Consider the following 111,548-nt stretch of genomic DNA (forward strand, 5'->3'; position numbering starts at 1 on the left):
GGACGCCTGGTCTTGCGCGGTTGCCAGGTTGTCTAGGTGTTCTGGTGTGACAGCTACATCTGCCATGGTCGATCTCCTTAACGTGTGATTGTCAATTCGCTATTGGGTTGGCTCGCCGGGGTTTTGGGTACGTTGGTGGCTTCACACGACCCGCCCCGCACCGCTGGGCTGCGGCGCGGCTTGCGCGCCGGGGGCCGCGACTTCAATCGGTGCACGTTCAGCACCCTGCGGGCCTGCGCCCGCTCCGGCGCCTTCGACGTCACCCGCCAGGGCGGCCTCTTCGGTGGCGGCCTCTTCGGCAGGTGCCGCAGCGCCCTGCCCCTGCTGGGCCGATTGGACCATCTGCTGGAGCTGGCCCATTGCCTGGCTGACAAGTTGCGAGTGCTGGGACAGCTGGCCGGACAGCTTGGAGGCTTGACCCGACATGGCAGACACCTGAGCCAGCGTGGGCATGGTGGCCGCCGGCGTGGACGGCGTGGTCTTATCCGGCGTCTTGGGTGCGTCAGGGGTGCCGTCCGCCGGAGTTTCACTCGCACTCATCTGAGCGCTCAGCGGCGCGCGTTGGTCCTTCGAACCGCTGGCTGCGCTGGCCAATGACGCGACGGTTGGCCCGTCGGCCATCGCCGACATCCCGGACATGCTGTTGGAAATGGCCTCAAAGCTCGACACCGTGGACTGCCCCGCCGTCGCCACCTTGGCCTTGGCCAACGAACCCTGCTGCACCGTCCCCGCGGCCGCGGCCGAGTACTGGCTGGCCAACGCGTCCGCCTTTTTCGCGTTGTCGACTGACCAGTAGACCAAGTTGCCAAGGAACCCTGTGGCAGCTGCAATCCCGAGCGTGGAAACCGTAATTGCGAAGGCTTTCGCCGCTATGGGGCCGGCGGGGGCAGGCACCGTAAACGTCAGGATTATCTCGACGATCATCGCCGCTGCCAGTACATCCTTGAGTATCCCGAAACCCAGTCGCATGTGGGTGACCCAGTCGGCCTGATCTTCTATGAGGGCTGCCAACTGGGTGTCCAGCCCAGCCATCGTCTGCGCAAGATTCTGAAGCGCGGTGTCGAGGTCGGCATAGCCCTCCGACCCCGAACCCTGCCAGCTATCGTCCGGAAGGGCGGACTTCAATTGCGCGGAAAGTGTGCTGAATTGCTGCGAACCCTGTTTGAGGCTATCTCCCTCGTAAGGTGACCCGAATCCGGTCGTTAGCTCCAAGATCTCGACAATAGTGAGAGTCCAGGCGATGATGCTGAGCCCTTTTGCGAATTGTTTTGCACCCGCCGTGCCACCCATCTGGCGTGCCAGGTTGCGCTGCGCACTCGCAGGTAAGGATTTGAGGTATCTGCCCATCATCTTCGGGCCAAAGCCACCAAGCACGAGGGCCCCAATGTCTCCCCCACCACTGGTCGCACTCGCCGCAATCGACTCAGCGCTCATTCCAGAACCGGTCCAGCCGCTCAAATCCAGGCCCACACCGGCGCCTTGTTGGCTTAGACCAGCCAAGCTGGTGATGATCCTGGCGGCTTGTGCAAATACAGACATCGGGGTTTCCTTACTTTGTACCTTTGTGCGCGATGATCCTGGGTTCCGCTTGTTTAGCGTAACGCGCTCTGAGCGGGGCGATTGCACGAATTTTCCAGGTAGGCAAGCGCTTCGAATGCCTCCGGGTGCGATTGCACGGTAGGCGCCCGACGTACACGGCGGAATGTGAGACCGGGGCCCACGGTGCCCACCGTCAGTGAATGTGGCTGATCAACGTTTCGATCGCAGCGGCGACAGCGCCGGGGACCACTTCGTCGGCTTAGGCATTCGACGTTCCCGCTACGCCGCTGCGGTTTTGCGGATCGTCGCCGGCGGCGACCGACGCTTCCTCGATGGGTGCCCGCTCGGCGCGCTCGGCATGCGCGGAAGCCCCTGCGCCTTCGTCCCCTACGAGCCCGGTCTCTTCGGTGGGTGCTGTCGCGCCTTGGCTCTGCACGGTCGTTTGGGTGAGCTGCTGTATCTGTCCCATCGCCTGGTTGACCAAGTTCGCGTGCGGTGAGAGCTTCGAGGACTGCCCGGACATCGCACTCAGCTGAGCCAGGGTCGGCACAGTGGCCGCCGGCGTCGGCGGCGCCGTCGTCTCCGGCGCCTCGGGCAGGCCATCCCCGGCCGTTTCACTCGCACTCCGCTCGGCGCTGCGGGGCGCGTGGTCGTCTTGCGAGCCGCTGGTTACCACGGCCAGACGGGGGACGGTCGACCGCTCAGCGATTTCCGACGCCCCCGACATGCTGGCGGACACGGCCTCGAAGCTAGAAACCGTGGACGCCGCCGCCGTAGCCACCTTGGTCTGAGCAGACGAACCGTGTTGCGCCGTCCCCGCGGCCGCCTCTGCGTATCGGGTGGCTAAAGCGTCCGCCTTTTGTGCGTTCAAGAACGACCAGGTGCATAAGTTGGTGAGAAAGCCGGTGGCGATTGCGATCCCAAGTCCGGAGATTGTGAGTCCGAAAATCCGTGCCGGGACCGGGCCGGCCGGGGCAGGCAGCACCATCATGGCTATCTCAACGAGGAACGCCGCGAGCAGTACGTCCTTCAATATCCCGAAGCCCAAGCGCATGTGGGTCACCCACTCGGCCTGATCGTTAACGAGCGTCGCCAGCTGGGTGTCCAGCTCGGCCATGGTCTGCGCGAGATTCTGCAACGCCGTGTCCAGGTCGGCATAGGCTTGCGACGCCGAACCCAGCCAGCTGTCGTCCGGGAGGGCCGACTTCAGCTGCCCGTAGAGTGTAATGAATTGTTGCGAACCGTTTTTCAGCGCATCGCCCTCGTCTGGCGGCCCGAAGCCGGTCGTGAGCTCCAGGATCTCGACAACGGTGATAGTCCAAAGGATGATGTCGGCGGCTTTCATCGCTTTGTTGGTATTGTCTACGCCCGTTGGACCTTTCAAGCCGCTGCGCCCGGTGTAGGGCGTCGACTTCCGATACGCGCTAAGACCCTTTTGGTAGCCGAGTGATGCCACCGGGGTCAACCCGTCTCCGGCAAAACTGGTCGTACTCGCCGCGAGATATTCACCGCCCCTCATTTCAGGGCCGTTGGGACCGATGAATTGTTGGGATATGCCGGCCAGGCCGGTGATGATATTGGCGGCCTGCACAAATATCGACATTTTGGGCCCTCGCCTTTTGTAGCTTTGTGCGAGCAATGCTTCTTGACCGCCAGTCAAGCGTAATACCGCTGCACCCAGGTTCAGTGCGCGAATTTTCCGGGTAGGCAGGGCCTGCTTTGCTCGGGTGAGGGCTGGCTCGCGGCAGTCGACGTGCCCGGCCGTCAGTGGATGTGACTGATCAGCGTTTCGATCGCGTCGGAGACAGCGGCGGGGACCGCTTCGTCGGCTTCTGCACGCACGATCGCGTCTTCGGTGACTCCGGCCGCCTCGGCAGTCTCCGAAGTCGAAAGGTTCGCCCGCCGCCGGGCCGCATATAAGCGTTGTGCCAGCGGGGCGCGCGGGGCGGTCGCCCCGAGCGTCATCAGTTCGTCGTAGTGACGGCGAACCTTGCCCAAGGCTTTGATCAGTTCGGGTGTGATCCGGCTGATGCGGGTGGCCCGAACGGCGATCGCCTCGAGCTGGCGGAGATCGGCGAGGATCGGTGCCGCCCGCTCGGTGAATTCGGGGTCGCCTGCCGACGGCAATGCGGCTACGGCCAGGCCGCAGCCGTCCACGGCGGCGACGACGGCCTGCGCGATCAGCGATGCCGGGGCGTCGGAGTGTGGGGCTTCCGTCGGCGCTGTGGCGGTGTCGGGCTCGACAGCTGCTGGGAGCGCTTCGCCGGTGTCGGGCTGTCCGCGGCGGATCCGTGCGATGGTTCCGGCGGGCCACTGCAGGACCTGCTCGAGCTTGGCCTGGGTTCGCTCGCGCGGCCAACTGCGGCCCTTTTCGAACGCGATCAGGGCGCCCGCGTTGATGATGCCGTCGGCCGCCAGGCTGCGCTGGCTGATGCCCAGTTCCCTCCGGCGTGCGGCGGCGGCCGCGCCCGCGCGCACCATGCCCGGATCCGGTTCGCTGGTATCGGATTTTTGTCCGTTGCCGCGTCCACCGGGACTCGACGGCTTGACGATCTCAAATGTCAGCACGTCGCCCTCGCTGGGATCGCCGAGCCGGACCGTCGTTTTCCCCGTGATCGTCACGGAGCTCGTCCGTTGTCCGTCGACGAACATGCCGCTCGGCCCCTTGTCGACGATCCGCCATGATCCATCGACGGGCTCGGCGTGCAGCTGCTCCCCGGGAATGTGGAGGTGATCGATCCGCACGTCGTCCTCAGGGTCTCGACCGATGGTCACCACACCCCGGCCGGGGTCGATCGCATGCGACGTATCGCCGCTGTGCACAACCAGCAGGGCAAGCTCTGAAGTCGACTCGGCGCTGGGCATCTGCGGGATTTCCTCGATGGAGGGCGGCTGGGCGGACCTTCCGCCGTTGTAATCCTAACCGTCGCACCCCTCAATTCCTATCGCACGACGCTACGTTTTGAATCACAGCCCGGCCCGTCACGCCGTCGGAACGCTACGCCGATGCACCGATTTGACCCGCCGGCCGGCCACTGCGCCTTTTCACCGGAGTCGCCGGTGGCCGGAGCGCTACGGTTTTGTCCGTCGAGCTCCCACTTCTCACCGCAGTTTCATGCCGGAGTCGACTAAACGCTACGGTTACGTAACCGTCTGCTCGGCGCCGAAGAAGCGGGACGAGATGGCATAAACCCCCAGTTCAGAGTGGCGGATAGGCCGCCATGCCGGTTCGCCGTGCCGGGCGCGGACCCGCTCACGCCAGTCCTATCGACGCGTTACCGCAACCAAACTGTTGCATTGCAGCGGTTATTGCTATACCGTTCTGTTGCATAGGACGCAGAACGCAATCCTTCAGAAGGAAACGATCGACATGACCGCAACCCCCCTGTTCAACATCCCGCTCGGCGCCTGCACGCAGGACCCCGATCGGTGGACCACTGCCCCCGACGCCGAGGCCATCGCCTCGTGCCGGGCGTGCCCGCGCCGCTGGATGTGCGCGCGTGACGCCGTCGAGTCGGCCGGCGCGGAAGGATTGTGGGCCGGCGTGGTGATCCCCGAAGGCGGTCGCCCGCGTGCCTTCGCGTTGCGTCAGCTGCGGTCCCTGGCCGAGCGCAACGGATACCCGGTGCGCGAAATCGCGCAGTCGGCTTGACCGTCAGCCCCTGTCCGGCGATTGTGGGACCAGCGATGGTTAACGGTGGGAACCGCTGCACGGCTTTACCTTTAGGTCTGGGGAAACAACGTCGGCGGTTAGGTTGGCTCGAATCGGAAAACGGCGAGCCGGCCCGCCAGTGCTTCGAATTCGTCGGCCGTCCCGTCGCGCACCATCCCCGAGCGCTTCGCGAACGCCACACCCACCGGCACTTCGGTGGGAAATGCCCGCAGGACCGGCCGCGCTTCTATAGCGGTGAGTTCGACGATCCGGACTTTGCGTGACCGTCGGCCCCGACTCAGCGTGCCGGCGCCCGCGGCGCGGGCGTTAGCCGCCCAGTCCGCGCCCGGGTAGCCCGCGACCACGTAGAGGCCACCCTGAAATTCGAACGGCGTCATCGGGGTGCTGCGTGGTTGACCTGACTTGCGACCGGGCACGGTGAGGACCATGGCGGGGCCGGTCGGTATCCCTAGCCGCTGCACCGCCATCATCATCTTGTTCATCGGTTTGAGGTAGCGCGGCGGACGTGGTTCGGACATCTCAGAACTCCTTTGCAGGTATCTAGTTCGTGTACAGGTCGCGGTGCTCGGACACCCACTGCGCGAAGGACACTGGCGCCCGGCCGAGAATCTTCTCCACGTCGTGGGTGACGAGTGCGGGGTTGTCCAGCGTTTCGGCGAGCATGGCCATATACGCGTCGGCGAACTCGGCGCCGAAGCCCAAGTCGATGAACCGTCGCCGCACCGCGTCCGCCGGTATTTCCCGGTACTGCAGTGGGCGTCCCAGCACGCGGCCGATAACGTGCACAAGCGCTGAATTGGTCAACGCCTGCGGACCGGTCAATGGAATCCGCTGACCGACAAATTCATCGGTGAGCAGCGCCCGCGCCGCGACCGCTGCGATGTCGCTCTCGGCGATCGGTGCGGTCGAAGCCGCCGCATAAGGTCCGGCCACCGTGTCGCCGACGCGTAGCTGCGCGGCCCACATCCCGGCGAAGTTCGTCGCGAAGACCGTGGGTCGCAGGCTCACCCAGGCCAGACCAGAGTCGATGGCAAGCTGTTCGACCTCCTTGTTACGGTCGCCGCGAAAGCGCGATGGCTGTCGCGAGAAGTCGTCATCGGCGTTGATCGCTGACAGCGCAACGAGTTTGGTGACTCCCGCACGCCGGCATTCGGCCACGACGGCGGCAAGGCTTTCGCCGAGCGCGCGGGAATTGAGGAATACCGCCGATGCTCCTGGCAGCGCGGCGGCGACCGCGCCTATCGCCTCTGCGGGCGAGGGAAGCCCGGCGGTTTCCGGTGCGCGGGTGATGGCGCGCACCCGGACGCCCGCGGCGACAAGTTCGGCAACGAGGGGGCGTCCGACATTGCCAGTCGCCCCGGTTACGACGATCGTCATGATGTTTCCTCCTGAGGTCGAAGATCTTCATCAACGACGGGCCCGGAGCGGGGAAAGTTACAGTCGGCAGTAAGTAACTTTTTCCGGTACCAGATCGTCGATGTATTTATGAACCAAGCCCAGCCGCCAACCGACCAGATCGCCGATGCCTGGCGTCGGCACCGCCCCTATCTGGTCAATCTCGGATATCAAATCCTCGGAGATGTCGGTGACGCCGAAGATGTTGCGCAGGAGGCATTTCTGCGGCTTTCGCGAGTCGATCCCGAGGATATCGACGACATCCGCGGCTGGCTCACCGTCGTGACGAGCCGGCTCTGCCTCGATCAGGTGCGCTCGGCGCGAATGCGCTACGAGCGGTTGGGCCATGCCGCCGACGGCCACCTCGACACCGACGCCGCGGAATCGCGAAGCCTAGACCCGGCCGATCGGGTCACTCTCGACGACGAGGTGCGCGCGGCGCTGATGGAAGTCTTGCAGCGTCTCAGTCCCGGCGAACGGGTCGCGTTCGTGCTGCACGACGTGTTCGGCGTCCCGTTCGATTCGATTGCCGAAACCGTGGGTCGCCCGGTCGGCACCTGCCGTCAGCTGGCGCGGCGTGCACGTTCGAAATTCACTGTGGCACAGCCGAAGCGCAGCGAAGTAGCCTCCGTCGAGCATCAGCTCGTCACCGAGAAATTCATCACGGCCTGCACGAACGGCGACATCGCCGCGCTGACCGCCGTGCTGGACCCGACGGTCTGGGGGGTGGGCACGGTCCTGGCCGACCCGGCGCCCCCGCCGCAGATCAACCATGGTCCGGAGGCGGTGGCCACCAACCTGATGCGCTATCTGTGGCCGGGAGTCACCCTGGTCAGCGGACCCGCCGGGCAGCCGGTGGTGCTCGCATTCGCCGAGCGCCGGCTGTTCGCCGCCATCGTGCTGACCATCCGTGGCCCGGTCGTCACCAAGATCGAGGCGATCGCCGACCCGTCGGCGCGCATTGCGACCACCTGAAGTGCGGCAGCGTCAGCTCTCGCCGCCACCCGGCCGGGAGTCACGGGCACGGTCGGGGCTCGCGGCGAAATAGCCGGCGATCATCGCGGTGGCCTGCAGAAATTTGCGCCGCGTGGGGCCGGCCATCTCGTGGCTCACGTCGATGACGCCGCCGGGTCGCAGATGAGGGTCGTAGGGCACCTGCACCACCGGCTGTCCGTGATCGACGAACTCGCGGGCCAACTGTTCCCGGGTGCGTTTGTCGGCGTGCCCGTCGGAATCGTTGAGCACCACGATCGTGTTGTGCAACAGCTCCGTCATGCCCTGATCCGACAGCCACTCCATGGTCCGGGCGGCGGCGGAGGCCCCATCCGCCCACGGCGAGGACACCACGATCAGGGCATCCAGGTCGCGCAGGACCTCCTGGGTGACCGGCGCGTCCATCGTCGAACCGCAGTCGATGACCGAGATCGTGAAGTGGCGATCCAGCCGCGTCGCGGCTTCGCGGTAGATCGCGGGATCGAGTACCCGGCGCGGACCGGACGCCGGCTCGCCGGCGAGCACATGCAGGCCGACCGAATTGCGGCCCACCCGCCCGGCGACATCCGTGAATGTTTCCAAGTTCTTGTCGGCGGTCAGTTCCCAGAACGAGCTCGTCGACCGCGGATCGATCCGGCTGCTCAACCGTCCGAAGGCGGTATCGGCGTCGATCGCCACCACGTGGTCTTGATGGCGGAGCTCGGCGAACAGCGATCCGACACTGGCGGCGACGGACGTCTTTCCCACGCCGCCCTTACCTACGACGCCGACCTTGTGGTTGCCGCGGAAACCAGTTCGGATGGCTGCTTCGAATTGGGCGTCTTCCAGTTGTGCGGGTGATGGACCCAGGTTGACAAGGCCAAAGCTGAGCAGCCGCAGGATGCGTCGCCACCCGCGGTCGGGAAGTTCGGCACCGGCGGCCGGGGTGAAGCCGCCTTCGGGCGCCGGCGGAGGTATGACGGGTGCAGGAGGTGCGCCAGCGGGTCGCGGCGGGGGATGGGGAGCGACGCGCTGACGCGGAGGTGCAGGCGGCTGGCGCGGGGGTGCCGGGGGTGCCGCGGGGGGCCGCAACGGAGGAGGCGGAAACGACGTTGGCGGGGCGGGTCGCTGTTGAGGCCGGGGAAATGCTGCGGGCGGTGCGCCCTGGTGGTCCCGGGGATGGGGACCGGGCGGGCGTGCGGCGGGATTGCGGTGCTGGTCGGGCTGCAGACGGTCCCGCAGGAATTCGTCGCGCTCGTTCATGGGCTCCTCGGTGCCGGGTGATCGATCCAGTATCTCCTCACGCGCTCTTCTCAGTATCGCGCAAACTCGGCAGGCCCTATGCGGTGCCGCCCCAACGTCCCGGGCGTCCACCGGGCGGGCCGACGGGGGATTTCGGACAGCATTGCTGCCACGCCTTATCGCGATCGCTGGTGCGGATGCGACCGCGCACTGTGATTCCGGCCATGCCGGCACCGGCGTACGGCCGGGGTCACAGCAAACTCGGGGGAGTAGCCGGCGGGGCGAGTGGTCTGCCCGGGTCAGCGCTGTCGCGGGCCATTGTCGGCGGTTGAACCGCATTTGTCCGCGTCATCGGTCGCCACCTGCAGCGAATTTACGCTCGCGCTACCGGCCGGGTTAGACTTGGCAAAGTTGGCATGTCAGGCGGTTTTTGTCATATCGTTTTACGACTTGTCGAGACCGGGTACACGCCACCGTTCAGCGCCGCACGGACGATTCCCCCATCGGACCATTTTCCGCCTGGGAGACAGCCTATCGACAAGACCGAAGGGGTCGGCCCGCAACCTCCCGGGTGCAGCCCCGTCGGAGCCACTGAAAACGGCCGCGCAGCAGGTTCTGGTGAAAGAGGCAGGTGCATATGACGCCCACGCGCGTTGGGTTGTACAACCCCGCGTACGAGCACGATTCGTGCGGGGTAGCCATGGTCGTCGACATGCACGGCCGTCGCAGCCGCGACATCGTCGACAAGGCGATCACCGCACTGGTCAACCTCGAACATCGTGGCGCCCAGGGCGCCGAGCCGCGCAGCGGTGACGGCGCGGGAATCCTGATTCAGGTCCCGGACGCGTTCCTGCGAGAAGTCGTGGACTTCGAGCTCCCCGAGCCGGGCAGCTATGCCACCGGTATCGCGTTTCTGCCGCAGTCGTCCAAGGATGCCGCCGCCGCCTGCGCCGCGGTGGAGAAGATCGCCGAAGCCGAGGGCCTGACGGTGCTGGGCTGGCGCGATGTGCCCACCGACGACTCGTCGCTGGGCGCGTTGTCGCGTGACGCGATGCCCACCTTCCGGCAGGTGTTCATGGCGGGGACGTCCGGAATGAACCTGGAACGCCGTTGCTACGTGGTCCGCAAGCGCGCCGAGCACGAACTCGGCACCAAGGGCCCGGGCCAGGATGGCCCCGGCCGCGAGACCGTCTACTTTCCAAGCCTGTCCGGCCAGACGATGGTCTACAAGGGCATGCTGACCACCCCACAGCTCAAGGCGTTTTACCTTGACCTGCAAGACGATCGGATGACCAGCGCGCTGGGCATCGTGCACTCCCGCTTCTCGACCAACACCTTCCCGTCCTGGCCGCTGGCGCATCCGTTCCGGCGCATCGCCCACAACGGCGAGATCAACACCGTCACCGGCAACGAGAATTGGATGCGGGCGCGTGAGGCGCTGATCGAGACCGACGTCTTCGGGTCGGTCGACGACCTGGAGAAGCTGTTCCCGATCTGCACCCCCGGAGCCTCCGACACCGCGCGCTTCGACGAGGCGCTGGAGTTGCTGCACCTGGGCGGCCGCAGCCTGCCGCACGCGGTGCTGATGATGATTCCCGAGGCCTGGGAACGTAACGAGTCGATGGACCCGGCGCGCCGCGCCTTCTACGAGTACCACGCGTCGCTGATGGAACCGTGGGACGGCCCGGCGTCGATGACGTTTACCGACGGCACCGTCGTGGGCGCCGTGCTTGACCGCAATGGCCTTCGCCCGTCCCGCATTTGGGTCACCGAGGACGGCTTGGTCGTGATGGCGTCCGAGGCCGGGGTGTTGGACCTGGACCCGTCGACGGTGGTGCACCGAATGCGGCTGCAACCGGGCCGGATGTTCTTGGTGGACACCACCCAGGGCCGCATCGTCGCCGACGAGGAGATCAAAGCCGAGCTGGCCGCCGAGCACCCGTACCAGGAGTGGCTCGACAACAACCTCGTCCCGCTCGACTCGTTGCCTCAAGGTGAGTACGCGCGGATGGCGCATGATCGACTTGTCATGCGGCAGTTAGCCTTTGGCTATACCTACGAGGAGCTCAACCTGCTGGTGTGCCCGATGGTCCGCACCGGCGCCGAGCCGTTGGGATCGATGGGTACCGATACCCCGGTCGCGGTGCTGTCGCAGCGTCCCCGGATGTTGTACGACTACTTCCACCAGCTGTTCGCTCAGGTGACCAACCCGCCGCTGGACGCCATCCGCGAGGAGGTGGTGACCAGCCTGCAGGGCACCACCGGCGGGGAGCGTGACCTACTCAGCCCGACCGCAGAATCCTGCCACCAGATCGTGCTGCGTCAGCCGATTCTGCGTAACCACGAGCTGGCCAAGCTGATCAACCTGAATCCGGACGACAAGGTCAACGGGCGCCCACACGGTATGCGCTCCAAGGTGATTCGCTGTCTGTACCCGGTCGCCGATGGCGGTGCCGGGCTGGCAGCTGCGCTGGATGAGGTACGTGCGCAGGCATCGGCCGCGATTGCCGAGGGTGCCCGGGTCATCATTCTGTCCGACCGGGACTCGAACGAGCAGATGGCACCGATACCGTCACTGCTCGCCGTCGCCGGGGTGCACCACCACCTGGTACGCGATCGGACCCGCACCCACGTGGGTCTGGTGGTCGAATCCGGTGATGCCCGCGAGGTGCACCACATGGCGATGCTGATCGGCTGCGGGGCCGCCGCGGTCAACCCGTACCTGACGTTCGAGTCGATCGAGGACATGCTCGACCGCGGTGTCATCGACGGCTTCTCAACCGGGCAAGACCGCGACAAGGCGTTGAACAATTACGTGAAGGCCGCCGGCAAGGGCGTGCTGAAAGTGATGTCCAAGATGGGCATTTCGACGCTGGCGTCTTACACCGGTGCCCAGCTGTTCCAGGCCATCGGGATCTCCGAGGACGTGCTCGACGAGTACTTCACCGGGCTGGCCTGCCCGACCGGCGGCATCACGCTGGAAGACATCGCCACCGACGTCGCCGCGCGGCACAAGCTGGCCTATCTGGACCGGCCGGGCGAGCGGGCGCACCGCGAGCTCGAGGTGGGCGGGGATTATCAGTGGCGCCGTGAGGGCGAGTACCACCTGTTCAATCCGGAAACGGTTTTCCGGCTGCAACACGCCACCCGCACCGGCCAGTACAAGATCTTCAAGGAGTACACCCGTCTGGTCGACGACCAGAGCGAACGGATGGCATCCCTGCGCGGCCTGCTGAAGTTCCGCGGCGATGTGCGCCCCCCGGTTCCACTGGACGAGGTCGAACCGGCCAGCGAGATCGTCAAGCGGTTCTCGACCGGCGCGATGAGTTATGGCTCGATCTCCGCCGAGGCGCACGAGACGCTGGCCATCGCGATGAACCGGTTGGGCGGCCGGTCCAACAGTGGTGAGGGCGGCGAGGACGTCAAGCGTTTCGACCGCGATCCCAACGGGGATTGGCGCCGCAGCGCGATCAAGCAGGTCGCCTCGGCGCGGTTCGGCGTCACCTCGCACTATCTGACCAACTGCACCGACATCCAGATCAAAATGGCGCAAGGCGCGAAGCCCGGTGAGGGCGGCCAACTTCCGGGGCACAAGGTGTACCCGTGGGTGGCCGAGGTCCGGCACTCCACGCCAGGTGTCGGCCTGATCTCGCCGCCGCCGCACCACGACATCTACTCCATCGAGGATCTGGCGCAGCTGATCCATGACCTGAAGAACGCCAACCCGTCGGCGCGGGTGCACGTCAAACTGGTCTCCGAGAACGGTGTCGGCACCGTGGCCGCGGGTGTGTCCAAGGCGCATGCCGACGTGGTGCTGATCTCCGGGCACGACGGCGGCACCGGCGCGACGCCGCTGACCTCGCAGAAGCACGCGGGTGCTCCGTGGGAGCTTGGGCTCGCCGAGACTCAGCAGACCTTGCTGCTCAACGGGTTACGCGATCGGATCGTGGTCCAGGTGGACGGGCAACTCAAGACCGGACGCGACGTGATGATCGGTGCGCTGCTGGGTGCCGAGGAGTTCGGTTTCGCCACCGCTCCGCTGGTGGTCGCGGGCTGCATCATGATGCGGGTCTGCCACCTCGACACCTGCCCGGTCGGCGTGGCTACGCAGAACCCGGTGCTACGCGAGCGCTTCACCGGCAAGCCGGAGTTCGTGGAGAACTTCTTCATGTTCATCGCCGAAGAAGTCCGGGAATACATGGCGCAGTTGGGCTTCCGCACGTTCACTGAGGCCGTCGGCCAGGTGGGCGCGCTGGACACCACGCTGGCCCGCGCCCATTGGAAGGCGCACAAGTTGGATCTGGCCCCGGTGCTGCACGAGCCGGAATCCGCATTCATGAACCAGGACCTGTACTGCAGCTCTCGCCAGGATCACGGCCTGGACAAGGCGCTGGATCAGCAGTTGATCGTGATGAGCCGTGAGGCACTGGATTCCGCCAAGCCGGTCCGATTCTCCACGACCATCAGCAATGTCAACCGTACGGTGGGAACGATGCTCGGCCACGAGCTGACGAAAGCCTATGGTGGCCAAGGCTTGCCCGACGGAACGATCGACATCACCTTCGACGGCTCCGCCGGCAACAGCTTCGGCGCCTTTGTGCCCAAGGGCATTACCTTGCGGGTGTACGGCGACGCCAACGACTACGTCGGGAAGGGCCTGTCCGGCGGCCGGATCGTAGTGCGGCCGTCAGACAATGCGCCGCAGGACTACGTGGCCGAGGAAAACATCATCGGCGGCAACGTGATCCTGTTCGGGGCCACCAGTGGGGAGGCCTTCTTGCGCGGCGTGGTCGGCGAACGGTTCGCGGTCCGCAACTCCGGTGCCCACGCCGTGGTCGAGGGCGTCGGCGATCACGGTTGTGAGTACATGACCGGCGGCCGGGTGGTGATTCTGGGCCGCACCGGGCGTAACTTCGCGGCCGGCATGTCCGGCGGTGTGGCCTACGTCTACGACCCAGACGAGGAACTGCCCGAGAACCTCAACACCGAGATGGTGGATCTCGAGGCTCTCGACTCCGAAGACGTGGACTTCTTGCACGGCATCCTCGCGGCGCATGTTGATGCCACCGATTCCGCTGTCGGCCAGCGGGTCCTGGCCGACTGGCACGTGCAGCAGCGGCATTTCGCGAAAGTGATGCCCCGGGACTACAAGAAGGTGTTGCAGGCGATTGCCCAAGCGGAACGCGACGGCGTCGATGTCGACAAGGCGATTATGGCGGCGGCGCATGGCTGATCCAACCGGCTTCCTCAAGTACACACATCGGGAGCTGCCGCAACGCCGGCCTGTCCCGCTCCGGTTGAAAGACTGGAAAGAGGTCTACGAGGAGTTCAGCGACGACACCCTGCGCGAGCAGGCGACTCGTTGCATGGACTGCGGTATTCCCTTCTGCCACAACGGCTGCCCGCTGGGCAACTTGATCCCGGAATGGAACGACCTGATACGCAGGGGTCGGTGGCGCGACGCGATCGAGCGGCTGCATGCCACCAACAACTTCCCCGACTTCACCGGCCGGCTGTGTCCGGCACCTTGCGAGCCGGCGTGTGTGCTGGGCATCAATCAGGATCCGGTGACGATCAAGCAGATCGAGCTGGAGATCATCGATCACGCCTTCGACGAGGGCTTCGTTGAGCCGATGCCGCCGACGAAGCTGACCGGAAAGACGGTCGCCGTAATCGGTTCGGGGCCAGCCGGATTGGCCGCCGCCCAGCAGCTGACCCGCGCGGGGCACAGCGTCACCGTCTTCGAGCGGGCCGATCGCATCGGTGGACTGCTGCGCTACGGCATTCCGGAATTCAAGATGGAGAAGCGCGTCCTCGACCGGCGACTGGACCAGATGCGATCCGAGGGAACCGAATTCCGGGCCGGCGTCGACGTCGGAGTTGACATCACCGCCGAACAGCTGCTCGCGGACTTCGATGCGGTGGTGCTGGCCGGTGGCGCCACCGCCGCGCGCGACCTGCCGGTTCCGGGCCGTGATTTGGACGGCATCCACCAGGCAATGGAATACCTGCCGTGGGGCAACCGGGTGCAGGAGGGCGACGACGTGCTCGGCGAAGACGGGGAGCCGCCGATCACCGCAAAGGGCAAGCAGGTCATCATCATCGGCGGCGGCGACACCGGGGCCGACTGCCTGGGCACCGCGCACCGGCAGGGTGCGGTCGCCATCCACCAGTTCGAGATCATGCCGCGGCCACCGGAAGCCCGCGCCGAATCCACGCCGTGGCCGACCTACCCCCTGATGTACCGGGTGTCATCGGCGCACGAAGAAGGCGGCGAACGGATCTTCTCGGTCAACACCGAGGAATTCGTCGGCGCGGACGGGCGCGTGACCGCGCTCAAGGCGCACGACGTGACGATGCAGGACGGCAAGTTCGTCAAGGTCGAGGGCTCCGATTTCGAGCTCGAAGCCGATTTGGTGTTGCTGGCGATGGGCTTCGTCGGCCCCGAGAAGCCGGGCCTGCTCACCGACCTCGACGTGAAGCTCACCGACCGCGGCAACGTCGGGCGCGGCTCCGATTACGAGACCTCGGTGCCCGGTGTTTTCGTTGCCGGAGACATGGGTCGGGGTCAGTCGCTCATCGTCTGGGCGATCGCCGAGGGCAGGGCCGCGGCGGCCGGCGTGGACCGGTATTTGATGGGGTCAACCGCGCTTCCGGCGCCGATCAAGCCGACGGCCGCGCCGCTTCAGTAGTCACACCAGTCACACCAGAAACACGCCGATAATTACTCGGCGCGTCTTCCGCAGTTTGCCAGATTACGGGTGTCTAATAACGACTTGTGTGCTTCGTCACAGCGGAGTCACGATGGGGTAGACCGATCGCAGGAGTGGTCACTGTGCATATGAATCCATTACCTAATTCGCGGGTGGGGCGAATGGCCTGGTCTTGGCTTCGTCACCCGGTGAAGAGCCGTGAGTTCCCGGCTAAGCGGGAGCGTTTGGTAACAGCCGAAGATATGGTGCTCTTCGGGACGTAACAACTGATCCAGCTACCCACGGTTCCTACGACGGGTTTGCTCGGCATAGCGGAGACGTCAATTCGCCGACAGCGACCCAAAATTAGCGTCTAGCCCGTCCACAACCCCGAATCCCGGATCGCCTGAGCCAACGGTTCCAGGACGGCCGGGTCGTGCGGCGGTGGCAGATAGACGATGCCCAGATCGAGGCCTTCGGCTCCTAGCCCGGCCGCAGTCTCGATGACTTGCCCGAAGTCGTGGTCCTCGCCCAGACGGACATGGGCCGACATGGTGATTTCCTTCGGGTCGCGGCCGATGTCCGCGCAGCGAGCAGCCAGAACGTCGCGCTTGCGGGCGAACTCGTCGGGCGTCCCGCCCGCGAAATTCCAGTGCTGCGCGTAGCGCGCGGTGAGTGGGAGCGTGCGCTTCTCGCCGCTGCCGCCGATGCAGATTGGCGGGTGCGGCCGCTGCGGACCCTTGGGCTCGTTGCGCGCGTCCTTGAGTTGGTAGTACTTGCCGTCGAAGGTGGTGGTCTCCTCGCTGAGCAGGCTGGTCAGCACCTGACAGGCTTCCTCGAACCGGTCGAACCGTTCTTTGATGCTGCCCAGTTCGATGCCGTACGCACCGGACTCCTCCTCATTCCAGCCGGCGCCGATTCCGAGCTCGAGCCGCCCGCCGGAGATGACGTCCAGGGCGGCGGCCATATTGGCCAGCACCGCTGGGTGGCGGTAGTGGATGCCGGTGACCAGGGTGCCCAGCCGCAGCCGCTTGGTAGCCTGCGCCAGCGCGGTCAGCGTCGTCCAGCCCTCCAGGCAAGGCCCGCTGCTGTCGGAGAAGATCGGGTAGAAGTGGTCGAACGTCCACCCGGACTCAAAGACGTCGATGTCGTCGGCGGCCTGCCAGACCGCGAGCATGCCCGCCCAGGTGGTGTTTTGCGGTGAGGTTTTGAACGCGAATCGCATGACATCGACGCTAGCCGAAATTTATGAAGCGCAACTAAACTCGTGCCGACCATGGTTATCGCCCTCGGGATCGACACCAAGATCACCCTGCTGTGTGCCGGCCTGATCTTTTTGCTGGCTTTGGCGCTCGGAGTCTGGAAGTACCGGCAGATCATGACGTCCGACGACCACCGGGCACACCCCTACGTCGACATCGCCCACCGCGCGGCGTTGCTCTACTCGTTCGCGACGCTGCTGCTCGCGGTCTTCGTCGAACTCAGCGCCTGGCCGACGGGGGTCAACCTGACGGCGGCGATGATCGTCGTGTTCTTCTTCGTCGCGGCGATCGCCGCTTACATCGACCACGGAGCACGGCGCGACACCGTCAACCAATTCGAGAAGCCGGTGCGGGGAACCGGGGTGCTGATGGCCATGCTGATCGTCGGCGAGATCGGCGGCTTCGGGGTGGTTTTCGCCGGGTTCATCGCCGGGCAGCTGTGGTGAGCGGCCAGGCACACTGGAGCCATGGACCCGGTAGCCGCTCTTCGGCAGATCGCCTACTACAAGGACCGGAGCCGGCAGGACCCTAAACGTGTCATGGCGTATCGCAACGCCGCCGATATCGTCGAGGGTCTCGACGACACCGAGCGCGAGCGCCACGGGCAGGCCAACAGCTGGCAGACGTTGCCGGGTATCGGGCCCAAGACCGCGAAGGTCATCGCCCAGGCCTGGGCCGGCCGTGAACCCGACGCATTGGTTGAATTGCGTTCGCAGGCAACTGATCTCGGTGGCGGCGAGGTGCGGGCTGCGCTACGCGGGGACCTGCATCTGCATTCGAACTGGTCGGACGGTTCGGCGCCGATCGAAGAGATGATGGCCACCGCGGCGTCTCTGGGCCATGAGTACTGTGCGTTGACCGATCACTCGCCGCGGTTGACGATCGCCAACGGTCTTTCGCCGGAACGGTTGCGTAAACAGCTCGACGTGATCGACGGGTTGCGGGACAAGTTCGCGCCGATGCGCATCCTCTCCGGTATCGAGGTCGACATCCTCGACGACGGCAGTCTGGACCAGGAGCCCGAGCTGCTGGAACGCCTCGACGTCGTCGTGGCCAGTGTGCATTCGAAGTTGTCGATGGACTCCGCGGCGATGACCCGCCGGATGGTTCGCGCCGTCTCCGACGGCCATGCCGATGTGCTGGGCCATTGCACGGGCCGACTCGTCGCCGGCAACCGCGGCATCCGACCGGAATCGAAGTTCGACGCCGAGAAGGTCTTCACCGCCTGCCGCGATCACGGCACCGCGGTGGAGATCAACTCCCGCCCCGAACGCCGCGACCCGCCGACCCGGCTGCTGAACCTGGCGCTGGAAATCGGCTGCGTGTTCAGTATCGACACCGACGCGCACGCCCCCGGCCAGTTGGACTTCCTGGGCTACGGCGCCCAGCGCGCGCTGAATGCCGGCGTTCCGGTCGACCGGATCGTCAATACGTGGCCGGCCGACAAGCTGCTGGCGTGGACGGGATCAGTCAGGTAGGTGTGGCATCTCTACACCCGGATCGCGGCCGACCAACACCCCGCGGGTGAGCGCGGACTTGCCGAAGCGCTGACGGACCTGGTCGACCGCGGCGTCTACCGCAAGCGATTCGGAGTGAAACGGCAGCATCAGCTGCTGCGCACCGCTGCGGTCGATACCCGACACCGCGAAGCCGACGAGCGTCAAGCCGCGTTGGGCGATCGCGGGTGCGGCCGCCGCGACCAATTGCCGGGCCGCGGCCAGGATCGGCTGCGTCGATGACGTCGCCCAGGCCAGGGTGTGTGAGCGGGTCGCCCGGCTGAAGTCGTCGAACCGCAGCCGCAGCACCACGGTGCGACCCGTACGCTGCGCGGCGCGCATCCGTGCGGTGATGCGGTCGATCAGGTTGACCACCACGGCGTCGATCTCGTTGGCCGACATGCGATTTCCGGCGCGGCCCAGCGCACGCTGGGCACCCACCGACCGGCGACGCACACCGGTGTTCACCCGGCGGCGGTCGATGTTGCGCGACAGCGCATACAGCTGGCGGCCCATCGCGACGCCCAGCAGCGAGGTCAGCGTCGACTCGCTGAGCTCGGCGACGTCGGCCACCGTCGTGAGGCCGTAGGCGTGTAGCTTGTCGGCGGTCACCGCACCGACGCCCCATAACCGGCGCACCGGCAGGGGGCGCAGGAACGCCAGCTCCTGATCGGGCTGCACCAGCAGCAGCCCGTCGGGCTTGGCCTCCTGGCTGGCGACCTTCGCCAGGAACTTGGTTCGGGCGATGCCGACAGTGATGGGCAGGCCGACCTGGTCGCGCACGTCGACGCGCAGTCGCTCCGCGATCTGGACCGGCGTGCCGGAGACCCTGCGCAGGCCGTCGACATCCAAAAATGCCTCGTCCACCGACAGCGGCTCCACAATCGGTGTGGCGTCCCGGAACACCTCGAATACCGCATCGCTCGCCCGTGAATAGGCCGTCATCCGCGGCGGTACCACGACGGCCTCCGGACATAGGTGTCGTGCCTGCCTGCCGCCCATCGCGGTGCGCACGCCGTAGGCCTTCGCTTCGTAGCTGGCGGCCAGCACGACTCCGCCGCCCACGATCACCGGGCGGCCTCGCAGGGTCGGGTCGTCGCGCTGTTCTACGGACGCGTAGAACGAATCCAGGTCCGCGTGCAGGATGGACGCATCACAGCGCACGAACATATGTTCGCACGGAGGTGTGACAACTAGCCGGATTCGCCGTAGATGCTGCTCACCCAGATGTGGGTGAGGGTGTCGACGACTCGCTCCGCCTCGACCGCGGGTGTTTCGGCGGACAGTGCGGCCATCATCGTGCGCTCGTTCATCTGGTTCAGCGACGTCGCCAGGTCCGCGGCGGGGATGGTGTCCGGTGCGGCACCACGCTCCCGTTCGGCGGCGATCATCGCGGCCGTTTGGTCGATCCATTTCTGCATGAAACCCGACCACACCGTCCGCAGCTCCGAGCTGGTGGCCAGCGCCTCGGTTGCGGTCCGCGCCACGGCACGATGCGTGCTGAACGCGGTGTAGAACGCCTTGATGCCGTTGCGCCACACCCGGCGAGGGTCGGTCGGGAGCCGCTGCACCGCGCCGTCGAACTCGGAGTCGGCGCGCGCGATCACCGGCTCGAGCAGCGACAACAGCACGGCCTCCTTCGACTTGAAATAGAAGTAGAACGTCGGACGCGAGATGCCGGCGCCTTTGGCCAGGTCATCGACCGAAATATCGGCGAGCGAACGCTGTTCGAGCAGCCGCTCGGCTGTCGCCAGGATCGCCTGCTCGCGGTCGTCGCCGGACGGGCGCAGGGCACGACGGCCCCGCAGGGCGCGGGGCTGGCCGACAGAGGTCACGTCCGTTACTTTACACAGGGTCGAGAATTTCGACAGTGTGTTGACTAGCTCGACAGGGCGTTGATAGCGTGGCCCTCATGACTGAGCATCTGGACGTCGTCATCGTGGGCGCCGGAATCTCCGGCGTGAGCGCGGCCTGGCATCTGCAGAACCGCTGCCCGACCAAGAGCTACGCAATCTTGGAGCGCCGCGACGACCTCGGCGGCACGTGGGACCTCTTCAAATACCCGGGCATCCGGTCCGACTCGGACATGTTCACTCTCGGGTTCCGGTTCAAGCCATGGCGCTCGGCGAAGTCGATCGCCGACGGAGCCGACATCAAGGCGTACATCAAGGAAACCGTGGTCGAGAACAAGATCGACCAGCACATCCGCTACCGCCAACGCGTCATGGCTGCCGATTGGTCCGACGCCGACAACCGCTGGACCGTGACAGTCGAGAGCGACGGCCAACAGCGCGAAATGACCTGCTCCTTTTTGATTGCGTGCACCGGCTACTACAACTACGACGAGGGATATTCGCCGACGTTCCCCGGCGCCGAAGACTTCGAGGGCACCATCGTCCATCCGCAGCATTGGCCGGAGGACCTCGACTATGCCGGCAAGAAGATCGTGGTGATCGGGTCCGGCGCCACGGCGATCACTTTGATTCCCGCCCTGGTGAACTCGGGCTCCGGACACGTGACGATGTTGCAGCGCTCGCCGACTTACATCGGCTCATTACCCGGGGTCGACCCGTTCGCCGTACGGTTCAACCGACTGCTGCCGGAGCGCCTTGCGCACATCGCAAATCGCTGGAAAGCCATCGTGTTCAGCACCTTCCAGTATCAGCTGGCCCGGAAACGCCCGGCCTATATGCGCAACTTGCTGATGACGATGGCCCAGCGGCGCCTGCCGAAGGGCTACGACGTCGAGAAGCACTTCGGGCCGAACTACAACGTGTGGGACCAGCGGCTGTGCCTGGCGCCCGACGGCGACTTCTTCCGGACCATCCGGCACGGCAAGGCCGACGTAGTCACCGACACCATCGACCGGTTCACCAAAACCGGAATCAAACTCACCTCGGGTGAGGAGCTGCAGGCCGACATCATCGTCACCGCAACGGGTTTGAACATGCAGTTGCTGGGTGGAGTGCAGCCCACCAGGAACGGTGAGCCCTTCGACCTGACGTCGCTGATGACCTACAAAGGCCTGATGTTCTCCGGAGTGCCGAATTTCGCCATCACCTTCGGATACACTAACGCGTCGTGGACGCTGAAGGCCGACCTGGTCTCCGAGTTCGTGTGCCGCTTGCTGAACTACATGGACGCCAACGGCTTTGACAACGTGGAACCGCAGCATCCCGGCGGCGATGTCGACGAGCTGCCATTCATGGACTTCAGCCCGGGCTACTTCCAGCGGTCGATGCACTTGCTTCCCAAATCTGGATCGCGCGCGCCGTGGCGGCTCAAACAGAACTACTTGTTCGACATGCGAATGATCCGGCGTGGCAAGGTCGCCGGCGAGGGCCTGCGATTCACGAAAAAGCTTGCGCGAGTGGCGGCTTAGCGGCTAGACGACGACGATGCCGTCGTCGTCGCTGTAGGCGATCTCTCCGGGCATGAACGTCACTCCGCCAAGGCTGACCTCGACGTCGCGGTCGCCGTCGCCGGCTTTGGTGCTCTTGCGGGGATTGGTGCCCAGCGCCTTGATGCCGATGTCGATGCCACGCAACGCGGCGGCGTCACGTACCGCACCGTTGATGATCAGACCGGTCCAGCCGTTGGAGCGGGCGAGTTCGGCGATGACGTCGCCTACCAGCGCGCTGTGCAGCGAGCCGGCACCGTCGATCACCAGCACCCCGCCGGTACTTGGTTGGGACAGTAAAGATTTCAGCAGAGCATTGTCCTGAAAGCAGCGCACGGTGCTGATCGGTCCGGCGAATTCGGTGCGCCCGCCGAACTGGCGGAACTGAAGATCGCAGCTGCGTACGTCGGGTCCGATGCTGTCGACGAGGTCGGCGGTCGCCTCGAATGACACGCTCATCAGCGGCGCCGAAGCTGTCGGATCAGCAGGATCGCGAGCAGGCTGAGCGCCACGGCAACCGCCAGTGGCAACGACGACTGGCGGGTCACCGACTGCGGAATGTTGGCAGAGACCGGGTTGTTTGCGCCCTCTACCGTTGACTTTGCTTGTGCCGCAGCATCTTTTGCGGCAGCGGCGATTTCACCATCGGTCTCGACTCGGGGGTATGGATCCTGTTGCGCCTCCAGTGGTTTCGGCGGCGTGGGCGCCGCGTTTTTGGCCGGAGTCTTCTTGGCGGGCGCTTTCTTGACTGGAGCTTTTTTCGCGGCGGCCTTTTTCGCAGGTGCTTTCTTGGCAGGTGCTTTTTTGGCTGGCGCCTTCTTCGCGGCCTTGGCGGGGGGCGTTTTCTCCGGCGGCGTCGCTGCGCCGTTGGATTCGCTGTTGGGTTGATCTTGAGGGTCTGCCATTCGGCCGCTCCTTCGCAGCATTCTCGGCCATTTCTAGCGCCACCAAAAGTTACTCGGCACCCATCATGCCAGGACGTGCGGTCCCGCCTTGCCGACCAGGTCGGTCAGGGCTTGCGGCGCATGGTCCACAACAGGCCCGCGCCGACGATCGCGACGGCCACCGCGACAAATGGCCAGACCGCAATGCCGTGGCCGGTGTCGCTGGTGGTGGCGCTAGGCCCCGGGGTGCCGGTACCGGCCACCGTCAGGCGGAACGACCAGGACCCGGACACCACGTGACCATCGGCGGACGTCACCCGGTAGTTCACCGTGTAAGGGCCGGCCGGCCCAAGGGGGCGTAATCCCACCCCGACGACCGCGCCCTGCACGGTGGTGTCCCCGCTGGACCAGACGTTTCCGTCGGGCCCGACGACGGTCATGGCCGCGAAGGTGGTCTGCAATCGCTCATTGAAGGTGGCGCTCACCCGGGCCGGACCCGTCGCGAGAGCCGCATTGTCCGCGGGGTCGGCGGACACCCGGTTGGCATGCGCCGACGCGACTTGTGCGGTCAGTGTGGCGGTCAACAGCAGGGCGGCGAGCAGCAGGCCCGCCCAGGCGATGTCGGCCAGCCTCCTCATGTCCGGCGGCGGACCAGCACGAGGACGATGCCCAGTGCGGCCGCGACCAGGGCGGCTCCGCCCAGTACGCGAGCGATGTTGTCGGCTGATGCGGCCGACGACGTGCCACTGTGTCCGGTGGGCATGCCCGAATGGTGGTGTTCATGCGGGGCAGCGGACCCAGCGCCGAGCGTCAGCATGGGCGCCGGGTGCTCGGGCTCACTGCCGTCGGGCAGCGGCTGCTGATCCCACTTCACCACCGACCCGTCGGCGTAGGTCTGGGTGGCCGGGAAGCTGACGCTGTCGGCGTCGGGCAGCTGCACCGATATCCGGAACAGCGCGAACTGGTCGACTCCGATCCCGCCGTTGGGCACGGCCGTCCACGTCACCGATCCGACGGTGCCGGACGCCGCGTCGCGGTCGAGCTTGGCGGTCCATCCGGGCATGGCTTCGGTGCGCGCGGATGCGACGTCCGGAAGCTTGACGGTCAGCGCCGTGGTTGCGGCGCCTTTGTCGGATTCGTTGGGCACCTGAAAGGTGACGATCGCCATGGCGCCGCGGACCGCGTTGTCACTACTGGCATGGACGTGCGCCCACGCCGGGGCAGTGGCGATCGAGGCGCCGAGGTAAAGCGCGGCGGCGGCGAAGCCGGTAATCAGCACGCGCGAAATCCACCGATCGTGGAATGGCATGTCAGAACACTACTTTCAGGTCAACCCGAGCCGAGCCATCAGATCGGCTTCGATGCCGTCGAGCTGCGACGAGATCGCCGAGTGCGCCGCGCGCCGACGAGCCGCCGGCATGTTCTCGGCGGCGGTCACGGCTGCTGACAGATCGGCGAGCCGCTCGGAGATGGCGGCCACGAACTGCTTGGTCTCGGCGTCCTTGGGCTTCTTTTCTTGCACCGCCCGCAAAGACTTCTCCGCGCCGGCGATCCGGGCCGACAGCTGCGCGCCGTGCCCGGAGAACTGGCCGATCTGAGCCAACGGAATCCCGAGTTGATCCGCGCGACGCTGGTCGATCAGCGCCCGGGCGGCCATCGCCGCCCGGTAAATCACCGGCGTCAGTATCGGCGCCAGCAGTCGCGACACCGTCAGCACCCGCCGAATCCGCGTCGGTGACAACAACTTGCCCTCCCGCGCTGCCTTGAGCTCGGCCTCGGCGACTTTGAGCGCCGTGCGGTCGCTGTCGCGCTGCGATTTGATCTGCGCGTTGAGCATTTTGTCGGCGGCTCGACGTTCGTCCCTGAATCGGCGCGCCTGGTTCTTGGCGGAGAGCTTGGCCTCCAACTTGGCGCGGGCCTTGATCGCACGGGCTTCGGCACGACGCGTCGCGCGACTCTTTCGCTTGCGAAACAGGCCCATTCCCGGCCGCCTCCCGGTATCTCGTGGACTATCGCTCTCGCGTGTGCGCGATCCGTGAGCCAACCCTAATCGGAACAGGCAGACGGCAGCCCGTCAGGTCGGGCTGCGGCCCGGTGGCGGCTAGGCGTCGAGGTGTTCTGCGCGGCGCAACTCGTTGACGCGCTGCACGACGTCCTGCTGCGCTTGCGCGGACAACCCGACGGCGCGCACCGCGATGCGGCGCACACCGTCGTCGCGGATCGCGGCCATCCAGACCAGCTCCTTGTCGAGCTTTTCGTAGTAGTCGTCGTCAGTGAAGTAGGCCGGTTTGATGCGGAAGAAGTTGGCCAGTGCAGCCATGGTCGCCGACGACGGGTTCGTGCGGTTGCCAGAACGTAGCTGCGACAGATAGGGAGCCGACATTGTGATGCCCTCCGCCTTGAGCGCCGCGATCACCTCCGCGGAGGTGTGCGGCCCGCGCCCGGGTGGATACACCGTGTCGAACAAGCGGTTCAGGCGGGCGGAAAACGTCGTGCTCATCGATTTGACCTCCACTGGGCTGTAGAAGTGAACTATTACCTATGTGTGTTTGCTGACCATGGTAGCGAGAGTTTGTGTCCACAACCAGGTGCAAACCGGGCAGGCTTCGCTGGCGGCGTCCCTGAGGTTCGCTGAGTCCACACTTGACGAGCGTCCAACTAAATCACGGCAGTGTCCATAAAGAGAACACAACTCACAGGTTATCCGCAGAAAGCAAGTCTGGCGCCGGTGTCCTTCAGCATCCTGCCGAAGGGCGGCGCGACGCCCGGCGGATGGTGTCGGGCGAATAGCTCGCAACGACCCGTCTATGAAGTCTCTTTGAAAGCGCACTTTGCTGTCGGGTCGGATTCAGGGCGCGTTAAGAGGGCGAGGGTGCACCAAATAGCCCTCAGGGATACCTCTGGGGGCGACTGCCGGGCTCGGCTGGCTTGAGCGAAGGGGTGCCGCGGCACCTTAGACGGATTCCGGCGACCTCCCGGCGAGCGAAGCTCCCGTGTGGCGGCGGCGCAGAGTTTGCGCCGCGGCCATGGTGACGGCTGCCAGCGCCACCACCGCGGTTACCGCGATGGCCACCGGCCGCCAGCCCAGTGCGCTGTCGAACAGCATCCACAGGCCGAACATTCCGAACAGCACGCTGGCCAATACATGCAGCAGCTGCTGGGGGAGGCGGCGGTGCAGCAGCCTTCCCGCGCCAATCGCCAGCCCGTCGGCCAGGACCATGCCGAGGGTGCTACCGATCCACACGCCGGCCCAGTCGTGATCGCTGGCCAACGTCACCGTCGCCAGCGTCGTCTTGTCGCTCATTTCGGCGAGTGCGAATGACGACACGACAGTCAGCAGCGCGAAGCGGGGTTCGGGGGCGGTCGAGGCGGCTTCGTCGTCGGCGGCGGCGCCCTCGCGCCAGGCCCACGCGGCGAAAATCAGGAACGCGAGCGCGGACGCGAAGGCCATCGGCCGCGCGGGGAGCGTGGCGCCCAGGTAGTGGCCGATCGTTACCGAGACGCCGTGCACGAGGAACGACGCGATGGTCACCCCGGGCAGCACTACCCACCATCGGAAACGCAATGCGTAGGTCATCGTGATGAGTTGAGACCTGTCGCCGAGTTCGGCGAGGAAGACCACTGAAAGACTCAGGAGTGTCGCCGCAAGCATCCCGAATGACCTTTCGACACGTCGTTGACAACCACCGTGGTCATCGAACACCGGTCGAAGGTCTCGCCCACCGATCCGCTGGGATCGGTTCGCCGGCCGGGCTATTCGCCAGTATGTCGACACGACGATTAGGGGCTACTCCCCTTCGCTAACGGTCCCAGGCTAGCGGGCAAATCCGGGGCGCGCCAGGAAGGCCCGGAAGTTCGGACGCCCGTATCTCTGGATTCGGAGCCCGAACTAAGTCGTTTGAATTTCCTTATGCCGCAAGCAGCATTGCCAGAATCGCGGTGTCGGGATGGCTGATGGGGTCGACGCCGACGCGGCTCACCATCGACGTGATGGTGCCGTCGGCTTCGGCTTCGACCCACGCCGCGCGGTGCTCTAATCCCAGATACGGTAACCCCGGGAGCAGGACGCATCCCGAGGCCGCTCCAGTGCATTCCGGCAACGACGGTGTGGTCTCTGACGGGGGATGCAGCATGAGCAGGGCGGGGGGTTGATGATCCGCGAAATACCCTGGCCGGATTGCTGATTCGCCGAACACCGTGCCTTCGGCCAGCACCAGGCCGACGGTGTCTGGCTCGGGCTCGTCGGGCAACTCCTCGCGGGCGCCGAATACGGTTGTGGTGGAAAGCAATCCGGGTAAGGATGCGACCCGCACCGCGACCATCAACAGTTGGGCCCACTCTTTGGTCGAATCTGGCCAACGGCCAGAGATCACAAACCCTTTCAGGGCACCACGAGCGTGGAAGGGGGCAACCCCTATCGGCTGGCCTGACCCAGTCTCCATCTCGACCTCCGCGCGACGTGTCCGTCCGAAGTAACCACGCTGGTAGCCCGAATAAATAAGAATGCCTGCGGCTTAGGCGCGGTGCAACTCGACACGGCTACCGGCGCAGGCCTTTTATGAAACGGCCGATACGGGCCGGATAAAGGTAAGGGCGCCACGCGATCCGCGTGACGCCCCAGCCCTTGAAAAGATCTGAGCGATGGTCTCAGCCGAAAATCAGGCCCTTCGTCTTCGACGTTGCGGCCTCGTAACGCGACTGCACGTCTGGCCAGTTGACGACGTTCCAGAACGCCTTGACGTAGTCCGCCTTGACGTTCTTGTACTGCAGGTAGAAGGCGTGCTCCCACATGTCGACCTGCAGCAGCGGGATGATGCCAAGCGGGACGTTGGCCTGCTGGTCGTACAGCTGGAAGGTCAGCAGCCGGTCGCCGAGGGTGTCGTAACCGAGCACCGCCCAGCCCGAGCCCTGCAAGCCGTTGGCGGCAGCGCTGAACTGAGCGCGGAATTTGTCGAACGATCCGAAGGCGTCGTCGATGGCGGCGCCCAGCGCGCCGGTCGGCTTGTCCCCGCCGTTCGGCGACAGGTTCTTCCACCAGATCGAGTGGTTCACGTGTCCACCCAGGTGGAAGGCGAGGTTCTTCTCGTTCAAGAAGATCGCGGCGTGGTCGTCATTGGCGCGTGCCTCTTCGAGTTTGGCAATGGCGTCGTTCAAACCCTTGACGTAGGTGGCATGGTGCTTGCTGTGATGAATCTCGTTGATCTGACCTGAGATGTGTGGTTCCAGCGCTGCGTAGTCCCAGTCCAAATCGGGCAGGGTGTATTCAGCCACGGCGTTCCTTTCCTCGATGATCGTCTTAACGGGCATTCGCACGGAGTCCGCCGCGCGGCAGGCCCAGCGTAATCAACCCTGCTCCATGACCGCGCGCGCCGCAAGGACGACCCCTATGGGCCGATGGGACGAGTACCCATTCGACGGGATTTCAAGAGGAAATAATCAAGACAAAACAATGAGGGCGAGAACCGCGAGCAACGCCAGCGCGATCAGGCCGGCACGCAAGGCGGCAACGCTGTAACTGTGGTTCCAGGCGGGCGATCCGGAATACGAGCTCGACGGGGCCGGTGTACCCGGACCGAACGAATGCGTCGCCATCAATCGCCTTTCACTTGTCGGTCACCTCAGCCGAGTGAGGTGAGTCACAACATTTTTGGTGATGGCGATCATAACCCTTTGTGATGGGGTTGGAAAATGTACCGGGCAACGCCACGCTGAGCTGCGGATTTGTGCTGGCCATCGGCGATCGGTCCCACTCTGGGGCAGGCATGATTTGGTGTTGCGACTGGGCGATTCCGATTGCTGCGCACTGGGTCGGTCCATTCGCTCGACTGCTCGTCTGGCCTGTCGATGACGCACCACAAACGCCCGGCGTTATCCACAGTTGGGGCCAGGTTCAACCGTTATTTGCTGATTGATTGCGTGCATACCCCCGACACCGTGTGGATAAACCTGTGGAAACTGTGGATAGCCAGGAAGTAGCTGTGACGCCGGTAACACCTGCGAATCCGCGGTCGAGGAGGCGGTCTCGGCCCTCGTATCCCTGCGGCGTTGCGAGGTGTGCCGCGCTCCCCGCAATCGGAGAGGTATCACCGCTGCTGCGCGGGCCGCGTTCGGTGGCCCGCATCGTCGCCGGGGCTACGCTGGTCCGGTGATCCAGGTGTGCTCCCAGTGCGGCACTCGGTGGAACGTGCGCGAACGTCGCCGCGAGTGGTGCCCGCGTTGTCGTGGCGCGCTGATGGCACCCCTGGCGGATGTGCCGGGCGCCGACTCCCGGTGGAGCACCCACGGCGGCCCGCCGTCGCCCGCCCGGTCGGCCGCACCGCAACGCACGCCGCCGCGGTTGCCGCCGGGTTTCCGATGGATTGCGGTGCGCCCCGGCGCCGCGCCCCCCGCGCGGCGAGGACCACGGTCGCTCGGCCCCACACCCCGCTACGCCGTGATACCGCGTTGGGGTTTGACCGACCATGTCGAGCAGACCCCGGCCACCCGCGACAGTTCGGCGCAAACCGGCCCGTCGGCGGCGGCCGTGCGCCTCGCGCTGTTCATCAGCGTGCTCGTGCTCGGTAGCGCGGCGCTGGTGTACGTCGCCCGGTATGTCCTGCTGGTCTTCAACCGGAAAACCTTGCTGAACTCGATAGTGGCGGTCGCCGCGGACTGGTTCGGAGATTTGGCCAGCGTGGCGGCCCTCGCGGCGCTGATCACGTCTGGCGTGTTCGTGATCCGGTGGCTGATCGCGCGGCGGGCCGCCGTGTTCTCGCACTATGGGCTGGCCGATCATCGCTCGGTCGCGGCGTTGTGGGTCGGCTGCGTCGTACCGTTCGCCAATCTGCTGTGGGCTCCGGTCTACGTGATCGAGCTGGCCGCGATCGAAGAGCACTACGGCAGGCTGCGGCGACCGATCTTCGAGTGGTGGATCGCGTGGTTCTTCAGCTACGCGGTCTCGATCTGGGCGATCGTCAGCAGCTTCGCCACCGACCCCCAAGGCATCGCGAACAACACCGTCCTGATGGTGTTCGGATACCTTTTTGCGGCGGCGACCCTGGCCGCCGTCGCCCGAGTGTTTGAGGGATTCGAACGCAAACCCGTGGCGCGCCCCGCGCATCGCTGGGTCGTGGTAGCCCCCGATCTCCCGGATCGGCACGGCGAGCCCGCCGCTGTTCCGGTTGAGTTGAAGGGGGAGGAACCGGCAGCATAGGGGTATGACGTGGGCCGACGCGGTGCTCGCCGGGCATCCTTTTGTCGTTGCCCACCGAGGTGCGTCCGCGTCTCGCCCCGAACACACGCTTACCGCTTACGACCTCGCGCTCAAAGAGGGCGCCGACGGCGTCGAATGCGACGTACGGCTCACCCGCGATGGCCATTTGGTGTGTGTGCACGACCGCAAGCTGGACCGGACCTCGACCGGAGCCGGCTTGGTCAGCACCATGACCCTCGCCCAGCTACGCGAGCTGGAATACGGCGCCTGGCACGACAGCTGGCGGCCGGACGGCACGCACGGTGATACCAGCCTGCTGACGCTGGATGCCCTGGTATCGATGGTTCTCGACTGGAACCGGCCGGTGAAGATCTTCATCGAGACCAAGCATCCGGTGCGGTACGGCTCGCTGGTCGAAAGCAAAGTGCTGGCGCTGCTGCACCGCTTCGGGATCGCCTCGCCGGCATCTGCCGACCGGTCGCGCGCGGTGGTGATGTCGTTCTCGGCGGCGGCCGTCTGGCGAATACGGCGAGCAGCACCGCTGCTGCCGACGGTGCTGCTCGGCCGGAATGCCCGTTATCTGACCAGCAGCGCGGCCACCGCCGTCGGGGCGACTGCAGTCGGGCCGTCACTGGACGCGCTGAAGGACTATCCGCAACTCGTGGATCGCGCCGTCGCCCAGGGCCGGGCCGTGTACTGCTGGACCGTCGACGGGTACGGCGACATCGACTTCTGCCGGGACGTTGGGGTGGCCTGGATTGCCACCAACCACCCCGGCCGCACGAAGACCTGGCTGGAAAACGCGCGGACCATCGGCGGCAGGGGTTAGACCGGCGGGACGAGCTGGCCGCCCGCGTTGCGAAATCGCTACGACGGTCCGTCGAGTGCGTCGGCGGGCACCGGCGCGTCGGCGGCCAGCGCGTCGAACAGCTTGCCGGCCACGTCGTGATTCCACACCACGACCGAGCCGGCGCTGTTACTGGTGAATTCGGCGATCGGGACGGTCAGCGTGGTGGTGGATCCGTGTATCGCCCAGCCCAGCCGAGCCAGGTCCCAGACGTGATCGCCCTCATTGACGGTCAGCGCGTCGGCGGCGGCATGCGGCACCGCGTACCAGCGCCACGGATTGAGCCAGACCGACGCGCTGGCGGCGCGGTGCAGGAGCGCCGAGATGAACTGTCGCTGGTTGACCATCCGGTCCAGATCCGCTCGGGGGGTGTCGCGGGTCCTGACGTAGCCGAGCGCGTTGCGACCGTTCAGCTGTTGGCAGCCGGCGGGTAAGTCGATGCCGGCTAGCGGGTCGCTGATCGGCGCGGTCGGGCAGGCGGTGACGCCGCCGAGGGCGTCCACCAGGACCGCGAACCCGCTGAACCCGATCTCGGCGTAGTGATCGAGGCGCAGTCCGGTGGCCTGCTCCACCGTCTGGGTCAGCAGCGATGCCCCGCCGATCGCGAACGCGGAGTTGATCTTGTCCTTGCCGTGCTCGGGAATCGGCACGTACGAGTCGCGCGGTATCGACACCATCGTCGTCGGGGCGCTCGACCCCAATTCGGGGATGTGTATCAGCAGAATGGTGTCGGTGCGGCTGCTCCCGACGTCGCCGCCGGTGGCCAGGTCTTGCTGCTGCTCGGCAGAGAGCCCGTCGCGACTGTCCGAGCCGACGAGCAGCCAGTTGGTGCCGCGGCCCGGCCCCGGCCGATCGGGGTAGTCGGCGAGAACCGCCTTGCGATGCAGTGTGGTGTCCAGCCAGAGGCCGCCGCCCAGCACGCCGGCGGCGGCCAGCAGCAAGCCGATCAGCATTGTTGCCGCGATGACCCGGCCCCAGCGGCGCTTCGTGCGCTTGCGGCGCATCCGGGGCACGCCCGGCGGCGAGACGCGCGGAATCGGCACAGTTGGGTCGGCCGCGGGCGATGGCGGATTGTTCTGGCGGCGAAGCACCGGCGCCGCCTCGGGACGCGACTCCCGCGGTGGGATCGGTCTTCCAGGCCGTCCACGTTGTGGTGATCGGTCGCCGTTCACCTGGCTAATTTACGTGCAGGCGGACGCCAGACGCGTGTGCCGGTCCCTCAATCGGCTAGCGGCGGGCCCGCAGGCCGTTGATGAACGGGCAGCCCATCAGCACGCGAATGGCCTGGCTCAACCCAGTCATGTCATCGACCGGCTTGTGGAACGGCAGCCGGATGTCGTGGTCGCCGTCGTGGCCTTCGATGCGGAACCGCACGCCGTAGCGGTCCAGTCCCAGCGGGCGGACCTGTCCGCGCCGCAGCGGCGCCGGAAGCCGGGATACCAGGCGCGCCACCACGTCGGTGTGGGCGTTGTCGAGGTGCCACAGCAGGCTCGACTCCATCTCGCAGAAGGGGTCGGGCCGCGCCGCGAGCAGGTCCTCGATGCTGACGGGCTCGGCGCCGGTGGCGTCGGTAACCACGACGGAGGCGATCTCGAGGCGCAGCAGTGTGTACCGGTCATCGCCCGGGGCGGGCGGCATGCACTTCGGGGTATCGACCTGCAGCAGTGCCGGATGCGGGCACTCGCTGGCGATCACATCGAGGGTCGGGCTGATCTCGGCCGGTGGGACCTGCCGCAGCCGGCCGCGCACCCACACCAGTGAACGGACCGGCTCCCGCAGCGGAAGCGGCGCGTAGTCGGTGAGCTCGAGCAGTGCTTGCGATCCGCAGAGCCGACCGTCCGTCGCGCTGTCGATGGGGAGGGCGAGGGCGAAGGATCCGTCGTGCAGGAGGTGATGCACCGGCGTGGGCACCGGATCCTCGCGCTCGACCGCCAGAAGGGCACCGACGGCCCGGGCACAGGCGCTGCGGATGCGTTCGGCAGTCGTCGGCGCGGCGGTGGTCAGCGGTAACATCGTTCTCCTCGGTCCTTAGGTAAGCCTAAGTTAACTTAGATCGAGGGTCGAAGCAAGGTCTGTTTTTGCAATGTCCCCACTAGGGTTGTGGTCGTGGTCGGCATCACTTACCTCGGTCCCGAAGGGACCTTCACCGAGGCGGCGCTCTTACAGATGACGTCCGCCGGCTTGATCCCCGACCAACATCTGGGCCCGGTCCAGCGATTGCCGATCGACAGCACACCCGCTGCGCTGGAGGCGGTCCGCAATCGGGAGACCGATTACGCGTGCGTGCCGATCGAGAACTCGATTGACGGCACGGTGGTGCCGACATTGGACAGCCTGGCGAACGGATCGCCAATGCAGATCTTCGCCGAGACAACGCTGGATGTGGCTTTCAGCATCGTCGTCAAACCCGGCCGCAACGCCGACCAGGTGATGACGCTGGCGGCCTTTCCCGTGGCCGCGGCCCAGGTGCGCCGATGGCTGGCGGGGAACCTGCCCGGCGTCGAACTGCGGCCGGCGTACTCCAACGCCGACGCCGCCCGGCAGGTGGCCGAGGGCGAGGCCGACGCCGCGGTGACCTCGCCGCTGGCCGCCACGCATTGGAAGCTCGCGGCCCTGGCCGAAGGCGTTGTCGACGAACTCAATGCCCGTACCCGCTTCGTTCTGGTGGGCCTGCCGGGGCCGCCGCCGGTTCGCACCGGAGCCGATCGGACGTCGGTGGTGTTGCGCATCGAGAATGCGCCGGGCGCGCTGCTGGCTGCGCTGGGCGAATTCGGCATCCGCGATATCGACCTGACCCGAATCGAATCCCGGCCGACCCGAACCGAACTCGGCACCTATCAGTTCTTCGCCGACTGCGCGGGACATATCGACGACGACGCCGTCGCCGAGGCACTCAAGGCACTGCGTCGACGTTGTGTGGATGTGCGGTATTTAGGATCCTGGCCGACGGGCCCGGCAGCAGGGATAGGGCCACCACCGCCAGACGAGGCGTCGCGCTGGCTGGCGCGGCTACGGGCGGGCAAACCTGAACAGGCCGAAGGTTCCGGCGGGGGGATTTGAACGATGAGTGGTCGGTTGGTGCTGCTGCGGCACGGCCAATCCTTCGGCAACGTCGAACGTCGGCTGGACACCCGGCCCCCCGGGGCGGATTTGACGCCGACGGGACGGGATCAGGCCCGGGCGTTCGCTCTCGATGCCGGGCGCCCGGCGCTGCTCGCGCACTCGGTGGCCAACCGGGCGTCGCAGACGGCCGCGGTGATCGGGGCACAGGTCGACGTCGCTCCGCGCGAAGTCACCGGGATCCACGAGGTGCAGGTCGGGGCGCTGGAAAACCGCAACGACGACGATGCGGTCGCGGAGTTCAACGCCATCTACGACCGGTGGCATCACGGCGAGCTCGACGTGCCGTTGCCCGGCGGCGAGACTGCCAGCGAGGTGTTGGACCGCTATGTCCCGGTGCTGACCGACTTACGGATGCGCTACCTCGACTACCACGACTGGAACGGTGACATCGTCGTCGTCAGCCACGGTGCGGCGATCCGGCTGGTTGCCGCGTTGCTGGCCGGCGTGGACGCGGACTTCGCGCTGGACAACCATCTGGCCAATGCCGAGTCGGTGGTGTTGGCCCCGATCACCGACGGGCGGTGGAGCTGTGTGCGGTGGGGAAACCTGACGCCGCCGTTTTACCCCGAGCCCAGCGAGGCCAACGCCACGCCGGTCGCCGACGCGGTTCGGTCGAGCACCGATCCGATGGGCTGATCAGACAGCCAGCGCGACCAATTCCGTGCAGCTGCAGCCGACGGCGTCGCAGTCGATGACGAACGTGTGCGCCACCAGCTCGGGACTTACACAGTCCGGCTCGGTGCATTCCGAATGACGCAGGGAGTGGCGAATGATGGTGCCGTGGCAGTGCTGTAAGCCGGCCCGGCACTCGCGGCAATCTGCGCTCATACGCCGTTCCTAGCACCAAGGGATGACAAATCCACGATGCCGCGCCCGGATTGTCGCCGGAATATCAGCCCCAGCCCAGTTCTTCCAATCGGTCGTCGTCAATGCCGAAGTGGTGGGCTATTTCGTGGATCACCGTGATCGCCACCTCTTCGACGACGTCGTCGTCGGAGTCACAGATGTCCAGCAGCGCTGCGCGGTAGATCGTGATTGCGTCCGGCAGCGATCCGCCGTAGTCGGAGTCGCGTTCGGTCAGCGCCACCCCCTCGTAGAGTCCCAGCAGTTCGGGGTCATCGGGGTGGCGGTCTTCAACGAGGATGACGACGTTGTCCATGGCGGCCGCCAGCTGGGCGGGGATCAGGTCGAGTGCGTCGGAGACCAGTTCGTCGAACCGCTGCGGATCCATCCGCACGGCCACGCGGCTAACCGCCCGGCGCCGGCTCGGCTGGCGCTGGCGGCGCGCCCGGTGCGGGTGCATCCGGCATGGGCGGGGGCGCCTGGTTGGCCGGTGGCGGCGGCGCACCACCATCCGCCGGAGGTGGCGGCTGATCCTGCGGCGCCTGCGTGGCCGGAGCTTGCGTGGCGGTCGCCCGAGGCGGCGTCACCACCGGCTGTTGTTGCGGCAGGTGCTGATTGCCCTGCGGCATCTCCGGCGGAGTGTTGGACTGCGCGGGCGGGCTGGCCGGCGCCTGCACCGGAATCGGCGGCAGCGTGAGCCGCTCCTCGGGAATCTCGGGCGGCGGCACGGGCGCCTGACCGTTGATCAGCAGCTGACCCTTGGCGCTGTTGACCAGGGTGGCCCAGCCGCCGTTGCCCAGGGTGGCGCCGATGCTGCAGGCGACCTCGCGGCTACCCGCCGACCAACTCGGCAATGACAAGGTGGGGTAGATCAGCGTCAGCGTGGTGGTGCGCAACTTGGTCGGCGCCAGGTAAGCGTCGGTCATCTTCGTGCAGGCGTCCTTGATGTAGCCGTCCTGCTCGGGTTCGGCGGGCAGCGCACCGGGGAACTTCTCGGCGAGGTTGACCGTGCCGCTGACCTCCATGGCGTGCGGCGCCTTGCAGTCGACCGGGACGTCGATGGGCTGGTTGGACGTCGAGTCGATACCCAAGCAGGTGCCGGCGGGCCACACCTTCGACTGGTCGACGTCGGCGACCTTGCCCTTGAAGGCGGCCTGTTCGTTGTTCGCGCCGGGCATCTGCAGCCCACACAACATGCGGCGCTCGCCGGACTGACGCCACGCCCGGTCACCCGCCCACAGCAGGCTGACGCTGAATTTGCTGTTGGGGTCGTACTTAGGGCCGAGGTATCGGCGCACCGCGGCCTCGCATTGCTCCTGACTGATCTGCTGGATGCGAGCCGGCGACGGCGGGGCGGCGCTGGGCCCGTACTCCGAGCCGGGGAAGGTCCTCATGTCGATGGACTCGGCGACCTCGAACTTGTGATCGTCGATGCACTTGACGATGCTCGCGGACTCCGGCGTGACGTCCGGCCACATCAGGCAATCGCCGGTTTTGGCGCGGTTGAACGCGGCGTCGGCCTTAGCCCCGGTGCTGGGCACGGGGTTGCTGCCGAGATAGCCCGCAAGCCGGCCCTGCCCGGGTCCGCCGACGGGCAGGGCGGTTACTAGCCCGGCGATCAGCAGCCCGCCGAGCGCGAACAGGAGCAGTGCTCGCCTGGTTGCGGTCGCCTGCAAAGTACGCGGCAACCCGGAGCCGGCCAGCTGCCGCTCCGCCTCAGTGGCGGGCGGGCTGGGTGCGGCGACTTCCGTCTCGAGCGTGTCCGACATCGACTCCATTCTGACAGGACGCCCGAGCTAACGTGACAAACGTTACAGATGTGAGTCCTGGGGTTAGCTATTGCGGATGCTGCGCGCGGTCGGTGCCGAACCGAAAGTAATCTTGCGGCCGTGATCGACCTCAAGCTGCTCCGGGACGACCCCGACGCCGTCCGCCGCTCCCAACTCAGCCGCGGCGAGGACCCGAAGCTGGTGGATGCCCTGCTGACGGCCGACGCCGCCCGCCGGGGCGCGATCTCGACCGCCGACACGCTGCGTGCCGACCAGAAGTCCGCCAGCAAGAGCGTGGGCGCCGCGTCGCCCGACGAGCGGCCGGCGTTGTTGGCGCGCGCGAAGGAGCTGGCCGAGCAGGTGAAGGCCGCCGAGACCGCTCAGGCCGAGGCGGAGACGGCGTTCACCGCGGCACACATGGCGATCTCGAATGTCGTCATCGACGGGGTTCCGGCCGGCGGGGAGGACCACTACGCCGTCCTCGACGTCGTCGGCGAGCCGCCGGCGATCGAGAACCCGAAAGACCACCTGGAGCTGGGTGAGTCGCTCGGTCTCATCGACATGGCGCGCGGCGCCAAGGTGTCCGGCTCGCGGTTCTACTTCCTGACCGGTCAGGGCGCGCTGCTACAGCTCGGCCTGCTGCAACTGGCGCTGCGCCTGGCCGTCGAGAACGGCTTCGTCCCGATGATCCCGCCGGTGCTGGTGCGCCCGGAGGTGATGGCCGGCACCGGATTCCTGGGCGCTCACGCCGACGAGATCTATCGGGTCGAGGCCGACGACCTCTACCTGGTGGGCACCTCGGAGGTGCCGCTGGCCGGCTACCACTCGGACGAGATCTTGGACCTGTCCGGCGGCCCACTGCGGTATGCGGGCTGGTCGTCGTGTTTCCGCCGCGAGGCCGGCAGCTACGGGAAGGACACCCGCGGCATCATCCGGGTGCATCAGTTCGACAAGGTCGAGGGCTTCGTCTACTGCACGCCCGCGGACGCCGAGGCCGAACACCAGCGGCTGCTGGGCTGGCAGCGCGAGATGCTGGCGCTCATCGAGGTGCCATACCGGGTAATCGACGTGGCCGCAGGCGATCTCGGCTCGTCGGCCGCGCGCAAGTTCGACTGCGAGGCCTGGGTTCCGACGCAGCAGACCTACCGCGAGCTGACGTCGACGTCGAACTGCACCACGTTCCAGGCCCGCCGGCTGGCCACCCGCTACCGGGACGACAAGGGCAAGCCACAGGTCGCGGCCACACTCAACGGCACGTTGGGCACCACGCGCTGGCTGGTTTCGATCCTGGAGAACCACCAGCGCCCCGACGGCAGCGTGCGCGTCCCCGAGGCGCTGGTGGGATTCGTCGGCACCGAGGTGCTGGAACCGAAGTCTTAGGCGTTGACGGTCGCGCGGTCCTGTTCGTGGCGGCGCTGCCGTTCCATCGTCGCGAAGTAGAACGCGAACGCGAACGCGAAGCTGGTGAACAGGCTGGACACGAAATACAGCCATGGGTGGCGCAGACCGCGGCGATGGCCGTCCACGATCGTAAAGATCGGCAGCAGAACCACATTCGCGATCGTGTAGTCCTGGCTGGCCGAGCTGGCGGCCGGGTTGGTGAACATCAGCTTGATGTATTCGGCCCAGCTGCCGTGTTCGCCCCAGAGCGGGTTGGTGGATCCGTGCGAGTACTCCTCGACATAGGTGATGTTGAAGTACCAGCCGAGCGCGACCGACGCGATGCCGACGACGTAGTAGACGATTTCCATCGGCGAGAAGAGCGGGCCGCCGGCCGGCCGGGCGAAGACCTTCGAGTTTGACCTGACGATCCAGATGATGACCGCCAGTCCGAGTACCGCGTGGGTGATGAGGGAAACCATGGGCGCAGTCTCACCCTGATCGCAAAGTTTTGTCAATAATGACACAACAATTCTTGGTACCTTACTGCAATGGTCAGGCCCGCTCAGACGGCGCGCAGCGAGCGCACGCGTGAAGCGTTGCGCCAGGCTGCGGTGGTGAGATTCCTGGCCCAGGGCGTGGAAGACACGTCGGCCGAACAGATTGCCGCCGATGCCGGGGTCTCGTTGCGGACGTTCTACCGCCACTTCAGCTCCAAGCACGACTTGCTGTTCGCGGACTACACGGGTCTGCACTGGTTTCGCGCGGCCTTGGACGCCAGGCCGGCCGGCGAACCGATCATCGATTCGGTGCAGTCGGCCATCTTCTCGTTTCCTTATGACGTCGACGCCGTGACCAAAATCGCCGCGCTGCGCCAAGACGAGCTCGACCCCGGGCGCATCGTCCGCCACATCCGGGAGGTCCAGGCCGACTTCGCCGATGCCATTGCAGCGCAATTGCAACGGCGTAGCCGCGGGGTCAACGGAACCGCGGGGCGGACGGCCGACCAACAGGTGCGTACCGCGGTGACCGCGCGATGCATTGCCGCCGCGGTGTTCGGCGCGATGGAGGTCTGGATGGAGAGCGACGACCGCTCGCTGGGCGAGCTCGCCCGGCTGTGCCACGCGGCGCTGGAGTCGCTGCGCGCGGGGATCACCGACTCCTGGATCACGGCGACCGCCCGTCAAGTTTCGTCATAATTGACAAAACTTTGCCACCATGCGAGCCTCCTTTCCGGAGGGCAGGGATATGACTGGTTATGACGCGATAGTTATCGGTGCAGGGCATAACGGGCTGACCGCGGCCGTGCTGCTGCAGAAGGCGGGACTGCGCACCCTGTGCCTGGACCCCAAGCTCTACGCGGGCGGCATGGCTTCCACCGTCGAGCTTTTCGACGGATACCAGTTCGAGATCGCCGGTTCGGTGCTATTCCCGACCTCGTCCAAGGTGGTCAACGAGCTGGGCCTGGACGCCATACCGACGATCGACTTGGATGTGATGTCGGTGGCAGTGCGCGGTGTCGGCGACGATCCGCTGATTCAGTACAGCGATCCCATCAAGCTGTTCACCCACCTCAACGAGGTGCACGGGGCGGACGCCGTCAACGGGATGGCGGGGCTGATGGGATGGGCCCAAGCGCCGACCCGCGCGTTGGGCCGATTCGAAGCCGGAATGCCGCCCAAGAGCATCGACGAGATGTATGCCTGTGCCACAAATGAATTCGAGCGCTCGGCAATCGATGACATGCTATTCGGATCGGTCACCGACGTGTTGGACCGCTACCTGCCCGACCGCGAGAAGCACGGCGCGATCCGCGGCTCGATGACCGTACTGGCCGTCAACACGCTTTACCGCGGGCCGTCCACGCCGGGTAGCGCGGCGGCACTCGCGTTCGGACTCGGCGTTCCCGATGGGGACACCATGCAGATGAAGAAGCTGCGCGGTGGCATCGGCGCGCTCACCACGCATCTGCGCGAGGTGCTGGAGAGCCATGGTGGTGAAGTTCGGTTGCGTACCAAGGTGACCGAGATTCTCGTCGCCGACGGGCGGGTGACCGGAGTGCGCACCGAGGCGGCGGAGACGTTGAACTCCCCGATCGTCGTCTCCGGTATTGCGCCGGATGTCACCCTCAACGAGATGATCGATCCCGCGGCGCTGCCCGCCGATATCCGGGAACGCTACGCGCGCATCGACCACCGCGGCAGCTACCTGCAGATGCACTTCGCGCTGGACGAGGCCCCCGAATTCGCCGCGCCGTATGAGGCCCTCAATGAGCCGGCCATGCAGGCCTCGATCGGACTGTTCTGCACGCCGGAAGAAGTCCAGCAACAGTGGGAGGACGCCCGGCGCGGAATCGTTCCGGCCGATCCGACCGTCGTGTTGCAGATCCCGTCGCAGAACGACCCGGACCTGGCGCCCGAGGGCAAGCATGCCGCGTCCGCGTTCGCGCTGTTCTTCCCGATCGAGGGCGACGTGGATTACGGGCAGGCGAAGGTCGAAATGGGTCAGCGGGTGATCGACAAGATCACCCGGCTCGCACCGAATTTCGAGCGCAGCATCATCCGGCACACCACCTTCACGCCCCGCCATATGGGTGTGATGTTCGGCGCCCCGGGCGGCGACTACTGCCACGGCCTGTTGAATGCGAATCAGATCGGCCCGAACCGGCCAGGGCCGAAAGGCTATCTGGGTCAACCGATTCCGATCAAGGGGTTGTACCTGGGCAGTGCGGGTTGTCACGGTGGCCCGGGGATCACGTTCACCCCGGGTTACAACGCCGCTCGCGCGGCGCTGGAAGACCGCTAGCCGAACCGCGCCAGTAGCGCGTCCAGCACGGCGAGGAATTCGTCCGGGCGCGCCGGGGTGAATGCCGGACTCGGCCGGGTCCCCGGAACGTCCAGCGTGATCAGCGTCGACTTCAGTGGGCGCTGCACGTCCAGCGGCAGCCAATAGCGCGGGTCGGTGCCGCCCCAGAAGGTGAACCGGGCCGTGAACCAGCCCAGCGACTGGGCTTTGTAGCCACGAATCGCGTCCAGTGCGATGATCTTCGACGTGCCGGACGGAAAGTGGTAGCGGCGCAATGTGATCGCCGTGCGGTCGAGTTGCACCGCGCCGTCGTCGTAGGTGTCGCTCATGTGCGGCGGCTCCGCAGCTGGTGACCGCGGGTAGTCAGGCAGCGTCCGTCTTCCAGCCGCCATTGCCAGCCATGCAGATTGCAAGTCAGCGTGCCGTCTTCTACCACACCGAATTTCGACAGGTCGGCTTTGAGGTGCGGACAACGACGCTGCATCTCCCAGCCATCCATCGTGATCGATGCGGAGTCGTCGTGGGTCTCGGCGAACCAGCCGTCGGCGTAGGCGATCCGCTCGTCGGTCAGGCACTTGAAGAACGTGTAGAGGTATTCGTTGTAGCCGCCGACCCGCCACGCCTGGAAGCGTGTGGACAAGAAGATGGTGTTGACCCAGTCCGGTTCACCATCGCGCAGCACGGTGCGCACCAATTCCGGCGCGACGGCGAAGCCGTAGCGGATCTTCTCGTGGGGAATGCGTTCGCGCACTGTTCGTTTCGGGAAGTCGAGAACGACGGTCTCGGGGCCGATCACCAGTTCGACGGGATAGCCGATGCCGTCGCAGATCTCGTTGCTTTGCAGCATGATCGGCTCGAACAGTGCCCGCAGCGGTTCCAGCAACGGCTCTCCGGTCGCGGGAGCCCAGCTGGCGCGCTCGGCGGCCAGGACCGGCGCCATCCGGTCGGCGAAGTCGGCGATATACGCCGCCTTGCCGGTAGTGAAAATGGCCTCCACCTCGTCCAGCGGCAGCGGGTGCTGTAGTGAATTCAAGGACGTGCCAGTGAAATCGGCGACCGAACCGGGAATCATCAGCAGGCCTCCGAACCGGTCACCGTCGTGCCCGTGGCGGCGCATCTGGTCCAGGAACACCATCTGGTCGGGGAAGATGTTGGCCGGATCGCCGTGGTCGTCGTTGAGGTGACGCAACTCGGGGTCCAAAAAGCAGGGCGGTCCCGCCGACGGCACCACCCAGGTCGCGTCCACTTGGGCGATGTACTGGCGAGCGCGATCCATTCCGCGCTGCCGTTTCTGGGTGCCGAACGACTCTTTGGCCCGGGCCGGCATGTCGTAGACCATCGGGTACCAGATCGCGCCGGAGTACTGCAGCAGGTGCACATCGATGTGCCCGAACTCGCCTGCCAGCATGTCCAGATCGACCGGCCGGGCGTCGTTCATGTTGAAAAGCGTTGTCGTGCCATCGGAAACGACGAGGGCCGAGTCGCCGATCGGGCCATCGGCGGGCGCCCGCAGTGCGATGACCATGATGTCGAGGTCGCCCTTGGGCCCGCTGACCCGGTGCTTGATTGAGTCGCTGGTCTCGAAGAAGCGGTGAAACCCCAGTTTTTCCAGCTCATTTCGAAGATCCGGCACCGGGAAGTCGGGCAGCAGCACCACCGCGTCCTTGTTGACGTGATCGTGCAGATGCTTCGCGTCGAAGTGGTCCTTGTGCAGGTGCGAGACGTACAGATAGTCGCAGTCGCCGAGAGTGTCCCAGTCCAGCGCGGTGTTGTCCGGGAACGGGAACCACGACGCGAAGTAGGCCGGGTTCACCCAGGGGTCGCACAGAATGCTGCCCGCCTGGGTTTGGATCAGAAATCCTGCGTGGCCTACGCTCGTGACCTGCACAAATGCCCTTTCGAATGGTTCGGGTGACTCGCTACGAGCTTAGCGTGAGGTGCTAGCTGAGCTGCTATCCGAGGCCTGCCACAGCCGCCGGTAGTAGTCGATGCGTGCCGGGTCCGGTTCCACGCCGTAGGCGGTGAAGAACTCCGCCTCCCACCCCCGGCCGGGATAGTTCCAGCCCAACGAGAGCGTCGCCACCGCGAGATCGGCCCAACGGTCGGCCACGCCGAGTTCGCCGAAGTCGACATGCCCGCAGCACCGACCGTCGTCGTCGATCAGGGTGTTGGGGGCACACGCGTCGCCGTGACAGACGACGAGCCGATCGACCGGCGGCGGCTCGCCCAGGCGTAACCGGGCGGCGGGGGACAGCGCGGCCAGCCTGCTGGTCGTCGACCACTCGAAAGGGCATGTGCGCGTCGGTAATCCGTCGTGCAGTTCGCGCAGCCCCGCGCCGATCGCAGGCACCGCGACGTCGGGGGCCGCCAGCCAGCGAGGGTGCACCGCGGACCGGCCCGGCAATCCACGGGTGTGCAGCCAGGCCCGGTCTCCGTCGGGACCCGAATCCACCCCCAGCCCGAGCACCTGCGGCACCGCCACGTAACGGGCCGCCCAGCGCAGCCGCCGTGCTTCCCCGGCAAAGTCGGTGCCACCTGCGTCAGCCACCTTGACGAACTCGCCAGTGGAGCCGCCCGACCCCAGCCGGAACGTCACCCCGCCCTCCTCGTTGACCCAGACCGCGCGCACGGGCCGGCCGTCGGCGAACCCGTCAACGATCGCGGGCACCGGCGGCTGCGACGACGGGAAACTCACGGATCACCTCTTTTCAACACTTCAGACGGCTCACAGGCGGTAGCACTAGGCTGACAAGCTGTGGAACCCGCATACGGCACTGCGATCCTGCTCGCTCGCACGATCTGGCGCATGCAGGGCCTGAAGATCACCGTCGGGGGCGTCGAAAATCTACCGACCAGCGGCGGTGCGGTCATCGCGATCAACCACACCGGCTACCTCGACTTCACCTTCGCCGGCCTTCCCGCCTACAAGCAGGGTCTCGGACGCAAAGTGCGGTTCATGGCCAAGCAAGAGGTGTTCGACTCCAAGATCACCGGGCCGATCATGCGCAGTCTGCGGCACATCCCGGTGGATCGGCAGGACGGGGCCGCGTCCTACGAGGCGGCCGTCCGAAACCTCAAGGACGGTGAGCTGGTCGGGGTCTATCCCGAAGCGACCATCAGCCGCAGCTTCGAGATCAAGGAATGCAAGAGCGGCGCCGCGCGGATGGCGGTGGAGGCCGGGGTGCCGATCGTCCCGCACATCGTGTGGGGCGCCCAGCGGATCTGGACCAAGGACCACCCGAAAAAGCTCGGTCGCCCGAAGGTGCCGATCATGGTGCTGGTCGGCGAGCCGATCGAACCGACACTGGGCGTGCCGGAGTTGCGGGGGCTGCTGCATTCGCGGATGCAGCATTTGCTGGAGCGCGCGCAAGAACAGTACGGACCCCACCCGGCCGGTGAGTTCTGGGTGCCGCGCCGGTTAGGCGGCGGCGCCCCGTCGTTGGCTGATGCCGCGCGCCTCGACGCCGAGGAGGCGGCCGCGCGGGCGGCTCGGCGGGCCCAGGCCGCGGGGGCGCCGGAGTAACAGCCGATGGCGGAGCCGACCTATTGCACGTGCGAGATGCTGGCGCAGGCGGTCGTCTTGGCCTCTGGCACCAGGATCAGCTACGTCGGGGTCGAGAACATCCCCGAGCGCGGGGGCGCGGTGGTCGCCATCAATCACACCAGCTACGTCGACTGGCTCCCGGCCGGGCTGGCCATGCGCCGCCGCGGCCGTCGGCTGCGGTTCATGATCAAGGCCGAGATGCAGGAGGTGAAGGTGGTCAACTTCCTGATCAAGCGGACTGGCACCATTCCGGTGGACCGCAACGCCGGGTCGGGCGCCTTCACGATGGCCGTGCAGCGGCTACGCGAGGGAGAGCTGGTCGGGGTTTATCCGGAGGCCACCATCAGCCGCAGCTTCGAGCTCAAGGAGTTCAAGACGGGCGCCGCCCGGATGGCCCGCGAAGCGGACGTCCCGATCGTCCCGATCGTCGTGTGGGGTGCGCAACGGATCTGGACCAAGGACCATCCGCGACGGCTCGGCCGCCACAAGGTGCCGATCATCGTGCAGGTCGGCCCGCCGTTGTATGCCGCCGACGACATCGCGCAGACCGACGCGGCGCTGCGCGACGCGATGACCAAGCTGCTCCACGAGGCGCAGCAGCAGTATCCGCACCAGGCCGGACAATATTGGGTGCCACACCGGCTGGGCGGGGCGGCACCGACGTTGGCCGCTGCGGCTCGGATCGAGGCTGACGAGGCCGCGGCGCGGGCAGCGAACCGTACCCCGCGCCAGTAGCCTTAGAGCGGAGGAGAAGACATGGCAGAGCCGTTCTACCGGTTCGGGGAGTTGATCGTTCCCTCGCTCGTCGCGATGAACGGGACCAAATTCACTTTCCACGGGCTCGAAAACATTCCGCAACGAGGCGGTGCCCTGCTTGCGCAGAACCACACCAGCTACCTGGACTGGCTACCGTCGCTGTTCGCCGCGCGGGAGCGGAACCGGCGCATGTACTTCATGATCAAGGCCGAGATGGCCGACGTGAAGGCCGTCGACTATGTGATCAAGCACGCCAGGCTGATTCCGGTGGACCGCCGCAACGGCCACGACGCTTTCGCGTCAGCCGTGCAACGGCTGCGAGCGGGCGAGCTGATCGGGACGCACCCCGAGGCCACCATCAGCCGCAGTTTCGAACTCAGGGAATTCAAGTCCGGGGCAGCGCGGATGGCCTTGGAGGCACAGGTGCCGCTCATCCCGGTGATTGTCTGGGGTGCGCACCGGATTTGGCCTAAAGACCATCCAAAGAAGGTGTTCCGCAACAAGGTTCCGATCACTGTGTCCGTCGGCAGGCCGATCCCGCCGCACGGGAGCGTCGAGCAACTCAACGCCAGGCTGCGTCAAGCCATGAACGACTTGCTCTACCGGGTGCAGGAGGAGTATCCGCACCCGAAGGGGGAGTTCTGGGTACCGCGGCGGCTGGGCGGCTCCGCGCCGACCCGGGACGACTCCCAGGCGATCCGGCTGGTCGAGTTACAAGACCGAACGCGTAGGTACGGGACCGACGGGGTGACCCGGCCGGGAGAGATGCAAAGCGGACGGCATTGACGAGCGCGGCCGGCTGGACGGGCGGATCGGCTCAGTGACAGCTCAATGACGGCGCCGACTTCGAGGCCGGCGCTCATCGCGTGCGACGTCGACGGCACCTTGTTCGACGACGACGAAACCATCACCCCGCGCACTCGCGAGGCCGTGCGTGCCGCCGTCGCCGCCGGTGCCAAATTCGTTGTGGCAACCGGTCGCCCGCCCCGCTGGATACGTCCCATCGTGGACGAGCTGGGGTTCGCGCCGATGGCGGTGTGCGCCAACGGCGCCGTCGTCTACGACCCCGCCAACGATCGGGTGGTCTCGGCGCGCACGCTGCCCGTCGACGCCCTGGCCGAATTGGCCGAGCTCGCAATGCGCGTCATCCCGGGCGCCGGCCTGGCGGTGGAGCGGATCGGTCAAAGCGCCCACGACACGGCGACCCCGCAGTTCGTCAGTTCGCCGGGCTATGAGCACGCGTGGCTGAACCCGGACAACACCGAGGTGTCGATCGACGATCTGCTCAGTGCGCCGGCGATCAAGCTGTTGATCCGGCAGGCGGGTGCCCGCAGCGCCGACATGGCCGCCGCACTCGCCAAGCACGTCGGTGTCGAGGGCGACATCACCTACTCCACCAATAACGGGCTGGTGGAGATAGTGCCGCTGGGAATCAGCAAGGCCACCGGCATCGAAGAGATCGCCAAGCCGCTGGAGATCGTCAGCGACCAGGTGGTGGCGTTCGGGGACATGCCCAACGACCTCCCGATGCTGCGGTGGGCCGGTCATGGAGTGGCGATGGGCAATGCTCACCCCGAGGTACTCGCCGCCGCCAACGAGGTCACCGCGCGCAACAGCGACGACGGCGTGGGACGCGTCCTGGAACGTTGGTGGGGCTAGCCGACCGCGTCGGTGCTGACATCTGCCGAAGGCGTAGCAAATGTGGCAGACTGCCCGCGTGCCCGCCTTCCCTCATCACGCGTTCGCTTGGTTGACGGGTGATGGCGCTGTCCGCGGCGACAAGGACCGGTAGTGGCGTCGGAAGAAGAGCCGCCGAAGGGCGGCGAGCCCGCGGACGATAAGTCCGAGCCGGTCAAGCAAACCGGCGAAGGTGAGGCCGAGCAACCCGCAGACGAGGACGAGTACCCGTCCGGCGGCAGCATCGAGTTCCAGGATGCGACGACCAAGCCGCGGCCGCCGACACCCGCCGAACTGCGGGCGCGGGACAAGTACGCCAAGAAGCAGAAGGAACTCGAAGAGGCACGCGTCGCGGCCGAGGCCAAACAGCGCCACCAGCGCCGTGTGTTGATGGGTGCCGCGGCCGCCGTCGGCGTGGTGGGTCTGGTGGCCGGCCTTGGCTATTGGATGCTTTCGACACCCGACGTCACCGCTCAGTGCGTCCAGGAAGACGCCAACGGTCAGCCGGTGATCGTGCCGGACAGCTACTGCACCGGACATACCGAAGGCCTGAACGGGTTCTTCTTCTACGGCGGGCACCAGTACCACTACTACTACGGCAGCTCCGGGTCGGTGGGTTCGCGGCCGAGCGGCGGATCGACCGTCGCGCCCAAGGGCGCCAACATCACCACCAAGTCGGGCACCAGCATTTCGCGCGGCGGCCTGGGCGGATCGTCCCCGGGGAAGAGCAGCGGCTCGTGAAGCGCGTGCGGCAGCGGCCGCGGCCGAACTGGCAGAGGACCGTGGAATCGCAAGGCATGGTGTACGGGGCTCCGGCGCGCGACGCGAGGGGCCGCGACCGGCCGTATTGGGACGAATCGGTGCACTACGAGTTCGACATGGACGAGATCCTGGCGCTGGAAGCCGATGTCGAACTGCTGCATTCGATGTGCCTGAACGCCGTCGAGCAGGTGGTCCTGCTGGAGCGCTACGCGGATTTCGGTCTGCCGGAATGGAGTTGGCAGCCGATCGCCGAATCATGGCGCCGTTCCGACCCACATGTCTACGGGCGCTTCGACTTGCGTTACGACGGGCGACGGCCCGCGGTGCTGCTCGAGTATAATGCCGATACACCCACGACACTGCTGGAAGCCGCTATCCTGCAATGGTATTGGCTCAAGGATGTCGCGCCCGGCGACGACCAGTGGAACTCATTGCATGAGCAGCTGGTCGATCGCTGGAAGCAGCTGCGAGATCTGCTGCCCAGCGACGAGTTGCACTTGAGCTGGTCGGGCGTGGAAGCCACCGGTGAAGACCAGATCACCACCACCTACATGCAGGAAACCGCTGCGGAAGCGGGTTTTCAGACCGTTGGGCTCACGATCGAGGACCTCGGCTGGGACTCCGCCCTGGAGCGCTTCGTCGATCTGGAAGAGTCGCAGATTCACGCGGTCTTCAAGCTCTACCCGTGGGAGTGGGTGCTCGACGACGAGTTCGGTAAGCACGTGGTGTCCAGCCTGCCGCAGACGGCGTGGATCGAACCGCTGTGGAAGATGTTGCTGTCCAACAAGGCGATTCTGGGTGTGCTGTGGGAGATGTATCCCGGGCATCCAAATCTGTTGCCCGCCTACATCGACGATCCACACGAGCTGACCGAATACGTCCGTAAACCCAAGCTCGGGCGGGAAGGCGCGAACATCAGCGTCGTCGGCGCTGGCATGGAGACCGCCACCGGCGGCGTATACGGCGAAGAGGGATACGTCTATCAGTTGCTGGACCCGCTGCCGGAATTCGACGACATGCGTCCTGCGTTGGGTGCCTGGATCGTCGGCGATTCGGCGGCCGGGCTCGGCATCCGCGAGACCGCGGGGCTGATCACCGACGACGGCGCAGCCTTTGTCCCACACCGGATCCCCCAGAAGTGAACTTCTGAGCAAGTGAACGGAGTTGATCGATGACAACCACCATCGTGGCGCTGAATTCGGGCTATTGGGACCAGGGCTATTGGGCGGTGCTCGGCCGTGGCGCGGGTGCCATTGTCTTGTACGCCATCGTCGGCCTGGTGCTGATGCTGGTCGGGTTCTATGCCATCGACCTGACCACGCCGGGGCCGCTGCGCAGGATGGTCAACATGGGAAAGCCGAACGCGATCGTGGTGTCCGCCGCCGGCATCGTCAGCATGGCGCTGATCGTGGTGCTGGCGATCTACTCGTCGTCCGGAAAGCTGGTCGAAGGGCTGGTGGGGTCGGCGGTCTTCGGTCTGGTCGGCATCATCGCCCAGGTGGTGATGATGCGGATCGCGACGATGGTGATCGGCATCGACATGGACGCGCTGTTCCACGCCGACGAATTCAACTATGAGGCACTGATGGTGGCCGCCGCGCAGGTCGCGCTGGGCATCGTGGTGGCGGTCGCGATTCTCTAACGATCCCGCAGGCTTTTCGGCGGCATGGTGGATGCAACCAACGAGTCCGCGTCGACGGTGCGGGGCCGGTACGGCAGCGTCGGCAATCGCGCCGACATCAGCGCGACTGGATTGTCCTGGGTTTCGGCCAGCCCGGAGAGAAACGCCCATTCATGCTCGTCGCTGCCGAAATAGACGACGGTGCCGAAGGTTTCACGGAAGCGCTGCCAGGACAGGTGCAGCGACTCGTTGCGCCACAGCGTCGGGCAACCGGCCTGAGCGACGACCACACGACTGATGTCGCGGCAGCGCTGCAGGAACTCGGTGTCGTAGAGCCGGTTGTGTTGGGCGGGTTCGGTCCGCTCGTCGGGCAGGTCGATGACCGCGACGTCGTATGACGTGGTGGATTGCTCGACGAATTCCCAGCCGTCGCAGTAGTGCACGGCGATCGGGCCGAATCCTGTTTCCGCTCTGTGCAGTTCGTCCATTGTGTAGCCGTAGGGGAGGTGCTGTGCGCACAGCCGGACCGCTTCGCGATCGATGTCGACGTGGTCGACCCGGGTGGCGCCCGCCGATACCGCCAGCTGGCTGACGACGCCCTCGCCCGACCCGATGACGAGCACGCGGTCGATGTCGCCGGCCAGCAGCAGCGCCGGCACCAACAGAGCCTCGTGATAGACGAGCTGGCTGAATTCGGTGCTCTGCCGTTCGCCGTCACTGAATAATGCGATGCCTTGGTGGCTGCGGCCGATCACCAGGTTCTGGAACCCGGTGTCCACGTCGCAGATGACGTCAGAGAGGTGCCAGCTTCGGGTCAGACCCGGCGCCAGCGATTCGACGATATCCCGGCCTTCGTTGGGCGAATCCGTGAAATACGTTGGCAGCGTCGGAAAGCCATTGAAATCCACCGAGGCGTAGCTCGCGGTGTAGGCGCCGGCGTCGTCGATCTCGACCCGGTCGCCGGCTCGCAGCGTCACCGGAAGTGGATAGCTTCCATACAGCACGTCGTCGCCGTCGCAGGTCGGCCCGGCGACGACCGCGTCATCCATCCGATCGGCATCGCGGTCGGTCCGCAGCCGGTACCGGATGTACTCGTTCTCCGTCTCGGCCAGACCGCCATAGCGGCCGATGTCGAGGTACACCCAGCGACGGGCATCGGTGCCGGTACGCACCGACACCACCTCGCAGCTGATCGTGCCCGCCGAACCCGCGATCAACCGTCCGGGTTCGACGGCCAACTGTGGCGGGTTCGCGCCGAAATACCGGGCCAGCGCCGACGTGATGGCGTCGGTGACAACGTCTAGATCGGGTGCGCCGACCGCATATGCCAGCGGGTAGCCGCCGCCGACATTGATCGTGCTGAGCTCTCCCACTGCATCAAAAATCGATGCGGCACACCGTATTCCCAGCTCCCATGCCCCGGGGTCGAGCTGCTGCGAGCCGACGTGAAAGCACACGCCTTCGGCACGAAGTCCTAGTTGCTGGGCGTGCTCCAGCAACCCCGCGGCGGCATCCGGAGCGCAGCCGAACTTGTGTCCGAATGGCGTCACCGACGACGGAAAGTCCGGTGCGATACGGCATTCCACCGCTGCGCCCGGGGCATGCTCGGCGATGGCCGTCATGCCCTGCTCGCTGTCGAACGCGAACCGCCGAACCCCGCGCGCATATGCCCGGGCAATGTCGGCGGCCTTCTTGACGGTGTTTCCGAACGTCAGCAGACGGCCATCGATGCCGGCGGAGTCGCAGGTGTCGATCTCGCCGACCGATGCGACGTCGAATGCGGAGCCCTCCGCCGCCAGCAGACGCAGGATCTTTTCGGCCGGGTTCGCCTTGACCGCGTAGCGGATCTGCGCCCCGGGCAGTGCGGCGCGCAGTGCCCGGAAGTTCTTGCGCACCTGGCCAAGATCGATGCTCAGATACGGTGTCTCGGGCACAGGTCGCAGACTAGTACGCGCCGCGGCGCCGTGCTCGGGGCCGTCGGTCAGGCGTCCGGGTGCGTCGGTAACGAGAAGTGTTCCGGCGGGACGCTCGGGGCGCTGGGGCTTTGTGACGAGAGCGGTGTGGTGATGCCGTCGAGGACCTCGTTGACGTCCCCGGTCAGGCGGTTGTAGTTCAGTGTTCCGTGCTGGAAGTTCTGCGTGATCTGCAGCGGCTCTTGGATTTCGGCACTGGTCGGCAGGCCGAGCGGGCCGCGTTCGTAGCTCTGCGAGGCCCAGGCGTCATAGATCGCGCCGGTGATGGGCTGCGCTCCGGTCACTGGTGACCAGTACATGGCGCCTTTGGCGAAGGTGGAGTAGCGGCCATCGCCCTCGGCGTTGTCTTCCGGCGAGGTCGGTGCGCCGAGCACGCTGTTCATGCCGCCCATCTCCTGCCAGTGCTGGTAGATCGCGCCGCCCTCGAGCGCCTTGATCAGCTCCTCGGGCGGGTCGTTGAAATGGGATGCGATGTCCCGGATTTCGTCCATCAGCGCGTAGGCGGCGTTGCCGGGGCAGTCGGTGTTACCGACGTCGCGGTGGGTGAAGATCGTCGGCAATGTCGCGAACGCGCCGGCGGGAAACGTGGTGTAGTGGCTACCCGCGGACTCCAATGTCACCGTGCCCCTGGGGTCGACGCCGTCCAGCCCCAGGCGCCAGCCCAGCAACCGCCCGACGGCGCGAAGCTGAAGCGGAGTCGGCGGTACATTGTCGAAGTTGCCGATCATCGCGACACCCCAGGTGTTGCGGTTGAAGCCGCCGGTGTGGAAGCCCTCGACCGCCTTGGTGAGGCCGCCGGCGCTGCCCTCGAACACCTGGCCGTACTTGTCGACGAGCGCGTTGTAGGCGATGTCGCACCAGCCCAATGTCTTGCTGTGGTAGGTGTAGATGGCCTTGACGATCCCCGCCGACTCAAGCGGTGAGTAGTCGTTGCTACCCGCGGTGTGGTGGATGACGGCGGCGCGAATCCCGTTGTCGTACTGCGGACTACCGCATCGCAGTGACTCGTCGGCACCCCATTCCGCCCGGCTGATGATCGGGGGTGCCTGGCCTGGCATCAGGACTCCGGCCGGCGGCGTCCATTGCGTCTTGACCGGCGCCTGCGGCGGAGAGATCAGGATCGCGGAGATGTTCTGCCCGAAGGGCTGTTCCTTGGAGGCGGGCCGGTATCCCAGATCGTTGTCCGACGGCGGCAGCGCGGGCGGTTGGGTCACCGTGGCGTCGAGCGGCCGGGTGACCGCGATCTGCACGGTTGTCGTGGTCCCCACGAAGACCGGATCGGTGCTGCGGGGTCCTTCGGTTGGGCCGGATTCGCCACCCGACGGCTTGTTGTCGGGTGCCGCGGTCTCGTACTCGGTCTGATACCAGGGCCCCCACGAACCGTCGGGGTGCCTCGCACGCACGCGGGTCGACGTGCCGGCCAGGTCGCCGGTGAGTGCCACCAGAGAAAACGGCGTCTCCTGGGTGAGCTCACGAACCGTGACGCCGCCTCCGAGTCCGATCAGGGGCTGCTCGGTGAGTTGGGTTTCGCGTGCGGGCGGCGCGGAAACGCTGGCGCCGCGGTCGCGAGTTAAGTCCGCCACCGCCGAAACGATGACGACCGTGGCCGCGATCGCAGTAAGCAACATCGTTGGTGCGCGGCTACGGGACGACACCAGCTGATGTTACGTGTGTTTCTGGTGTTATATATGAGGCGACACGAGATTGCGCGTGTCCAAAACCACGCCTGAAACTGTTCGACGGCACCGCAGAGGTTGTGCCTCTGCGGTGCCGTCAGGTAACAGGACCCCCGAAGTTTTAGACGGGAGGCAGCGCCGGCGGGAGCGCTGCGGCCGCACCCGGCAGGGCGCCAGCGACACCCGGCAGGGCGCCAGCGGCACCCGGCAGAGCACCAGCGGCACCCGGCAGGGCGCCAGCGACACCGGGCAGAGCACCGGCGGCGCCTGGCAGGGCACCCGCGGCGCCCGGCAGGGCACCCGCGCCGCCGCGTGCCTGCATGATTGCCGGCATCAGCACGCCCTTGAGCAGGTCGATGGCCTGGCCGGCGCCCAGCTGGTTGGCGGCTTGCATCACGTCGTTGACGAGCCCGCCACCACCGCTGCTGCCGCCGGTGCCGGTACCGCCGATTGGCGATGCGCCACCCAGCGTCGACGGGTCACCCAGGATCGGGTAGGTGCCGTCGGCACCCGGGTCCATCGGTGCGCTGATCGGCACCTCACTGGGAGCACCCAGGCCGCCCGGAGTGAGGCCGGCCGGGCTGGTCAGCCCCGGGTTGGACAGAGCCGGGTTCAGACCCGCGCCAGGCATGGTCGCCATACCGGGCGTGGTCGGCATGCCGGGAGTCGGCACACCAGGCGTCAGCGCACCGGGCGCGGCACCAGGCGTCAGGCCGGGACTCGTCAGACCGGGGCTCGCCAGACCCGGGCTCGTCAAGCCCGGACTCGTCAGACCCGGAGTGCCCAGGCCGGGAGTTCCCAGACCAGGGCTGGTCAGACCCGGGCTGGTCAGACCCGTCGTCCCCAAGCCGGGAGATCCCAGACCCGGGCTCAAGCCCGTGGTGCCGGTACCAGCACCGCCAAGGGCGGGCACCGGGGGCAGGTTGATCCCGAACGAGGACAGGCCTTGAGTCAGCGCGCCCACGAGCTCGCCGGGCAGGTCGGTCATGACCGCTGCCTGCTTGAACTCGTGGTGCTCCGCTGGCTTGCTGCCAGAGGTCGACTCGTAAACAAGGAAGTAAGCGCAAGGACTCGCCACTGCCAGGGCGGCGACGGCGCTCATGGCTGTCGAGAGCTTGCGACGGCGTCGGTTCGGCACGGAAGGCTCCTCAATCTATCGGTTGTGTCGGCGTGTCCTGCCGGTCTTATCCGGTGGGAACCGCACAGAGTCGATGGTACGAGTGAGAAGGGTGTTACTAGAGTGGTGATATTGAATCGTGAGGTTATTGCGACCCTGCGCGTTACGTGTGATTCGGGTCGAGGCAAACCAGTCTCCACATGCCCGAACCGCAGGCTCTCAGCCTCGCCAAATGAGGGTACGGCCGCGGTGTCAGATACCCTAAGCAACCGATGACCGCTCGTTTTGACCTCCTCGTCGTCGGTTCCGGATTCTTCGGCCTCACCATCGCCGAGCGCGTGGCCAGTCAGCTCGGTAAGCGTGTGCTTGTCGTGGATAGACGCCCGCACATCGGTGGCAACGCCTATTCCGAACCCGAGCCGCAGACCGGGATCGAGGTACACAAGTACGGCGCCCACCTGTTCCACACCTCGAACAAGAGGGTGTGGGATTACGTGCGCCAGTTCACCGAATTCACCGGCTACCAGCACCGCGTGTTCGCCATGCACAACGGGCAGGCCTACCAGTTCCCGATGGGGCTGGGCCTGGTTTCGCAGTTCTTCGGCAAGTACTTCACCCCCGAGCAGGCCCGGCAGCTGATCGCCGAGCAGGCCGCGGAGATCGACACCGCCGATGCACAGAACCTCGAGGAGAAGGCCATCTCACTGATCGGCCGGCCGCTCTACGAGGCATTCGTCAAGGGCTACACCGCCAAGCAGTGGCAGACCGACCCGCGCGAACTGCCCGCGGCCAACATCACCCGGCTGCCGGTGCGCTACACGTTCGACAATCGCTACTTCAACGACACCTACGAGGGCCTGCCGGTCGGCGGCTACACGGCGTGGCTGGAGAAGATGGCCGACGACGACCGCATCGAGGTTCGGCTCGACACCGACTGGTTCGAAGTCCGCGACCAACTGCGGGCCGAGAGCCCCGACGCTCCCGTCGTCTACACCGGTCCGCTGGACCGCTACTTCGATTACGCCGAGGGCCGGCTCGGCTGGCGCACCCTGGACTTCGAGCTCGAGGTCTTACCCTGCGGCGACTTCCAGGGCACGCCGGTGATGAACTACAACGATCCCGATGTCCCCTACACCCGCATCCACGAATTCCGTCACTTCCACGTCGAGCGCGACTACCCGACCGACAAGACGGTGATCATGCGTGAGTACTCCCGGTTCGCCGCGGACGACGATGAGCCCTACTATCCGATTAATACCGAGGCCGACCGTGCCCTGTTGGCCGCCTATCGCGCGAGGGCGAAGTCCGAGACCGCCGCGTCGAAGGTACTGTTCGGCGGGCGGTTGGGCACCTATCAGTATCTGGATATGCACATGGCGATTGCCAGCGCACTGAACATGTACGACAACACCCTGGCGCCACACCTGCGCGACGGCGCCGCTCTATTGGATGAGCCGGCTCCTCCGCAGGCCGAAAGACGGCCCGCTTCGTCGCCGGCCGAAGTCGAAGAGGAAGGCGCGCGCGGATAGCGCGCCGGCGACGATGCAGAGCAAAGCGATGAGGAGGAGTGGCGCCTAATGACCGCCGTGAGCTTGCTGTCCCGAATCATCTTGCCGCGTCCGGGAGAACCGCTCGACGTTCGCAAGCTCTACCTCGAGGAGTCGACCACCAACTCCCGGCGTGCGCATGCGACCGGGCGCACCTCGCTGGAGATCGGCAAGGAGTCCGAGGTCTCGTTCGCCACGTACTTCAATGCCTTCCCGGCGAGCTATTGGCGCCGCTGGTCGATCTGCAAATCGGTGGTGCTGCGCGTCGAGCTGACCGGAACCGGACGCGTCGACCTGTACCGGACCAAGGCCACCGGGGTGCGGATCTCGGTGGAGGGCCGCCAGTTCGTCGGCACCGAAGATCAGCCGGCCGTCGTCGAGATCGAGGTGCCACTCAAGTCGTTCGAGGACGGCGGCTGGATTTGGTTCGACATCACCACCGACACCGCGGTCAGCTTGGTGAGCGGAGGTTGGTACGCGACCGAACCCGCTCCGGGCACGGCCGACATCGCCGTCGGTATCCCGACGTTCAACCGCCCCGCCGACTGCGTCAACGCGCTGGCCGACCTCACCGCAGATCCGTTGGTGGACAAGGTAATCGGTGCGGTGATCGTTCCGGACCAGGGCGGCCGCAAGGTGCGTGATCACCCGGACTTTCCGGCGGCGGCGGCGGGTCTGGGTAATCGACTCTCCATCCACGACCAGCCCAACCTCGGCGGTTCCGGTGGCTACAGCCGGGTGATGTACGAGGCGCTGAAAAACACTGACTGCCAACAGATCCTGTTCATGGACGACGACATCCGCATCGAACCGGACACGATCCTGCGGGTGCTGGCGATGAACCGCTTCGCCAAGACGCCGATGTTGATCGGCGGTCAGATGCTCAACCTGCAGGAGCCGTCGCACCTGCACATCATGGGGGAGGTCGTCAACCAGTCGAACTTCATGTGGACCGCCGCGCCGCATGCCGAGTACGACCACGACTTCGCCCAATTCCCGTTGGGCGACAACAACGATCGCAGTGCGCTGCTGCACCGGCGCATCGACGTCGACTTCAACGGGTGGTGGACGTGCATGATCCCACGGCAGGTCGCTGAGGAGCTGGGCCAGCCGCTGCCGCTGTTCATCAAATGGGACGACGCCGAATACGGCCTGCGCGCCGGCGAGCACGGCTACCCGACGGTCACGCTGCCCGGCGCCGCGATCTGGCACATGGCCTGGAGCGACAAGGACGACGCCATCGACTGGCAGGCCTACTTCCACCTGCGCAACCGGCTGGTGGTCGCGGCCATGCACTGGGACGGCGACATCACCGGTCTGGTCCGTAGCCATCTCAAGGCGACACTGAAACACCTTGCGTGCCTTGAATATTCAACCGTCGTGATCCAGAACAGGGCCATCGACGACTTCCTCGCCGGCCCGGAGCACATCTTCTCGATTCTGGAATCGGGGCTGCCGGAAGTGCATCGGCTGCGCAAGGAGTACCCGGACGCCGTCGTGCTGCCGGCGGCCAGCGAGCTGCCCCCACCGTTGCACCAGAGCAAGGCGATGAAGCCGCCGGTGAACCCGGTATCCATCGGTTACCGGCTGGCCCGGGGCATATTGCACAACGCCACCAAGGCCGATCCGGAAAGCCACCAGCGCCCGGAGTTCAACGTGCCGACCCAGGACGCGCGCTGGTTCCGGCTGTGCACCGTCGACGGCGTCACCGTCACCACCGCCGACGGGTGCGGCGTGGTGTACCGGCAGCGGGATCGGCGCAAGATGTTCACGCTGCTGCTGCAATCGCTGCGCCGCCAGCGTCAGCTGGTGAGCCGGTTCGACGAGATGCGCCGGGTGTACCGCGACGCGCTGCCGGTGCTGTCCAGCAAGCAGAAGTGGGAGACGGTGCTGCTGCCGCAGACAAGTCAGCCGACCAAACCAGAATCGCAACATGCCTGAATCGGCGCCGCGCGGCGAAGTCGCCGCGATGGTGGCCGTGCAGTCGGCACTGGCCGACCGGCCCGGGGTGTTGGCCATCGCCCGTGGAATGTCCCACTTCGGCGAGCACAGCGTCGGTTGGCTGATCGTGGAGATGGTCGGTGCGTTGTTGATGGAGCGCCGACGCCGGGAATGGCTGGTGGCCGCCGGTGGTACGTTCGTCGCCCACGCGGCCGCCGTGCTGATCAAGCGGGTGGTGCGCCGTAAACGCCCGCATCATCCGGCCGTCGCGGTCAATGTCGGCACCCCAAGCCAACTGAGCTTCCCGTCCGCGCATGCCACCTCCACCACGGCCGCGGCCGTTTTGATGGGCCGGGCGACCGGGCTGCCGCTGCCGGCGCTGCTGGTTCCGCCGATGGCGCTGTCACGGATACTGCTGGGCGTGCACTATCCCAGCGACGTTGCTTTCGGCGTGGCGCTCGGCGCCGCGGTCGCCCGCCTTGCACTCTGGCTCGATAGAAAGTCGAGATAGGTGTGGCCGAAATGAGTGAAGACGTGGCGACCGGACGACCTCCCGCGAACCTGATCACCGGGGTGATCAAGGCGATGCGCCCGCGGCAATGGGTGAAGAACGTGTTGGTGGCGGCCGCGCCGGTGGCCGCGGCCGGCCGCGGAGTCCGCTACGACTACGCCGAAGTGGCGACCAAGGTGGGCGTGGCGTTCGTCGTGTTCAGCCTGGCGGCTTCCGCGATCTATCTGATCAACGACGTCCGCGACGTCGAGGCCGACCGGGAGCACCCCACCAAACGATTCCGTCCGATCGCGGCCGGCGTGGTGCCCGAATGGCTGGCCTATGTGCTGGCCGTGGTGCTGGGCACCACATCGCTGGCCATCTCCTGGTGGCTCACGCCGAACCTCGCGGTGGTGATGGCCGTCTACATCGCGATGCAGGTGGGCTACTGCTTCGGCCTCAAACACCAAGCGGTGATGGACATCTGCATCGTGTCGTCGGCGTATCTGCTCCGGGCCATCGCCGGGGGCGCGGCCACCGATATCCCACTGTCCCAATGGTTCTTGCTGACCGCCGCATTCGCGTCGCTGTTCATGGTGGCCGGCAAGCGTTACGCCGAGTTGCAGTTAGCCGAGCGAACCGGGGCGGCGATTCGCAAGTCGCTGGAGAGTTACACCAGCACCTACCTGCGATTCGTCTGGACGATGTCGGCCACCGCGGTGGTGTTGTGCTACGGGATGTGGGCGTTCGAGCGCGACCGCTACTCGGGATCCTGGTACGCGGTGTCGATGGTCCCGTTCACGATCGCGATCCTGCGCTATGCGGTCGACGTCGACGGCGGACTGGCCGGTGAGCCCGAAGACATTGCGCTGCGTGACCGGGTGTTGCAGCTGCTGTTCCTAGCGTGGATCGCAACAGTTGGTGCCGCGGTTGCCTTCGGCTAACCCCGGTCTGCAGGCCATCAAGCGCGAGTTGATGCGCCGCCGGCCGGGGGTCAGGCGGGGGAGCCGGCTGCCGTTCCCGTATGACACCGTGACCCGGGTCAGCCTGTGGATCAGTGTGGCGGTCATCGCGGTGATCTTCGGTTGGGGAGCGTGGCAGCGGCGCTGGATCGCCGACGACGGACTGATCGTGCTGCGCACAGTGCGCAACCTGTTGGCCGGCAACGGGCCGGTATTCAACCAGGGCGAGCGGGTCGAGGCGAACACCTCGACGGCATGGACCTACCTGATGTACGTCGGAAGCTGGGTCGGCGGGCCGGTGCGCATGGAATACGTGGCGCTGACGCTGGCGCTGGCGCTTTCCGTACTGGGCGTGGCGCTGCTGATGCTGGGCGCGGGACGCCTCTACGCCCCCAGCTTGCGCGGGCGCCGGGCGATCATGCTGCCCGCCGGAGCGCTGGTCTACATTGCGCTGCCGCCGGCGCGCGACTTCGCCACCTCCGGACTCGAGAGCGGGCTGACCCTGGCCTATCTGGGGTTGCTGTGGTGGATGATGGTCCGTTGGTCGCAGGCGCTGCGGAACCGTCCGGACAACGAGGTGTTCACCGGCCTGCTGGCCTTCGTCGCGGGGATCAGCGTTCTGGTGCGACCGGAGCTGGCGCTGATGGGCGGACTGGCGCTGATCATGATGCTGATCGCGGCCCGAACCTGGCGCCGTCGCGTGCTGATCGTGGTGGCCGGTGGGTTCCTGCCGGTGGCCTACCAGATCTTCCGGATGGGCTACTACGGCTTGCTGGTGCCCGGGACGGCTCTGGCCAAGGATGCCGCTGGCGACAAGTGGTCCCAGGGCATGGTCTATCTGTCGAACTTCATCTCGCCCTACGCCGTGTGGCTGCCGGTGCTGCTGCTGGTGCCGCTGGGGCTGCTGCTGATGGCGGCCCGGCGCCGTCCGTCGTTCCTGCGCCCGATGCTCGCGCCCAATTACGGCCGGCTGGCTCGCGCGGTGCAGAGCCCGCCGGCAGTGGTGGCATTCGTCCTTGTGAGCGGGCTGCTGCAGGCGCTCTACTGGACCCGCCAGGGGGGCGATTTCATGCACGCGCGAGTGCTGTTGGCGCCGCTATTTTGTTTGCTGGCCCCGGTCGCCGTCATCCCCGTAATGATCCCCGACGGGCAAGACTTCTCACGCGAGACGGGTTACTGGTTGGCCGGTGCGGCCAGCCTGCTCTGGCTCGGCATCGCGGGCTGGTCGCTGTGGGCAGCAAACTCGCCGGGGATGGGCTACGACGCCACCCACGTCACCTACAGCGGCATCGTCGACGAGCGCCGCTTCTACGCTCAGGCGACCGGGCACGCGCACCCGCTGACCGCCGCCGACTACCTGGATTACCCCAGGATGGCGGCCGTGCTGGCCGCTTTGGACAACACTCCGGAAGGGGCGTTGTTGCTGCCCTCCGGCAACTACATTCAGTGGGACGTCGTGCCCCAGCTGCAGCAGCCCCCGCCGGCCCCGGGCGGCCCGCCTGACAGCAAATCGCCGCAAAAGCCGCAACACGCAGTGTTTTTCACGAACTTGGGCATGCTGGGCATGAACGTCGGGCTCGACGTCCGAGTGATCGACCAAATCGGGTTGGCGAACCCGCTCGCGCAGCACACGCAGCGCCTCACCCACGGCAGGATCGGGCACGACAAGAACCTCTTCCCGGACTGGGTGATCGCCGACGGCCCGTGGGTGAAGGTGTATCCGGGCATTCCGGGCTACCTGGACGCGAATTGGGTCGCCCAGGCGGTGGCGGCCCTGCAATGCCCGGAGACCAAGGCGGTGCTGGCGTCGGTACGTGCCCCGATGTCGCTGCACCGGTTCGTCTCAAACTTCTTGCATTCCTTCGAATTCACCGGCTACCGGATCGACCGGGTCCCGCTCTACGAGCTCGCCAGGTGTGGCCTTCCGGTACCCGATCCGAGTCCCCCGCCCCCGCGCGAGTGAATATTGCGTGGATAAATCCCGTCGATCTCGAATTAATCACAATCAGTCCGGATCCCGACACTGACAGCAAATTCACATTTGTACCTTCACCTGTGTGCGTTCACCGTCCGGCACATGCGGAAATGCCATTTCCGGTCGTCACGTCCGCCCTGAAAATCCCAAGAAATCGTCGCTCGGTGGGGGTTTGCGGAGGCTCCTCGATGAGAGCCGGCGCGGGTTGATGTGGTTGACTACGGAAGTACTGCTGCGCGGAGACCGCATGCAGTTCGACCCCAATCAACGACGCGTCCTGATGATGGGTGCGCCGAGAAGATGAGGAAGCAAGGATGACGTTTGTTGACAGGTTTCGCGGCGCCGTGGCACGCATGCCACGCCGACTCGTAGTTGGAGCCGTTGGCGCGGCCCTGCTGTCGAGTCTGATCGGCGTCGTGGGGGGCTCGGCGACCGCTGGGGCGTTCTCTCGCCCTGGCCTGCCGGTGGAATACCTGCAGGTTCCGTCTGCGGCCATGGGCCGCGACATCAAGATCCAGTTCCAGAGCGGCGGCGCCAACGCGCCCGCGGTGTACCTGCTCGACGGCATGCGCGCGCAGGACGACTTCAACGGCTGGGACATCAACACCCCGGCCTTCGAGTGGTACAACCAGTCGGGCCTCGCCGTCGTCATGCCGGTTGGCGGGCAGTCCAGCTTCTACTCGGACTGGTACAAGCCCGCTTGCGGTAAGGCCGGCTGCACCACTTACAAGTGGGAGACCTTCCTGACCAGCGAGCTGCCGCAGTACCTGTCGGCCAACAAGCAGGTCAAGCCGACCGGCAGTGCCGCCGTCGGTCTGTCGATGGCCGGTTCGTCGGCGCTGATCCTGGCTGCCTACCACCCCGACCAGTTCCCGTACGCCGGCTCGCTGTCGGCGCTGCTGGACCCGTCGCAGGGGATGGGCCCGTCGCTGATCGGCCTGGCCATGGGTGACGCCGGTGGTTACAAGAAAGACGACATGTGGGGTCCTTCCAGCGACCCGGCGTGGCAGCGCAACGACCCGTCGCTTCAGGTCGCCAAGCTCGTCGCGAACAACACCCGGATCTGGATCTACTGCGGTAACGGCAAGCCGTCCGACCTCGGTGGCGACAACCTGCCCGCCAAGTTCCTGGAAGGCTTCGTGCGGACCAGCAACCTGAAGTTCCAGGACGCCTACAACGCGGCCGGCGGTCACAACGCGGTGTGGAACTTCGACGCCAACGGCACCCACGACTGGCCGTACTGGGGCGCGCAGCTGCACGCCATGCTCCCCGACCTGCAGTCGGCGCTGGGCGCTACCCCGGGCGCTGGCCCGGCCACCGCTGGAACCGCAGCCAACGCCGGTTCCACTCAGGGCACCTAAACAGTCCGAGCAACACGACGAACGGCGGGAACCCCAAGGGGGTCCCGCCGTTCGTCGTTGCCTGGGTATGTGAGCTGTTTCACTACCCTGCGGGGCGGCTTTACTTCGGCCCTGGTTAGTGTGCAAACACAGCGACTACACGATGGAGGGCGGACATGGGTAGCGTGCGGGGTTTGTCAACGCTTCTGCGGGTGCTCTGCGTTGCCGCGCTAACACTCGGATTCGGCGGCGTGGCGGCAGGAATCACGGGCAAGGCTGCAGCGGCGGGTTACGAGACGTTGATGGTGCCCTCGGGCGCCATGGGCCGCGATATCCCGGTCGCCTTCCTGGGGGGTGGTCCGCACGCGGTGTATCTGCTGGACGCCTTTAACGCCGCCCCGGACGTCAGCAACTGGGTGACCGCGGGTAACGCGATGAACACACTGGGCGGCAAGGGGATCTCGGTGGTGGCACCCGCTGGCGGCGCCTGGAGCATGTACACCAACTGGGAGCAGGACGGCAGCAAGCAGTGGGACACCTTCCTGTCCAGCGAGCTACCCGATTGGCTGGCCGCCAACAAGGGTCTGGCGCCCGGCGGCCACGCCGCGGTGGGCGCTTCGCAGGGCGGCTATGCCGCGATGGCGCTGGCCGCCTTCCACCCCGACCGGTTCGGCTTCGCAGGCTCGCTGTCGGGATTCCTCTACCCGTCCAACACCACCACGGGTGGCGCGATCCTGGCCGGCCTGCAGCAGTTCGGCGGCGTGGACGGCAACGGAATGTGGGGCGCTCCGCAGCTGGGCCGGTGGAAGTGGCACGACCCCTATGTGCACGCCGCGCTGCTCGCGCAGAACAACACCCGGGTATGGGTCTGGAGCCCGACGAACATGGGCGGCGATGCGGCCGCGATGATCGGGCAAGCCGGCGAGGCGATGGGCAACAGCCGCATGTTCTATTCGCAGTACCGCAACGACGGCGGCCACAACGGCCACTTCGACTTCCCGGGCGGCGGCGACAACGGCTGGGGCTCGTGGTCCGGACAGCTGGGCGCCATGTCGGGCGACATCGTGGGAGCTATCCGCTAACCACGCGGCCCCGATTGCAGACGGCCGGCCCCGCACGCCGAGCCGGTACCGTGTATTGGATGCAGCAGGGCCGTATGGCCGCTTGCCTGTATTCGAACTGCGACCCGCCGACTCTGCTAGCAGGAGAACATGACCACCAACGCCCAGCGCAAGCGCCGCCGAATCCTCGCCTGGGTGGCCGCGCTGTCCATGGCCGGGGTTGTGCTGTTGGTCATCGTGGCCGTCGTGACCATGCTGCGTAGCACCGAATCACCGCCCAGCGCGGTGCCGCCCGGCGTGCTGCCGCCGTCCTCGACGACAACACATCCGCACAAGCCGCGGCCCGCTTCGCAGGACGCTTCCTGCCCCGACGTCGAGCTGCTGGTGATTCCCGGGACGTGGGAGTCGTCCCCGCAGGACGATCCGCTCAACCCGGTGCAGTTTCCTAATGCGTTGCTGCACAAGTTGACCGGGGCGATCGGCCAGCAGTTTCCGCCGTCGCGGGTGCTGACCTACACCGTTCCCTACACGGCGCAGTTCCATAACCCGTTGAGTGCCGACACGCAGATGTCCTACAACGACAGCCGGGCGGAAGGCACCCGCGCGGCCGTCCAGGCGCTGACCGACATGTCCAACAAGTGCCCGTTGACCAGCTATGTGCTGGTGGGTTTTTCGCAGGGCGCAGTGATCGCCGGCGACATCGCCAGCGATGTCGGCAATGGCCGCGGACCCGTTGACGATGACTTGGTGCTCGGGGTGACGGTGATCGCCGACGGCCGCCGGCAGCAGGGCGTGGGCAACGACGTCGGGCCCAACCCGCCCGGCGAGGGCGCCGAGGTGACCCTGCACGAGGTGCCGATGTTGTCCGGTCTCGGTTTGACGATGACCGGTGCGCGGCCCGGCGGCTTCGGCGACCTGAACAGCAAGACCAACGAGATCTGCGCGCCCGGTGACCTGATCTGCGCCGCCCCGAACGAGGCGTTCAGCGTCGCGACCCTGCCGAATACGCTCAACACTTTGGCCGGCGGTGCGGGCCAGCCGATCCACGCCATGTACGCCACCCCCCAGTTCTGGAACCTCGATGGGTTGACGGCGACGGATTGGACGTTGAACTGGACGCGTAACCTCATCGAAAACGCGCCACACCCCAAGCACGGGTGACTACCTGGGCGGCCCCGAACAAAGCTGGCGGGTCGGATACGCGTGGGGGAGTCGCTGGGCAAGGGGACACAGCGGTCAGGTGGGCCCTACCGGGGGCAATCGGCGGTACCTTGAGATTTGGTCTGCCGCGCGCCGACGCCTAACATTAAGAGAAAACTAAGAGCGATAAGAGTTTGGCGGTTCCCGACCGGGGTCGAAACTGGCACGGACTCGCACGTTTGCGTGCACGAGGCTGGCCCGCGCAGGGGAAATCGTCGGCGAGGCCGACAACTAGGACCGCCGGAGCAGCTGACCGGCGAGTGTGTAACAGGAGAGGGCGGCATGGCGTACCACAACCCGTTCATTGTGAACGGACGAATCAAGTTCCCAGATAACACGAACCTGGTTCGTCATGTTGAGAAGTGGGCGAAGGTTCGTGGCAGCAAGCTGGCCTATCGATTCATCGACTACTCCACCGAGCGTGACGGTGTCGAGCGCGACATCGTGTGGTCGGACTTCAGCGCCCGCAACCGTGCCGTGGGCGCCCGTCTGCAGCAGGTCACCCAACCGGGTGACCGGATCGCCATCCTGTGCCCGCAGAACCTGGACTACCTCGTCGCCTTCTTCGGGGCGCTGTACTCGGGCCGGATCGCGGTACCGCTGTTCGACCCGGCCGAGCCGGGTCATATCGGCCGGTTACACGCGGTGCTCGACGACTGCTCCCCCTCGACGATCCTGACCACCACCGAGTCCGCCGAAGGCGTCCGCAAGTTCATTCGTGCCCGTGCGGCCAAGGAACGGCCCCGCGTCATCGCCGTCGATGCGGTGCCCAACGAGGTCGCCTCCACCTGGGTCGAGCCGGACGCCGACGAGAGCACCACCGCATATCTGCAGTACACCTCGGGCTCCACCCGGACCCCGACGGGCGTGCAGATCAGCCATCTCAACTTGCCCACCAACGTGCTGCAGGTGCTGCAGGCCCTGGAGGGCACCGAAGGTGACCGCGGCCTGTCCTGGCTGCCGCTGTTCCACGACATGGGCCTGATCACGGCGCTGTTGGCGCCGGTGCTCGGTCAAAGCTTCACCATCATGACGCCCGCCGCGTTCGTCCGCCGGCCCGGCCGCTGGATTCGCGAGCTCGCGCGCAAGCCCGGTGAGACCGGTGGCGTCTTCTCGGCCGCGCCCAACTTCGCCTTCGAACACGCCGCGATACGCGGCCTGCCCCGCGACGACGAGCCGCCACTGGATCTGAGCAACGTCAAGGGCATCCTCAACGGCAGCGAGCCGGTATCGCCGGCCTCGATGCGCAAGTTCTACGAGGCGTTTGCGCCCTACGGTTTGCCGGAGACGGCAATCAAGCCGTCCTACGGCCTGGCCGAGGCGACGCTGTTCGTTTCGACCACCCCGCCGAACACCGCACCGACGGTCATCTATGTAGACCGGGACGAGCTGAACAACCACCGCTTCGTCGAGGTCGCTCGCGATGCGCCGAGCGCCGTCGCGCAGGTATCCGCGGGGAGGATCGGCGTCGACGAATGGGCGGTCATCGTCGATCCCGAGTCGGCCAGCGAGGTGCCGGACGAGCACATCGGCGAGATCTGGCTGCACGGCAAGAACCTGGGCACCGGCTACTGGGGCAAGGAAGCCGAGACAGCCGAGACCTTCCACAACATCCTCAAGTCGCGGATCAGCCAGTCCCACGCCGAGGGAGCCGAGGACGACGGGCTGTGGGTACGCACCGGCGACTACGGCACCTACTTCAACGGCGACCTCTATATAGCCGGCCGAATCAAGGACCTGGTCATCATCGATGGGCGTAACCACTACCCGCAGGACCTCGAGTATTCGGCTCAGGAGGCGAGCAAGGCTCTGCGCACGGGATATGTGGCCGCCTTCTCGGTCCCGGCCAACCAGCTGCCGCAAGAGGTGTTCGACAACCCGCACGCCGGGCTCAAGTTCGACCCCGACGACACCTCCGAGCAGTTGGTGATCGTCGCCGAGCGCGCCGCCGGTACGCACAAGCTCGACTACCAGCCCATCGCCGACGACATTCGTGCGGCCATCGCCGTGCGTCACGGGGTCACCGTCCGTGACCTGCTGCTGGTGTCGTCCGGGTCGATTCCCCGTACCTCCAGCGGCAAGATCGGGCACCGTGCCTGCCGCGCCGCCTACCTCGACGGCAGTTTGCGCAGCGGTGTCGGGTCCCCGGCCGCGTTCGCCAGTGCCACAGACTGAAACAGGAACCATGGCTGACACCGAATCTGACCTGCCGGACAACTCTGAAAACGCGGCCGCTGGTGGCGAGGTGCCCGCCGCGGATCCGTCCGCCAGGGCCGAGATGACCGTCCCCGAGATGCGGCAATGGCTGCGCAACTGGGTGGGCAAGGCCGTCGGCCAGTCGCCCGACGCGATCGACGAGTCGGTGCCCATGGTCGAGCTGGGATTGTCGTCGCGCGATGCGGTGGCGATGGCCGCCGACATCGAAGACATGACCGGGGTGATGCTGTCGGTCGCGGTGGCGTTCCAGCATCCGACTATCGAGTCGCTGGCGACCCGGATCATCGAGGGCGAACCGGAACGGCCCGACGACGACCTCGACGGTGTCGACTGGACGCGCACCGGCCCGGCCGAGCGCGTGGACATCGCGATCGTGGGTCTGGCTACCCGGCTGCCCGGCGACATGAACAGCCCGGACGAAACCTGGCAGGCCCTGATGGAGGGTCGCGACGCCATCACCGACCTGCCCGAAGGGCGTTGGTCGGAGTTCCTCGAAGAACCCCGGCTGGCCGAGCGCGTCGCCGCCGCGCGCACCCGCGGCGGTTACCTCAAGGACATCAAGGGCTTCGACTCCGAGTTCTTCGCGGTGGCCAAGACCGAGGCCGACAACATCGACCCGCAGCAGCGGATGGCATTGGAAATGACCTGGGAGGCGCTCGAGCACGCCCGCATCCCGGCCTCCAGCCTGCGGGGCGAGGCCGTCGGCGTCTATGTCGGCTTCACCAACAACGACTACGGCTTCCTCGCCATTTCTGACCCCACCGTCGCGCATCCCTATGCGATCACCGGTAACTCGACCGCGATCATCGCCAACCGGGTGTCGTATTTCTTTGACTTCCGCGGCCCCTCGGTCGCCGTCGACACCGCCTGTTCGAGTTCATTGGTGGCAACCCATCAAGCGGTGCAGGCGCTGCGCAACGGTGAGTGCGACGTGGCGGTTGCCGGTGGCGTCAACGCGCTGATCACTCCCGCGGTGACCCTCGGTTTCGACGAGATCGGCGCGGTGCTGGCACCCGACGGCCGGATCAAATCGTTCTCGTCGGACGCCGACGGCTACACCCGCTCGGAGGGCGCCGGCATGCTGGTGCTCAAGCGGATCGACGACGCCCGCCGCGACGGCGACCAGATCCTGGCCGTCATCGCCGGTAGCGCCATCAACCACGACGGCCGGTCCAACGGCCTGATCGCCCCCAACCAGGACGCGCAGGCTGAGGTGCTGCGCCGGGCGTACAAGGACGCCGGCATCGACCCGCGCAACGTCGACTACATCGAGGCGCACGGCACCGGCACCATCCTCGGTGACCCGATCGAGGCCGAGGCGCTTGGCCGGGTGGTGGGCAGGGGACGCGAGGCCGATCGGCCGGCACTGCTGGGCGCGATAAAGACCAACATCGGCCACCTGGAGTCGGCGGCCGGTGTGGCCGCCATGGCCAAGGTGGTGCTGGCGCTGCAGCACGACAAGCTGCCGCCGTCGATCAACTTCGCCGGGCCCAGCCCCTACATCGACTTCGACGGTATGCACCTGAAAGTCATTGATAAGGCGACGGATTGGCCGCGCTACGGCGGCTACGCCCTGGCTGGGGTGTCGAGCTTCGGCTTCGGCGGGGCCAACGCGCACCTGGTGGTGCGCGAGGTGTTGCCGGGCGACCTCATCGAACGCGAGCCCGAACCCGAACCCGAGGTGGCCGCTTCCGCCGAAGCCGAGCAGGCCGAGGGGCCCATGCTCGAAGGCCACTCGCTGCGGTTCGACGATTTCGGGAACATCATCACCGACGAATTTATGGCCGAAGACGCAGAGCCCGAGCTGCCGGGCGTGACCGAAGAGGCGCTGGGCCTCAAAGAGGCCGCGTTGGAAGAGCTTGCGGCACAAGAAGAGTCAGAGCCAACCAAGCCGTTGATCCCGCTTGCGGTGTCGGCGTTTCTGACCTCGCGCAAGAAAGCCGCGGCAGCCGAGCTGGCGGACTGGATGGAAAGCCCCGAAGGCCAGGCGGCGTCGCTGGAATCGATCGGCCGTTCGCTGTCGCGGCGCAACCATGGCCGCTCGCGCGCGGTGGTGCTGGCCCACGACCACGAGGAAGCCATCAAGGGCTTGCGAGCGGTGGCCGAGGGTAAGCAGCGACCCAACGTGTTCAGCGTCGACGGGCCGGTGTCCAACGGCCCGGTGTGGGTGCTCGCCGGATTCGGTGCGCAGCACCGCAAGATGGGCAAGAGCCTGTATTTGCGCAACGAGGTTTTCGCCGAGTGGATCGAAAAGGTCGACGCACTGATCCAGGATGAGCTGGGCTACTCGGTCCTCGAGTTGATCCTCGACGACTCGCAGGACTACGGCATCGAAACCACCCAGGTCACTATCTTCGCGATCCAGATCGCGCTGGGTGAGCTGCTCAAGCATCACGGCGCCAAACCCGCCGCGGTGGTGGGCCAGTCGCTGGGTGAGGCCGCGGCGGCCTACTTCGCCGGTGGCCTGTCGCTGCGCGACGCCACCCGTGCGATCTGCTCGCGCTCGCACCTGATGGGCGAGGGTGAGGCGATGCTGTTCGGCGAATACATCCGGCTGATGGCGCTGGTGGAGTACTCCGCCGACGAGATCAAGACGGTGTTCTCCGACTTCCCCGATCTCGAGGTGTGCGTCTACGCCGCCCCCACCCAGACCGTCATCGGCGGCCCGCCCGAACAGGTCGACGCGATCATCGCCCGCGCCGAATCCGAGGGCAAGTTCGCCCGCAAGTTCCAGACCAAGGGCGCCAGCCACACCCAACAGATGGATCCGCTAATCGGCGAGCTAGCGGCCGAGCTGCAGGGGATCAAGCCGATGCGCCCCACCGCCGGCATCTTCTCGACGGTGCACGAGGGCAGCTACATCAAGCCGGGCAGTGAGCCGATCCACGATGTGGAGTACTGGAAAAAGGGCCTGCGCCACAGCGTGTACTTCACCCACGGCGTCCGCAATGCCGTAGACAGCGGGCACACCACGTTCGTGGAGCTCGCGCCGAATCCGGTGGCGCTGATGCAGGTGGGTCTGACCACCGCGGACGCCGGCCTGCATGACGCCCAGCTGATCCCGACGCTGGCCCGCAAACAGGACGAGGTCGAGTCGATCACGTCGACCCTGGCGCAGCTCTACGTGTTCGGCCATGACCTGGACTTCCGGACGATGTTCAGCCGCGCCAAGGGGGCCCCAGGACCTGAAGATTTTGCCAACATTCCGCCGACCCGGTTCAAGCGCAAGGAGCACTGGCTGGACGCGCACTTCGCCGGCGACAGCTCGGTGCTGATGCCGGGCAACCATGTCGCGTTGCCGGACGGCCGGCATGTGTGGGAGTACGCGCCGCGGGAGAAGACCGACCTCGCCGCGCTGGTGCGGTCCGCTTCGACGACGGTGCTGCCGGACGCGCAGCTGACGGCCTCGGAGCAGCGGGCGGTGCCGGGCCTTGGTGCCCGGTTGGTGACGACGTTGACGCGGCACCCCGGTGGCGCGTCGATTCAGGTGCACGCGCGTATCGACGAATCTTTCACGCTGGTCTACGACGCGCTGGTCGCCCGGGGTGGTTCTGCTTCGGCGCTGCCGGCCGCGGTCGGTGCCGGAACGGCGATCGCGGCTGCGACTTCCGACGGCGACACGGCCGCCGCGCCTGTCGCGGCGGGCCTCGTCGACGATGACGACGCCGAAACGCTGTCGGACAGCTTGACCAACCGCTACATGCCGGCCGGCATGGGCCGATGGACACCGGACTCTGGTGAGACGATCGCCGAGCGGCTGGGCGCGATCGTGGGTGCGGCGATGGGTTACGAGCCCGAGGACCTGCCGTGGGAGGTGCCGCTGATCGAGCTGGGCCTGGACTCACTGATGGCGGTGCGGATCAAGAACCGCGTCGAATATGACTTCGACCTGCCGCCCATTCAGTTGACGGCCGTGCGCGACGCCAATCTCTACGCCGTCGAGAAGCTGATCGAGTATGCGATCGAGCACCGCGACGAAGTTCAGGAGCTGGCCGAGCACCAGAAGACGATGACGGCCGACGAGATCGCCAGGGAGCAGGCCGCGATACTCAGCGGCGCGACGCCGGCTCCGCCTCAGTCGGCTCCGCCTCAGTCGGATGCGCCGATCCCGCCGCCGCCGACGGATCCGTCCGGCCCGGCGGGCAATGGTTCGGCCAATGGTGCCAAGCCGAATTTGGCCCGAGCCGCCCAGGCGCTGAACTCCGAGGCGGTCGCCAAGGCCCTGCACTCCGACGTTCCGCCGCGCGATGCCGCCGAGCGAGTCACCTTCGCCACCTGGGCGATCGTCACCGGAAAGTCTCCAGGGGGCATCTTCAACCCGCTGCCCAAGCTGGACGACGACACCGCCGCCAAGATGGCGCAACGGCTTTCCGAGCGTGCCGAGGGTCCGATCAGCGCCGAGGATGTGCTGACGTCGGAGACCATCGAGGCGCTGGCCGAGAAGATGCGCGCCTACTTCGAGGCCGGCCAGATCGACGGCTTCGTCCGCACGCTGCGGGCCTCGCAGAACGATTCGCAGGTGCCGGTGTTCGTGTTCCACCCGGCCGGCGGTTCGACCGTGGTGTACGAACCGCTGCTCAACCGGCTGCCGGCGGACACTCCGATGTACGGCTTCGAGCGCGTCGAGGGCACCGTTCAGGAGCGGGCCGCCCAGTATGTGCCGAAGCTGTTGGAGATGAACGAGGGCAAACCGTTCATTCTGGCCGGCTGGTCACTTGGCGGTGCGCTGGCATATGCGTGTGCGATCGGGTTGAAGCGAGCCGGCGCCGACGTGCGATTTGTCGGGATGATCGACACCGTGCGCGCCGGCGAGGAGATCCCGCAGACCAAGGAGGAAACCCGCAAGCGTTGGGACCGTTACGCGAAGTTCGCCGAGCGCACCTTCAACGTGGAGATCCCCGGGATCCCTTACGAGCAGCTCGAAGAGCTCGATGACGAGGGTCAGGTCAAGTTCGTGTTGGACATCGTCCAGCAAAGCGGTGTGCAGGTTCCGGGTGGCATCGTCGAGCATCAGCGGACGTCCTATCTGGACAACCGGGCGCTCGAGACCGTCGAGATCGAGCCCTACGACGGCCACGTGACCCTCTACATGGCGGACCGCTACCACGATGACGTCATCGAGTTCGAGCCGCGGTATGCGACCCGCAAGCCCGACGGCGGCTGGGGCGAGTTCGTGGCTGACCTCGAGGTGGTGCCGATCGGTGGCGAGCACATCCAGGCCATCGACGAGCCGATCATCGCGAAGGTGGGTGCCCACCTGGCCGGGGTGCTGAATAAGGTGGAGGAGCAAACCAGTCAGACAAGTGAGGTAGGCAAGTAGTGACGGGTACCGAGGCGGTTCCTTCTCCCCACAGCACAGCCGAGAAGCTGACCGAGCTCAACGCTCGCCTTGAATTGGCCAAGGAGCCCGGCGGTGAGAAGGCCGCCGCCAAGCGCGACGCGAAGGGCATCCCGAGTGCCCGCTCCCGCATCCACGCGCTGTTGGATCCGGGCACGTTCTTCGAAGTCGGGGCGCTGGCCAAGACCCCGAACGACCCGAACGCGCTCTACGGTGACGGCTGCATCACCGGCCATGGCCTGATCGACGGCCGGCCGGTCGGGGTGTTCTCGCACGATCAGACCGTGTTCCAAGGCACCGTCGGCGAGATGTTCGGCCGTAAGGTCGCGCGGCTGATGGAGTGGTGCGCGATGGTCGGCTGCCCGATCATCGGCATCCAGGACTCGGGTGGTGCCCGGATTCAGGACGCGGTCACCTCGCTGGCGTGGTACGCCGAGCTGGGCCGCCGTCACGAGGCGCTGTCCGGCCTGGTGCCGCAGATCTCCCTCATCTTCGGTAAATGCGCTGGGGGAGCGGTCTATTCGCCGATCCAGGACGATCTGCTGGTCTCGGTGCGCGACCAGGGTTACTTCTTCGTCACCGGACCCGACGTGATCCGGGAGGTTACCGGCGAGGACGTCACCCTCGACGAGCTCGGCGGCTCCGACGCGCAGGCTCGCTACGGCAACATCCATCAGGTGGTGGATTCCGAGGCCGAGGGGTTCCAGTACGTACGGGACTTCCTGTCATTCCTGCCGTCGAACTGCTTCGACAAGCCGCCGGTCGTCAATCCCGGGTTGGAGCCGGAGATCACGCCGAGCGACCTGGAGCTCGACACGATCGTGCCGGACTCCGACAACGCGGCCTACGACATGCACGAGATCCTGCTGCGGATCTTCGACGACGGCGACTTCCTCGACGTCGCCGCGCAGCACGGCCCGGCGATCATCACGGGGTATGCCCGGGTCGACGGGCGTCCGGTCGGGGTGGTCGCCAACCAGCCCATGTACTTGGCCGGGTCGATCGACAACGAAGCCTCCGACAAGGCGGCCCGGTTCATCCGATTCTGCGACTCGTTCGAGATCCCGCTGGTCTTCGTGGTGGATACACCCGGATTCCTGCCCGGGGCCGAGCAGGAGCGCAACGGCATCATCAAGCGCGGCGGCCGGTTCCTGTACTCGGTGGTGGAAGCCGACGTGCCCAAGGTGACGATCACCATCCGCAAGTCCTACGGCGGTGCGTACGCCGTGATGGGGTCCCGGCAGCTGACCGCCGACTTCAACTACGCCTGGCCCACCGCGCGCATCGCGGTGATCGGGGCGGAGGGAGCCGCGCAGCTGCTGATGAAGCGGTTCCCGGACCCCACTACGCCCGAGGCGCAGCAGATCAAGAAGGACTTCATCGAGGGCTACAACCTCAACATGGCGATCCCGTGGACCGCTGCCGAGCGCGGGTTCATCGACTCGGTCGTCGACCCGCACGAGACCCGGCTGCTGATCCGCAAGTCGCTAAAGTTGTTGCGCGACAAGCAATTATGGTTTCGCGTGGGACGCAAGCACGGGCTGATCCCGGTCTGACCGGCCTTTCGTCACATCCGCCACAGCGGCACCGGGAAACCTCGGGGCACATCGTTCGCGAATGCGATATCACATGCGATATCGCCTTTGAGAAGTGTTCTAGCCCAACCTTCTTGGTGCTGATGTGGCCGGTGTTAACAGCTACTTCCGCAGGGTGAATTGGTTGAGGTCGATGTAGCCCTTGCGGAAGAGATCCGCGCAGCCGGTGAGGTACTTCATGTACCGCTCGTAGACCTCTTCGGACTGAATCGCGATGGCCTCGCTTTTGTGTGCCTCTAGGCTCGCGGCCCAGACGTCCAGGGTCTTGGCGTAGTGCCGCTGCAGCGATTGGCGACGCTTCAACTTGAAGCCGGCCTTCGCCGAGTGGTCCTTCACCATCTGGATGGTCGGCAGGGCGCCGCCGGGGAAGATTTCGGTCTGCATGAAGTCGCCGAACTCGACGATCTTCATCGTCAGCGGCAAGCCGGAGGCGATGATTTCCTTCTCCGAGAGTTTCGTGATCGTGTGCAGCAGGAACGTGCCGCCGGCCGGCAACAGCTCATACGTCCGCTCGAAGAAGGCGTCGTAGCGGTCGTAGCCGACATGCTCGAGCGGCCCGATCGCCACGATCCGGTCCACCGGCTCGTGAAACCGCTCCCAGCCCTCGAGCAGCGCTCGCCTGGAACGCGGGCTATCCAGTTCGTCGAGCATCTTTTGCGCGTGGGTGGCTTGATTCTTGGACAGCGTCAAGCCGATGACGTTGACGTCGTATTTCTCGATGGCCCGCAACATGGCGGCACCCCAGCCGCAGCCGAGGTCCAGCAGTGTCATGCCCGGCTGCAAGTCCAGCTTGCTGAGCGAGAGGTCGATCTTGGCGATCTGCGCCTCTTCGAGCGTCATGTCCTCGCCGCCAAGCCAGTAGGCGCAGGTGTACATCTGGGTGCGGTCGAGGAACAGGCGGAAGAAGTCGTCAGATAGGTCGTAGTGCGCCTGCACGTCCTCGAAATGCGGCGTCAGCTCGTCAGCCATGTGCATCACTCTAAGACGAACTCGGTTGAAGCGCCCCGTCCACCAACTCATCGAACCGCTCCAGCGCCGCCTCGGAGTCGGCGTCGATACCGCGCAACGGCCCGCGGTCGGCGAGGTAGCGCTGGGCATACAACGCGGCGACCAGTGCCTTGCGCTCACCGCCGCGGGTCTCCCGCTCCCAGGCGGCCTGTTCGATCAGCAGCGCGCCCGCGTAGACGTCGCCCATGAATTGGGCCAGCGGGAACAGCCGCGCCTCGGCGACGGTGCCGTCGAGTTTGGTCCAGGCCGTGATCGCCGCGTTCAGATCTTCGATGCGGCGGGCCACCAGGCCGGTGGTCTCGTCGTCGTCGGACACCGACACCGCGTCGTGCAGCCGCGCCAACAACGTCTCGTGCGCCTGGGTCTGCTCGATACCGCGGCGCACATCCAGACACAGGATATTGTCCGGGCCCTCCCAAATCGTGTTCACTTGCGCGTCGCGCAAAAGCCTTGCCACCGGCCAAGTCTCGATGTAGCCGTTGCCGCCGTGGATTTCGATCGCATCCGAGGCCGCGGTGATCCCCAGCCGGCACACCCTGAGCTTGGTGACCGGCACCGCGATGCGCTGTCGAATGACCTTCGGCTGGCGATGGTTGGCTGCTCCGGTGCCGTCGAAAACCATTGCCTGCGCGGCTTCGACGTCGACGATCAGCTCGGCCAGCTTGCGCCGCATCAACGGCTTGTCGATGAGCGCGCCGCCGAACGCCTGCCGTTGCCTCGCGTAGCACAGCGACTCGACCAGGGCGCGGCGCGCGTTGCCCAGCCCGAACAACGCGATCCCGAGGCGCGCGGCGTTGGTCAGCTCCATCATCCGGCCCAGGCCCTTGCCGTCGGATGGGCCCGCATCGCCGGTCGGCTTCTCGGACAACAGAAACGCCTCGGCGTCGACGAACTCGACCTCGCCGGAGGCCACCGAACGAGTGCCGAGCTTGTCCTTCAACCGCCGCACCCGCACGCCGTTGCGCGTACCGTCGCGGCGGGTGCGCAGCACCAGGAAGTTGGCGATGCCGCGGGTGGAGTCGGGAGCGCCCTCGGGTTTGGCCATCACCACGAAGGCCTCTCCGGCGCAATTGGACGCAAACCACTTGAACCCGTTGAGCAGCCAGCTGTCGCCGCTGCGTGTCGCAGTCGTCTCCAGCGCCCCGAGATCGGAGCCGCCGGTGCGCTCGGTCAGCAGCTGCGCCGTCTCGCCCGCCCACTCGCCGGAGGAGAACTTGGCCAGCACATGCTCGGCCACGTCGGCCGGCGCGTAGGCGGCCACCAGCGACTGGACCATGCCACCGCCGGTGCCCAACGCGCAGCCCATCCCGATGTCGGCCTGGTTGAGCAGATAGTTGGACGCGAACAGCGCCAGCCCCGAGCTAACTTTGGCCTCGCGCGCATCGGTGCGCAGCGCCTGCTGGGCATCCAGCACCGCGCGCTTGGACTGCGTGAACGACTCCGGCATGACGACCTGGCTGACATCGTGTCCCCACCGGTCGTAGCGCTCCAGCCGGGGCGGGTTGCGGTCCGTCTCGTCGGCCCACCGTGCCACCGGACCGCCCATCAGCTCACCGATACGCGCCAAATGTGGCTCTAAGACCGCTAATTCGTCCGGCTGCAGGTAATAGGCCATGGTGAACTGCAATGTGGGGTCGGTCAGGTACCAGTTGAGGCCGACGGCGCCCCGGTAGCTGTCCGTGCGATAGCGGTGCGACTTTTCCGGGGTGGAGAAGGGCAGCCGATCCACGGCCTCTACGTCGTAGTCGCTCATCCCGCGACGGTATTACAGCCGGGACGCCGGGTGAAGACGCTGCGCCGACCGGCCCGGTGGCTTGTCAGCCCTTGGCCGGCCCGGTCAGAAAAACCAGCCGGAAATTGCCGATCTGTACCTCGTCGCCGCTGCTGAGCAGCGCGGTGTCGACAGGTTCACGGTTGAGATAGGTGTTGTTGAGGCTGCCGAGGTCAACGACGTGGAATTTACCGCCTTCCCTGCGGAACTCGGCGTGCCTGCGGCTGACCGTGATGTCGTCGAGGAAGACGTCGCTGGCGGGATGCCGGCCCACCGACATCACGGGCTTGTCCAATCGAAACTGCGATCCGGTGTTAGGACCGCGCTTCACCACCAGAATGGCCACCCCGCTTCCCAACGTCTGCATATCCTCGACGGCTGCCTCCGCGACGGCCGCCGACGTGTCGAAATTGCCGTGCATCTCGGTGCGCGAGGCGGCGGGGATCTTGCCGGTTCCTTCATCGAGAACCCGACGCACCGCGTGCCGATGATCAGTCGTCAGGTGCGGGACGTGTTCTGCTGCCGCGGTCATGTCGCTACGCCTCAGGCGGCTTGCGTTAGATTCGGCCCGGCGCTCACCGCTCGTGGCTCGGGTTGGCGCGGGGCCGGCGCCCAACCCACGTAGGTCAGGTACAGCCCCACCAGGGCGAATGCGACGCAGAGCGCCATCCACCAGCCCTGCGCGCCGATCATGCTGTTGGCGGCCGACGCGAAGACTTTGGGAAAAGCGAAAAGAAGCAGTCCACGCAGGGTGACGAGCCAGCCGATCAGGGACACGCTGATCGCCGCGGCGCCCTTCCAGTATTGGTGGGCTGCCACGATGACGAGGCCGAACACCAGGATGAAAGCGCCGGCCACCCACGACCACAGTGGGCTCGCCTCGAAGTCCGACAGGACCGTCTGCATGTCCGATGCGCGTGCGACGGCCGTGACATCGATGATGACCAGGAATGGGCCGAGCACGCGGGCGAACATGCGTGTCCTGGCCTGCGGTTGCGTTGAAGCATCCATATGCCGTGCCTCCATCTGATGCTGGCTCTTCACATCTCATGGGAGCATTCGACGGGAGTGACACGGTAGGGACCGAAGTCCCGTCCGGTTGGGGTATTTGTCAGTTCACAAGTCTTGACAGGGCAGGCATCGTCAGCGGTGACCTATGGCCCTCCCTCAGCGGGTGGGCCGGGGCGCATGATCGGCCGAGTGGTCACTGACTAAGGAGACGACGATGAAGGCCAATGTGGGTGACTGGCTCGTGCTCAAGGGCACTACGACCGAGTTAGCGGATCAGCGTGGCTTGATCACCGAGGTGCGAGGGGCAGACGGCGCACCGCCGTATGTGGTGCGCTGGCTTGCCAGTAACCACGAGGCGACGGTGTTTCCGGGCTCGGATGCCATCGTCGTGACCGCGGCCGAACAGCGACGGTCCGACGAACAGGTGCGCGAGCGCGTCAGCGCAATACAGGCGCAACTGACTCATCACCATAACGGCGCGTAGATCAGACGGCCGGCCACACTCCCACCCGCTGGCCGCGGTTCTTATACCGGCGCGACGAACTCCGAGGTGTAGTACTCGGCCGGGTTCTGGGAGTTCGGATTCGGCCGATCGATAATCACCCAGACGCCCGTCGTGCCCGGCCGAATAGTGTCCGACACGGTCGCTGTTCCGTTGCCGGCCCCGTCGGTGTCAAAGCCGGAAAAGGTGACGCCCGGATCCCCGGGGCCGCAGTTGCCCGCCGCCGGCCGAGGTTCCTGGATCAGGCCGACGTCGAAGTGGGTTCCCGGGTCGGGCGCATCCGACAGATGCACCTCCGCGATCGCTTTCCCGCCGGTGGAATGAATGATCACCTCGCCGGTGCCGAGAGCGGACCGCGGCACCATGGGCACGGTGCTCACCAGGCTGAAATCGCAACGCCTGAGCTTGCTGTCCAGGACGACAATCGTGCCGGCTTCGGCCCCGGCTGTGGCGATCCCCGCGGTCGCCACCGGGAACATCGACGCGGTGAATGCCGCTCCGCATACGGCTAAGCGTTTACGCGTGTGCATCGGATCGCCTACTTTCCGCTGTGTTATTCGGATCACAGCGGAGTAGATATTGACCTTTATTTGCCGCAATTAAACCAATTCGGAGGAATTACTCGAACGTCAATTAATGCTGTTATTCGACCGGTGACAAATTGCGACCGCATGAATTGCAAAACTCATGCAATGCAAGCGTTTCCGCGCGGCTATTAAGGCTTGATCCGGATCTCGCCGGGCGACCACCAACCGGTGCGGGTTGCCGTGCCCAGGTCGAGCTCAGCGGGCTGGGCGTCGGCGATGGTGTCGAACTTTCGCAGCGATCCCCAGTCGCGGCCCCAGTCATGCGACAGGTAGGTGGACATCACGTGCGCGCGCAGCAGCAAGTCGGTGATGCCCAGCAGGCCGCCGTTGACGCCGTCCTGCCAGGTGTCGGTGTCCTGCTTCTTCGCCGTGTAGTCCGGGGTGATGCGGAACTTCGGGATCTCGGTGACGCCGTTGACGTGCAGCATCGGCTGCTGGCACGGGAACGCGAGCCCGACGGCCCAGTCCATCAGCACCGGCTGCGTCGAGCCGACGTACTCCTGCAGCGAGCGCAGCTCCGGTACCCGCGGCGGGGTCACCGCGATCCAGTCGTCCGGGGTCAGGGACAGGTCCTCGGCGACCACTCGCACCGCGACCGCGTCCGCGGGCATGTCGGACCGGGCGAAGCGCAGGTTGCGCCAGACCTTCGGCTGTTCCCCGTACAGGTCGTAGGGCACCAGCCGGCCGGCCGGCGCCACGGTGCCATCGGGACCGGGTCTGCCGAATTCCAGCACCACGGTCTGCCCGTTGGTGTGGTGGTGCAGGATGCTGTTGCCGGCGATCGTGCCCGCGGCGGTCACCACCACCAGAGGATGTCCGGCGTCCGGCTTAGGCAGCTGGTACCACGCCGAGCTGAGCCTGCTCTGCTGTTGGGCGCCGTTGGTGTAGCTGCCCGCCATCGGCACCTGATCGGGGTTGAGACCGTACGGCAGCGGTGCCGTCGACCCGTTGATGCCCGGCGCCTTCAGCTTGGTCGGCCCGTACCAGTCGTAGTCGGTCCCGGGCTGCGGCACCGACGTCTCCCGAACCGCTTCGGCCAGAGTGCGTTCCGGTACGCCGTTGGGGGTGAACCCCGTTGGATTGACACCACCCAGCGCGCCCAACGGGCCGTAATCACCCGGCTCTCCCGTTTTGTAAGGCGCCATGAAGCCGGCGTTGCTGTCCGGCTCGACGAGCACGTCGTCGGCTAGACCGCAGCCGCCGCTGAACTCGCGGAGGTTGTCCCAGGCATTCGAGTAGGTGGGGTACTGGCGCACGATACCGGCCACCATCGACGCCACGAACACCAGTGCCATGAAGCCGGCCGCCAGCGGGATGGGCGCCGCCGTCAGCGCCCGCGCCAGCCGGCCCTCGCCATGGCTGGTGTCCGCGAAATGCAACCAGGCCGCGTACACCGCGGTAATCGCGAACAGCGCGAAAAAGATTGTGCTGATCGAGATTCCGCCGACTTTAGGCATGGAGCTGTTGAACGGCACGCCATAGCTCGAGACGTACCACCAACCGTTGGTGGTGGCGAAGCACAGTGCCAACACGAACATCAGCGCCGCCAGGAACGCCATCCGATTGCGCGACCAACGCAGCACCTTCGGCGACACGAGCACCGTCGTCAGGGCGGCCATCGCCGCGCCCACCGCGGCGAACAGCCCGAAGTGATGCACCCACTTGGTCGGGGTGAACATCAGGAAGAACATGGTGCCGAAGATGACACCCATCAGCCGCCACGCCGGCCCGCGGGCCACGCCCGGAACTCGCTTGCGGCGCAACATGATGAACACCGCCGTGAACAAGCACAGCGCGGTCAGCAAGAAGCCGAACCGGCGCGACAGCGAACCGTCGACGGTAGGCAGGATCAGGTAGTAATAGCGCAGGTTCTCGGTGTACCACGCCTGGCTGGGCCCGACCGCGGTGCGAATCCTGGTGGCTTCCAACACCGTTGACAGTGTCTGGTCGGCGAACACCACGGTGAGGATGACGAAACCGGCGGCCAGCATCGGGGCCACCAGCGGCCAGGTCCCCACCAGGCGATGCCGCCGGACCAGAATTCGCAGGATCGGACGACCACCGGCAACCAGCGCCGCGACCGCGATCAGCCCCGTCGGCTGGACGCCCAGGGTGAATGCCGCGGTCACCACCGCCAGGGCAGCCGGGGTCAGCCGAGAGGCGCACATCGAGCGCTCGATCAGCACCCAGGTGAGAAGTGAGCCCAGCGCGATGATGGGTTCGGGACGCAGACCGTTGTCGAACGGCATCCACGCGGTCAGCAAGACGATGCCCGCCGCCCAGTTCGCTGCCTTGCTCGACGTCACCGCGGGGCCCAACCGGGGCAGCACCTCACGTGACAGCAGCAGCCAGCACACCAGCCCGGCGATCAGGTCGGGCAGTCGTATCCACAAACTGTCGTCGCTGACGTGGGTCATCACCGCCAGCAGGTTGTAGTACCAACCGAAGGGGTCCTCCGGGCTGCCGAACCAGCGGAAGTAGTTGGACATGTAGCCGGCGTGGTCGGCGACCCGGGCCATGCCCAGGATGTAACCGTCGTCCGAGGAGTTCGCCCCGATTACATGCCAGAGCACGAAGCCGAAGATCACCGTGGCGTCGGCGAGGGTGAATTTCTTCCAACGAGTCGGGATCAGCCGATGCATCCGGCGACCGTCCAGCTGGTCCAGCCGCCACAGCGCGACCAGCGAGACGATGGTGGACAGGATGGCGCCCACCATCGCCAGCAGCTTGAGTGTCGTTGGGGTGGTGGAGAACCGGGTGTCGATGGTCGCCGAGAACCGCAGTCCGGGTGGCGCGGGACCGGTCAGATCGGTAAACACCCCGACGATCTGCGGGCGCAGGTTAGGGTCGGAGAAACCGCCGGACTGTGGCTTGCCCGCCGGGTCGGTCAACCCGACGAAGGTGGCGAAAGTGCCGGCGCGCGTGGAGGTTATCTCAATGCGCTGGCACTGTTGAGACTCGGCTTGCTCGCGGGACACGCTGGCGATCACGACATTGCGGTCGGTGACGTCGACGCGTTTGCTGTTGACGACGACGAACAACGCGTTGAGCGCGGCGTCTTTGCCTTTCTTCGGCGCGGTGCTCAGCACCACGCCGCCGTCGGCCGGCAGATCACGGATCAGGGTGCAGGGCACGCTTGCCGTCACGTCGACGGGGCTCAGTGAAATGAGCGGCGCCGTAACGTTGTTCAGTTGGCCATTCTGCGGCCAGTTCAGCATCGCGGTGGTCTGCACGACCGGCAGCAGCGGTGTCGCGACAGACAACACGAAGCCGATCAGTCCGGCGATCGTGGCAACCCACCGGGTGACCCGGACGCCATCACGGGTGACCCGGCCGCCGGCGGCTGTCTGTTCTTCGTGGTTGATGACGCTCACGGTAGTGCCCGAATCGGTCCTTGCCGGCTCCAGCCGTTCACGGTCAACACACCCTGTTCGATGACGGCGTTGGGCGCCTGATCACTGGGCACCAGCGGGTAGTACTGCTCGACCGATCCCCAATCGCGATACCAGTCGCCACTCAGGTAGGTCGAGACCGTCGAGGTCCGCAACAACGTCTGGGCGAACAGGAACGGACCGCCGGCCTCGCCGGCCTCCCACCCGTTCGATGACGCCGCCGTCTGTTTGTGATCGGGCAGGATGCGGTACCCCGGAAGTTCGGCAACGCCAAGGTGTTCGGAGAACGGCCGCTGGCACGGGAAGTTCGCGGCGGTCGCGATGTCCATCAGCACCGGGTTCTGCGATCCGATCAATTGCTGCAGGGTCTGCAGCACCGGGACCCGCGGCGGCGTGAACGCGAACCACTGATCCTCACTCAGGTTTGGGTCGTAAGCGACGATGCGCGCCACATTGGCCTCCGGCGGCGCCCAGGTCAGCGGGAACCGCAGATTGCGCCAGGCCGGCTCCGGCCCGATGTCGATGGGCTGCACCTCCGCGAGCGGCGCAGTGGTCCCGTCGGGGCGGGTGACACCCCATTGCAGTTTGAGCGACTGCCCGTAGGTGAAGGTGCCGTCCTCTTTGTACGACCAGATGGCGCCCGCGGCGGAGACCACCACCAGCGGCCGGTCCGGTGTGCGAGCAGGCAACTGGTACCAGGACGAGGTGGCGGTGGCCGCCAGCGAATTCTCGCCGTAGCTGCCCATCACCGGCGTGCGGGCCGGGTCGAGGCCGAACGGTAGCGCCACGTTCGACCCATTCACCCCGACCGGGCCTTTCCCGCCGGCCGTGCCCGCGGAGTCACTCATGGCGGCGTTGGGCTTGTTGGGCGACGCGTCGGAATTCACCACGCCGGGTTTGGTCACCACCGGGTATGACCTCAAGTCGTCACCCACCCCGTCCGGTTTGAACCCGACCGGGTTATTACCGCCGAGTGGGCCGCCAGGGCCGAACGTCTGCCCCGGAACAGGTTGCAGCAGGCCAACATTGGGGTCAGGCTCGGTCAGCACGTCGTCGGCCATCGCGCAGCTGGCGGGCGAAAGACCGGACGTGATCGCGGCGAGGTTCGCCTTGGCGGTGGTGTAGAGCGGGTAGCGGAACGCCGCACCCTTGGCCAGCGAGCCGACTTCGCCAAGCACCATGATCGTCGCGACCACCAGCAGTGGGGTGGACGCCAGGACGCGGTTGCGCCGGCTCTGCTTGATCTCGGTGTGCCCGGCGTAGTCCATGCGGAAGTGCAGCCAGGCGGCCAGCAGGCCGGTCGCGATCGACAGCGCAAGGAACATCGACGTCACCGGGTGACTTGCGACGACGGGCTGGATGTCGAACCACGGCACCCCGTAGTTGCCGACGTAGAACCAGCCGTTGATGCCCGAGGTCGCCCACGCCAGCACGAACAGCAGCGCCGTGACGTACAGCGCTAGGTTGCGGCGGCTGTGCAGACCGATGCGGGCGACGGCGAACGCGGTGACCGCGCCGAGCACGCCGGCCAGACCGGCGAACGCACCGAACTGCACGGCCCACTTCGTCGGCGTGAACGTCAGCAGCAGCAGGCCAAGCGCGGTAGTGCCGATCAGCCGCCAGGCCGGACCGCTGGCCAACCCGGGGACCCGGCCGCGGCGCAGCATCACTACCAGCATCCCGAACAGACAGAGGAACAGCACCAGTACCGCGAAGCGTCGCGCCATCGACCCGTCGGGGTTCGACTCGACCGTGAGGAAGTAGTAGCGCAGCCAATCCTGGTACCAGGCGATCGTCGGCCCGACCTTGTATTTGATGCGTGCCGACTCGGCGACCGTGGCCAGGGTCTGGCTGCGGAACACCACCACCAGGATCAGCGACAGTGATGCCGCCAGCACGGCCAGCGGCGCGAGTAACCCGTCAGTCGCCCGCCGACGCCGGATGATCGTCGCGATGGCCCGGGCCCCGGTCAGCAGCGCGGCGACGGCGATCAACCCCTGCGGCGCCAGCGTTGCGGCGAGCATCGCCACCACGATGGCGACCGCGGCGGGAGCCAGCCGCTGCAGTGCGATCGCACGCTCGACCAGCATCCAGGTGGCGATCACGCCGAGGGCGATCAGCGGCTCGGGGCGCAGGCCGTTGTTGAACGGCAGCCACGCGGCCAGGAAAACCACGCCGCCGGTGAGCACCGCCACCGTGTTGGATCCCAGGCCGCCCTTGCCGGGTCCCAGCCGGCGCAGCCCCCAGTGGCTGATGATCAGCCAGCAGGCGATTCCGGCCAGCGTGGCCGGCAGCCGCATCCACACGCCCGCGGTGCTGACCGAGGCGAGCTTGGAGAGCACCGAGAGATACCAGTCGAACGGGGCATCGGTGGTCCCGAAGTAGCGGTAGTAGTTGGCGACGTAGCCGGCTTTCGGCGCCACCCGCGCGATGGTCAGGTTGTAGCCGTCGTCTGACGAGGTGGCGCCGATGACGTGCCAGACCAGCAGCGTCGCGATCACACCCGCGTCGGTAATCAGCCTGGGGGCACCTCCCGCTTGCGGGGGACTGGCCCAGCCGATCCGCCACCACGTCGCGCGCTGTTCACGCGGGCGGTAGCGGGACAGCCAGGCGATCGGGGATCGCCAGTTGACCAGCGTGCCGCCGCGGCTGTGACGGTCCAGGACGGCCAGCGCGATGATGGCGACCAGCACCGCCAGCGCACCCGCCGCCATCACCAGCCTCTTGAGGGCCGTCGGCGTCGTGATGAACCGGGTGTCGATGTCGACCCGGACCGACAGCCCCGGTTGGGCGGGCACCTTGAGATCGGTGAAAACTCCGCCGAACTGCGGCTTCTTCTCGGCGGACAGGATGCCGGCGGCACCCGGGATGCCGACGAAATCGGCGCCCGCGGCGCCGGCGTCGGCCCAGACGTGCAGCACGCTGCAGGCACCCGCGGCGATGGCCGAGCGCTTCGCGACCGCGGCCACCGTGTCCCGGAACGCGACGACGACCACGTCCTTGTCGGCGCGGACGAACAGGCCGTTCTTGCCCGAGTCCACGCCGCCGGTCGGCAGGGTCGACACCACTAACCCGCCGCTGGCCGGCAGGGTGGCTATCGCCGGGCAGGGAACGGAGATGTCGAGTGCCCGCGGCGCCCCGGACACCAGGGGTGCGGTGATCTGGGTGACGTGCCCGTCCACGATGCCTTGCGGCCACGCGATGGTTGCGGTGGTCTGCTTGACCGGGAGCAACGGAACGCTGAGGCACAACAGCAGGCCCGCAAGCCCGGCGATGACGGCGACCAAGCGGAGGATCCGCTGCGATCGCTGTTTACCGTCTTGGGGCACGGGGTCCGATGGTAAGCGACGGCCCCTTGTCGGGTGAGGACGCGGGGCCGCGCAACGGGTGGGTTGGCGCGCAGCGGCGTGCTATTCGGGCATCCTTGCAGCCAGAGTGGCGCAGCCGGGGCCGCTGAGATCGGCCAGTGCCGCGCGGCGGCCCGACATCGCCATCAGCAGCGCTTCGCCCGGGCCCGTCACCTCGGGTCCGCGGCCATGCGCCCAGGCGACGTCGGTGGCCCGCAGCTGCAGCCCCCTGATCCGGCGGCCGGCACCCAGCCGAGGGTTACCGGGTACCACGCCGAGCACCCGCTCTAGCCGGTCGGCCGGAACGCTGCGCGGCCGACCCAGCGAGCGGCGGATGTCCTGGTGATGGATCGTGCCGTCGACGAGGGCGATCATGCCGCCGAAACCCGCGGTCAATCCTCGCGGTTGGAGGTGGTTGCGTAGAAATGCCAACAGCTGTTGTGGGCTGAGCGTCGCGAATTCGTCGACGCCCACCTGGTTCGCCCGCACAACCCAGCCTTTGGCGAAACGCTTCAGCAGGCCCAGGGTGCCGAGCTCTTCGTAGCTGATCACATGGGCGACAACATCTTTGACGGTCCACTTGGAACACAGGCTGGGCACCTGCCAGTCCTGCGGCGCCAGGGTGGTCAGAAAATCCGCGAGGTCGGCCCGTTCGGCGTGGGCCATGCTCATCATGGAAGCGGCGCTCATTGCCCCGCTCCGGCCGTCATGAGGCCGACATAGCGATGCAGGTACAACGGCCAGCCCGCGTCGCCGTCGACGCCGTCGGCGATCGACTGCCAGCCCGCGCCGTGCCGCTGTAGGTGGCGGTGCTCCAGGTCGACACGGGTGCGATTTTCGGACTCCGCGGTGAAGCGCACCTCGACCTCGCTGGTCCGCGAGGGGTCGGGTTCCACCTGCCAAGCCGGGCTGATGTCCCAGCTGAACACCAACCGGTGCGGCGGGTCGTAAACCAACACTCGCGCCCAGCGGCACTCGCTGCCGTCCGTGCCGCGGTCGTAAATGTGGCCTCCCGCATGCGTTTCGAACACAGTCTCGGCGATCGGGACCGCCAGCAGGTTGTGCTCGCGCGGCTTGAAGTCGCCGAACTGCTCGGTGAAGACGGCGAACGCACGCTCGATTGTGGCGTTGACGATCACCCGGTGCTGAATCTCCGGGATTCCCGGCTGCGTCATGACGCATCTCCTTCGATCTCGTTGAACGTGGCCGCGTAGTTGGCCAGGGCCTGCGTCCAGAACCGGTCCAACTCGGCGCGCAGCGCCTCGAGGCCGGTGGGGTCGAGCTGATAGACCCGCCGGGTTCCCGCGGCGCGGTCGCGCACCAGCCCGGCGCCCTTGAGCACCTTGAGGTGCTGTGAAACGGCCGGCCTGCTGACGGGTAGGTCCCGGGCCAGTTCACCGACGGCCGCCGGACCATGCGCAAGCCGATCCATGATGGCCCGGCGCGTCCGGTCCGCCAGGGCCAGCCATGCGTCGCCTCCGGATTGGTAAGCCACCACGAACCGTAAGCTTACGCTTACCAATGACGCGGAACAATGCCCCCGAACCGCCTGGGCGCCGCTAAGTAGTTGGGATCGGTAGTGAATCGCCGCTGATCTGCTGATTCGAACAGCCGATAGCCCATAAGACGGGGTTCATCCAGGTGAATACTGATCGGCAGCATCCTGAGAAGAGGCGCGAGGCGATGTCACACAATCACACCACCAAGAAGATCTTTGCCGGGGTGGTGCTGTCTGGTGTCGTGGCCGGCGGAATGGGGCTCACCCTCCCAACCGCACAGGCCCAGCCCGGCCCTGCGCCGTCTGTACACGGCCTTTTGCCAGAAGACGGACCGGTACCGCGCGGCGCGTCCGGACCGTATACGTGTTGCCCGGGGGATGAAAAAACCGGGCTGCACCCGCAGACCGGTCGCGGATGTCCGGGGACGGATGTTTCTTGGGACAGGGCGCAGTGCCACACCTGGTACGGCGTCGTCTGGGGGCATGGGAACGCTGCCCCCGGTATTTGGGAGGGATCCGGTCCGCCGCCGCCGGAGGCGTTGCAGAAGCCATGGTGCGGCTTTCCCTTCATGTGTTCGGGAACACCGTGATCGATGGCTGGGCGGCGCCCCGGCCGCCGTCGCCGCCGTGCAGCCCGTTCGTCAATTGCCTGCCGGGGCTCTAGCTAGCCCCGGCGAAGCGGAGCCGGGTCCCATAGGCCGCTGCGCGTAGCCGTCCCCAACTGCAGACGGGCGGGCTGGGCGTTGGGGTAGTACGGCGTCAGGCGTTGCAGCGAGCCCCAATCGCGCGACCAGTCGTCCTTGAGATAGGTGGCCATCGTGGTCGCCTTCGCCAGCAACTCGGTGACACCAAGCGGCCCACCGCCGTTGTTGTCCATCACCGGCGAGTTGGCCTCGGCGCCGAACCGGTCCGGCAGGATGCGCCATTTCGGTGCTTCGTCCACACCGTTTTGGTGGCCGAATGGTCGCTGGCACGGGAACGCCAGACCCACCAGCCAGTCCAGGAACACGGGGTCCGCCGAACCCACTACCTGCTGCAGCGTGTGCAGCTGGGGAATCCGCGGCGACGTCACCGCGATCCAGTGCTGTGGCGCCAGATCCTCATCGTTGGCGACCAAGCGGACCTGGGTGGCGGTGTCGGGAATCAGCGACAACGGCAGCCGCAAGTTGCGCCACGCCGGGGACGCGCCGACGTCGAAGAATTGGAACGACCCGCCCGGGTGTCCGCTGGCCGCCTGCTCATCGGTGGCCCACTGCAGCTGCACCTCACGGGGATCGAATCGACCGGCCGCCGACACCACCAGCAGCGGCTTCGCCTTGTCACGCGGCGGCAATCGGTACCAACCCGAGCGCAACATCGCCGGTACCTGGATGCCGGACCGCCAGCTGCCCAGCACCGGAGTGTGCGCCGGATCAAGGTTGTAAGGCAGCTGGGCGCGTGAGCCGTTGACACCCGGCGCGGCGCTGGTACCGCCCTCGGTGCCGGCCTCGCTGGTGGTCGTCTTTCCGTCTTCGTTGATGAAGCTGCGGTCGCCCGGACGCTCCATCACCGGGTCGGCCGAGATGTCGGCGGGAATACCGTTGGGGGTGAAGGCTTCTGACAGCCCGGCACCCAGTGCATCGCCCACCGAGCCGGACACCGGCGACAGCATGCCGGCGTTGGGATCCTGCTCCACCATGACGTCCTCGGCCAGTCCACAGGACTTGCCGGCCAGCGCCTCCAGATTGGACCGGCCCACCGACCAGGCGGGGTACTGTCCGGTCATCGCCAGCGTCAGTGAGACGACTTCGAACGTGACGAGCAGCCACGCCGCAATTGCCAACGGGGACTGAACAATTCCGGCCATCCGCGCCCCGATGCGGGTTTTGGGAGGGCCGTTGCCGGGGGACATGAAGTGGAACCAGGCCGACAGCAGTAGTACCAGCAGGGTCAGGCCGAGCAACGCGGTGGCAAACGCATAGTGCCATGCCGGGAATGAATTCGACCATGGCACACCGAAATTGGAGACATACCACCAGCCGTTGACGCTGGCGAACGACAATGCCACCAGGAACAGCACCGTCGCGGCGAACACGGTGCGGTTGCGGCGCGAGCGCATCGCCACACTCGTCACCGCGACCGCGGCCAGCGCACCGAGCGAGCCGGCCAGACCGGCGAACACGCCGAAGTGGTGTGTCCATTTGGTCGGGGTGAACATCATCGCGAGGAACGAGATGATCGTGATGCCGACGATGCGGCGGCTCGGTCCGGCGGCGGTGCCCGGAATTCGGCCCTTGCGCAACGACATTGCCACCGTGATGCCCAGTGCGAGCAGCACCGCCAGCACCGCGAAGCGACGGGCGACGGATCCGTCGGGGCTGGCCATGAACAGCCGCTCGTAGCGGATGTGTTCGTCGAACCAGCTCAGGCTGGGTCCGAGCGCCCGCTTGAGCGCCGTCGCCTGCATCTCGCCGGCCAGCGTCTGGTCGCGGAAGATCAGGATCACGGTGACGGTGGCCGCGGCGGCGATCGGCGCCAGCAGTGGCAGCACGCCGAACTGTCTGGATCGTCGGTGCACGATGGTGCGCAGCGGCCCGATCGCGACCAGCAGGGCGCCGATGGACGCGATGCCGGTCGGCCCGGAGAACAGCGTCAGCGCGCCGATGATGCAGGCGATCGCCACCGGCAGCAGTCGATTGGTGGCCACCGCCCGTTCCACCGAACACCAGGTCAGCAGAATGCCGAGGGCGATGATCGGCTCGGGGCGCAGCCCGTTGTCCAGCGGCAACCAGGTCGCCAGGAACAGTCCCGCCGCTGTCCACGCCGCCGCACGGTTGGCCTTCACGGCGTGGCCCAGCCGGGGGATGACCTCGCGGCTGATCGCCCACCAGCAGGTCAACGCCATCGCCAGGGTGGGTAGCCGCATCCAGACGCTGTTTGTGCTGACATGCGCCCACAGCGCCAACAGGTCGTAGTACCAGCCGAAGGGCGCCTCCGGCGTGCCCAGCCAGCGGTAGTAGTTGGCCATGTACCCGGCGTGCTCGGACACCCGGGCCATGGTCAGGATGTAGCCGTCGTCGGAGGTGTTGGCCCCGACGAAGTGCCACCACACCAGTACGGCGATGACGAGCGCGTCGAGAGCGCCGATCGACCACCACCGCGACGGCAGGAAGCGGCGGTGCCGGGTGCCGTCGGCGGTGTCGAGGAAGTGCAGCGCGATCAGTGCGACGGCGGTCAGCAGCACGCCGAGGATCATCGCGGCCATCTTCAGCGGCGTCGGGCTGCTGCTGTAGCGGGTGTCGACGGTTGCCGAGAAGCTCAGACCCGGCGGCGTCGGTCCGGCCAGGTCGGTGAACACCCCGACGATCTGCGGCCGGAAATCGTAGCCACTCTTCTCCCCGCGCAGCGGCGAGCCGGGATGCTCGGAGTTGGGCCCCTGGGTCAGCCCGACGAATTCGGCGGTGATCCGGTCGGCGTGCGCGGTGAAGGTCAGGCGCTGGCAGGCCGGGCTGAGCACCTGGCTCAACGGGGCGGTGACCACCGGGACGTTGCGCACGACCAGCACCAGCTCGTCGTTGGCGCGCAGGATCAGCAGCCCGCGGTCGACGGCTTTCGGAGCCTGCTTGGGCACCGTCGACACCAACACCGTCTTGCCGGCGCTCTGGGGTCCGGCCAGCCCGGCAGCGGCCGCACACGGGATCGAGATGTTCAGCTCGGTGGCCACATATCCGATCAGCGGCGCGTCGACGCTTTCGAAGCTGCCGTTCTGTGGCCAGTTGAGCTGGGCGGTGGTTTGGTTGACCGGCAGCAGGGGCGTGGCGATCGCCAGCAGGGCTCCGAGCAGACCGGTGACGACCGCCACGACGCGAGCGATCCGGTGACTTGCTCCCGCGCCCTTCACGGACGTAGATGGTAGTTCTTCGGCCAACTCACGCGAGGTCTCGGTAGCCATCAGCGGCCGGCTACCGGTTGGGCCGCCGGCCGGCGGATGGCCAGCACAAACGGGCCGATGCTTTGCACGGCGAACCGTGGGTCGTCGAACAGCGCGGCCCGCAGCTCGACGGTGTAGCGACGAACGTTGGGCTGGTTGGGATAAACGTCCTCGGCCAACCGCAGCGAGTAGTTGTTGTTAGCGCCCCGGCGCATCAGGAACACCGTCGGCGGTGGCCAGGGCGAGGTGTCCAGCGCGTGGATGAACTCGCCGGGGCTCTTGAGGTCGGACCACTTCTTGATCTGCGCGGCCCGCAGGTCGAACTGCGCCAGCGGGTTGGCGTAGTGCGACGTCAATCCCTGGAAGCCCCAGTACGGGTAGTAGGACAGGAAGCTGTAGTCGGCGGTCATCACCACCGTTTGATCCCGCGGATTCCCGGTGACGCCCACGATGGCGGCATCGATGGCGGAGTAGAACTTCTCCGAGCCCGCCGGTCGCCGGTCGCCGCGCTGGCCGTGGCCGTCGGTGTCGGTGTAGGCGATCGTGAGATCCGGCCGCAGCACGTCGGGGATGTCTTGGCTGAACGCGATCGCGGCGGTCAGCCCGATCGCGCCGGCCACCGGAACGATCGCGCGGCTTCGGTGTCTTAGCGCAAGCGTGGCCTCGATGAAGCCGAACACTCCGGCGGCGACCAGCAGCACGCTCAAGGTCGGCTGTAGCCGGAACGACAGCAGCGTGGTGCGCGCCAGCGTGGTCAGCATCGACAGCAGCGACCACAGGTAGATGGCCAGCACGCCGACGGTCAGGGCCCCGGCACGAACGGACCCGCGGGCCCGCACGACCAGCCACAGCGTGCCGATCATGCAGATCGCTCCGAGCAGCGAGAACTGCAGCATCGGGAAGGTCAGCTCGGCGCCGTCGGCCGGCAGGTAGTGGAACGCGCTGCCGCTATCGCTGACCGGGTCGTGGAGCGCGCGCACCAGGAACGGCAGCCAGGTGGTGGCCCCGATGGCGGCGGCGATGACGGCGATGACGGCGACCCGGCGCAGCGGGTCGAGCGCGGCTTTGAACCCGGACCGCCGCCAGCGGGACACCACCAGCACCAGCGCCATCAGCGCGATGGTGAAGGCGGTGTAGCCGAACAGAAGTGAATACCAGGTGGCGGTGAAGCCCAGGAACAATCCGGCGCCGATCACCGCGGCCCAGCCCGTTCTCGGCGCACCATCGCCGAGTGTGAAGCTAGCTTCACGTTCGGCCCCCAGCGCGCGATCGCCGGCGCGTAACCCCGACCAGGTCAGCAACAGCACCGGCGGCAGCAGCACGGTGATCATCGCCGCGTAGGGCTCCGGCGAGCTGTAAGCCAGCGCCACCGCGGCGGTCGCCGTCGTGACGATCAGCGCGTATTCGAACCGGATCATCCGCCACCACAGCACCAGCGCGACGGCGATCGCGATCGTGATCGAGGTGATCGCCCACGGCTTGTACATCTCCCATGCGGGCATTCCGGTCCAGGCCGCCGCGCGCCCGCCGATCCAGAACCAGCCCGGGGGATAGAACGACGGCAGCCCGAGATAGGTCATGTCGTGCAGGGCGGCGCTATCGGTGAGCCGCGTCAGGTACTCGGTGCGGAACTGTTGGTCGACGGAGATGCCGAACAGATACAGCTTGGTGGCCCCCAGCGGCATGCCCAGCGTCACGACGGGAAACGCCGAGACGAACACCAGCCCGCCCAGCTGGGCCGGCACCCGCCACCGGCCGGACCGCCGCCACAGCCAGCCGACGCCCACCAGCGCGACCAGGCAACCGACCTGACCGACAGTGGTCAGCGCATGCAGCTGGTTCGACGAAGGAAAGGCGGGCCACTGGACCCGCCCGATGGCGATCAGCGAGATCACCGAGACGACGGCGGCCACCACCACCGCCGCGAACATCTGGCCGAGGCTGGCCAGCGCGTTACGCATGATCAGATGGGCAGCTTGCGGAAGATGGGTCGCGGGATGTGTCGCAACACCATCATCACGTACCTGAATGCTGCTGGCGCCCAAACCAATTCCTTACCCTTTGCGGACGCTGTCACTGCGAGGTTGGCGACATACTCTTTGTCGACGGTGAGCGGCGCTTCTTTGACATGCGCGCTCATCCGGGTTCGCACCTGGCCGGGGCGGATCACCAGAACGCGAACCCCGTACTCGCGCAACGCCTCTGTCAATCCGAGGTAGAAGCCGTCCAGACCGGCCTTGGTGGAGCCATAGACGAAGTTGGACCGCCGCACCCGCTCTCCGGCGGCCGAGCTCATCGCGATGATCTGGCCAAAGCCCTGGGCGCGCATTTTCTCGCCCAGCAGCACTCCCACGGAAACGGCTGCGGTGTAATTGATCTCGGCGGCAAGCACGGCCTTGTGCTGGTTCTGCCACAGCTCCTCGGCATCCCCGAGGATGCCGAACGCCACGATCGCCACGTCCACGTCGCCGTTGGCGAAGGCCGCGTCGATCATCTTGGGGTGGGTATCGGGCTCGGTGGCCTCGAAGTCGATCAGCTCGACCGAGCGCGCACCTGCGGCCTTCATCTGCGCGACGGCGTCGTCACGGCCGGGGTCAACGGGCATGGCGGCCAACAGGATTCGCGCATGCGCGTTCTGCAGATAACGCTCGCAGATCGCCAGCCCGATCTCGGAGGTACCGCCCAGCAGCAGGATCGTCTGCGGGTTTCCTACGGCGTCGAGCACCATTTAGAGCAGCTCCAAACGTCGGGCCATGTCGGAGGCGAAGACCCGGAGCGGGTCGGCCTTGCGGCGCACGGCGATCCACTCGTCGATGCGGGGATACATGGCGTGAAAGGTTTCGGCGGTGGTGCGTGAATCCTTGGCGGTGTAGACCCGCCCGCCGAATTCGAGCACCCGGCGGTCGAGTTCGTTGAGAAACTCGTTGACACCGGGCTTGTTGGGGAAGTCCATCGCGACGTTCCACCCGGCCATCGGGAAACTCAGCGGTGCGCGGTTGCCCGGGCCGAAGAGCTTGAAAACATTCAGCGCCGAATAATGGCCCCGCGTCTGGATCCATCCGATGATGGCCTTGAATTCGTCCATCGCGTCGGATGGGACCAAGAACTGATGCTGCGCGAAACCCGTTGGCCCGTAAGCATTATTCCAGCCGCTGACCAGGTCGAGCATGTGATAGAACTGCGACAGATTCTGGATCTTGCCGGTGTAGGTTCCGCCCAGCCGGTAGTACACCTCGCCGATCGCCATGAACGACAGCTTGTTCATGGCGCTGACCGGAAATACGTTGGGCACCGTCAACAGGTGCGGCGCGTCGAATTTCAGCGGATTCTTGGCGAGCTTTGCCGGCAACTGATCCAGCTTCGCCAGGCTGCCCCGGCTGACGGCGGCGCGGCCGAGCTTTGGCGGCGGGCTGATCAGGTCGAACCAGGCGCTGGAGTACGTGTAGTTGCTTTCGCTGCCGTCGATGTGCACGGCGACGGTTTCGTCGAGGTCCTTGGTGGCCACGCCGTCGGCGATGAAGTACGCCGTTTCGGTCGGCGTCATCGCGATGGTGGCGCGCAAAATGATCCCGGTCAGCCCGTTGCCGCCGACGGTGGCCCAGAACAGCTCGGCGTCCGCGGTAGTCGGGCCGTCGGGGGTGATCGTGCGGACGGAGCCATCGGCCATCAGCAGGTCCATCGACCGCACATGGCTGCCGAAGCTGCCCGCGCTGTGATGGTTCTTACCGTGGATGTCGGAAGCGATCGCGCCGCCGACGGTCACCTGACGGGTTCCCGGCAGCACCGGCACCCACAGCCCGAACGGCAGCGCGGCTTTCATCAGTTGGTCCAGGCTGACGCCGGCGTCGACGTCGACCAACTGGCTGTCGGCGCTGATCGAGTGGATGCGGTTGAGCACCGTCATGTCGATCACCAGGCCGCCGCCGTTTTGCGCGTTGTCCCCGTAGGACCGGCCCAGCCCGCGCGCGATCACGCCCCGGCCGCCGGAATCGGCCACCCGGGCCACTGCCTTGGCAATCACCTCGGGATCGGGCGTCGAGAGCACCTGGGCCACCGACGGCGCGGTGCGGCCAAAGCCCATCAGCCGGGTGGTGGTGGTCGGAAAGTCGGCGCTGAACATCGTCAAAGAGGGTACCGCTTGCTCGGGAAGGGTCAGTGGATGCGGAAGATTACGACTCGCTGCACGATGAAGTTGATCACCGTGGCGGTGCCCTGCGCGATCACGAACGCGACGAGTATCGCCCACCCCCCGTAGTGCAACAACACCAGGCACAGATGGTTGAGACCGACCTGAACCGCGAAGGTGATGGCATAGAGAACCATGACCCCGACGAACCGCGCGGTGCTCGGTGCGGCCTGGAATGTCCATCGGCGGTTGATCAGGTAGGCGGTGATGGTCCCGACGACGAAACTGATGGCCTTGGACAGGTCAACCTGCAGGCCCACCACTTTGTAGAGCGTCGCGTACAGACTGAAGTCGACGACGGCCGCCAGCCCGCCGGTCACCACGAAGCGCAAGATTTGCGTGGTCAGACTCAGGCGCGCCGGCGCGGTGTCGGACTCTGGGGGAAGCATTGGGGGAGTTTATCGGGGGCGGGTGCGCCCCAGCGGCAGCTAACGGGGCAGCTTCAGCGCGATCAGCTCAACCTGGCTTTCGCCCTGCGGCGTCGAGTAGGTGACCGTGTCGCCCGGTTTGTGCCCGGCCAGCGCCTGGCCCAGCGGACTGTGGGAGGTCAGCGTCTCGGCCTCGCGGCCCACCGGGGTCTCTTCGACGATGGAGATCACGTGCATCTTGACGACTTCACCGTCGGCGAATCGCAAGGTCACCTCGGTGCCACCGGGCAGCGTTTCGTCTTCGTCCGAGTGCGATGGCCCCGTCCGCAGCCGCCGGTCCAGTTCGTTGATCCGGTCGCCGAGAACAACCAGCTCATCGGCCCGCTGGATCGCCTCCGCCGCGTCGCCGTGGTCCCCGATCATGCCGCGGTCGTTTTTGACCTCGGCCTCGAGGAGTTCGCGCCGCTGCCGCAGCCGATCCAGCTCCGCGGCGAGGTTATCCCGCGCCGCATCCGCCACCGATTGGACTTTTTTCGCCACGTCCGCCGACCTTTCACGTGCGCCCGGTTGGTTTCGCCAATTATTCATTCATACGCCTGCAAAAGCGCGAGCTCGTTTTTTCTGACGTCGAGTGCGGGCGCTGTGGCGGCGCGTGAAGCAGCCATGCGCGGCGCGACATCCGCGGTCGCACTGATGAGCCCTTGCGGCTCCGGTACCTGATGCACTGCTTATATGAGATTTACGTGAGCAAGGTCATACTCGCGCTAGTATCTGCCCTCAATAACTCCGGGGCGAGAGAGCAGGCCGCATGGACTATGGGCTGCTGCCGCCGGAGGTTAACTCCGGGTTGATGTATGCGGGTGGCACCGACACCGGCGGCCTGACCGTGACCGGTGGCGGCACTTTGTCCGACGGCGGGACGCTGACGGTCGCGCACGGGGGCACGCTGACTGTGAGCACGGGGGTCGGCACCGATACCGGCGGCTTGACGGTGACCGGTGGTGGCACGTTGTCCGACGGCGGGACCGTCACCGTCGGCCATGGCGGCACCCTCACCGTGAGTACGGGTGGCACCGACACCGGCGCCCTTACCGTGACCGATGGCGGCTCCGTCAACGACGTCGGTGCGGCCACCGTCAATACCGGCGGCGCGATCACCCTTAATGGCACCAGCGACCTGACCATCGACGCGGGCACCCTGACGGTCAACGACGGTGCAAACGTGACCGTCAATATCGGCGCCACCCTGCCCATCCAAAATGGGGGCATTTTGACCATCGGCCCCAACGAGGCCATCACCCTCGGTCCGGGTGGTTCGGCCGGGCCCCAGGGGCTTGTCGGCACTGCCTTTATCGCGCCGGCGGTACCGACGCCCGCGACGGATCCCGGGCTTGCCAGCACCTTGGCGACACCAGGGCTGGCGGGGACCTCGGGACTTTCGGGAATTCAGGGAGACTCGGGAAACCTAGACGTGCTGCGGGACATGCGCTGGGATGCACTCTGGGACGTGTTGTTCGACTCCGTCTAGCGAAATTGGTTGCAGCACAGCATAATTCGCGATGTCCTAGTGTGACGGGGCGTCCGTGGTTCCGGTGAAGGTCGCGTCGTCCTCGGACTCGACGATCTCGCCGCGCAGCGCATCGAAGATGGCCATGCCCTGTGAAACCAGCCCGGCGGCGACTTGGCCGAGGCCTTCGGCGCCATTGAGCACCGTGAGATTGGAGTTCGACAGGCCGATCGCAGCCTTCTCGACGATTTGAGGTAGCTGGTCGATGAGTGCCTTGTCCAGCGCGACGCGGTTGTGCGACGCCGCCGCCTCGGCCAGGATCTTCATCTTCTCGGCGTCGGCGACAGCCAAGATCCGGACGCGCTCGGCTTCGGCCTCCGCGGGCTTGACCACCTCGGCGACCAACTCCTGCTGGCGCAGTTCGGCAGCGCGCTGGGCCAGTTCGGTGCGCATCGCCAACACCTCGCGCTGAGCCTCGGCTTCGGCCAGCGGGCCGGACTGGGCGGCCTCCGCCTGCGCCTTGTCGACCTCGGCCTTGTACTGGGCCTTGACGACAGCGGTCTGACGGGCGAATTCGGCTTGCTGGCGCTGTGACTCCTGCTCGGCCTCCGCGGCCTTCTGGTTCGCCTGGGCCTGCGCGATCTGCGCCATCTGCTGGATGGCCGCGTTGTGCGGCGCCGACATCGCGTTGATGTAGCCGAGCCCGTCGTCGTCGATGGACTGGATCTGCAGCGCGTCGACGGTCAGCCCGATTCGGGCCATCTCCTCCTTGGAGCCGTCGAGCACCTCGGTGGCCAGCTTCTGCCGTTCGCGGATGATCTGCTCGACGGTCATCGAGCCGATGATCGAGCGCAGGTGGCCGGCGAAGATCCGACCGGTGAGCACGGCCATCTGGTCCTGGTCGGACAGGAACCGCTGCGCGGCGCTGATGATGCTCTCGTTGTCGTTGCCGACCTTGAAGGCGATCACCGACCGCACGTTCAAGGTGATGCCTTGCTGGGTGACGCACTTTTCGGCGACCTCGGCCTCACACATGGCCAGGGTCAGGAATCGCGCCTTGCGAAAGATCGGAAGGATGAAGGCGCCGTGGCCGGTCACCACGCGGAACGGAGCGTTGCTTTTGGCTCTGCCGCCGGAGATCAGCATCGCCTCGTCGGGGGCGGGCACCTTGTAACCGAGCATTGTTGGACTCCTTGCAGTTTCGCTGTTAGTCGGAAATGTCAGTCGTCGTCGAGGTCAGGTGAGGTGCTGCCCGGCTGGTTCCACGGCTCGACGACCACCGTCCGCGGGCCCCGAGCTTCGACCACCAACACCTTGGTGCCCTTCGGTAATGGTTCGTCCGACCACGCCAATAAGGTCTCCTTCGAGCCCCGCACCGTCACCAACACCTCGCCGGCGCCGTATGCACCGCGGGTCGCCACGATCAACGTCCCAACGCAACCGATTACCGAGACGTCGCTCACGATCGCATATTCCTCCATCGACGGGCTCCTGCGTCGAGTTTCGGCTTCTTTGCTCGCAAGGATAGGCGCTGGCACCGCGATCCGTTCACTGTCGCACAGGTTGCGCATATGAAGCCTTTCGCCGTGTGCCAGCGCCTGCCAAATCGCCTGTTGTTCAGGAGGTTTCCTGTCAGCTCAGCGTCTGACGAATGTCTGGGCGGATTCTCAAAGGATCCTTGGCGAACAGCGGTGACCCGGCCGGAGCGCCGAGGTAACCCGCTAGACCCAGTACGGCACCCGGGCGCGGTATTGGCGCATCGCGAACGCCGCCAGTATCCAGCCGACGGCGGTCAGCACCAGAACTACTTCCCAGTGCCGCAGCTCCTGATGGGCGCCCAGCAACGGCGCCCGCAAGATGTCGAGGTAGTGCAACAGCGGGTTGAGTTCGACGATGCTCGCCCAGCGCCCGGCGCCCTGCTGCCGCAACGTGTCGTCGTTCCAGATGATCGGCGTCATGAAGAACAGCAGCTGCACAATCGAAAACAGCAGGGGACCGATGTCGCGATAGCGAGTCGCCAAGATGCCGAAGCACAGTGACACCCAGATGCAATTGAGCACGATCAGTCCGAGCGCCGGAATCACCGACAGATCGGCCCATGACCACGGTTTCGGAAAGATGATCGCGACGACGAGATAGATGACGATGTTGTGCGCGAACAGGATGATCTGCCGCCACACCAGCCGATAGACATGCACGCTCAACGGCGTCGGCAATTGTTTGATCAGCCCCTCGTTGGCGACGAACACGTCGGCGCCTTCCAGGATGGCGGCGTTGATCAGGTTCCAGATGATCAGGCCGAGGGTGACATAGGGCAGGTGCACGGCCAGGTCGAGGTGGAACAGCTTCGAATACAGCCCGCCCATCGCGACGGCTGTGGTGCCGGTCGCGATGGTGATCCAGAACGGACCGAGCACCGAGCGGCGGTACCGCTGCTTGATGTCCTGCCAGCCCAGGTGCAGCCACAGCTCGCGACGGCGGAATCCGTCGACCAAGTCGCCGCGGGCCCGGGTAAAGGTCCGCGACTGTGCGGCGGCGTCGACGAATGTCATGTGCGCCACCCCTCCTCATCGCTCCGCTCTGCATCGTCGATGGCGCGTGTCATGTGGATCCTCCAGGCTTGCCGAATTGCTCACGACGTCCCAAGCGGCGCAACCGAATCCAGTCCAGCAGACCCTTGGGGTCGCGCCGGGAGATCAGGAAGAACCAACCGAACCGAACCCACTCCTGAACCAGCAGTTTGCGCAGACCAGGCTGCGACAACAGATAACCGCGGTTGCGGTAGGTGTAGAACCGCTTGGTGGGGTTGTCCGGATACTGGGTGTGCATGCGGCCGCCCAGGATCGGCCGGAACTCGTCGGATCCGCAGGGATGCAGGTAAACCGTATCGAGGCAGGTCCCGAACGGCAGGCCGGACCGCGCCAGCCGGCGGTGCAATTCCACCTCGTCGCCACGGATGAACAGTCGCATGTCCGGGACGCCGATGGCGTCCAGGGTGGACGCCCGGAACAACGCGCCGTTGAACAGCGACGCGATCCCGGGCAGTAGGTCCTGCCCGGCTTCGGTGCGCAATTCGCTTGCGCGCCTGCGCCATACCAGGCCACGCCGCAGCGGGAACGCCAGTCGCTCCGGGTCGTCCATATTGCACACCATCGGCGACACCTCGGCCAGGGCGTACTTCTCGGCGCAGGCCAGCAGCGTGGCCAGCACCTGGGAGTCTTGCGGGCGACCGTCGTCGTCGGCCAGCCACACCCAATCGGCACCCTGCGCCAGTGCGTGCAGCATGCCCAGCGCGAAACCGCCTGCGCCGCCAAGGTTTCGGCGCGACGCCAGGTAGGTGGTCGAGATCGGCTGGGCGGCAACCAGGTCGCGGATCCGGCTATCCGCACCGCCGTCGTTGTCGACGACGATCAGGTGATCGGGCAGCCGGGTCTGTGCGCTGAGCATGCCCAGCGACTTGGTGAGTTCGTCTGGGCGCCGGTGGGTGACCACGACGGCGAAGATGGATTCACTCATCCCCGGAAGCGCTTTGTGCCAGCGGGTTGTCGGCCTGGATTTGCACGCGGGTCTCTTCAAGCACCTCGCGGACGTGTCTGGCCGCGTCCTCGCCCTCGTAGGCGCGCACCACGTCTTCGATGCCACCGCACATGCGGATGACGCCATGGTCGATCCACATCGCGGTCTTGCACAGCCGGGCCAGGAATTCGTTGGAATGGCTTGCGAAAACCAGGATCCCGGACCGCTCCACCAACCCCTGCAATCGCGATTGGGCCTTCTTCAGGAAGTCGGCGTCCACGGCGCCGATGCCCTCGTCGAGCAGCAGGATCTCGGGGTCGATGCTGGTGACCACGCCCATCGCCAACCGGACCCGCATCCCGGTGGAGTAGGTGCGCAGCGGCATCGCCAGGTAATCCCCGAGCTCAGTGAACTCGGCGATCTCGTCCACCTTGGCCAGCATTTGTTTGCGGGTCTGCCCCAAGAACAGGCCGCGGATGAGGATGTTCTCGTATCCGGAGATCTCGGGGTCCATCCCGACGCCGAGATCGAAAACCGGCGCGACCCGGCCGGTGACCTTCGCCCAGCCGCGGGTGGGCTCGTAAATGCCCGAAAGTAGGCGCAGCAGCGTCGATTTCCCGGCTCCGTTATGGCCGACCAGACCGACTCGGTCGCCCAGTTCGAGCGACATGGTGATGTCGCGCAACGCCTCGACGACGACCACGTTGGAGTTGTTGCGTCCGATCGTGCCGCCCGCCTTGCCCAGGAAGGCCTTCTTCAGCGATCGCGACTTGGCGTCGAAGATGGGGAATTCCACCCACGCGTTGTTGGTCTCGATATGAGGAGCAGGCACCGTTATCTGCTTACAGGTATTGCCCGGTGCCATGTCCGGGTACGTGGCTCGATCGCCCGATTCCGGGGGGCAGGGCTCCTTGGCGCATCTGCTCGAGCTGGGCGCGGGCGGCCATCTGCTGGGCGAACAGCGCGGTCTGGATGCCATGGAACAGCCCCTCCAGCCAGCCGACCAGCTGGGCCTGTGCGATGCGCAACTCCGCGTCGGACGGCTCGGCGTTCTCGTCGAACGGCAGGGTGAGGCGATCGAGTTCGTCGCGTAGCTCGGGCGCCAGACCCTCTTCGAGCTCGCGGATGCTGGTGGCGTGGATCTCACGGAGTCGTTTGCGGCTGGCGTCGTCGAGCGGTGCCGCACGCACCTCTTCGAGCAATTGCTTGATCATGGTGCCGATACGCATCACCTTGGCGGGCTGCTCGACCAGATCGGTCAGGGAGCGGTCGTCGGAATCCTCGTCGTCGGCCGCAGCGCGAATCGCCATGATCCGCGGATCGACGCCACCGATGATCTCGACGCCGTCGGCGTCGTTGCCGCTAGTCAATCCGGTCACCATCCTCTTGTACGTCTAGGGGCGGGGCGGTGTGGCATTTCCGCGCCATTCGTAGATCTTGGCCCCACCATTGTCGTAGATCAGCGCCCACGACTTCGATTTATCCAGCGACACTAGTCCGTCGGGTACGGCGAACCCGCGAACCGTGGGCGAGCTGGTGTAGATGTACCGGATGTTGAGCGCCTTGATTGCCTCAACCACCCTCGGATCGGAATCGCCGTGGTTGGCGAACGCCCAGAAGACGTAGCGCTGCGGTCCCGGCCCGGTCTGCTGGGGATAGTCGTAATGGGTCCATAGCGGGTGCAGGTCGGCCACCGCGTACATCCACGCGGTGCCGTCGGTGTTGGCGTTGCCGATCAAGGTGTCGCGTGCACCGGGCAGTTTCGACAGATACGTCATGGCCATCAGGTCGCGCTGGTCGATCATCACCGAGTCGTATTTGTCGCCGAACAGCACCAGGTGTCGATAGAAGTAATGCCGCGCGGTGAACACGGTCGTCAGTACCAGCAGGACCGCGGTTGTCGTGACCCAGACCGGTGCAGGCAGCTGCTTGAACCGGCCGGTGATTCGCTTGGCGATCGCGACCACGAGCACGACCGCCCCGAACAGCGCGACGGCCGCCATCGGCGTCACCAGCATCGTCACCACGGACGTCAGCCGGCGCGGATCGTTGTAGAAGAACTGGCTGAACTCCTCGATCGCGGCGCCGAACGCGTTGTGAAACGGCGCCCCCGAGTAGATCGTCGCCACGGTCAGCACTACCCAAATCGCCACCGGCCACCAGATGCGCTTGTACAGCAGATACGCCATGCCGAGGTAGACCAGCATGACCAGGCCGTATTGGGTGGGGAAGTCGTTGAGGTGGCGGGTGTGCAGCAGTAGCGCATCGATAACGCCCTGCTTGGCGCTCTTGAAGCTGGGGAAGGCGTGCCCGGCGATGATGTCGGCCTGCTTGAGTACCCCGATGAACTGGGGCGCCAGGATCAGCCCGGTGGGCACCGCCGTGGCGGCCAGGATTCCGACGTCGGCGAGCCGGCCGCGGACCGGATGCCACAGCACGTCCAGTAGCCACCAGCCCAACAGGAACAAGATGACGATGAAGCCGCCGGTCAGGTGTACCGACAGCACGCCGACCAGCGCCAGCACGGCCAGCGGAATGCGGTCGCGATGCCGCAGCGTCGAGGTGACCAAGGCGAACGTCGGGATCGCGACGCCGTAGGCCGCCAGGTTGGGCATCGCGGCCACACCGAACTCGACGTAGGGCACCGAGGTGAACGACGCCGACAGCGCCGCGGCGGTGGCCGCGACCGCGGCCGTGCGTCCCGCGGTCGTCATGGGGCGCAGCAGATGCCAGGTCAGGATCGCCGCGCTGGTCGGAAACAGCCACACCGAGGCCGCCACCGAGCTCAGGGTGTAGCCGGTGGTCGGCGCCGCACCGGTGAGCTGGCAGAACACCGCGGTCAGGGCGTGGAACACCGACGGGTAGTACAGCGCCTGGTGGGTGTCGACGTTGCGCAGCTCGCCCATGTGGGTGGAGGACGCCTGGCCGGTGTCGAGCATGAAGCGCACCTCGTTGGCGTGCCACACCGCATCCCAGGTGCTGGGAACGGACTGCCAATGCGTGATGCCGCGATAGGCCGCCCACATGATCAGCAGCGTGCCCAGTAGCACACCGGCGGCCACCGCCAGCGCGGGCCAGCCGCGGATCCCGCGCGCCTCGGCGTCGGTGTCGCGGTAGCGGGCGAGTAGCACCTGCAAACACGTCACCACCACGCACACGACGGCCAGCGCGGCGAGCGCAGTCCAACCGTTCCAAGGGATTCCGAGCGCACCGTAGGGAATGATCGCCAGCGCGACGACACCGTAGGTCAGCGCCGGGCCAACTGCGACCGCGATGGGCCACGTTAGCTGGGCGATACGCGCAACAATTGTCCCCGGGGCGATCAGCAAAAACAGTGCGATCAGCGTTCCGAACCAGAGCCCCACTCGACTAGTATGGCTGGCCGGGTGACTTGGCTTGGGAAGCCACCGGCTGGCTCTAACGTCTGTGGCACCCACTACCGTCACAATTTCGCGGAATTGCGGAAGCTCTAAGGTGGCTGGCATGGCTTATGACGTCGCCCGGGTGCGCGGACTGCATCCGTCCCTGGGTGACGGATGGGCGCACTTCGATGCGCCGGCCGGCATGCTGATACCCGATTCCGTCGCGACCACCGTCTCCACGGCGTTCCGCAGATCCGCTGCCAGCACCGTGGGTGCGCACCCGGCCGCGCAGCGCAGTGCGGCCGTGCTGGACGCGGCCCGGACGGCCGTGGCAGATCTGTTCAACGCCGACCCGGCGGGCATCGTGCTGGGCGCCGATCGCGCGATCCTGTTGTCCTCGTTGGCCGAGGCGTCATCCTCGCGCGCCGGCCTGGGGTACGAGGTGATCGTCAGCCGCCTGGACGACGAGGCGAACATTGCCCCGTGGCTGCGGGCCGCGCACCGCTACGGCGCGAAGGTGAAGTGGGCCGAGGTCGACATCGAAACCGGTGAGCTACCGACATGGCAGTGGGAGAGCCTGATTGGGAAGTCGACGCGGCTGGTGGCGGTCACCTCGGCGTCGGGAACGTTGGGCACGGTCACCGATCTGCGGGCAATGACCAAGCTGATCCACGACGTCGGCGGGCTGGCGATCGTCGATCATTCCGCGGCGGCGCCCTACCGACTGCTCGACATCAAAGAAGCCGAGGTCGACGTGGTCGCGGTGAACGCTCTGGCGTGGGGCGGCCCGCCGATCGGCGCGATGGTGTTCCGCGATCCGGCGCTGATCAACACGTTCAGCTCGGTCTCAGCCGATCCCAATGCCACCGGCACGGCCCGGCTTGAGGTGGGCGCGCATCAGTTCGGTCTTCTGGCCGGCGTGGTCGCCAGCATCGAATACCTTGCGGCATTGGATGAGTCGGCGCGCGGCAGCCGGCGCGAGCGGCTCTCGGTGTCGATGCAATCCGCTGCCTCGTATCTGAACCGGATCTTCGACTATCTGATGGTCTCGTTGCGGTCGTTGCCGTTGATGATGCTGATCGGTCGCCCGGAGGTGCGGATACCGCTGGTCAGCTTCGCGTTGCAGGGCGTGCCCGCCGAGCGGGTCGTTCAGCGCTTGGCGGACAACGGAATTCTGGCCGTCTCCAACGAGAGTTCACGCGTGCTCGATGCGCTGGGCGCCAACGACGTTGGCGGCGCGGTGACCGTCGGGCTGGCGCATTACTCGACGATGGCCGAAGTCGATCAGCTGGTGCGCGCGCTGGCGTCGCTGGGTTAGACGCTCGGCCGTCATTTCCTGGAGTGTGCGCTGACGGCGCCCACCTCGCACACTGGCCGCCCTGGGCGCACACTCGACGGCTGACAGTTAGACGGCCAGCACGATCTTTCCGTGCACGTCGCCCGCCACCAGCTGCTGGTGGGCTTCTGCCGCTTGCTGAATCGGCATGCGCGCACCGATGAACGGCCGAACCCGGCCGTCGGCAATCATCGGCCACACGGACGCCGTCACCGCGGCCACGATCTCGCCCTTACTGTTCGGGCCGCTCACTGGCCGGCCGCGCAGCGTGGTGCCGATGACCCGGGCGCGTTTGGCCAGCAGCTTGCCGATGTTGAGCTCGCCCTTGAGACCGCCCTGCATGCCGATGATGACCAGCTGTCCGTCGGTGGCCAGGGCGTCGAGATTGCGGTCCAGGTAGGAGGCGCCCATGATGTCGAAGATCACGTCGGCGCCGCCGGCCTCCTGCAGGCGCGCGACGAAATCCTCGTCGCGATAGTTGATGGTGATCTCGGCGCCCAGGTCGCGGCAGGTCTGCAGCTTCTCCTCGGACCCTGCGGTGACCGCCACCCGGGCGCCCAACGCGCGTGCGACCTGAATCGCGTGGGTTCCGATGCCGCTGGCCCCGCCGTGCATCAGCAGCAGCTGGCCCTCGCGGAGATGGGCGGTCAGCACCAGATTCGACCACACCGTGCAGGCCACCTCGGGCAGCCCCGCGGCGTCCTCCAGGTCGACGCCGTCGGGAATCGGCAGCACCTGTGCGGCGGGTACCGCGACGTACTCGGCGTAGCCTCCGCCCGCTAACAGCGCGCAAACTTCCTGTCCGACAGCCCATTCCGTGACACCGGAGCACAATTCGGCCCCGATTTCTGAAATGACGCCGGACACTTCCATGCCGATGATGTCGCTGGCTCCCGGCGGGGGCGGATACTTGCCGGCGGCCTGCAGCACGTCGGCGCGGTTGACGCCGGCCGCGGTGACCTTGATCAGCACCTCGCCGGGCCCGGCTGAAACGTCGGATACCTCTTGCCAGACGAGTTGATCGGAGGATTCGGCGACGATGGCGCGCATGCGGGCCACGGTACTAGCCCCGTTACCCTTGTCAGCGGTGGCGTGGCAGAGCGGCCTAATGCACTCGCCTTGAAAGCGAGAGACGGCTAAAACCGTCCGGGGGTTCAAATCCCTCCGCCACCGCGGTGTTCAGCGGCGAGCCTGATGCGGTGTCGGCGCGTAGCGAAGGACGGCGCCGATTCCGTCCGCGGGAGCAATCCGCTCATCGGTGCGGACCAGCGTGGCCCCGACCGAAATCGCCAACAGCGGCAAGGCTTCGTCGGCGCGCAGCGTCTTAGCGGCAGCGGCGCCCTGCTTGGAAACCACGTCGGCGCTCGGCGCGACAGCGGTCATGCCCTCGTCGGCGACCACGGTGGCGTCGCCGATCTCGCCGATGATCATCGTGTCGATTGTTCCCTGACGCAGGGCAGCGCAGACCGCACCGAGTCCCTCGACAGCCAGCCCGGATCGCCGGCCAAGCTCGTCGGTGAAACGCTCTGCCGCAGTGTCCATCGCACTGCGGCGTTGCGACAGCAGGGTGGAGTCGATGGCCCGTTGAATCTCCTCGATGTCATATCCGCCGCGCCGGACCGCGATCGGCAGCGACGTCACCCGCTTCCGGATCCGGTCTGGCAGTGCTGCCAGCAGACTCGACCGGGACTCCTCATCGCCAACCAAGAACAGTGCGCTGAACGACGTGTCGTGCACGAGTTCGCTGATCCGGTCCGCAACGTCGACTTCGATGGCTTCGGAAAGCCGCGTGGCATCACAGTGGCTGGTGATGAGCGCGCCGGTCCGGTCGGCCACCACCAGCAAATAATCTGACTGCGTAACGCCGTATTCGAGGACCGGGACGATATACGGCAATTCGGAGACTCGGGCGATCGGCTGGGCAGTCGGCCGGAGTAGGTACTCGTTGACCAGGACCCCCGTCGCGCCGGCAATCACCGCGCGCCCGCCGCGGCCGATCGGCAAACGCAGGTGCAGGACCGCGTGCTCGATTGCCGCGGTGATTGTTTCGGTTGCCCCTTGCAGCCGAAGTTCTTCGCGCAGGGCGCGCCATTTCAGCTCGAGCCCAGGGCTGGGGTCGCCGTCGTCCGCCGAGTCCTCGAAATAGACCGACGCGAACGGCCCGGGCGCACTGAGCAACTCGCGGAAGCGGCCCGAATCCATGCACCATTGTTGCCCGAAAGGCTCAAACCCGACTAGTGCAGCGTCGGTGCGTAGCGAAGGACGGATGCAAAACACGTCTTAGGAGCGGTCGCGTCCTTAGTCGGTAGGGATCTGTGCCGCGATGGTGTTCATCAGCGCGGTGTAGCGGCGCAGTTCCGGGTCGCGGCCGGGTTTGCCGCTGCTGATCAGACCGGCGGCCAGGTTGCGCTCGGGGTCGGCCCACATCGCGATATTGCTCAGACCGAGATTGCCGAAAGCGGCCGGCGCATTGCGCCCGAACGGCCCCCATCGGTTCGTGCCGAGGATGAAGCCCGTGCCCCAGCGGGCCGGCATCAGACCCACCGCGAAATCCGGCCGCAACCGTCGGGATTCGGCGACCGCGCCCCGCATCGTTTCCGCCTGCAGTACCCGCACACCGTCGAGTTCGCCGTAGCGACGCCAGATTTCGGCGAAGCGCGACATCTCGTCGGCGGTTGAGACGGTGTTCGATGACGGGACCACTGTGGTCAGATAGCCCGGGGTGTTCGTATAGGGAATCATTTCGTGCACGGTTCCGCCGATCGCCTTACGGAAGATCTGGGCGATCACCGGCGGCAGCGTCTGGCCGGTGGCGTGACTCGGCGCGACGAGTGGGACGTCTTGTTTGTCGACGCCGAAGTTCGTCCACCGGAACGCCAATGGGTCAAGGATCTCGGTAGCCAGAATCTCGCGAATGTCCTTGCCGGTGGCCGCGTAGACGATCTCGCGCATCAGCGGACCCCAGGTCAGTGCGTGGTAGATGTGCACCAGCCCCGGCCGGTACAGCGGTCGCAGCTTGGCGAGCTGTTCCTGCGCGTACTCGTGGTCGTCGGCGCGTTTCAGGTCCGGCTTGGGCCCCGTCGCAAACGGGACACCCGCGCTGTGGGTCAGCACATGCCGGATCGTGGTGCGGTCCTTGCCGTGACTCGTGTAGCTGGGGAGGTAGTCGCAGACGCGGTCGTCGAGCGAGAACACCCCGCGTTCGGTGAGCATGTGCACGACGGTCGCGGTGATGCCCTTGGACGCCGAGTACACGCAGAACGGTGTGTCCGTGGTGACGGGGACCTTCTCGGCGTCCGGCGCGTCGGTGGGCGCATTGCCCCAGCCGTGGCCGATCGCGCGGTTGAGCACGACGCGACCGCGATGCCGGATGCACAACTGGATCGCCGGGTGCATGCCGGCCTGATACCAGTGGCGGGCGGCCTGCCAGATGCGTTCGACGGCGGCGCTGTCGATTTCCGAGCGGTCCTCTTCGCCGACCGCGGTGACCGAGTCCAAGTCGGCCGGGACACGGATCTTGCCGTCTGCCGTCATCGTTGCCACCCCCGCGAGGGTACGTGGAGCGCGGCTACTCCCCGGTGAACTGCGGCGGACGCTTGGCGAACGTCGCCGATATGCCCTCGGTCAGGTCTTTGGAAGGCAAGAAGGCCGCGTTCCAGGTGGCGACATAGCGCAGGCTCTCGGAAACCGCGGAGATGCGCTGTTGGTCCAGCACGTCCTTGATGCCGTACACCGTCAGCGGCGGGTTGGCGGCGATGTCCGCGGCCGTCGCATGCGCCGCGGCCAGGGTCTTGTCGGCGTCGTCGTACACGTCGTTGACCAGGCCGATTTTCTCGGCGCGGGCCGCGTCGATGTCCCTGCCCGTCAATGCCAGCTCCCGCAGATGGCCGTCGTTGAGGATCAGCGGCAGCCGGGCCAGGCTGCCGACGTCGGCGACGATGGCGAGTTTGACCTCGCGGACCGAGAACTTGGCGTCGGCGCTGGCGTAGCGGATGTCGACCGCGGAGATCAGGTCGACGCCGCCGCCGATGCACCACCCGTGCACCGCGGCGATGGTCGGGGTGCGGCAGTCTGCCACCGCGGTGATCGCGCCCTGCATGCGCTTGATCTCGGCATGGAAGTCGGTGCGCGGGCGGGCCAGCGCACCTTCGGCCAGCACCCCGGCGAACGCCCCGCCCATCGCCGGGACGTCCAGGCCATAGCTGAAGTTCTTGCCCGATCCGGTGATGACGATGGCACGCACGTGGCGGTCGGCGTCCAGTGTCGCGAACACCTCCGGCATCTCCGACCAGAAGGCGGGCCCCATCGCGTTGCCCTTACCGGGTCCGATCAGCGTCACCTGCGCAACGTGGTCTTTGATCTCCACGGTGACGGATTCGTATGTATCGCCCATATCGAGACCGTAGCGTGGCGGATATGCCTCGTGATTTGCGACCCGGACCAGATTCTCCACCGGCCGACGAGCTGCAGGGCGCCGAAGACACCCTCGGGGTGCTGCAGCACGTGCTGCACACCATCGCCGGCGACGACATGGCGCGGCAGACGCCCTGCTCGGAGTACAACGTGACCCAGTTGACCGAGCATCTGCTGAAATCGATCACCGGCATCGGCGGCATGGCGGGCGCGGAGTTCCCGCAGCGCGAACCGAGCGACTCGGTGGAACGGCAGATCATCGCCGCGGCCCGGCCCGCCTTGGATGCTTGGCATCATCGCGGCCTGGACGGCAGCGTGCCGTTCGGCAAGGGCGAGATGCCGGCCAAGTCGGCGTGTGGCATCTTCTCGATCGAATTCCTGGTCCACGCTTGGGATTACGCGAGAGCCGTGGGCCGCGACGTCGACGCGCCGGAACCGCTGGCCGAGTATGTGCTGGATTTGGCGCAGAGCACCATCCGACCGGAATTCCGCGGCACCGCCGGGTTCGACGACCCGGTCGACGTGCCCGCCGATGCGAGCGCCCTGGACCAACTCGTCGCGTTCACCGGCCGCAACCCCGCCGGCTAGCTACGGCGAGTGCGCGCTCGCGGCTTCGAGTGTGCGTTCAGGGCGGGAAAACCGCCGAAATCCCGCCAAGGCCGCACACCCAAAGCCCTATGCGCACACGGCGAAAGCAGCAGGCCCGAGCTACACCCGCTCGAGGTAGAAGTAGTAATAGCGGCCGTTATCCCGGACACCCTTGCCGTTCATGATGCCCATCACGGTGTCGTCGTCGACCGTCTTGAAGTGATCGTGCACGGGCTGGCCGTCGTAGACCATCGTCGCGGTGATCTCGCCGCGGAAGTCCTCGAGCCACAGGCTGGCCTCGCCCTTGCCCATCTCCTTGTTGGAGAACTTGTTTCCGTCGGCGTCCAGGCAGACCAGCGGCTGGACGTCGTGGGCGGACTTGAACGTCTTGCCGTACCAGCCGGCCTTCTCCAGCTGCCCGTTCATCATGTGACCGGTGACGAACTCGCCGCCCTTCCACTCGCCCATCATGCCGTCGATCGTCGCCGGCGGAAGGCTCGCCCAGAAATCGTCGAGCTCGGCGTCGTCGATCTTGCCGCTGCGTTCCTTGAACTCATCGAACTTCTTGCGGGCAAGGCTCATTCGTCAGACCTCCGGGTGTGTGATCCAGTCGCGGGCAAACGCCAGCAGCGCATCGTTTTCGTCCGGCGCACCGATGGAGACGCGGGCCCCGTCGTTGCCGTATTGGCGAACGACAATCCCCGCGTTGGCCGCCTGCGCGACGAAATCCTGAGTGCGGGCTCCCAACGGTAGCCAGACGAAGTTCGCCTGCGACGGCGGCAATGTGAATCCGGCATCGCGCAACTGCGCGCTCACCCGAACGCGGTCGGCGACCAGGGCGTCGGTGCGGGCCAACAATTCGTCGGCGGCGTCCAGCGACGCGATGGCGGCGGCCTGCGACACGCTCGTGACGGAGAACGGCACGAATACCTGGTCCAGCGCGGTGATCAGGTCCGGGTGGCCGATCGCGTAGCCGACGCGCAGGCCCGCCAGTCCGTATGCCTTCGAAAAGGTCCGCAGCACAACAACGTTGCGCCGAGAACGGACCAAACCCAGGCTGTCGGGCAGCATGCCGTCGCGGATGTATTCGACGTAGGCCTCGTCGATGGCGATGACGATGTGCGGCGGAACGGCCTCGACGAAGCGGGTCAGCGCGTCCGGGTCGACGACCGTGGAGGTCGGGTTGTTGGGGTTGCAGACGAAGATCAGCCGGGTGCGTTCGGTGATCGCGGCGAGCATCGCGTAGAGGTCGAAGGTGTGGTCGGTCAGCGGCACCTTGATGGCCGTCGCGCCGGCGACCTGGACCTGCGGGGGGTAAAGCTCGAAGCTGCGCCATCCGAAGATCACCTCGTCGCCGGCCGAGGCGGTGATCTGAACAAGCTGCTGGCACAGGCTGACCGAGCCGGCGCCGACGGCGATGTGCTCGGGTTCGAAACCCGAACCCAGATGCTTGGCCAGTGCCGCTTTGAGTTGCACACAGCCGTTGTCCGGGTAGCGGTTGACGATGTCGGTAGCTTGCGCAATGGCGGCGCGAACACTGGGCAGCGGGCCGAACACCGTCTCGTTGCTGGCCAGTTTCATCGAACCCGGAACCGTCTTACCAGGAACATAAACTGGCAGCCCTGCCAGCTCTGGCCGTAGGCGGGCAGTCATTTCGACAGCATATGTCCCTGCTGTGTACGCTATGCCTCCGGCGGTTCAGGGACGCCCGCACTGTGTCGGGTACCCTCAGGAAGTCCAAGGGAGGCGTGCCAGAGCGGCCGAATGGGACTCACTGCTAATGAGTTGTCCCCCTTAAAGGGGACCGGAGGTTCAAATCCTCTCGCCTCCGCTGAGTCCTTTCGAGGACAACACAACTGAAGACCGGCGCCCGTAGCTCAACGGATAGAGCATCTGACTACGGATCAGAAGGTTGGGGGTTCGAATCCCTTCGGGCGCGC

95 protein-coding genes and 3 tRNA genes are annotated in these 111,548 nt (G+C 66.3%); 39 read left to right on the forward strand and 59 right to left on the reverse strand.

Annotated features, from left to right (window positions below):
- Nucleotides 1-141: 141 nt before the first annotated feature.
- From ACZY0B_RS15200 to espM, 3 genes are all read right to left on the reverse strand, one after another.
- Complete coding sequence (locus tag ACZY0B_RS15200) at nucleotides 142-1,539, reverse strand: EspA/EspE family type VII secretion system effector (RefSeq protein WP_463764958.1); 1,398 nt, start codon at nucleotides 1,537-1,539, stop codon at nucleotides 142-144.
- A 259-nt stretch (nucleotides 1,540-1,798) separates the two neighbouring features.
- Nucleotides 1,799-3,142, reverse strand: a complete 1,344-nt coding sequence (locus ACZY0B_RS15205; RefSeq protein ID WP_463764959.1) for an EspA/EspE family type VII secretion system effector — start codon at nucleotides 3,140-3,142, stop codon at nucleotides 1,799-1,801.
- Nucleotides 3,143-3,303: 161 nt separating this feature from the next.
- A complete protein-coding gene (gene espM / locus ACZY0B_RS15210) occupies nucleotides 3,304-4,404 on the reverse strand; it encodes an ESX-1 type VII secretion system transcriptional regulator EspM (protein ID WP_463764960.1) in 1,101 nt (366 codons plus the stop codon).
- A gap of 505 nt (nucleotides 4,405-4,909) precedes the next feature.
- Between espM and ACZY0B_RS15215 the strand changes: the two genes are divergently transcribed.
- Nucleotides 4,910-5,191, forward strand: coding sequence for a WhiB family transcriptional regulator (locus tag ACZY0B_RS15215; RefSeq protein ID WP_463764961.1), 282 nt, complete (start codon nucleotides 4,910-4,912; stop codon nucleotides 5,189-5,191).
- Nucleotides 5,192-5,289: 98 nt separating this feature from the next.
- Here the strand turns inward: ACZY0B_RS15215 and ACZY0B_RS15220 are convergent, their stop codons facing one another.
- On the reverse strand, nucleotides 5,290-5,730 hold the full coding sequence (locus ACZY0B_RS15220; RefSeq protein ID WP_463764962.1) for a nitroreductase family deazaflavin-dependent oxidoreductase: 441 nt from the start codon (nucleotides 5,728-5,730) through the stop codon (nucleotides 5,290-5,292).
- Nucleotides 5,731-5,752: 22 nt separating this feature from the next.
- Nucleotides 5,753-6,589 carry an NAD(P)H-binding protein gene (locus ACZY0B_RS15225; protein ID WP_463764963.1) on the reverse strand — a complete coding sequence of 279 codons (837 nt, stop codon included), beginning with the start codon at nucleotides 6,587-6,589 and terminating at the stop codon, nucleotides 5,753-5,755.
- A gap of 108 nt (nucleotides 6,590-6,697) precedes the next feature.
- Here ACZY0B_RS15225 and sigI point away from each other — a divergent pair, with 108 nt between their 5' ends.
- Nucleotides 6,698-7,582, forward strand: a complete 885-nt coding sequence (gene sigI / locus ACZY0B_RS15230; protein ID WP_463764964.1) for an RNA polymerase sigma factor SigI — start codon at nucleotides 6,698-6,700, stop codon at nucleotides 7,580-7,582.
- 12 nt (nucleotides 7,583-7,594) lie between these two features.
- Here the strand turns inward: sigI and ACZY0B_RS15235 are convergent, their stop codons facing one another.
- Complete coding sequence (locus ACZY0B_RS15235) at nucleotides 7,595-8,842, reverse strand: MinD/ParA family ATP-binding protein (RefSeq protein WP_463764965.1); 1,248 nt, start codon at nucleotides 8,840-8,842, stop codon at nucleotides 7,595-7,597.
- A gap of 616 nt (nucleotides 8,843-9,458) precedes the next feature.
- Here ACZY0B_RS15235 and gltB point away from each other — a divergent pair.
- Nucleotides 9,459-14,054 (forward strand): glutamate synthase large subunit, encoded by a 4,596-nt coding sequence (gene gltB / locus ACZY0B_RS15240; RefSeq protein ID WP_463764966.1) that lies wholly within the window; start codon nucleotides 9,459-9,461, stop codon nucleotides 14,052-14,054.
- Nucleotides 14,047-15,513, forward strand: a complete 1,467-nt coding sequence (locus ACZY0B_RS15245) for a glutamate synthase subunit beta (RefSeq protein ID WP_463764967.1) — start codon at nucleotides 14,047-14,049, stop codon at nucleotides 15,511-15,513. Before gltB ends, ACZY0B_RS15245 begins: the two co-directional genes overlap by 8 nt.
- Before the next feature lie 373 nt (nucleotides 15,514-15,886).
- On the opposite strand, the gene ACZY0B_RS15250 is transcribed toward ACZY0B_RS15245, so the two are convergent.
- On the reverse strand, nucleotides 15,887-16,738 hold the full coding sequence (locus tag ACZY0B_RS15250; protein ID WP_463764968.1) for an LLM class F420-dependent oxidoreductase: 852 nt from the start codon (nucleotides 16,736-16,738) through the stop codon (nucleotides 15,887-15,889).
- A 51-nt stretch (nucleotides 16,739-16,789) separates the two neighbouring features.
- On the opposite strand from ACZY0B_RS15250, the gene ACZY0B_RS15255 reads away from it, so the two are divergent.
- Together ACZY0B_RS15255 and ACZY0B_RS15260 are read left to right on the forward strand one after the other, a co-directional pair.
- A complete protein-coding gene (locus ACZY0B_RS15255; RefSeq protein WP_463764969.1) occupies nucleotides 16,790-17,221 on the forward strand; it encodes a hypothetical protein in 432 nt (143 codons plus the stop codon).
- Nucleotides 17,222-17,242: 21 nt separating this feature from the next.
- Nucleotides 17,243-18,253, forward strand: coding sequence for a PHP domain-containing protein (locus ACZY0B_RS15260; protein WP_463764970.1), 1,011 nt, complete (start codon nucleotides 17,243-17,245; stop codon nucleotides 18,251-18,253).
- On the opposite strand, the gene dinB is transcribed toward ACZY0B_RS15260, so the two are convergent.
- Both dinB and ACZY0B_RS15270 read right to left on the reverse strand, forming a co-directional pair.
- Entirely contained in the window at nucleotides 18,242-19,441 is a 1,200-nt protein-coding gene (gene dinB / locus ACZY0B_RS15265; protein WP_463764971.1) for a DNA polymerase IV, read from the reverse strand. The two genes, ACZY0B_RS15260 and dinB, sit on opposite strands and share 12 nt — an antisense overlap.
- A gap of 23 nt (nucleotides 19,442-19,464) precedes the next feature.
- Complete coding sequence (locus tag ACZY0B_RS15270) at nucleotides 19,465-20,106, reverse strand: TetR/AcrR family transcriptional regulator (RefSeq protein ID WP_463764972.1); 642 nt, start codon at nucleotides 20,104-20,106, stop codon at nucleotides 19,465-19,467.
- Between the two features lie 77 nt (nucleotides 20,107-20,183).
- Between ACZY0B_RS15270 and ACZY0B_RS15275 the strand changes: the two genes are divergently transcribed.
- Nucleotides 20,184-21,653, forward strand: a complete 1,470-nt coding sequence (locus ACZY0B_RS15275) for a flavin-containing monooxygenase (protein ID WP_463764973.1) — start codon at nucleotides 20,184-20,186, stop codon at nucleotides 21,651-21,653.
- 3 nt (nucleotides 21,654-21,656) lie between these two features.
- Here ACZY0B_RS15275 and rraA read toward each other — a convergent pair whose 3' ends face one another.
- From rraA to ACZY0B_RS15320, 9 genes are all read right to left on the reverse strand, one after another.
- Nucleotides 21,657-22,130, reverse strand: a complete 474-nt coding sequence (gene rraA / locus ACZY0B_RS15280) for a ribonuclease E activity regulator RraA (protein WP_463764975.1) — start codon at nucleotides 22,128-22,130, stop codon at nucleotides 21,657-21,659.
- On the reverse strand, nucleotides 22,130-22,576 hold the full coding sequence (locus ACZY0B_RS15285; protein WP_463764976.1) for an Rv3852 family protein: 447 nt from the start codon (nucleotides 22,574-22,576) through the stop codon (nucleotides 22,130-22,132). The genes rraA and ACZY0B_RS15285 overlap by 1 nt, the downstream gene beginning before the upstream one ends.
- Nucleotides 22,577-22,680: 104 nt before the next feature.
- On the reverse strand, nucleotides 22,681-23,193 hold the full coding sequence (locus ACZY0B_RS15290) for a copper resistance CopC family protein (RefSeq protein ID WP_463764977.1): 513 nt from the start codon (nucleotides 23,191-23,193) through the stop codon (nucleotides 22,681-22,683).
- Nucleotides 23,190-23,864, reverse strand: coding sequence for a YcnI family copper-binding membrane protein (locus ACZY0B_RS15295; protein WP_463764978.1), 675 nt, complete (start codon nucleotides 23,862-23,864; stop codon nucleotides 23,190-23,192). Before ACZY0B_RS15295 ends, ACZY0B_RS15290 begins: the two co-directional genes overlap by 4 nt.
- A gap of 15 nt (nucleotides 23,865-23,879) precedes the next feature.
- Nucleotides 23,880-24,536: a DUF6474 family protein gene (locus ACZY0B_RS15300; RefSeq protein WP_463764979.1), complete on the reverse strand. Its 657-nt coding sequence runs from the start codon at nucleotides 24,534-24,536 to the stop codon at nucleotides 23,880-23,882.
- Between the two features lie 120 nt (nucleotides 24,537-24,656).
- Nucleotides 24,657-25,055, reverse strand: a complete 399-nt coding sequence (locus ACZY0B_RS15305) for a transcriptional regulator (protein WP_463764980.1) — start codon at nucleotides 25,053-25,055, stop codon at nucleotides 24,657-24,659.
- 453 nt (nucleotides 25,056-25,508) lie between these two features.
- Complete coding sequence (locus ACZY0B_RS15310; protein ID WP_463764981.1) at nucleotides 25,509-26,207, reverse strand: TMEM165/GDT1 family protein; 699 nt, start codon at nucleotides 26,205-26,207, stop codon at nucleotides 25,509-25,511.
- A gap of 256 nt (nucleotides 26,208-26,463) precedes the next feature.
- On the reverse strand, nucleotides 26,464-26,997 hold the full coding sequence (locus ACZY0B_RS15315) for a peptidase (RefSeq protein ID WP_463764982.1): 534 nt from the start codon (nucleotides 26,995-26,997) through the stop codon (nucleotides 26,464-26,466).
- 205 nt (nucleotides 26,998-27,202) lie between these two features.
- Nucleotides 27,203-27,826 (reverse strand): superoxide dismutase, encoded by a 624-nt coding sequence (locus tag ACZY0B_RS15320; RefSeq protein WP_463764983.1) that lies wholly within the window; start codon nucleotides 27,824-27,826, stop codon nucleotides 27,203-27,205.
- Nucleotides 27,827-28,700: 874 nt separating this feature from the next.
- On the opposite strand from ACZY0B_RS15320, the gene ACZY0B_RS15325 reads away from it, so the two are divergent.
- Together ACZY0B_RS15325 and ACZY0B_RS15330 are read left to right on the forward strand one after the other, a co-directional pair.
- Nucleotides 28,701-29,747: a DUF4328 domain-containing protein gene (locus ACZY0B_RS15325; protein WP_463764984.1), complete on the forward strand. Its 1,047-nt coding sequence runs from the start codon at nucleotides 28,701-28,703 to the stop codon at nucleotides 29,745-29,747.
- 4 nt (nucleotides 29,748-29,751) lie between these two features.
- On the forward strand, nucleotides 29,752-30,576 hold the full coding sequence (locus ACZY0B_RS15330; protein WP_463764985.1) for a glycerophosphodiester phosphodiesterase: 825 nt from the start codon (nucleotides 29,752-29,754) through the stop codon (nucleotides 30,574-30,576).
- Nucleotides 30,577-30,614: 38 nt separating this feature from the next.
- Here the strand turns inward: ACZY0B_RS15330 and ACZY0B_RS15335 are convergent, their stop codons facing one another.
- Both ACZY0B_RS15335 and ACZY0B_RS15340 read right to left on the reverse strand, forming a co-directional pair.
- A complete protein-coding gene (locus tag ACZY0B_RS15335; RefSeq protein ID WP_463764986.1) occupies nucleotides 30,615-31,766 on the reverse strand; it encodes an LCP family protein in 1,152 nt (383 codons plus the stop codon).
- Nucleotides 31,767-31,821: 55 nt separating this feature from the next.
- Complete coding sequence (locus tag ACZY0B_RS15340; RefSeq protein WP_463764987.1) at nucleotides 31,822-32,607, reverse strand: DUF2470 domain-containing protein; 786 nt, start codon at nucleotides 32,605-32,607, stop codon at nucleotides 31,822-31,824.
- Between the two features lie 93 nt (nucleotides 32,608-32,700).
- Here ACZY0B_RS15340 and pheA point away from each other — a divergent pair, with 93 nt between their 5' ends.
- Nucleotides 32,701-33,654 (forward strand): prephenate dehydratase, encoded by a 954-nt coding sequence (gene pheA, locus ACZY0B_RS15345; protein WP_463764988.1) that lies wholly within the window; start codon nucleotides 32,701-32,703, stop codon nucleotides 33,652-33,654.
- Between the two features lie 3 nt (nucleotides 33,655-33,657).
- Nucleotides 33,658-34,353: a histidine phosphatase family protein gene (locus tag ACZY0B_RS15350; RefSeq protein WP_463764989.1), complete on the forward strand. Its 696-nt coding sequence runs from the start codon at nucleotides 33,658-33,660 to the stop codon at nucleotides 34,351-34,353.
- Here the strand turns inward: ACZY0B_RS15350 and ACZY0B_RS15355 are convergent, their stop codons facing one another.
- The 3 genes from ACZY0B_RS15355 to ACZY0B_RS15365 all read right to left on the reverse strand — a co-directional run bounded on the left by ACZY0B_RS15355 (nucleotide 34,354) and on the right by ACZY0B_RS15365 (nucleotide 36,338).
- Nucleotides 34,354-34,545, reverse strand: coding sequence for a hypothetical protein (locus ACZY0B_RS15355; protein ID WP_463764990.1), 192 nt, complete (start codon nucleotides 34,543-34,545; stop codon nucleotides 34,354-34,356). It abuts the gene before it with no gap.
- Between the two features lie 64 nt (nucleotides 34,546-34,609).
- Nucleotides 34,610-34,960, reverse strand: a complete 351-nt coding sequence (locus tag ACZY0B_RS15360; RefSeq protein ID WP_463764991.1) for a metallopeptidase family protein — start codon at nucleotides 34,958-34,960, stop codon at nucleotides 34,610-34,612.
- Between the two features lie 4 nt (nucleotides 34,961-34,964).
- Nucleotides 34,965-36,338, reverse strand: a complete 1,374-nt coding sequence (locus ACZY0B_RS15365; RefSeq protein WP_463764992.1) for a septum formation family protein — start codon at nucleotides 36,336-36,338, stop codon at nucleotides 34,965-34,967.
- 111 nt (nucleotides 36,339-36,449) lie between these two features.
- Between ACZY0B_RS15365 and serS the strand changes: the two genes are divergently transcribed.
- A complete protein-coding gene (gene serS, locus ACZY0B_RS15370; RefSeq protein ID WP_463764993.1) occupies nucleotides 36,450-37,709 on the forward strand; it encodes a serine--tRNA ligase in 1,260 nt (419 codons plus the stop codon).
- Here the strand turns inward: serS and ACZY0B_RS15375 are convergent.
- Complete coding sequence (locus ACZY0B_RS15375; RefSeq protein ID WP_463764994.1) at nucleotides 37,706-38,191, reverse strand: DUF2834 domain-containing protein; 486 nt, start codon at nucleotides 38,189-38,191, stop codon at nucleotides 37,706-37,708. The two genes, serS and ACZY0B_RS15375, sit on opposite strands and share 4 nt — an antisense overlap.
- A gap of 69 nt (nucleotides 38,192-38,260) precedes the next feature.
- Between ACZY0B_RS15375 and ACZY0B_RS15380 the strand changes: the two genes are divergently transcribed.
- Nucleotides 38,261-38,908, forward strand: a complete 648-nt coding sequence (locus tag ACZY0B_RS15380; protein ID WP_463764995.1) for a TetR/AcrR family transcriptional regulator — start codon at nucleotides 38,261-38,263, stop codon at nucleotides 38,906-38,908.
- A 49-nt stretch (nucleotides 38,909-38,957) separates the two neighbouring features.
- Nucleotides 38,958-40,514 (forward strand): phytoene desaturase family protein, encoded by a 1,557-nt coding sequence (locus ACZY0B_RS15385; protein WP_463764996.1) that lies wholly within the window; start codon nucleotides 38,958-38,960, stop codon nucleotides 40,512-40,514.
- Here ACZY0B_RS15385 and ACZY0B_RS15390 read toward each other — a convergent pair.
- The 3 genes from ACZY0B_RS15390 to ACZY0B_RS15400 are packed head-to-tail and all read right to left on the reverse strand — an operon-like array spanning nucleotide 40,511 to nucleotide 43,209.
- On the reverse strand, nucleotides 40,511-40,843 hold the full coding sequence (locus ACZY0B_RS15390; RefSeq protein WP_463764997.1) for a hypothetical protein: 333 nt from the start codon (nucleotides 40,841-40,843) through the stop codon (nucleotides 40,511-40,513). The genes ACZY0B_RS15385 and ACZY0B_RS15390 overlap by 4 nt on opposite strands.
- Nucleotides 40,840-42,402 carry a Rieske 2Fe-2S domain-containing protein gene (locus tag ACZY0B_RS15395; protein ID WP_463764998.1) on the reverse strand — a complete coding sequence of 521 codons (1,563 nt, stop codon included), beginning with the start codon at nucleotides 42,400-42,402 and terminating at the stop codon, nucleotides 40,840-40,842. The genes ACZY0B_RS15390 and ACZY0B_RS15395 overlap by 4 nt, the downstream gene beginning before the upstream one ends.
- 39 nt (nucleotides 42,403-42,441) lie before the next feature.
- Complete coding sequence (locus tag ACZY0B_RS15400) at nucleotides 42,442-43,209, reverse strand: phosphotransferase (protein ID WP_463764999.1); 768 nt, start codon at nucleotides 43,207-43,209, stop codon at nucleotides 42,442-42,444.
- A gap of 60 nt (nucleotides 43,210-43,269) precedes the next feature.
- On the opposite strand from ACZY0B_RS15400, the gene ACZY0B_RS15405 reads away from it, so the two are divergent.
- The 7 genes from ACZY0B_RS15405 (at nucleotide 43,270) to ACZY0B_RS15435 (ending at nucleotide 48,895) form a co-directional block, all read left to right on the forward strand.
- A complete protein-coding gene (locus tag ACZY0B_RS15405) occupies nucleotides 43,270-44,037 on the forward strand; it encodes a lysophospholipid acyltransferase family protein (RefSeq protein WP_463765001.1) in 768 nt (255 codons plus the stop codon).
- Between the two features lie 6 nt (nucleotides 44,038-44,043).
- Complete coding sequence (locus ACZY0B_RS15410) at nucleotides 44,044-44,793, forward strand: lysophospholipid acyltransferase family protein (protein ID WP_463765002.1); 750 nt, start codon at nucleotides 44,044-44,046, stop codon at nucleotides 44,791-44,793.
- Nucleotides 44,794-44,814: 21 nt separating this feature from the next.
- A complete protein-coding gene (locus tag ACZY0B_RS15415) occupies nucleotides 44,815-45,600 on the forward strand; it encodes a lysophospholipid acyltransferase family protein (protein WP_463765003.1) in 786 nt (261 codons plus the stop codon).
- Between the two features lie 45 nt (nucleotides 45,601-45,645).
- Nucleotides 45,646-46,473 carry an HAD family hydrolase gene (locus tag ACZY0B_RS15420; RefSeq protein WP_463765004.1) on the forward strand — a complete coding sequence of 276 codons (828 nt, stop codon included), beginning with the start codon at nucleotides 45,646-45,648 and terminating at the stop codon, nucleotides 46,471-46,473.
- Nucleotides 46,474-46,605: 132 nt separating this feature from the next.
- Entirely contained in the window at nucleotides 46,606-47,232 is a 627-nt protein-coding gene (locus ACZY0B_RS15425) for a hypothetical protein (protein WP_463765005.1), read from the forward strand.
- The gene (locus ACZY0B_RS15430; RefSeq protein WP_463765006.1) at nucleotides 47,229-48,395 is read left to right on the forward strand and encodes a glutathionylspermidine synthase family protein; all 1,167 of its coding nucleotides are present in this window, start codon (nucleotides 47,229-47,231) and stop codon (nucleotides 48,393-48,395) included. Before ACZY0B_RS15425 ends, ACZY0B_RS15430 begins: the two co-directional genes overlap by 4 nt.
- A gap of 29 nt (nucleotides 48,396-48,424) precedes the next feature.
- The gene (locus tag ACZY0B_RS15435) at nucleotides 48,425-48,895 is read left to right on the forward strand and encodes a DUF350 domain-containing protein (RefSeq protein WP_463765007.1); all 471 of its coding nucleotides are present in this window, start codon (nucleotides 48,425-48,427) and stop codon (nucleotides 48,893-48,895) included.
- Here the strand turns inward: ACZY0B_RS15435 and ACZY0B_RS15440 are convergent.
- From ACZY0B_RS15440 to ACZY0B_RS15450, 3 genes are all read right to left on the reverse strand, one after another.
- On the reverse strand, nucleotides 48,892-50,808 hold the full coding sequence (locus tag ACZY0B_RS15440) for an alanine racemase (RefSeq protein ID WP_463765008.1): 1,917 nt from the start codon (nucleotides 50,806-50,808) through the stop codon (nucleotides 48,892-48,894). The two genes, ACZY0B_RS15435 and ACZY0B_RS15440, sit on opposite strands and share 4 nt — an antisense overlap.
- A 47-nt stretch (nucleotides 50,809-50,855) precedes the next feature.
- On the reverse strand, nucleotides 50,856-52,502 hold the full coding sequence (locus tag ACZY0B_RS15445) for an N-acetylmuramoyl-L-alanine amidase (protein WP_463765009.1): 1,647 nt from the start codon (nucleotides 52,500-52,502) through the stop codon (nucleotides 50,856-50,858).
- A 142-nt stretch (nucleotides 52,503-52,644) separates the two neighbouring features.
- Nucleotides 52,645-53,661 carry a PirG gene (locus tag ACZY0B_RS15450; RefSeq protein ID WP_463765010.1) on the reverse strand — a complete coding sequence of 339 codons (1,017 nt, stop codon included), beginning with the start codon at nucleotides 53,659-53,661 and terminating at the stop codon, nucleotides 52,645-52,647.
- Nucleotides 53,662-53,912: 251 nt separating this feature from the next.
- Here ACZY0B_RS15450 and glf point away from each other — a divergent pair, with 251 nt between their 5' ends.
- The 11 genes from glf (at nucleotide 53,913) to ACZY0B_RS15505 (ending at nucleotide 73,267) form a co-directional block, all read left to right on the forward strand.
- On the forward strand, nucleotides 53,913-55,169 hold the full coding sequence (gene glf, locus ACZY0B_RS15455; protein WP_463765011.1) for a UDP-galactopyranose mutase: 1,257 nt from the start codon (nucleotides 53,913-53,915) through the stop codon (nucleotides 55,167-55,169).
- Nucleotides 55,170-55,217: 48 nt separating this feature from the next.
- Nucleotides 55,218-57,128: a glycosyltransferase gene (locus tag ACZY0B_RS15460; protein ID WP_463765012.1), complete on the forward strand. Its 1,911-nt coding sequence runs from the start codon at nucleotides 55,218-55,220 to the stop codon at nucleotides 57,126-57,128.
- The gene (locus tag ACZY0B_RS15465; RefSeq protein ID WP_463765013.1) at nucleotides 57,121-57,639 is read left to right on the forward strand and encodes a phosphatase PAP2 family protein; all 519 of its coding nucleotides are present in this window, start codon (nucleotides 57,121-57,123) and stop codon (nucleotides 57,637-57,639) included. The genes ACZY0B_RS15460 and ACZY0B_RS15465 overlap by 8 nt, the downstream gene beginning before the upstream one ends.
- Before the next feature lie 11 nt (nucleotides 57,640-57,650).
- A complete protein-coding gene (locus tag ACZY0B_RS15470) occupies nucleotides 57,651-58,562 on the forward strand; it encodes a decaprenyl-phosphate phosphoribosyltransferase (RefSeq protein WP_463765014.1) in 912 nt (303 codons plus the stop codon).
- Nucleotides 58,549-60,543 (forward strand): terminal beta-(1->2)-arabinofuranosyltransferase, encoded by a 1,995-nt coding sequence (gene aftB, locus ACZY0B_RS15475; protein ID WP_463765015.1) that lies wholly within the window; start codon nucleotides 58,549-58,551, stop codon nucleotides 60,541-60,543. The genes ACZY0B_RS15470 and aftB overlap by 14 nt, the downstream gene beginning before the upstream one ends.
- A gap of 326 nt (nucleotides 60,544-60,869) precedes the next feature.
- Nucleotides 60,870-61,916: an esterase family protein gene (locus ACZY0B_RS15480; protein ID WP_463765016.1), complete on the forward strand. Its 1,047-nt coding sequence runs from the start codon at nucleotides 60,870-60,872 to the stop codon at nucleotides 61,914-61,916.
- Nucleotides 61,917-62,080: 164 nt separating this feature from the next.
- Nucleotides 62,081-62,977: an esterase family protein gene (locus ACZY0B_RS15485; RefSeq protein WP_463765051.1), complete on the forward strand. Its 897-nt coding sequence runs from the start codon at nucleotides 62,081-62,083 to the stop codon at nucleotides 62,975-62,977.
- A gap of 129 nt (nucleotides 62,978-63,106) precedes the next feature.
- A complete protein-coding gene (gene culp6 / locus ACZY0B_RS15490; RefSeq protein WP_463765017.1) occupies nucleotides 63,107-64,117 on the forward strand; it encodes a carboxylesterase Culp6 in 1,011 nt (336 codons plus the stop codon).
- A gap of 321 nt (nucleotides 64,118-64,438) precedes the next feature.
- Nucleotides 64,439-66,331 (forward strand): long-chain-fatty-acid--AMP ligase FadD32, encoded by a 1,893-nt coding sequence (gene fadD32 / locus ACZY0B_RS15495; protein WP_463765018.1) that lies wholly within the window; start codon nucleotides 64,439-64,441, stop codon nucleotides 66,329-66,331.
- A 10-nt stretch (nucleotides 66,332-66,341) separates the two neighbouring features.
- On the forward strand, nucleotides 66,342-71,693 hold the full coding sequence (gene pks13 / locus ACZY0B_RS15500; protein ID WP_463765019.1) for a polyketide synthase Pks13: 5,352 nt from the start codon (nucleotides 66,342-66,344) through the stop codon (nucleotides 71,691-71,693).
- Nucleotides 71,693-73,267 (forward strand): acyl-CoA carboxylase subunit beta, encoded by a 1,575-nt coding sequence (locus ACZY0B_RS15505; RefSeq protein WP_463765020.1) that lies wholly within the window; start codon nucleotides 71,693-71,695, stop codon nucleotides 73,265-73,267. Before pks13 ends, ACZY0B_RS15505 begins: the two co-directional genes overlap by 1 nt.
- 141 nt (nucleotides 73,268-73,408) lie before the next feature.
- Here the strand turns inward: ACZY0B_RS15505 and ACZY0B_RS15510 are convergent, their stop codons facing one another.
- From ACZY0B_RS15510 to ACZY0B_RS15525, 4 genes are all read right to left on the reverse strand, one after another.
- On the reverse strand, nucleotides 73,409-74,275 hold the full coding sequence (locus ACZY0B_RS15510) for a cyclopropane mycolic acid synthase family methyltransferase (RefSeq protein ID WP_463765021.1): 867 nt from the start codon (nucleotides 74,273-74,275) through the stop codon (nucleotides 73,409-73,411).
- 10 nt (nucleotides 74,276-74,285) lie between these two features.
- Entirely contained in the window at nucleotides 74,286-76,067 is a 1,782-nt protein-coding gene (locus tag ACZY0B_RS15515; protein ID WP_463765022.1) for an acyl-CoA dehydrogenase family protein, read from the reverse strand.
- 64 nt (nucleotides 76,068-76,131) lie between these two features.
- Nucleotides 76,132-76,506 carry an FHA domain-containing protein gene (locus tag ACZY0B_RS15520; protein ID WP_463765052.1) on the reverse strand — a complete coding sequence of 125 codons (375 nt, stop codon included), beginning with the start codon at nucleotides 76,504-76,506 and terminating at the stop codon, nucleotides 76,132-76,134.
- Nucleotides 76,507-76,628: 122 nt separating this feature from the next.
- Entirely contained in the window at nucleotides 76,629-77,096 is a 468-nt protein-coding gene (locus ACZY0B_RS15525) for a hypothetical protein (RefSeq protein WP_463765023.1), read from the reverse strand.
- 214 nt (nucleotides 77,097-77,310) lie between these two features.
- Here ACZY0B_RS15525 and ACZY0B_RS15530 point away from each other — a divergent pair, with 214 nt between their 5' ends.
- Entirely contained in the window at nucleotides 77,311-77,580 is a 270-nt protein-coding gene (locus ACZY0B_RS15530) for a DUF1918 domain-containing protein (protein ID WP_463765024.1), read from the forward strand.
- Nucleotides 77,581-77,621: 41 nt separating this feature from the next.
- On the opposite strand, the gene ACZY0B_RS15535 is transcribed toward ACZY0B_RS15530, so the two are convergent.
- From ACZY0B_RS15535 to ACZY0B_RS15590, 12 genes are all read right to left on the reverse strand, one after another.
- Nucleotides 77,622-78,128, reverse strand: coding sequence for a hypothetical protein (locus ACZY0B_RS15535; protein WP_463765026.1), 507 nt, complete (start codon nucleotides 78,126-78,128; stop codon nucleotides 77,622-77,624).
- Nucleotides 78,129-78,313: 185 nt separating this feature from the next.
- Complete coding sequence (locus tag ACZY0B_RS15540) at nucleotides 78,314-81,550, reverse strand: arabinosyltransferase domain-containing protein (protein ID WP_463765053.1); 3,237 nt, start codon at nucleotides 81,548-81,550, stop codon at nucleotides 78,314-78,316.
- Between the two features lie 5 nt (nucleotides 81,551-81,555).
- Nucleotides 81,556-84,906, reverse strand: coding sequence for an arabinosyltransferase domain-containing protein (locus ACZY0B_RS15545; RefSeq protein ID WP_463765027.1), 3,351 nt, complete (start codon nucleotides 84,904-84,906; stop codon nucleotides 81,556-81,558).
- A gap of 81 nt (nucleotides 84,907-84,987) precedes the next feature.
- The gene (locus tag ACZY0B_RS15550; RefSeq protein WP_463765028.1) at nucleotides 84,988-85,614 is read right to left on the reverse strand and encodes a maleylpyruvate isomerase family mycothiol-dependent enzyme; all 627 of its coding nucleotides are present in this window, start codon (nucleotides 85,612-85,614) and stop codon (nucleotides 84,988-84,990) included.
- Nucleotides 85,611-86,099 carry an SRPBCC family protein gene (locus ACZY0B_RS15555; protein ID WP_463765029.1) on the reverse strand — a complete coding sequence of 163 codons (489 nt, stop codon included), beginning with the start codon at nucleotides 86,097-86,099 and terminating at the stop codon, nucleotides 85,611-85,613. The genes ACZY0B_RS15550 and ACZY0B_RS15555 overlap by 4 nt, the downstream gene beginning before the upstream one ends.
- Nucleotides 86,096-86,422, reverse strand: a complete 327-nt coding sequence (locus tag ACZY0B_RS15560) for an ArsR/SmtB family transcription factor (RefSeq protein ID WP_463765030.1) — start codon at nucleotides 86,420-86,422, stop codon at nucleotides 86,096-86,098. Before ACZY0B_RS15560 ends, ACZY0B_RS15555 begins: the two co-directional genes overlap by 4 nt.
- A 664-nt stretch (nucleotides 86,423-87,086) precedes the next feature.
- Entirely contained in the window at nucleotides 87,087-90,353 is a 3,267-nt protein-coding gene (locus tag ACZY0B_RS15565; protein ID WP_463765031.1) for an arabinosyltransferase domain-containing protein, read from the reverse strand.
- Nucleotides 90,353-92,293, reverse strand: a complete 1,941-nt coding sequence (locus ACZY0B_RS15570) for a galactan 5-O-arabinofuranosyltransferase (protein WP_463765032.1) — start codon at nucleotides 92,291-92,293, stop codon at nucleotides 90,353-90,355. The genes ACZY0B_RS15565 and ACZY0B_RS15570 overlap by 1 nt, the downstream gene beginning before the upstream one ends.
- Before the next feature lie 2 nt (nucleotides 92,294-92,295).
- Entirely contained in the window at nucleotides 92,296-93,060 is a 765-nt protein-coding gene (locus ACZY0B_RS15575; protein WP_463765033.1) for a decaprenylphospho-beta-D-erythro-pentofuranosid-2-ulose 2-reductase, read from the reverse strand.
- On the reverse strand, nucleotides 93,061-94,452 hold the full coding sequence (locus ACZY0B_RS15580; protein WP_463765034.1) for an FAD-binding protein: 1,392 nt from the start codon (nucleotides 94,450-94,452) through the stop codon (nucleotides 93,061-93,063).
- 32 nt (nucleotides 94,453-94,484) lie between these two features.
- The gene (locus ACZY0B_RS15585; protein ID WP_463765054.1) at nucleotides 94,485-94,850 is read right to left on the reverse strand and encodes a GtrA family protein; all 366 of its coding nucleotides are present in this window, start codon (nucleotides 94,848-94,850) and stop codon (nucleotides 94,485-94,487) included.
- A gap of 96 nt (nucleotides 94,851-94,946) precedes the next feature.
- Complete coding sequence (locus ACZY0B_RS15590; RefSeq protein WP_463765035.1) at nucleotides 94,947-95,426, reverse strand: GreA/GreB family elongation factor; 480 nt, start codon at nucleotides 95,424-95,426, stop codon at nucleotides 94,947-94,949.
- Nucleotides 95,427-95,694: 268 nt separating this feature from the next.
- Between ACZY0B_RS15590 and ACZY0B_RS15595 the strand changes: the two genes are divergently transcribed.
- Nucleotides 95,695-96,414 (forward strand): hypothetical protein, encoded by a 720-nt coding sequence (locus ACZY0B_RS15595; RefSeq protein ID WP_463765036.1) that lies wholly within the window; start codon nucleotides 95,695-95,697, stop codon nucleotides 96,412-96,414.
- Nucleotides 96,415-96,450: 36 nt separating this feature from the next.
- On the opposite strand, the gene ACZY0B_RS15600 is transcribed toward ACZY0B_RS15595, so the two are convergent.
- The 7 genes from ACZY0B_RS15600 to ACZY0B_RS15630 all read right to left on the reverse strand — a co-directional run bounded on the left by ACZY0B_RS15600 (nucleotide 96,451) and on the right by ACZY0B_RS15630 (nucleotide 103,274).
- Nucleotides 96,451-97,575 (reverse strand): SPFH domain-containing protein, encoded by a 1,125-nt coding sequence (locus ACZY0B_RS15600; protein WP_463765037.1) that lies wholly within the window; start codon nucleotides 97,573-97,575, stop codon nucleotides 96,451-96,453.
- A 38-nt stretch (nucleotides 97,576-97,613) separates the two neighbouring features.
- Nucleotides 97,614-97,874: a hypothetical protein gene (locus ACZY0B_RS15605; protein WP_463765038.1), complete on the reverse strand. Its 261-nt coding sequence runs from the start codon at nucleotides 97,872-97,874 to the stop codon at nucleotides 97,614-97,616.
- Nucleotides 97,875-98,114: 240 nt separating this feature from the next.
- On the reverse strand, nucleotides 98,115-98,945 hold the full coding sequence (gene wzm, locus ACZY0B_RS15610; protein WP_463765039.1) for a galactan export ABC transporter permease subunit Wzm/RfbD: 831 nt from the start codon (nucleotides 98,943-98,945) through the stop codon (nucleotides 98,115-98,117).
- A gap of 49 nt (nucleotides 98,946-98,994) precedes the next feature.
- Entirely contained in the window at nucleotides 98,995-99,909 is a 915-nt protein-coding gene (gene glfT1 / locus ACZY0B_RS15615; RefSeq protein WP_463765040.1) for a galactofuranosyltransferase GlfT1, read from the reverse strand.
- Nucleotides 99,902-100,741: a galactan export ABC transporter ATP-binding subunit Wzt/RfbE gene (wzt, locus tag ACZY0B_RS15620; RefSeq protein ID WP_463765041.1), complete on the reverse strand. Its 840-nt coding sequence runs from the start codon at nucleotides 100,739-100,741 to the stop codon at nucleotides 99,902-99,904. Before wzt ends, glfT1 begins: the two co-directional genes overlap by 8 nt.
- Nucleotides 100,742-100,751: 10 nt before the next feature.
- Entirely contained in the window at nucleotides 100,752-101,291 is a 540-nt protein-coding gene (locus ACZY0B_RS15625) for a bacterial proteasome activator family protein (RefSeq protein WP_463765042.1), read from the reverse strand.
- Between the two features lie 12 nt (nucleotides 101,292-101,303).
- A complete protein-coding gene (locus tag ACZY0B_RS15630) occupies nucleotides 101,304-103,274 on the reverse strand; it encodes a DUF6541 family protein (RefSeq protein ID WP_463765043.1) in 1,971 nt (656 codons plus the stop codon).
- A gap of 118 nt (nucleotides 103,275-103,392) precedes the next feature.
- On the opposite strand from ACZY0B_RS15630, the gene ACZY0B_RS15635 reads away from it, so the two are divergent.
- On the forward strand, nucleotides 103,393-104,589 hold the full coding sequence (locus ACZY0B_RS15635; RefSeq protein ID WP_463765044.1) for a cysteine desulfurase-like protein: 1,197 nt from the start codon (nucleotides 103,393-103,395) through the stop codon (nucleotides 104,587-104,589).
- 87 nt (nucleotides 104,590-104,676) lie between these two features.
- Here ACZY0B_RS15635 and ACZY0B_RS15640 read toward each other — a convergent pair whose 3' ends face one another.
- A complete protein-coding gene (locus ACZY0B_RS15640; protein ID WP_463765045.1) occupies nucleotides 104,677-105,657 on the reverse strand; it encodes an NAD(P)H-quinone oxidoreductase in 981 nt (326 codons plus the stop codon).
- A gap of 36 nt (nucleotides 105,658-105,693) precedes the next feature.
- Between ACZY0B_RS15640 and ACZY0B_RS15645 the strand changes: the two genes are divergently transcribed.
- Nucleotides 105,694-105,780, forward strand: a tRNA-Ser gene (locus tag ACZY0B_RS15645).
- A 6-nt stretch (nucleotides 105,781-105,786) separates the two neighbouring features.
- Here ACZY0B_RS15645 and ACZY0B_RS15650 read toward each other — a convergent pair.
- The 3 genes from ACZY0B_RS15650 to ACZY0B_RS15660 all read right to left on the reverse strand — a co-directional run bounded on the left by ACZY0B_RS15650 (nucleotide 105,787) and on the right by ACZY0B_RS15660 (nucleotide 109,000).
- Complete coding sequence (locus ACZY0B_RS15650) at nucleotides 105,787-106,809, reverse strand: baeRF2 domain-containing protein (RefSeq protein WP_463765046.1); 1,023 nt, start codon at nucleotides 106,807-106,809, stop codon at nucleotides 105,787-105,789.
- Nucleotides 106,810-106,905: 96 nt separating this feature from the next.
- Entirely contained in the window at nucleotides 106,906-108,141 is a 1,236-nt protein-coding gene (gene lipE / locus ACZY0B_RS15655) for a lipase LipE (protein ID WP_463765055.1), read from the reverse strand.
- A gap of 34 nt (nucleotides 108,142-108,175) precedes the next feature.
- Complete coding sequence (locus ACZY0B_RS15660; RefSeq protein ID WP_463765047.1) at nucleotides 108,176-109,000, reverse strand: crotonase/enoyl-CoA hydratase family protein; 825 nt, start codon at nucleotides 108,998-109,000, stop codon at nucleotides 108,176-108,178.
- 23 nt (nucleotides 109,001-109,023) lie between these two features.
- Here ACZY0B_RS15660 and ACZY0B_RS15665 point away from each other — a divergent pair, with 23 nt between their 5' ends.
- Nucleotides 109,024-109,608 (forward strand): TIGR03086 family metal-binding protein, encoded by a 585-nt coding sequence (locus ACZY0B_RS15665; RefSeq protein WP_463765048.1) that lies wholly within the window; start codon nucleotides 109,024-109,026, stop codon nucleotides 109,606-109,608.
- A 120-nt stretch (nucleotides 109,609-109,728) separates the two neighbouring features.
- On the opposite strand, the gene ACZY0B_RS15670 is transcribed toward ACZY0B_RS15665, so the two are convergent.
- Nucleotides 109,729-110,190: a DUF4334 domain-containing protein gene (locus ACZY0B_RS15670; protein WP_463765049.1), complete on the reverse strand. Its 462-nt coding sequence runs from the start codon at nucleotides 110,188-110,190 to the stop codon at nucleotides 109,729-109,731.
- 3 nt (nucleotides 110,191-110,193) lie between these two features.
- A complete protein-coding gene (locus tag ACZY0B_RS15675; protein WP_463765050.1) occupies nucleotides 110,194-111,261 on the reverse strand; it encodes a histidinol-phosphate transaminase in 1,068 nt (355 codons plus the stop codon).
- 89 nt (nucleotides 111,262-111,350) lie between these two features.
- On the opposite strand from ACZY0B_RS15675, the gene ACZY0B_RS15680 reads away from it, so the two are divergent.
- Nucleotides 111,351-111,439, forward strand: a tRNA-Ser gene (locus ACZY0B_RS15680).
- Nucleotides 111,440-111,474: 35 nt separating this feature from the next.
- Nucleotides 111,475-111,547: transfer RNA gene (locus ACZY0B_RS15685), tRNA-Arg, on the forward strand.
- The last annotated feature ends 1 nt before the right edge of the window (nucleotide 111,548 follow it).

This window comes from Mycobacterium sp. IDUB_19, from assembly GCF_055419445.1.

What these genes read in the sequence shown, in the direction of transcription:
- ACZY0B_RS15300 (WP_463764979.1), bottom strand. Translation starts at nt 24,536, where the DNA reads ATGGGCCTGTTTCGCAAGCGAAAGAGTCGCGCGACGCGTCGTGCCGAA.
- ACZY0B_RS15275 (WP_463764973.1), top strand. Translation starts at nt 20,184, where the DNA reads ATGACTGAGCATCTGGACGTCGTCATCGTGGGCGCCGGAATCTCCGGC.
- ACZY0B_RS15460 (WP_463765012.1), top strand. Translation starts at nt 55,218, where the DNA reads ATGACCGCCGTGAGCTTGCTGTCCCGAATCATCTTGCCGCGTCCGGGA.
- ACZY0B_RS15525 (WP_463765023.1), bottom strand. Translation starts at nt 77,096, where the DNA reads ATGGATGCTTCAACGCAACCGCAGGCCAGGACACGCATGTTCGCCCGC.
- ACZY0B_RS15290 (WP_463764977.1), bottom strand. Translation starts at nt 23,193, where the DNA reads ATGAGGAGGCTGGCCGACATCGCCTGGGCGGGCCTGCTGCTCGCCGCC.
- ACZY0B_RS15600 (WP_463765037.1), bottom strand. Translation starts at nt 97,575, where the DNA reads ATGCTCGGTTACAAGGTGCCCGCCCCCGACGAGGCGATGCTGATCTCC.
- ACZY0B_RS15305 (WP_463764980.1), bottom strand. Translation starts at nt 25,055, where the DNA reads ATGAGCACGACGTTTTCCGCCCGCCTGAACCGCTTGTTCGACACGGTG.
- ACZY0B_RS15480 (WP_463765016.1), top strand. Translation starts at nt 60,870, where the DNA reads ATGACGTTTGTTGACAGGTTTCGCGGCGCCGTGGCACGCATGCCACGC.
- ACZY0B_RS15415 (WP_463765003.1), top strand. Translation starts at nt 44,815, where the DNA reads ATGGCAGAGCCGTTCTACCGGTTCGGGGAGTTGATCGTTCCCTCGCTC.
- ACZY0B_RS15470 (WP_463765014.1), top strand. Translation starts at nt 57,651, where the DNA reads ATGAGTGAAGACGTGGCGACCGGACGACCTCCCGCGAACCTGATCACC.
- ACZY0B_RS15375 (WP_463764994.1), bottom strand. Translation starts at nt 38,191, where the DNA reads ATGGTTTCCCTCATCACCCACGCGGTACTCGGACTGGCGGTCATCATC.
- ACZY0B_RS15390 (WP_463764997.1), bottom strand. Translation starts at nt 40,843, where the DNA reads ATGAGCGACACCTACGACGACGGCGCGGTGCAACTCGACCGCACGGCG.
- ACZY0B_RS15595 (WP_463765036.1), top strand. Translation starts at nt 95,695, where the DNA reads ATGGACTATGGGCTGCTGCCGCCGGAGGTTAACTCCGGGTTGATGTAT.
- ACZY0B_RS15580 (WP_463765034.1), bottom strand. Translation starts at nt 94,452, where the DNA reads ATGTTCAGCGCCGACTTTCCGACCACCACCACCCGGCTGATGGGCTTT.
- ACZY0B_RS15665 (WP_463765048.1), top strand. Translation starts at nt 109,024, where the DNA reads ATGCCTCGTGATTTGCGACCCGGACCAGATTCTCCACCGGCCGACGAG.
- wzm (WP_463765039.1), bottom strand. Translation starts at nt 98,945, where the DNA reads ATGACATTCGTCGACGCCGCCGCACAGTCGCGGACCTTTACCCGGGCC.
- ACZY0B_RS15380 (WP_463764995.1), top strand. Translation starts at nt 38,261, where the DNA reads ATGGTCAGGCCCGCTCAGACGGCGCGCAGCGAGCGCACGCGTGAAGCG.
- ACZY0B_RS15285 (WP_463764976.1), bottom strand. Translation starts at nt 22,576, where the DNA reads ATGGCAGACCCTCAAGATCAACCCAACAGCGAATCCAACGGCGCAGCG.
- ACZY0B_RS15250 (WP_463764968.1), bottom strand. Translation starts at nt 16,738, where the DNA reads ATGCGATTCGCGTTCAAAACCTCACCGCAAAACACCACCTGGGCGGGC.
- ACZY0B_RS15510 (WP_463765021.1), bottom strand. Translation starts at nt 74,275, where the DNA reads ATGGCTGACGAGCTGACGCCGCATTTCGAGGACGTGCAGGCGCACTAC.
- ACZY0B_RS15385 (WP_463764996.1), top strand. Translation starts at nt 38,958, where the DNA reads ATGACTGGTTATGACGCGATAGTTATCGGTGCAGGGCATAACGGGCTG.
- ACZY0B_RS15650 (WP_463765046.1), bottom strand. Translation starts at nt 106,809, where the DNA reads ATGGATTCGGGCCGCTTCCGCGAGTTGCTCAGTGCGCCCGGGCCGTTC.
- ACZY0B_RS15530 (WP_463765024.1), top strand. Translation starts at nt 77,311, where the DNA reads ATGAAGGCCAATGTGGGTGACTGGCTCGTGCTCAAGGGCACTACGACC.
- ACZY0B_RS15295 (WP_463764978.1), bottom strand. Translation starts at nt 23,864, where the DNA reads ATGCCATTCCACGATCGGTGGATTTCGCGCGTGCTGATTACCGGCTTC.
- ACZY0B_RS15225 (WP_463764963.1), bottom strand. Translation starts at nt 6,589, where the DNA reads ATGACGATCGTCGTAACCGGGGCGACTGGCAATGTCGGACGCCCCCTC.
- ACZY0B_RS15310 (WP_463764981.1), bottom strand. Translation starts at nt 26,207, where the DNA reads ATGCTTGCGGCGACACTCCTGAGTCTTTCAGTGGTCTTCCTCGCCGAA.
- ACZY0B_RS15355 (WP_463764990.1), bottom strand. Translation starts at nt 34,545, where the DNA reads ATGAGCGCAGATTGCCGCGAGTGCCGGGCCGGCTTACAGCACTGCCAC.
- ACZY0B_RS15625 (WP_463765042.1), bottom strand. Translation starts at nt 101,291, where the DNA reads ATGGTGACCGGATTGACTAGCGGCAACGACGCCGACGGCGTCGAGATC.
- ACZY0B_RS15555 (WP_463765029.1), bottom strand. Translation starts at nt 86,099, where the DNA reads ATGACGCAGCCGGGAATCCCGGAGATTCAGCACCGGGTGATCGTCAAC.
- ACZY0B_RS15205 (WP_463764959.1), bottom strand. Translation starts at nt 3,142, where the DNA reads ATGTCGATATTTGTGCAGGCCGCCAATATCATCACCGGCCTGGCCGGC.
- ACZY0B_RS15235 (WP_463764965.1), bottom strand. Translation starts at nt 8,842, where the DNA reads ATGAACGAGCGCGACGAATTCCTGCGGGACCGTCTGCAGCCCGACCAG.
- ACZY0B_RS15640 (WP_463765045.1), bottom strand. Translation starts at nt 105,657, where the DNA reads ATGCGCGCCATCGTCGCCGAATCCTCCGATCAACTCGTCTGGCAAGAG.
- ACZY0B_RS15565 (WP_463765031.1), bottom strand. Translation starts at nt 90,353, where the DNA reads ATGGCTACCGAGACCTCGCGTGAGTTGGCCGAAGAACTACCATCTACG.
- fadD32 (WP_463765018.1), top strand. Translation starts at nt 64,439, where the DNA reads ATGGCGTACCACAACCCGTTCATTGTGAACGGACGAATCAAGTTCCCA.
- ACZY0B_RS15315 (WP_463764982.1), bottom strand. Translation starts at nt 26,997, where the DNA reads ATGGAGACTGGGTCAGGCCAGCCGATAGGGGTTGCCCCCTTCCACGCT.
- ACZY0B_RS15605 (WP_463765038.1), bottom strand. Translation starts at nt 97,874, where the DNA reads ATGGAGGAATATGCGATCGTGAGCGACGTCTCGGTAATCGGTTGCGTT.
- ACZY0B_RS15535 (WP_463765026.1), bottom strand. Translation starts at nt 78,128, where the DNA reads ATGCACACGCGTAAACGCTTAGCCGTATGCGGAGCGGCATTCACCGCG.
- dinB (WP_463764971.1), bottom strand. Translation starts at nt 19,441, where the DNA reads ATGTTCGTGCGCTGTGATGCGTCCATCCTGCACGCGGACCTGGATTCG.
- ACZY0B_RS15200 (WP_463764958.1), bottom strand. Translation starts at nt 1,539, where the DNA reads ATGTCTGTATTTGCACAAGCCGCCAGGATCATCACCAGCTTGGCTGGT.
- ACZY0B_RS15350 (WP_463764989.1), top strand. Translation starts at nt 33,658, where the DNA reads ATGAGTGGTCGGTTGGTGCTGCTGCGGCACGGCCAATCCTTCGGCAAC.
- ACZY0B_RS15660 (WP_463765047.1), bottom strand. Translation starts at nt 109,000, where the DNA reads ATGGGCGATACATACGAATCCGTCACCGTGGAGATCAAAGACCACGTT.
- ACZY0B_RS15550 (WP_463765028.1), bottom strand. Translation starts at nt 85,614, where the DNA reads ATGAGCGCCGCTTCCATGATGAGCATGGCCCACGCCGAACGGGCCGAC.
- ACZY0B_RS15675 (WP_463765050.1), bottom strand. Translation starts at nt 111,261, where the DNA reads ATGACTGCCCGCCTACGGCCAGAGCTGGCAGGGCTGCCAGTTTATGTT.
- ACZY0B_RS15420 (WP_463765004.1), top strand. Translation starts at nt 45,646, where the DNA reads ATGACGGCGCCGACTTCGAGGCCGGCGCTCATCGCGTGCGACGTCGAC.
- espM (WP_463764960.1), bottom strand. Translation starts at nt 4,404, where the DNA reads ATGCCCAGCGCCGAGTCGACTTCAGAGCTTGCCCTGCTGGTTGTGCAC.
- glf (WP_463765011.1), top strand. Translation starts at nt 53,913, where the DNA reads ATGACCGCTCGTTTTGACCTCCTCGTCGTCGGTTCCGGATTCTTCGGC.
- ACZY0B_RS15515 (WP_463765022.1), bottom strand. Translation starts at nt 76,067, where the DNA reads ATGAGCGACTACGACGTAGAGGCCGTGGATCGGCTGCCCTTCTCCACC.
- sigI (WP_463764964.1), top strand. Translation starts at nt 6,698, where the DNA reads ATGAACCAAGCCCAGCCGCCAACCGACCAGATCGCCGATGCCTGGCGT.
- gltB (WP_463764966.1), top strand. Translation starts at nt 9,459, where the DNA reads ATGACGCCCACGCGCGTTGGGTTGTACAACCCCGCGTACGAGCACGAT.
- ACZY0B_RS15255 (WP_463764969.1), top strand. Translation starts at nt 16,790, where the DNA reads ATGGTTATCGCCCTCGGGATCGACACCAAGATCACCCTGCTGTGTGCC.
- rraA (WP_463764975.1), bottom strand. Translation starts at nt 22,130, where the DNA reads ATGAGCGTGTCATTCGAGGCGACCGCCGACCTCGTCGACAGCATCGGA.
- ACZY0B_RS15330 (WP_463764985.1), top strand. Translation starts at nt 29,752, where the DNA reads ATGACGTGGGCCGACGCGGTGCTCGCCGGGCATCCTTTTGTCGTTGCC.
- ACZY0B_RS15215 (WP_463764961.1), top strand. Translation starts at nt 4,910, where the DNA reads ATGACCGCAACCCCCCTGTTCAACATCCCGCTCGGCGCCTGCACGCAG.
- lipE (WP_463765055.1), bottom strand. Translation starts at nt 108,141, where the DNA reads ATGACGGCAGACGGCAAGATCCGTGTCCCGGCCGACTTGGACTCGGTC.
- ACZY0B_RS15260 (WP_463764970.1), top strand. Translation starts at nt 17,243, where the DNA reads ATGGACCCGGTAGCCGCTCTTCGGCAGATCGCCTACTACAAGGACCGG.
- ACZY0B_RS15220 (WP_463764962.1), bottom strand. Translation starts at nt 5,730, where the DNA reads ATGTCCGAACCACGTCCGCCGCGCTACCTCAAACCGATGAACAAGATG.
- ACZY0B_RS15435 (WP_463765007.1), top strand. Translation starts at nt 48,425, where the DNA reads ATGACAACCACCATCGTGGCGCTGAATTCGGGCTATTGGGACCAGGGC.
- ACZY0B_RS15635 (WP_463765044.1), top strand. Translation starts at nt 103,393, where the DNA reads ATGGCTTATGACGTCGCCCGGGTGCGCGGACTGCATCCGTCCCTGGGT.
- ACZY0B_RS15465 (WP_463765013.1), top strand. Translation starts at nt 57,121, where the DNA reads ATGCCTGAATCGGCGCCGCGCGGCGAAGTCGCCGCGATGGTGGCCGTG.
- ACZY0B_RS15245 (WP_463764967.1), top strand. Translation starts at nt 14,047, where the DNA reads ATGGCTGATCCAACCGGCTTCCTCAAGTACACACATCGGGAGCTGCCG.
- glfT1 (WP_463765040.1), bottom strand. Translation starts at nt 99,909, where the DNA reads ATGAGTGAATCCATCTTCGCCGTCGTGGTCACCCACCGGCGCCCAGAC.
- ACZY0B_RS15410 (WP_463765002.1), top strand. Translation starts at nt 44,044, where the DNA reads ATGGCGGAGCCGACCTATTGCACGTGCGAGATGCTGGCGCAGGCGGTC.
- ACZY0B_RS15670 (WP_463765049.1), bottom strand. Translation starts at nt 110,190, where the DNA reads ATGAGCCTTGCCCGCAAGAAGTTCGATGAGTTCAAGGAACGCAGCGGC.
- pks13 (WP_463765019.1), top strand. Translation starts at nt 66,342, where the DNA reads ATGGCTGACACCGAATCTGACCTGCCGGACAACTCTGAAAACGCGGCC.
- ACZY0B_RS15570 (WP_463765032.1), bottom strand. Translation starts at nt 92,293, where the DNA reads ATGCGTAACGCGCTGGCCAGCCTCGGCCAGATGTTCGCGGCGGTGGTG.
- ACZY0B_RS15520 (WP_463765052.1), bottom strand. Translation starts at nt 76,506, where the DNA reads ATGCACGGCAATTTCGACACGTCGGCGGCCGTCGCGGAGGCAGCCGTC.
- ACZY0B_RS15340 (WP_463764987.1), bottom strand. Translation starts at nt 32,607, where the DNA reads ATGTTACCGCTGACCACCGCCGCGCCGACGACTGCCGAACGCATCCGC.
- ACZY0B_RS15365 (WP_463764992.1), bottom strand. Translation starts at nt 36,338, where the DNA reads ATGGAGTCGATGTCGGACACGCTCGAGACGGAAGTCGCCGCACCCAGC.
- culp6 (WP_463765017.1), top strand. Translation starts at nt 63,107, where the DNA reads ATGACCACCAACGCCCAGCGCAAGCGCCGCCGAATCCTCGCCTGGGTG.
- ACZY0B_RS15575 (WP_463765033.1), bottom strand. Translation starts at nt 93,060, where the DNA reads ATGGTGCTCGACGCCGTAGGAAACCCGCAGACGATCCTGCTGCTGGGC.